The following is a 115,343-nucleotide window of genomic DNA, read 5'->3' on the forward strand; positions in this document are numbered from 1 at the left end:
GCCGAGGGTGTCGCGGTAGAAAGCCAGGGACGCGTCCGGGTCGTCATGCGGGAGGAAGCTCGTGTGAATGGTGATGTCCATGGCAGTCACGCTAGGTGCGGCTCCGGGACCCACGCTTCTCGATTCCTGATCGATCCGGCCACCTGTTCGCCGCACACGGTCGCATCCCCGCCGTCGCGCAGCGCCTGGGGCCCCGTCGCCCAGGATCTCCTCAACCGTCTCCCAGGTGATCACAAGCCGGGACAGCGCCTCCTCCAGCCACCAGTCGCCGGTTCAGCTCCGCGTTCTGCTCCCGGGTGCGCTCCACCCGCTCCCGGGCCGTAGCCTCCCGACCTCCAGCGGTTGGTCCGAGGTCGCACTCAAGGCGGTTGATCTGGATCACCAGGGTCGACTGGTTGATGCCGAGGACTTGGGCTGCCTCGCGCATCGGGGGAAGCCCGATGCGGCCGCGAAACGTACGAGTCGTTGCCATGCATGAGGGCGAGGGCCTCCCGCAAGATGAGGGGGTGCGGTCCGCCTGTGGAGGCTCCAATTCGGAATGCCCTATTCCGAATTGATGACCTGGGCGTTCTTGCACTGTCTCGGCCGGGGACAGGGGCGCGTCGTCTCGCGATCTTGTCCCATGCCGACCGCGAGGTATGGGTCGCGGCCCGCCTGCTTGGCCCCGGAATCCCAGCTCGGACACCACGGGACAACTGACCGGCCAGCAACTGGGGCTGGTCGGACATGACGCCACGGCTGCCGGACGCCGACCTGCGGAATCGACCCCAGGGGCCCGGGGATCCCCGGGCCGGATGGCCGAGAACGCCGACGGGGCGGCGTACGCCGACGCGGTGTCGGAGTACGCCGCCCTGGGGCGGGACGAGTTGCGGGATGCGGCCCGCGCTGTCATGGCGGCTACTTCGCGTCGCGGTTGAACTTCGAGGTCGACCAGAAGTAGCCGAGCACCGCGAGACCCAGGCACCAGACCATGGCGAGCCACCCGTTGTTGCCGATCTCGCTGCCGAGCAGCAGCCCCCGCAGCGTCTCGATGGCCGGGGTGAACGGCTGGTACTCGGCGATCGGCTGGAACCAGCCCGGCATCGTGTCGACCGGGATGAAGGCGCTGGAGAAGAGCGGCAGCAGGATCATCGGCATCGCGTTGTTGCTGGCGGCCTCGGCGTTCGGGCTGATCAGGCCCATGCCGACCGCGACCCAGGTGAGCGCCATGGCGAAGAGCACGAGCAGCCCGAACGCCGCCAGCCACTCCAGGACCGTGGCGTCCGTGGATCGGAAGCCGATGGCCACGGCGACGGCGCCCACGAGGACCACGCTCATGATCGACTGCAGCACGCTGCCGACGACGTGCCCGACGAGCACCGAACCGCGGTGGATCGCCATCGTGCGGAACCGGGCGATGATGCCCTCGGTCATGTCGTTGGAGACGGACACCGCGGTCCCGACCGTGGTGCCGCCGATGGTCATCAGCAGGATGCCCGGGACGATATAGGCGATGTACTCGGAGCGGTCCGCGCCGCCGCCGCCGATGCCCGCGCTCATCACGTCGCCGAAGATGTAGACGAAGAGCAGCAGCAGCATGATCGGGGTGAGCAGCAGGTTCAGGGTGAGGGACGGGTAGCGCCGTGCGTGCAGGAGGTTGCGGCGCAGCATCGTGGACGAGTCGCGCACGGCGAGGGAGAGGGTGCTCATCGGACGGTCTCCTTGGGCTGGTTGGGGACGGCGGCGCCGCCGGTCAGGGCGAAGAACACGTCGTCGAGGTCGGGGGTGTGCACGGTCAGCTCGTCCGCCTCGATGTCGGCCGAGTCCAGCCAGTCGAGGATGGAGCGCAGCTCGCGCTGGCTGCCGTCGCTGGGGATCTGCAGCGACAGCGCGTCGTCGTCCCGAGTCACCTCGCGCAGGGCGACGGCGGCGGATTGGTACGCGGCCGGGTCATCGAACCGCAGCCGCACGTGCCCGCCCGGGATGAGCCGCTTCAGCTCCTCGGCGGTGCCCTCGGCGGCGATCTTCCCGTCGTCGAGCACGGCGATACGGTCGGCGAGCTCGTCGGCCTCCTCCAGGTACTGGGTGGTGAGGAAGACGGTGGCACCGTCGGAGACGAGCTCGCGGATGATCTGCCACATGTTGTGCCGGGAGCGCGGGTCGAGGCCGGTGGTCGGCTCGTCGAGGAAGATGATCCGCGGGTTGCCGACCAGGGTCATGGCGAGGTCGAGGCGGCGCTTCATGCCGCCTGAGTAGGTGGAGGCGGGCTTCTTCGCGGCGTCGGTGAGGTCGAAGCGCTCCAGCAGCTCAGCGGCGGTGCGCCGCCCCTCGCGCTTGGACAGGTGGTGCAGGTCGCCCATGAGGAGCAAGTTCTCCTCGCCGGTGATCAGGCCGTCGACGGCGGAGAACTGGCCGGTGACGCCGATCGCGGCGCGCACCGCCTGGGGGTCGGCGGCGAGGTTGTGGCCGCCGATGTGGATGTCGCCGGTGCCCGGGTCGGCGGAGATGAGAGTGGAGAGGATCTTCACGGCGGTGGTCTTGCCGGCGCCGTTCGGGCCGAGCAGGGAGAAGATCGTTCCTTCGGGTACGGCCAGGTCGACGCCGTCGAGCACGACCTTGTCGCCGTAGGACTTGCGCAGCCCGTTCGCCGCGATGGCCAGGTTGGTCATGATGGGTGCTCCTTTAGAGGCTGCGGGCGGCGATGTCGCCGTAGGCGGTGGTCGCGTGGATGTTCAGGCCGGCGGCGGCGCCGTCGGTGTTCTTGAGCGCGTTGTGAATCCGGCCGTAGGCGGTGCCGGCGTCCAGGGAGGCGGAGACTCCGCGGGCGGCGCCGACCGACACCTCGCCGGACTCGGTGCGCAGCACGACCGTGCCGCGCACGGCCTCGGCGATCCGGATGTCGCCCTTTTGGGTGCTGATCTCCGCGGGGCCGCCCAGGCGGCCGACCGAGACGTCGCCGGCGAGGAGGGTGAGGCGGGCGCTCGCGGCCTCGTCGAGCTTGACCGAGCCCTCCGCGCCCTCGAAGGCGACGTCGCCGAGCCGTCCGACGCCCCGGAACTCGGCGCTGGCCGCCTTCGCCTCGATGCGGGAGCCGGCGGGCAGCTGGATGGTCACCTCGATGGATCCGGAGTTGCCGAGGATCCGGTTCTTCGCCGGTGAGGCGTCGATCCGCAGGACGCCGTCGCCGTATTCGACCGTGATCTGCTCCGCCGCCTTCACGTCGCGGCCCTTCGAGGCGTCCGCGGGCAGGACCTCGACCGTGGTGTCGGCCCGGTCGGCGGCGATGAACCGGATGCGTCCCGCGGGGATGTCGAGGACGGCAGAGACCGGGGTGGGGGTGTCGAACTTCTGCATCGTGCGCTCCTTCGGCCGTTGTTTCTGATGTTAGAAACGCTACGTTGCATTCAAGGATTCGGCAACAAAATCGTTGCACGCAATCGCCATCATTGCAGGTAAGAGCTAAGAAATCGTTGCAATGGCTTTGTCTCTAATGCAACAACAGCCCTCCTGTTCGTTGCAATGGATGACGAGTGAACGCTATACTGGAGACACCAAGGACCACGAAGGAGACCGCGATGCCGGGAGGCAGGCTCACCCAGCAGGAACGTCAGCAGATCGCGCTGGGGCTGGCCGACGGCCTCGCCTACGCGGAGATCGCCAGACGCCTCGACCGCCCCACCTCGACGATCACGCGCGAGGTGATGCGCAACGGCGGTCCCACCGCCTACCGCGCCGACCTGGCCCACCGCGCCACCGAACGCCGCACCCACCGGCGCAGGCAGGCCGCGCCCCGAGTGCCGCAGGCGCCCCCACAAGCCCACGGACGCGACGCCGAGGCCGTGCGCGAGTACGAGGAGGTGTTCACCACCCTCCTCATGCAATCGGGCCTGCCCAAGATGACGTCCCGGGTGCTGGTGTCCCTCTACACCACCGACGCGGGCAGCCTCACCGCGTCCGAACTCGTCCAGCACCTCCAGGTCAGCCCGGCGTCCATCTCCAAAGCGATCACGCTCCTCGAAAGCCAGGGCCTCATCCGCCGGGAACGCGACGAACGCCGCCGCGAGCGCTACGTCGTCGACAACGACGTCTGGTACCAGGGGATGATCGCCAGCGCCCAGTCCCACACCCAGCTCGCCGAGACCGCACGGCAGGGCGTCAGCATCCTCGGCCCCGACACCCCGGCCGCCGCCCGCCTCGAGAACATCGCCCGCTTCGTCGACTTCGTCGGCGAGAGCATCATCCGCGCCGCGGAGCAGGCCCGCGAGGTCCTCTACACGAAATCCGAAACGACCTCGGGCGGCACTGCCGAGCCAAGTTCAGATCGCGGATAGACAGCCGTCTTGATGGTCACAGCCAGTGGTGCCCGCGCCGGATCCTTCAACCTGAGCCGACCCCATCGCGCGCCCGCCAGGCGGCCTCGTTCATGCGGGGATCGGTGAGGTCGGCAAGTCCTTCAGCGCAGCTCCGTGGCTGATCGGGTGGCGGCATCCGCCGGGGTACGGGGGTGGGACACGGCCACGGCCGGCCCCAGGTCGAGCCGGGCGTCCACGTCCAGACGGAAGGTGCCCTGGGGGTCACGTTCGACCAGAAGAGCGCGGTCAGCCCACACCGGTCCTCGTCCGTCAGCCGCGATGCGCACGTCGGCCCGGACAGGCGGGGCCGACCAACAGCTCAGTGACATCGGCGAGTTCGACCACTCCACGACGGTCCTGAAGGCCCTGCCGCAGGTGGTGGGCGAGTTCGACGCCGCCCGCTGAGCCAGCCACGATCAGACGACGACCAAAGCGAGATCAAACCCATGGCCGAAGCGAACATCGACACGCAGCACGTGGCGCAAGTGAGAATCTGTCGCCACACATGAGATCGAGTGAGAATCCGTCAGCTGGAGTGCGACAGGACATCGCTGAACTGCGACTTCTCTGTTCGATGCCGCGTTCGATGCCAAGATCGTGAGACTGTGCCGCGGTTTGTGAGACCCACAACTGCTCGATCAGGTCTGCGCCATGTCCACAAAGCGCGAGTAGTGCCCCTGGAAGGCGACCGTGATCGTGGCCGTCGGACCGTTACGGTGCTTGGCCACGATCAGGTCCGCCTCGCCCGCGCGCGGAGACTCCTTCTCGTACGCATCTTCGCGGTGCAACAGGATGACCATGTCCGCGTCCTGCTCGATGGAGCCCGATTCACGCAGGTCGGAGACCATCGGTTTCTTGTCCGTACGCTGCTCGGGGCCACGGTTCAGCTGGGACAACGCGATCACCGGGAGCTCGAGCTCCTTGGCCAGCAGCTTGAGGTTTCGGGACATGTCCGAGACCTCCTGCTGACGGCTCTCGGCGCGCTTCGAGCCACCGGACTGCATCAGCTGCAGATAGTCGATGACGACCAGCTTCAGATCATTGCGCTGCTTCAGCCGTCGGCACTTCGCGCGGATCTCCATCATGGAGAGGTTCGGGGAGTCGTCGATATACAGCGGGGCCTGGGAGACATCCGGCATGCGGCGCGCCAGCCGGGTCCAGTCCTCGTCCGTCATCGTCCCGGAGCGCATGTGATGCAGCGCCACCCGCGCCTCTGCGGACAGCAGGCGCATCGCGATCTCATTGCGTCCCATTTCGAGAGAGAAGATCACGCTGGGCAGGTTGTTCTTGATCGAACAGGCCCGGGCGAAGTCCAGCGCCAGCGTCGACTTACCCATGGCGGGCCGGGCCGCGATGACGATCATCTGGCCGGGGTGCAGACCGTTGGTCAGTGAGTCGAAGTCGGTGAACCCGGTCGGTACACCCGTCATCTCGCCGCTGCGCGAGCCGATCGCCTCGATCTCGTCGAGCGCGCCTTCCATGATGTCGCCGAGCGGCAGATAGTCCTCGCTGGTGCGCTGCTCGGTGACGGCGTAGATCTCGGCCTGGGCGGAGTTGACGATCTCGTCGACGTCGCCGTCGGCCGCGTATCCCATCTGCGTGATCTTGGTGCCGGCCTCCACGAGTCTGCGCAGCACAGCGCGCTCATGGACGATTTCCGCGTAGTACGAGGCGTTGGCCGCGGTCGGCACCGACTGGACCAGCGTGTGGAGGTACGGCGCTCCGCCGACCCGGGTGATCTCGCCTCGCTTGACCAGCTCGGCGGCGACGGTGATGGGGTCGGCCGGCTCGCCCTTGGCATAGAGGTCGAGGATCGCCGTGTAGACCGTCTCGTGGGCGGGCCGGTAGAAGTCGTGGCCTTTGATGATCTCTACGACGTCGGCGATGGCGTCCTTGGAGAGCAGCATGCCGCCGAGGACGGACTGCTCGGCGTCCAGGTCCTGGGGAGGCACGCGCTCGAAGCCGGGGGAGCTTCCGTCCCAGCCACCGCTGTCCCTGCCGCGCTCGTGCTGGTCCTCTCGACCACCGCGGCCTTCGCCGCGACGCTGGCGGGAGACGGGCAGACGATCACTGGGACCGTCTGCGGCCCACGGGTCGTCCAAGGGCTCGGAAATGCTCACCCGGGCCACCTCCTCCCGTCCGCTCCGCGGACCTCGCCGTGCCACTCTTTCTACGGCACGACACTGACAAAACGAACGGCCAGACTCCGCTTCCGGCGCGTCGGGCGACGGTCCACGGTAGGCCCGTCGGCACCGTCAGCCAATCTGGTTATCCACAGGCCATGTGGACGACGGACCAGATGCTGTGGAGAACCCTGCGGAACCTGTGCACGGACCGGGGGACAGCACTGTGGACAAATTCATAGTCACCCCGCCATACACACTCTGACCTGGCTCTTTTCCGTCCACTGGCTGTGGGGGAGAAAAACTTTCCCGACTGGACCAAGATCAGAACAAACGGCACACAGCCGAAGGTGCACCGAGAGGATTGGTAAGGGCTGCAAGGCGATTGCATCTCTTACCTGTGGAAGATTAGATTGATGCCATGACAGAGGCTCCCGCAGCACCCAAGGCGCGTCGGCAACGGCACGACCGAGAGATCATCACGCTCGCCGTCCCCGCCTTCGGCGCCCTCGTCGCCGAGCCTCTCTTCGTGATGGTGGACAGCGCCATCGTCGGCCACCTCGGCACGCCGCAACTTGCCGGACTGGCGGTCGCCTCGGCTCTTCTGATGACCGCCGTCAGCATCTTCGTCTTCCTCGCCTACGCCACCACGGCTGCCGTCGCACGCCGCGTAGGCGCCGGCGATCTCGCGGCCGCCATCCGGCAGGGCATGGACGGCATCTGGCTCGCCCTGCTGCTCGGTGTCGCCGTCATCGCCGTCACCCTGCCCACCGCCCCCTGGCTCGTACAGCTCTTCGGCGCCTCCGACACCGCCGCCCCGTACGCCACCACATATCTGCGGATCTCCAGCCTCGGCATTCCCGCAATGCTGATCGTGCTGGCCGCCACCGGCGTGCTGCGCGGCCTGCAGGACACCAGGACCCCTCTGTACGTGGCCATCGGCGGCTTCGCCGCCAACGCGGCACTCAACGTCGCCCTCGTCTACGGCGCCGGTTTCGGCATCGCCGGCTCCGCCTGGGGCACCGTTATCGCCCAGTGCGCGATGGCCGCCGCCTATCTGGTCGTGGTCGTACGGGGAGCGCGTCGGCACGGCGCCTCCCTGCGCCCCGACGCCCCCGGGATACGTGCCAGTGCTCAGGCGGGTGTCCCCCTCCTGATCCGCACACTCTCGCTGCGTGCAGTCCTGATGATCGCCACTGCCGTCGCGGCCCGCCTCGGTGACACCGAGATCGCCGCCCATCAGATCGTCCTCTCCCTGTGGAGCCTGATGGCCTTCGCACTCGACGCGATCGCCATCGCCGGGCAGGCGATCATCGGCCGTTATCTGGGAGCCGACGACGCCGAGGGCGCCCGGCAGGCCTGCCGCCGCATGGTGCAGTGGGGCATCGCCTCCGGTGTGGTTCTCGGCATCGTGATCGTGGCCTCCCGACCACTCCTACTCCCTCTGTTCACCAGCGACCAGGCGGTGCACAGCACCCTGCTCCCGGCATTGATGGTGGTCGCCGTCTCTCAGCCGATCGCGGGCGTGGTCTTTGTCCTCGACGGCGTACTGATGGGAGCCGGTGACGGCTCTTACCTGGCCGGGGCGATGCTGGTGACGCTGGCGGTCTTCGCTCCGGTCGCCCTGCTCATCCCCGCCTTCGGTGGCGGACTGACCGCCTTGTGGTGGGCCATGACCTTGATGATGACCGTGCGCATGCTGACGCTCTGGCTGAGAATGCGCTCCGGCCGCTGGCTCGTCACCGGTGCGACGCGCTGAAAGACCGCCTGTCCGGGGTTCCACGGTCGATGTTTCACGTGAAACGGACGACTGCGGACGAACAGCAAGAGGGCCGCACCCCCAGGGGGTGCGGCCCTCACGTGCTATGCAGCGCGTGCACTGCAGAGCGCAGCGTTACGCGGCGACGACCTCGACGCCGAGCTTCGCGGCAACCTCGGGGTGCAGACGCACAGACACCTGGTGCGAGCCCAGGGTCTTGATCGGCGAACCGAGCTCAACGCGACGCTTGTCGACGTCCGGACCACCGGCAGCCTTGATCGCCGAGGCGATGTCGGCCGGGGTGACGGAGCCGAAGAGGCGGCCGGCGTCGCCGGAGCGAACAGCCAGACGCACCTTTACGGCCTCGAGCCGGCCCTTGATCTCATTGGCCTGCTCGATGGTCGCGATCTCGTGGATCTTGCGGGCGCGGCGGATCTGCGCCACGTCCTTCTCGCCACCCTTGGTCCAGCGGATCGCGAAACCACGCGGGACCAGGTAGTTGCGAGCGTAACCGTCCTTGACGTCAACGACATCGCCGGCGGCACCGAGGCCAGAGACCTCGTGGGTGAGGATGATCTTCATTGGTCGGTCACCCTTCCCTTATCGCGCGGTGGACGTGTAGGGCAGCAGCGCCATCTCACGGCTGTTCTTCACTGCCGTGGCGACGTCACGCTGGTGCTGCGTGCAGTTGCCGGTAACGCGGCGGGCACGGATCTTGCCGCGGTCGGAAATGAACTTCCGCAGCATGTTCGTGTCCTTGTAGTCCACGTACACGGTCTTGTCCTTGCAGAATGCGCAGACCTTCTTCTTCGGCTTGCGCACAGGCGGCTTCGCCATGGTGTATCTCCTGTGTGATCAAGAAGTGGGGTACGAGCTGCCCTTAGAAGGGAGGCTCGTCCGAGTAGCCGCCGCCGGAACCGCCGGAGCTTCCGCCCCAGCTGCCCCCACCGCCCTGCTGCTGGCCGCCGCCGGCCGGCGCACTGGTGGCCCAGGGGTCGTCGGCGGGTGCACCGCCGCCGCCCTGCTGCTGACCACCACCGGGACCGCCGCCCCAGTTGCCGCCGCCCTGCTGCTGACCGCCGCCATAGCCACCCTGGCCACCGCGACCGGTGGTCTTGGTGACCTTGGCCGTGGCGTTCTTCAGGCTGGGGCCGACTTCCTCGACGTCCAGCTCGTAGACCGTGCGCTTGACGCCCTCGCGGTCTTCGTAGGACCGCTGCTTCAGCCGGCCCTGCACGACGACGCGCATGCCTCGCGTAAGCGACTCCGCGACGTTCTCCGCCGCCTGACGCCAGACCGAGCAGGTGAGGAACAGGCCTTCGCCGTCCTTCCACTCATTGGTCTGCTTGTCGAAAATGCGGGGAGTGGACGCGACACGGAACTTCGCGACCGCCGCACCGGAGGGGGTGAAGCGCAGCTCGGGGTCGTCGACGAGATTGCCGACGACCGTGATGACGGTCTCGCCTGCCATGGGTGAACCTCTCGGCGGGGATTGCTTCTGGCTGCTTGCTGCTACTCGAACCCGATGACCTCTGAGCTAGGTGCTCAGTGGGTCTCGGGACGGAGGACCTTGGTCCGGAGGACCGACTCGTTCAGGTTCATCTGGCGGTCGAGCTCCTTGACGACCGCAGGCTCGGCCTGCAGGTCGATGACCGAGTAGATGCCCTCGGGCTTCTTCTTGATCTCGTAAGCGAGACGACGACGGCCCCAGGTGTCGACCTTCTCAACCTTTCCGTTGCCCTCACGGACAACGGAGAGGAAGTTCTCGATCAGCGGGGAGACAGCGCGCTCCTCGAGATCGGGGTCGAGGATGACCATCACCTCGTAGTGACGCATGTGGAACCCACCTCCTTTGGACTCAGCGGCCACGGTCGTTCCGTGGCAGGAGGGTCGTGATGCGTAAGCAACGGTATCGGCCGCCACTGACAATCCGGGAGGATCGCGTTCTGGCCTGGGCAGACACCGGTGCAGACCGTACAGAGTACCTGCAGACAGGCTTCCGGTTGAAATCCGGTGGCCAGGAGACGCAATCTGTACACATCGGGTGTGCGCGGCGCTACGATGCGCCGCCTTCCGGCAACGCCAGGAGGTGCCTCATGGCACAGGCAATGCGACGTCAGTCCTCAGTCTCCCTCTTCGCCACCGACGGCAAGCCCCATCCCCTTCAGGACACCCTGATGGCGGTGACGCTGGTGCTCGGCGCCGTCGCCTTCGTCTCGGCGATGTTCTACAACCTCCATCTGCTCAGCTCGTGGGCCGGGCTGGTGGGAATCATCACCGGCGCGTACGGGCAGTTCATCTCGGCGACGACCCGCGAACGCTTCGTGCTGATCATCGGTCTCGGCGCTTCCGCGGTCGGCTTCTACCTCGGCATGGCACACGGCGGACTCTTCGGCGGAATCGTCAGCTAGGGCAGAGCAGAACAGGAGGGGACGGGGGTCACAAGGACGCTCCTTCCCTACAGCCATCCGGGGCGCTCCCCCAGCGCAGTAGGCTTCGGCGCGAGAGCCGGAGCCCCTGTACCCATGGGGACACACCTGCCGAGGAGCGCCCCGCATGACCCTGACCCTGAGGACCATCAGCCGAGAGCAGCATCTGGCTTACATCCAGAGCCTGCCCGCGGCAAGTCACTGCCAGGTCCCGGCGTGGGCTGATGTGAAGACCGAATGGCGCTCGGAGAACCTTGGCTGGTTCGACAAGAGCGGTGAACTGGTCGGTGCCGGGCTGGTGTTGTACCGCCAGCTGCCCAAGATCAAGCGCTATCTCGCGTACCTGCCCGAGGGCCCGGTGATCAACTGGTACGCGCCGAACCTGGACGACTGGCTGCAGCCGATGCTCGCCCATCTCAAGCAGCAGGGCGCCTTCTCCGTGAAGATGGGCCCGCCGGTGGTCATTCGCCGCTGGGACGCGGCCGCCATCAAGTCCGGTATCCAGGACCCGGACGTCAAGCGGCTGCGTGACGTCGAGGCCACCCATATCGAGCCGCGCGCCTTCGAGGTCTCCGACCGGCTGCGCAAGATGGGCTGGCAGCAGGGCGAGGACGGCGGCGCCGGCTTCGGTGACGTGCAGCCCCGCTATGTCTTCCAGGTACCACTCGCCAATCGCTCGCTGGACGATGTCCTCAAGGGCTTCAACCAGCTGTGGCGGCGCAACATCAAGAAGGCCGAGAAGGCCGGCGTCGAGGTCGTCCAGGGCGGCTACGACGACCTCGCCGAGTGGCAGCGGCTCTACGAAGTCACCGCAGAGCGCGACCATTTCAGGCCCCGCCCGCTGTCGTACTTCCAGCAGATGTGGTCCGTCCTGAACGGCGAGGACCCCAACCGGATGCGGCTGTACTTCGCCCGCCACGAGGGCGAGAACGTCGCGGCCGCGACCATGCTGATCGTCGGCGGCCACGTCTGGTACTCCTACGGCGCCTCCGCCAACCACAAGCGCGAGGTCCGGCCCTCGAACGCGATGCAGTGGCGGATGCTGCGGGACGCATACGCGATGGGCGCGACCGTCTACGACCTGCGCGGCATCAGCGACTCCCTCGACGAGACCGACCACCTGTTCGGCCTGATCCAGTTCAAGGTCGGCACCGGCGGCGAGGCCGTCGAGTACGTCGGCGAGTGGGACTTCCCGCTCAACAAGCTGCTCCACAAGGCGCTCGACATCTACATGTCGCGCCGCTGAAGTCGCTACTGGCGACGCCGCGACCGACACCGCTGACGTTGCCGTGCACCACGCCGTAGTCTCGTAGATCTCGTACATATCTCTGATACACCGCAGCCACCAGAAAGGTTCCGGGCCGGCCATGGCGCTCTCCCTCTACGTCGACACCGCGCGCTGGCGGGCGCACCAGAAGTCTGTTATCGACCAGTTCCCCGGCCTTGTGCCGGTCTGCAAGGGCAACGGTTACGGCTTCGGTCATGAGCGACTCGCGGACGAGGCCTCCCGCTTCGGCTCGGACATGCTGGCCGTCGGCACCACCTACGAGGCGGCCCGGATCAAGGACTGGTTCAGCGGTGATCTCCTCGTCCTCACACCCTTCCGGCGGGGCGAGGAGCCGGTCCCGCTGCCTGACCGCGTCATCCGCTCCGTCTCGTCCGTCGACGGTGTGCACGCCCTGGTGGGAGCGCGGGTCGTCATCGAGTGCATGAGCTCCATGAAGCGCCACGGCGTGAGTGAGCAGGAGCTCGGCCTGCTGCACGCCGCGATCGAGGATGTACGCCTCGAAGGCTTCGCGCTCCACCTCCCCCTCGACCGCACGGACGGCTCCGACGCGGTCGAGGAGGTCATCGGCTGGATGGACCGGCTGCGTGCGGCCCGGCTGCCGCTGCACACCATGTTCGTCAGCCATCTGCGCGCCGAGGAACTGGGCCGTCTTCAGCAGCAGTTCCCGCAGACCCGATTCCGCGCCCGCATCGGCACGCGGCTGTGGCTCGGCGACCACGACGCCACGGAGTACCGCGGCGCCGTCCTCGACGTCACCCGCGTCACCAAGGGCGACCGCTTCGGCTACCGCCAGCAGAAGACCGCATCCGACGGCTGGCTGGTCGTCGTCGCCGGCGGTACGTCCCACGGCGTCGGCCTGGAGGCACCGAAGGCTCTGCACGGTGTGATGCCGCGCGCCAAGGGTGTCGCGCGCGCGGGCCTGGCGACGGTCAACCGCAACCTCTCGCCGTTCGTCTGGGCGGGCAAGCAGCGCTGGTTCGCCGAGCCGCCGCACATGCAGGTCTCGATCCTGTTCGTACCGTCGGACGCGCAGGAGCCGAAGGTCGGCGACGAACTGGTGGCTCATCTGCGCCACACGACGACGCAGTTCGACCGCCTCGTCGACCGCTGAGCCCCTCTGGCCAGGTCCCCTGCCCCAAGCCCTAAGCCGACGGCTGGGGTTCCGTACCTGACTCCTGGGACGGCTTCCCCCACTGCACCCGCGGTCCCTCCACTGCCTGCGCCGCATGCCGTGGGGGATGGGCCGCATGCCCCAGTACGAAGACGTCGTCGGCCCCGTCGAGAACACCGCCCGACGGGTCGTCCGATCCGTCCATCCGTACGCCGTCCCGCTCCGGCTTCAGGATGTCCCGCACGACCACGGCGCACAGGTACAGCGTCCCCAGCAGGTGCAGGGCGATCGCGACCTGGTAGCCCTCGGGCGGCAGGCCCTTGTGCTTGGGGCTGGTCGTGTACGCGAGGTACATCCAGATCCCCAGGAAGTACATGACCTCACAGGACTGCCAGATCAGAAAGTCCCGCCAGCGCGGCCTGGCCAGCGCGGCGAGCGGAATCAGCCACAGTACGTACTGCGGTGAATAGACCTTGTTGGTGATGATGAACGCAGCGACGACCAGGAAGACGAGCTGTGCGAAACGGGGCCGCCGCGGCGCGCTGAGCGTCAGCGCGCCGATGCCCGCGCAGGCCAGGATCATCAGAAGCGTCGCGTAGGTGTTCACCGACTCGACTTCGAGCGGCTCGCCCGTACGCTGCGTGATGATCAGCCAGAACGAGCCGAAGTCGACCTGCCGCTCCTGGCTGAAGGTGTAGAACTTCTTCCACCCCTCCGGCGCCAGCAGCATCACGGGCAGGTTCACCGCCAGCCAGGCGGCTGCCGCGCCGAGCGCCGCAGTGGCGAACTCTCGCCATTTGCCCGCCCTCCAGCACAACAGGAGCAGCGGACCGAGCAGCAGCACGGGATAGAGCTTGGCGGCGGTCGCGAGCCCGATGAGGATGCCGAAGGCCAGCGCCCGGCCGCGTGACCACATCAGCATCGCTGCGGCCGTGAGCGCCACGGCCAGCAGATCCCAGTTGATGGTCGCGGTGAGCGCGAAGGCGGGCGCCAGGGCGACCAGCAGCGCATCCCAGGGTCGGTGGCGATGTGTGCGGGTGACACAGACGGCGATGACCGCGGTGCAGATCATCAGCAGGCCCGCATTGACCATCCAGTACATCTGCTCCTGGTTCTGCATGGAGCCGCCGGCCACGTCGAGCCACGACGCGACCTGCATGAACAGCCCCGTCAGGACGGGGTATTCCAGGTACTCCATGTCGCCGGGCAACCGGTCGAAGTACGGAATGAGACCTTCGGAGAAGCCGCGGCCCAGGTACAGGTGTGGGATGTCCGAATAGCAGGCATGTGTGTACTGGGAGCTGGCGCCCCTGAACCATGCCCAGTTGTAACACGGCATCTTCTGCACCATGCCGAGCGCAAACATCCCGATCGCCACGAGTGCGATGACACGTACGGGAGTGAGCCAGCCGTTGCCTCCGCGCCAGGCCCAGCGGCCGGCCGGACCGCCGATCAGCTCGCTGCCGGACGCGGCGACGGAGTCCCGCCGCGTGGGCCGTACATCCGGCTGCTCCGGCCGGTCTTGCCGGTCCTGGTACACGCTCGTCTCTTCTGCGCTGGGCATGCTGCACATCCTGCCGTACGGGGTCGGGGAGACGGCGAGGGCCGCCGCACCGGAGCGCACAGTTGCTGTGCGTGCCGGGCGGCGGCCCTCGCGGCGTTGCCGTGGGGAATCGGCGGACGCTAGCCGGCCGGCTTTCCGAAGATGCCTCCATTGCCGTTGCCGCCGTTGCCATTGGTTCCTGGCGGTGTCCCCGTCGGACTGGTCGACGGGGTGCCGGTAGGTGCACCGGTGGCTCCGCCATTGCCATTGCCACCCGGGGTGCCGCAGGTCCAGTCCTGCCACGGATTACACGACTGGCTTGGGCTGGGGCTGGTGGACGGCGTACCCGATGGCGTAGCCGACGGGGTGGAGGACGGGGTGCTGGACGGCGTGCTGGACGGCGTCGGTGCGGGGCTGGACGCGCCGCCACCCCAGACGGCCTCACCGATGGGCTCAGGCTCGGGGAAGGTCTCGGGGTTCGTGTTCTTGAGCGCTTCCTTCATGTACGTCTGCCAGATCTCGGAGGGGAACGACGCTCCGTGGATCTTGTCCTGGGCGCCGGTGCCGTACATCTCCAGGAACTCGCGCTTCTTGCTCTTCTCGTTGTCGTCGAGCCGGTACATGTCGATAGCGGTCGACAGCTGCGGCGTGTAGCCGACGAACCAGGCCGACTTGTTGCCGTCGGTCGTACCGGTCTTTCCGGCGACCTGCCGACCGGGGAGCCGGGCGTTCTTGCCGGTGCCCTCGGGCTCGTCGACGACAGACCTGAGCACGTCGGTCACATTGCTCGCGACGGCCGTGGTGAAGGCCTGCTTGGTCCTGTCCTCGTGCTCGTAGACCGTCCTGCCCTCATGCTCGACCTTTTTGACGGAGAACGGGTCGCGCTGCTTGCCGTTGGCCGCGAACGTCGCGTAGGCGCCGGCCATGCGGATGGCGCTGGGGGAGGAAATACCGATCGAGAAGGACGGAACGTTCGACTTGGACAAGGAGGACTCGAGCAGGCCGGCCTTCACCGCCGACTTTCTGACCTCCGGGATGCCGATGTCCATGCCCAGCTGCACGAAGGGCGAGTTGGCGGAGTGGACCATGGCTTCACGCAAGGTGATGTTCTTGTACGACTCGCCGCCGTCGTTGGTCTGCAGCCACTCCTCTCCCTTCTCGTTCGTCCAGACGGAACCGTCGTACTTCTTGATCTTGAGCTTGTTCTTGCCGTTGTAGACGCTCTTGTCGGGATCGACGAGCTTGCGATCATCCAGCCCCTGGTCCTCGGCCTTGAGGGGGTCACGCACACCGGTTTCCATCGCGGCCGCCAGGACGAACGGCTTGAAGGTCGATCCGACCTGGGCACCGGTCTCGTTGGCGTTGTTGGTGAAGTGCTTGGTGGCATCGTCGCCGCCGTAGACCGCGGCGATCTCGCCGGTCTTCGGGTTGACCGAGGCGCCGCCGAACTGCACGAAGGTGTCCGTGTCCGGGCGCTTCTTGGGCTTGATGTTGGCGTCCTGGACCTTCTTGACCGCGGCCTTCAACTTGTCGACCTTGTCCTTCTGGAAGGTCGTGTGAATCTCATAGCCGCCGTTCGCGAGTTTGTCGGCGTCGATGCCCTGGTCGTTGTTGTTGAGGAAGTTGGACTTGGCAAGGTCCACCAGGTAGCCGACCTGCCCGCTCAGCTGGGCGTTCTTCTTGATCGCAACGGGCATCGGGAGCTTTTTGAACGTGGCCCGCTCGGCGGCAGGAAGGTGGCCGTCCTTGACCATCTCGTCAAGGATCCAGTTCCAGCGCTTGGTGGCGCGGACCGTGTTGGCCTGGGGCGTCGCCGCAGCGTCGATGTCCACGGCGCCGGCCGGGTCGTAGTAGGTGGCGCCCTTGAGGAGCGAGGCGAGGAACGCGCACTCGCCCGCGTTCAGGTTCGATGCGTCCTTCCCGTAGTACGTGCGGGCGGCGGCCTGAATGCCGTAGGCACCGCGTCCGTAGTACGAGGTGTTCAGATAGCCCTCCATGATCTCCGGCTTGCCCAATTGGGTGCCGACCTTTATGGAGATGAAGAGCTCCTTGAACTTACGGCTCAGGGTCTGGGACTGGTCGCCGAGCCGTGCGTTCTTCACATACTGCTGGGTGATGGTGGAGCCACCCTGGGTCTGCCCGCCCTTGGCCATGTTCACCAGGGCTCGGGCGATACCCATCGGGTCGATGCCGGAGTCGTCCTTGAACGTCTTGTTCTCCGCCGAGATCACCGCGTTCTGCATGTTCTCGGGGATCTGCGAGATCGGGATGATCTGTCGGTTGATCTCACCGCCGGTGGAGGCCATCGGGGTGTCGTCCGCCCAGTAGTAGACGTTGTTCTGCGCCTTGGCAGCCTTGTCCTGGTCCGGAACCTGCACCATCGCGTACGCGATGGTCGCCGCGGCCATCAGACTGCCGACGAAGCCCAGGCACAGCCCGGTGACGAGCTTCCACGACGGCACCCACCGCCGCCATCCGTACTTGTTGTGGCGCGGGTAGTCGATGATCCGTTTCTTGGACGGACGCCCCCCGCGACCGCGGCCGGGACCGTCATGGCCCCCGCCACCGCCGCCGCCACGTCGGCCGCCACCGCGACCTCCGTGACCGGCGCCCGCGCCCTCCTCCGCTCGTCTGCGACCACCGCCGCTGCGCTGGGCGGCACGGCGGGCTTCGGCGCGGCCGCTGTACGGACGCTCCTCGCCGTACGAGGCGGAAGGGGAGCCTGACGTGGTGCCCCGGCTCGGGGCTGCGCGGCGGCCGGCTGGCGGCTGGGCGGCGCGCCTGGCCCCGGCTCGTCCGCCACCCGGCTGCTGCGGCGGTTTGCGACGGTGCTCGCTCATCGAACGACTACTCCTCGGGCAGGCGAGACGCCTGGAAGCGGCAGTTGAGTTCCGGTCCCCCCGAAATGGATACGGACCAGCCCCGCAAAGAGCTCATCCGCTGTACATCCACGTCAAGGACGCTCTCAGGCGTCACATGGTTCCCGGCGGTCTGCATGCCGCACAGACTACGCACGGCCAAAACCCACCTAGCACCAAAGTTCACCCCAAATCAGGCAATTCGCCTCCTACGAATTGACGATGTGACGCCGTTCACCATGGCCCCTCTTGTCGCAGCAGAAACCTCGTTCTATCGTGCTGATGTATCGAGTCGATACATCAGCACGACATAAGAGATCGACGCGGCGAGGGAGGCGACGATGAGCAGGCGCTCCGGCATCCTCGAGTTCGCCGTGCTCGGTCTTCTCCGTGAGGCCCCGATGCACGGCTATGAGCTGCGGAAACGGCTCAATACCTCGCTGGGTATCTTCCGGGCCTTCAGCTACGGGACCCTCTACCCCTGCCTCAAGACGCTGGTCGCCAACGGCTGGTTGATCGAAGAGCCGGGTAGCGCTCCTGAGGACGCCCTCGCCGCATCACTCGCAGGGCGCCGCGCCAAGATCGTCTATCGGTTGACGGCGGAAGGTAAGGAGCACTTCGAGGAACTGCTTTCGCACACCGGCCCGGACACCTGGGAGGACGAGCACTTCGCGGCTCGCTTCGCCTTCTTCGGGCAGACGGAGCGCGAGGTGCGGATGCGGGTACTCGAGGGCCGTCGCAGCCGGCTGGAGGAGCGTCTGGAGAAGATGAGCGCCTCCCTGGCTCGTACCCGCGAGCGCCTCGACGACTACACGCTTGAGCTGCAGCGCCACGGAATGGAGTCCGTGGAGCGCGAAGTGCGCTGGCTGAACGAGCTCATCGAGAGCGAGCGAGCGGGGCGGGATCAGCGACAGCCCTCACCCGAGAGCTCAGCTCAGCAGGACAACACACCTGGAGCGACGGGCGGCCTGCCCCGGCACAGGAGTGCCGAGTCGTCCGGGGGCATGTCCCCAGGACCCTCCACCCCGCCGGATCCGTCCGACGACACCGCCAAGTGAGGCTCTGCGATCCGCAGGGTTTCATCCGGAATACCGAGATCACACAGGGAGCAACCGGAATGGGTTCGGTTCGCGTAGCCATCGTCGGCGTGGGAAACTGCGCCGCCTCGCTGGTGCAGGGCGTCGAGTTCTACAAGGACGCCGACCCGGCCGGCAAGGTGCCGGGTCTGATGCATGTCCAGTTCGGCGACTACCACGTCTCTGACGTCGAGTTCGTGGCCGCCTTCGACGTGGATGCCAAGAAGGTCGGCCTCGACCTGGCGGACGCCATCGGCGCCAGCGAGAACAACACCATCAAGATCTGCGACGTGCCGAACTCGGGCGTCACCGTGCAGCGTGGCCACACGTACGACGGCCTGGGCAAGTACTACCGCCAGACCATCGAGGAGTCGGCCGAGGCTCCGGTCGACATCGTCCAGACCCTCAAGGACAAGCAGGTCGACGTCCTGGTCTGCTACCTGCCCGTCGGTTCCGAGGACGCTGCGAAGTACTACGCGCAGTGCGCCATCGACGCCAAGGTCGCGTTCGTCAACGCTCTCCCGGTCTTCATCGCCGGCACCAAGGAGTGGGCGGACAAGTTCACCGAGGCCGGCGTGCCGATCGTCGGTGACGACATCAAGTCGCAGGTCGGTGCCACCATCACGCACCGCGTCATGGCGAAGCTCTTCGAGGACCGGGGCGTCGTCCTGGACCGCACGATGCAGCTGAACGTCGGCGGCAACATGGACTTCAAGAACATGCTCGAGCGTGATCGCCTGGAGTCCAAGAAGATCTCCAAGACGCAGGCCGTCACCTCCCAGATCCGCGACCGCGAGCTGGGCGAGGACAACGTCCACATCGGTCCGTCGGACTACGTGGCCTGGCTGGACGACCGCAAGTGGGCCTACGTCCGCCTCGAGGGCCGTGCCTTCGGCGAGGTGCCGCTGAACCTCGAGTACAAGCTCGAGGTCTGGGACTCCCCGAACTCCGCGGGCATCATCATCGACGCCGTTCGCGCTGCGAAGATCGCCATGGACCGCGGCATCGGCGGCCCGATCCTCTCCGCCTCCTCGTACTTCATGAAGTCCCCGCCGGTCCAGTACTTCGACGACGAGGCTCGCGAGAACGTCGAGAAGTTCATCAAGGGTGAGGTCGAGCGCTAAGCGTTCGACCTGCTGAGTCGCGGAGGGTCCCCGGGTAATCCGCCCGGGGACCCTCCGCGTATGTGACGCTTGCTGGCATGCCTGTCGTACGTGATCTGCGCGTACTCCTGCGCCTGACCGACTTCCGCCGGCTGCTGGCGGTCCGGCTGCTCTCCCAGTCGGCCGACGGCGTCTATCAGGTAGCGCTCGCCACGTACGTGGTCTTCTCCCCGGAGAGACAGACCTCCCCGGCCGCAATCGCCTCCGCCATGGCCGTGCTACTCCTGCCGTACTCCCTGATCGGCCCCTTCGCGGGCGTCCTGCTGGACCGCTGGCAGCGCCGTCAGGTCCTTCTGTACGGGAATCTGCTGAGGGCCCTTCTCGCCGGCGTCACCGCACTGCTGATCCTGGCGTCCGTACCCGACTGGCTCTTCTACGCCTCGGCCCTGTCCGTCACAGCGGTCAACCGCTTTGTGCTGGCCGGCCTCTCGGCCGCCCTGCCCCGTGTGGTCGACACCGACCGGCTCGTCATGGCGAATTCCCTCTCGCCGACGGCCGGGACCCTCGCCGCGACCGCGGGTGGGGGACTCGCCTTCGCGGTACGGCTGGTGTCCGCAGACTCCGATGCCGCGGTGGTGCTGCTCGGCGCCGTCCTCTACCTCTGCTCGGCACTGGCCTCGCTCCGGATGGCACCTGAACTGCTCGGCCCCGAGGAGGAGTTGGTGCAGCCGCGGCTGACTGCCGCGCTGGCGTCCACGGCGCATGGGCTCGCGGCCGGACTGCGACATCTCTCCGTGCGTCGCAGGGCAGCCCGTGTGCTGGCCGCGATGACGCTCATGCGCTTCTGCTACGGCGCGCTGACGGTGATGGTGCTGATGCTCTGCCGGTACGCCTGGTCCGACACGGAGTCGGACGGACTGGCCCTGCTCGGTCTCGCCATCGGCATCTCGGGCGCGGGGTTCTTCGCGGCGGCCGCGCTGACTCCATGGGCGGTAGGCCGGGTCGGGCAGTGCGGATGGATGGTGTGGTGCGCGGGGGCGGCTGCCATCCTCGAACCAGCGCTGGGCCTGCCATTCGCGCCTGTACCAATGCTGGTCGCCGCGTTCGTCCTGGGGCTCATCACCCAAGGCGCAAAGATCTCGACGGACACCGTGGTGCAGACATCGGTGGACGACGCCTATCGCGGCAGGGTCTTCTCCCTCTACGACGTGCTCTTCAACGTCGCCTTCGTGGGCGCTGCGGGAGTCACCGTGCTGATGCTGCCTCCTGACGGCCGGTCGGTACCCCTGGTCGTCATGGTCGCGCTCATCTACGCGGTTGTCGCCGTAACTATGGCCCGTTGGAGCCGTGTTGGCACAGTGCTATAGCGTGCCCGCGTCAAACGAAGGATCGCAAACGTTTACGGGGGACTTCCCGCATGACTTATCCGCCGCAGCAGGGCCCGGGCGCGTACGGACACCCTGACCCGTACGCACAGCAGCCTCAACAGCCATACCCGCCGCAGCCCGGCTACGGATATCCGCAGCAGCAACAGCAGCCCTACCCACAGCAGCCTCAGCCGGGGTACGGCCACCCGCAGCAGCAGGGGCAGCCGTACCCGCCGCAGCAACAGCAGTGGGGCACCCCGCCGCCGGCGCCCTCGTCCCGTGGCGGCGGCCTCGGCGCCAAGACCATCCTGAAGATCATCGTGGCCGTCATAGCCCTGATCGTCTTCGCGATCGCCTACTTCATGAGCCAGGACGATGCCGACAAGGCGGAGGTCGGCGACTGCATGAAGAACAGCGGATCCACGGCCAACGCCGATCTTGAGGTCGTGGACTGCGGTGACTCCAAGGCTGCCTACAAGGTCACTGAGGTGCTCCCCAACACGACGGACACGAGCCGCTGCAAGTCCGATCTCACCTATGTCGAGCAGACGCGTGGGGGAAGGCGCAGCTCGGGTAAGCAATTCGTGCTCTGCCTGAACGAGATCAAGAAGTAGCCGCATACGTGGAGGGCGGTGTTTCACGTGAAACACCGCCCTCCACGTATCGAAGCGGCGCCATGTTTCACGTGAAACATGGCGCCGCTTCACGCTCAGCGCCCGCACTCAGCTCTGCGTCGCCCACCATTCCTTCAGCGCCGCGACCGCTGCGTCATGCTCCATCGGCCCGTTCTCCAGGCGCAGCTCCAGCAGGAACGCGTACGCCTTGCCGATCACCGGACCGGGGCCCACGCCCAGGATCTCCTGGATCTGGTTGCCGTCCAGATCGGGCCTGATGGCGTCCAGCTCCTCCTGCTCCTGAAGCTGCGCGATGCGATCCTCAAGCCCGTCATAGGCCCGGGAGAGGGCGCTCGCCTTGCGCTTATTGCGCGTGGTGCAGTCCGAGCGGGTCAGCTTGTGGAGCCGGGTCAGCAGCGGCCCCGCATCACGTACGTACCGCCGCACTGCCGAGTCGGTCCACTCCCCGGTCCCGTAGCCATGGAAACGCAGATGCAGCTCCACCAACCGCGAGACGTCCTTGACCATGTCGTTGGAGTACTTGAGCGCGGTCATCCGCTTCTTGGTCATCTTCGCCCCCACGACCTCGTGGTGGTGGAAGGAGACGCGGCCGTCGCTCTCGAAGCGCCGGGTCCGCGGCTTCCCGATGTCATGGAGCAGTGCGGCCAGCCGCAGCACGAGGTCCGGGCCGTCCTCCTCAAGGTCGATGGCCTGCTCGAGGACGATCAGTGAGTGCTCGTACACATCCTTGTGCCGGTGGTGCTCGTCACTCTCCAAACGCAGGGCAGGCAGTTCGGGCAGCACATGGTCGGCCAGGCCGGAGTCGACGAGCAGTCCCAGTCCCTTGCGGGGCTGGGTGGAGAGGATCAGCTTGTTCAGCTCATCGCGCACCCGTTCGGCGGAGACAATGTCGATGCGGTCCGCCATCTCCTTCATCGCGGTGACGACCTCGGGCGCCACCTCAAAGTCCAGCTGCGCGGCGAAACGGGCGGCCCGCATCATCCGCAGCGGGTCGTCCGAGAAAGACTCCTCGGGCGTACCGGGGGTCCGCAGGACGCGCGCGGCGAGGTCCTCCAGACCGCCGTGCGGATCGATGAACTCCTTCTGCGGCAGCGCCACGGCCATCGCGTTCACGGTGAAATCGCGGCGTACGAGGTCTTCCTCGATCGAGTCGCCGTAAGAAACCTCGGGCTTACGAGACGTCCTGTCGTACGCCTCTGAGCGGTACGTCGTCACCTCGATCTGGTAGCCGCCCTTCTGACAGCCGACTGTCCCGAAGGCGATCCCGACCTCCCACACGGAGTCCGCCCAGGGGCGGATGATCTTCAGCACGTCCTCGGGACGGGCGTCCGTCGTGAAGTCCAGGTCATTGCCGAGCCGGCCGAGCAGTGCATCCCGTACCGAGCCCCCGACCAGGGCAAGGCTGAGCCCGGCCTCCTGGAAGCGGCGGGCGAGGTCGTCGGCGACAGGGGACACCCGCAGCAGTTCACTGACCGCGCGGCGTTGCACCTGGCTCAGTGCAGTGGGGTTCTCTTCATTGGCGTTCGGCACAACAGAAAAGGGTACGTGCCGGGGCCGACCTGAGCGCCCCTGTTTATGGCCGCCCCGGAAGCTCCTTCCGATCACGTGAGGCACTCCGCGGCACTTCGGCGCCGCGCATCTCGTTACCATGCGTGGACGCAAGAGCCGAGAAGCACCAGAGGCACCAGACGACAAGGGACGGGCGAGCGCGTGGCCGAGGCGGCAGACTTCCAGGGGATGGGTCCTTCTCCTGCCCGCCGGTGGCTGCGACGCACAGCCTCCCTGATCGCCGGCGCCCCGCTCGTGGCCGGACTGCTGTGTGGTCCTGCCGCTCCTTCCGCGCACGCCGCCGAGACCACCGAAGCCGCCACAAGCTCCCGCTCAGTCGATGTGTCTCTCGACACTCTTACGCCGGTCGCCCCGGGCAAGAGCGACACACTCACAATTTCTGGCTCGGTGTACAACAAGGGCAAGCAGACCGTCACCGACGCTCAGGTCGATCTACGGGTGGGGCCGACGCTGTCCAGCAGGACTGCCATCGACCGTGCCGCCGAGCGGACCGGCTACGCCGCGGGCATCGACCCTGCGCCGGTCGACGGCAAGTACACGGTAAAGATCCCGAAGCTCCCCTCCCACATCAGCCGGGACTTCAAGCTCTCGGTCCCGGTGAGTGACCTCGAACTCAACGAAGACGGCGTCTACCAGCTCGGTGTGTCCCTGTCCGGGCAGACCCCGGCCGAGCCCTTCGACCATGTGCTGGGCATCGAGCGCACCTTCCTGCCCTGGCAACCCGAGGCCACGGAGAAGAAAACCCAGTTCACCTATCTCTGGCCGCTGATCTCTTCGACGCACCTCACCGCGGAAACCGGGTCCGACGAGCAGCAGACCCCGGTCTTCGAGGACGAGAGCCTGGCCAGGGAACTTGCCTCCGGCGGGCGGCTCGAGCAGCTCGTCTCGCTGGGCAGTGATCTACCCGTGACCTGGGTCATCGACCCGGATCTGCTGGCCACAGTCGATGCGATGACAAGGAACTACCAGGTCAAGAACGGGACCACCACCGTCGCGGGGAAGAACCAGGCCCTGGCCAAGCGATGGCTGCGCTCCGTCGAAGCCGCGGTGCAGGGGCGCAAGGTCGTCGCTCTGCCGTTCGCCGACCCGGATCTGGCGTCCGTGGCCCACCGCGGCAAGGACATCTCCGGCTCTCTCAGCCATCTGCAGCCGGCCACCGAAGTCGCCGAGACGACGGTGGAAACGATCGTCCATGTGAAGCCGACCGTCGACTTCGCCTGGCCGGTGGACGGAGCGATCGACTCCTCGATCGTCGACGTCGCCACCTCTGCCGGCGCCCACAAGGTGATCGCCCGCAGTGACAGCCTGCGGGACAACCTGTCGTACACGCCCAGTTCGGCGCGGCCGATCGGCGGCGGGACGACAGCGGTAGTCGCCGACGCCCGGCTCTCCACCGCCTTCCAGGGCGACATGCTGAAGACCGGGACTTCCACTCTCGCTGTGCAGGAGTTCCTCGCTCAGACGCTCGCGCTGACCCTTCAGGTCCCGGGCAAGGAGCGGAGCATCGTTGTCGCCCCGCAGCGGATGCCGACCGCGTCCCAGGCGCAGTCCATGGCCCGCGCGCTGCAAGCCCTCAATGCTCAGCGCTGGACCCAGCCGCTCGATCTGGTCGCAGCCGCGGGCGCCAAGCCCGACGCCGATGCGACGACCAAGGTGCCCGCCTCCTCCCGCTACCCCGGTCAGCTGCGGAAGCAGGAGTTGCCGGTCCAGGCGTTCCAGGACATCAGGACCACACAGAACACCCTGGACAACTTCAAGGTCATCCTCACCGCACAGGACCGGGTAGTGACGCCGTTCGGCCGGGCGATCGACCGGGAGATGTCGACGTCCTGGCGCGGCAGCCCTGCGGCGGCCCAGCTGTATCGCGACAGTGTGCGGACCTATCTGCAGAGCCTCACCGAAGAGGTACAGCTGATCGAGAAGTCGCAGGTGACCCTGTCGGGGCGTAGTGCGACGATCCCGGTCACCGTGCAGAACAAGCTGGTCCAGGGCATCGACCATCTGGTGCTGCGGCTGAGGTCGGACAACCCCACGCGCCTCAGCCTCGACCACGACAAGGGCATCGCCGAACAGCCGATCAAGGTCGAGGGCGGCCACAGCCAGTCGGTGAAATTCGCCGCTTCGGCCAACGCCAACGGCCCGGTGCAGATGACAGCCCAGCTCTACACCGAGGACGGCAAGCCATACGGCCTGCCCATGGAGTTCACGGTGAAGGTCTCCGAGATCACACCGACCGTGATGCTCGTCATCGCGGGCGGCGTCCTGCTGCTCGTCCTCGCAGGCGTCAGGATGTACAGCCAGCGCAAGCGCGCGGCTGCCCGCGAGGCGGCCGCGGAGGATGCGGAGGGCACAGAGGAGGCTGCTGAGGGCACTGAGGGCTCGGAAGGTGACATCAACAGCCCCGATCCCGGGCAGGCGAGTGACCCGACACCGGACACCGGACCGGAAAGCGGCGACCCGTCGGGCACGGGTGAGAAAGTGGACCGTTGAGCGATGTCGTGGCCGGCCGGCCCGGGACGATGAGGTGGGGTAGCAATGAACGCGCCGTACGACGGTGACCGCGGTCAGGGCGGGGGCGGAGACCCGGCAGACCAGGTTCCTCCGCCGCCGCAGCCTGCCCCCGAACCGTACACACAGGACCCGTACGTCCAGGACGCCTACGCCCGTGATCCTTACCGGGCGCAGGATCTGTCCGCCCAGGACCCCGTGACCGAGGCGCTCTACGACCGTGCCTCGCACCCGCCGCCGAGTCCGGGCACGTATCAGGAACCGCCGGCGCTGTACCAGCAGCCGCCGACTCCGCAGCATGCCCCGGACCCCCACGTCTGGGCGCAGACCCCGCCGCCCGAGCCCGCCGGACCGTCGCGTCATCTGCCGTACGGGGAGAACGCCAGGACCACCCAGTTCACCGGCGTGGACGACTTGGTCACCCGGGCCGGTGAGGAGGAACCGGAGCCTGACGCGTTCGCGCACCTTTTCCGGGACCAGCAGACCTCGGGGCAGCCCTCGCCCACTCCCGAGCCGATCCCGGCGCCGCCCGCCCCGAAAAGGCCGAGCGGCCGGGTCTCCGGCCTGATGAGATCCAGCGCGGTGATGGCGGCGGGCACCCTGGTCTCCCGCCTCACCGGCTTCGTCCGCAGCCTGGTTATCACCGCTGCGCTCGGCGCCTCACTGCTCGGTGACACCTACACCGTGGCGTACACCCTGCCGACGATGATCTACATCCTCACCGTCGGAGGCGGCCTCAACTCCGTCTTCGTGCCGCAGCTGGTGCGCTCGATGAAGAACGACGACGACGGCGGCGAGGCCTACGCCAACCGTCTGCTCACCCTCGTCATGGTGGCGCTCGGGATCATCGTCGCCATCGCGGTATTCGCGGCACCGCTGCTGATCCATCTGATGTCGGACACCATCGCCAGCAGACCGGCGGCCAACAGCGTCGCCGTCACCTTCGCCCGGTACTGCCTGCCCACAATATTCTTCATGGGTGTGCACGTGGTGATGGGCCAGATCCTCAACGCACGTGGGAAGTTCGGCGCGATGATGTGGACTCCGGTCCTCAACAACATCGTCATGATCGCCACGTTTGGCCTGTTCATCTGGGTCTACGGCACCTCTGCCGAATCCCAGATGGGGGTCCAGACGATCCCGCCTGAGGGTGTCCGGCTGCTGGGCATCGGCACCCTGCTCGGCCTCGCCGTCCAGGCTCTGTCGATGATCCCGTATCTGCGCGAGACGGGCTTCCGCTTCCGTCCCCGCTTCGACTGGAAGGGTCACGGCCTCGGCAAGACCGTCAAGCTGGCCAAGTGGACCGTGCTGTTCGTCCTCGCCAACCAGGCGGGTGTGCTGGTCGTCACCCAGCTCGCCACCGCTGCCGGTGAGGCCTCCGGGAGGTCCGGCGCGGGCATCCTCGCCTACTCCAATGCCCAGCTGATCTGGGGCATGCCGCAGGCCATCATCACCGTCTCGGTGATGGCCGCCCTGCTGCCCCGCATCTCCCGCGCAGCCCACGACAACGACCCGGGGGCCGTACGCGACGACATCTCCCAGGGCCTGCGCAACTCCGCGGTCGCCATCGTCCCGGTCGCCTTCGCGTTCCTCGCCCTCGGCGTCCCGATGTCCACACTCCTGTTCGCCTCCAGCGGCCTGGAGTCCGCCCGGGGCATGGGCTTCATCCTCATGGCGTTCGGCCTCGGCCTCATCCCGTTCTCCGTGCAGTACGTCGTACTGCGCGGCTTCTACGCGTACGAGGACACCCGCACGCCCTTCTACAACACCGTCATCGTCGCCGGGGTCAATGCCGCTGCCTCCGCGCTCTGTTACGTGGTCCTGCCGGCCCAGTGGGCGGTTGTCGGTATGGGCGCCTCGTACGGCCTCGCCTACGCCGTTGGCGTGGGCGTCGCCTGGCGGCGGCTGAAGAACCGGCTGGACGGTGACCTGGACGGCTCCCGCGTCATGCGTACGTACACCCGGCTCGGCATGGCCTCCGTCCCGGCCGCGGCCGCCGGCGGCGCGGTCGCCTTCTTCGTCATGAGGGGACTCGGCAGCGGCGCTGCAGGCTCGCTCGCCGCGCTGGTCGCCGGCGGAATCGTGCTGCTGGGCGTCTTCTTCGTCGCCGCGAAGCGGATGCGCATCGATGAGCTCAACGCCCTGGTCGGAATGGTCCGCGGACGCCTCGGACGGTAGGACCCGAGTACAGCACAACCATCGTCAGCCGCCGTGTGTCGTGCATAGCGGCCGACTGTGGGCACAATTGGCATGGCTTTTGGATAGGGCGCAACGGATGGGGAGGCAGGAACGACGGTGGCGGAACGTAGCACGGCTGCCGTCGACGTGGCCGACAACAGCGGAGACGACCCGCTGACCGCGCAGGCGGGCAAGGCCACGACCGACGGGGCGGCGGAATCCCAGAACTCGGCGGAGAAGACCGCACCGGACACGGGCAGCGAACGGCAGGGCACCGAACCCGCCATCGCTGCGCCCGAACTGCACAGTGGCCACAAGCTCGCCAGACGCTACCGCCTCGAGGAGTGCGTCACCCGTCTGGACGGTTTCAGCAGCTGGCGTGCTGTCGACGAGAAGTTGCGCCGTGCAGTGGGAGTGCATCTGCTTCCCGCCGATCACTCGAGGGCGCGCTCAGTGCTCGCCGCGGCCCGCTCCTCAGCACTCCTCGGCGACCCTCGATTCGTACAGGTCCTGGACGCCGTCGAAGAGAACGATCTCGTCTACGTCGTCCATGAGTGGATTCCTGACGCGACGGAGCTCACGGCTCTGCTCGCCATGGGCCCCATGGAGCCTCACGACGCGTTCCAGCTCGTCGACCAGCTCTCTCAGGCCATGGCCGCAGCGCACCGTGAAGGCCTTGCCCACCTCAGGCTCACCCCTGGCGCGGTGCTGCGGAGCTCGACCGGGCAGTACCGGATCCGCGGCCTCGCGGTGAACGCCGCTCTGCGCGGAATCACCGCCGATGGACCACAGCGTGCCGACACCGAGGCGATCGGTGCGCTTCTCTACGCGGCGCTGACGCATCGCTGGCCGTACGAGAACGACGCGTACGGCCTCTCCGGGCTGCCCAAGGGCGTCGGACTGCTCGCCCCCGACCAGGTGCGGGCCGGCGTTCACCGCGGCCTCTCGGAACTCGCCATGCGGGCCCTGATCAACGACGGTGCCACTGCCTCCCGCCAGGAGCCGCCGTGCACCACGCCCAACGAGCTGGCCAAGGCCGTGGCGGCGATGCCGCGCATCCGCCCGCCGGAGCCTGCGTTCACCTCACCACCGGAATACCAGCGCACGACCTACCAGCAGGGCACCTACGCACGTCCCGCGCCCCGCCCGGGCACGAGCACCATCCAGCCGGTTCCCTCGCCTCCGGCACCGCTCCAGAGCCGCACCGGCAAGGTCCTCAAGTGGACCGTGGCCGCGCTACTCATCGCCGCGCTGGGGCTGGGCAGCTGGCAGGTGGCGGACAAGCTGATCGACCGCGACAAGGACTCGGTCGATCCGGGCAGCTCGCAGACGGACAGCGGCGAAAAGAACGCCGCACCTGAATCCGGCAAGCCGGTCGCCATCAAGAGTGCCCGTGACTTCGACCCGCTCGGGGACCACTCCGAGAAACCGGCCGGGATAAAGAACAGCTACGACGGCGACCCTGCGACGTTCTGGACCACCGACGGCTACCTCCAGAGCGGTGACTTCGGACGGCTGAAGCCGGGCGTCGGCATCATTCTCGACCTCGGCAAGGTCCAGCAGGTCGGCACCGTGGATGTTTCCTTCCTCGGCGGTGACACCTCCGTGGAGCTGCGGACGGCGTCCGAAGATGCCTCGTCCGAGCCGACAACCCTCGACGGCTTCAACAAGGTCGCCAACGGATCCGGTTCGAATGTGTCCCTCAAGCCCGGCAAGCCGGTACGGGCACGGTACGTTCTGGTCTGGCTGACCAAGCTGCCACAGAGCGACGAGGGCAACTTCCGGGGCAAGGTCTCGGAGATCAAGATCACCAGCTGACGGCACCAGGGGAGGGGGCTCACCGTTGGACGACGCGACACTCGGCGACACAAGCGACCAGGACCTTCTGGCACGCCATGTCGCAGGGGACCCGGATGCCTTCGGTGAGCTTGTACGGCGCCACCGCGACAGGCTCTGGGCCGTCGCCCTGCGAACCCTGGGCGACCGTGAGGAAGCTGCGGACGCGGTCCAGGACGCCCTGGTCTCCGCCTTCCGGGCCGCCCATACCTTCCGCGGCCAGTCCGCCGTCACTACCTGGCTCCATCGCATCACCGTGAACGCGTGTCTCGACAGGGCCCGCAAGGCTTCCTCGCGGAAGACCTCCCCCGTCGACGACACCGAGCGGCTGGAGCAGCTACTTGAGCCTCATGAGTCCGCCGAGGCTCCGGTTGAGCGCAAGGATCTCCACCGCGAACTACTGGCCGCGCTGGCGAAGCTTCCCGTCGATCAGCGGGCCGCGCTGGTGCTTGTCGATATGCAGGGCTACCCCGTCGCGGAAGCGGCCCGCGTCCTCGATGTGCCCACCGGGACCGTCAAGAGCCGCTGCGCGCGTGGGCGGGCACGGCTGTTGCCCATGCTCACCCATCTGCGGAGCGATACCGGGGATAACACCGAGGTCAGCATGGGAAGGAACCGGACGCCGGGGACATCCGTCCCACCGGCGTCGGGACAAAGGGACGCAGGGCCGAATGACCCTGCAGCTGTGAAGGGCGGAGGTGGGCGCGCGTGACATCCACGGCCGACACGACTCAGCACCCGGACGTCTCGGAGATCTCCGACCTCACGGAAGGTCTTCTCTCGCTGGAGCGCACGGCCGATGTGCGGCAGCACCTCGACGGGTGTCCCCTGTGCGCGGATGTACGCACGTCCCTCGAGGAGATTCGCGGGCTGCTCGGCACACTGCCCGGAGCCCACCGGATGCCCGCCGACATCGCAGGCCGTATCGACGCCGCTCTGGCCGCCGAGGCTCTTCTGGACGCCACCGCACCCGCAGAGGCCGCCGATGTTTCACGTGAAACAGCGCCCGTCGCTCAGCAGGCGGACGTCACGCCGACCGACCGGCCAGCGGGACGCCCGCGCGCTGCCACCGGTCCCGGCCGCAGCCGCCGGACACGGCGCCGCCGCACAGCCGTCCTCGGTGCGATCCTCAGCGCGGCCGCAGTAGGCGTCAGCGTCCTGCTCCTTCAGTCCCTGCAGTCCACCGGCGACAACAGCGCAGACTCCGCCAAGAAGGAAGCAAGCGTCAGCTCCGCTGCGGGTGGCACCCAAGACTTCTCCGAGTCCGGCCTGCAAGGCCGCGTGCAGGCTCTGGTCGCCACCAGCCTCGGTCAAGGGGAGCCGAGGATAGAGAAGGGGCCGTCCATCGACAGCCAGTCCAACTCCGTCTCGCCCAAGAGCAAGCCGGATGTGACTGTGCCTCCCTGTATCCAGAAGGGCACCGGCCGGGCCGATACTCCGATCGCCTTCGAGCGGGGTCAGTACGAGGGCAGTAACGCCTACCTCGTCGTGCTGCCGCACTCCACGGACAGCGGTCAGGTCCAGGCGTATGTGGTCGATGCGGCCTGCGTCGACACCGCCCCCGCACCGATGGGCAAGCTCCTGCTGACGACCGCGTACCCTCGCCGCTGACACACCCCTCCGCGCCACTCGGACGTACCGGGAATGCACGCCCCGTAGGATCCGTTGGGTGGGGTGAGAGTCATCGAACCGGCCCCGTAGGCAGCAGGCAGTCCGCAGAAACGAGGAAGACACCCGTGAGCGACGTCCGTAACGTGATCATCATCGGCTCCGGGCCCGCCGGCTACACGGCTGCGCTCTACACCGCGCGCGCATCGTTGCAGCCGCTGGTGTTCGAGGGGGCCGTCACCGCCGGCGGTGCACTGATGAACACGACGGAGGTGGAGAACTTCCCCGGCTTCCGCGAGGGCATCATGGGCCCGGACCTGATGGACAACATGCGTGCACAGGCAGAGCGTTTCGGCGCCGAGCTGGTCCCGGACGATGTCATCTCGGTCGACCTCACGGGCGAGATCAAGACCGTCACTGACACGGCAGGCACCGTTCACCGCGCCAAGTCCGTGATCGTGACCACCGGTTCACAGCACCGCAAGCTCGGTCTGCCGAACGAGGACGCGCTCTCCGGACGCGGTGTCTCGTGGTGCGCGACCTGTGATGGCTTCTTCTTCAAGGACCAGGACATCGCCGTGATCGGCGGCGGTGACACCGCGATGGAAGAGGCCACCTTCCTCTCCCGCTTCGCCAAGTCCGTCACCATCGTCCACCGCCGCGACAGCCTGCGCGCCTCCAAGGCCATGCAGGACCGCGCCTTCGCCGACCCGAAGATCTCCTTCGCCTGGGACAGCGAGGTCGCCGCGATCCACGGCGAGCAGAAGCTCTCCGGTCTGACCCTGCGCAACACCAAGACCGGCCAGCCCTCCGAGCTCGCTGTGACAGGACTGTTCATCGCCGTGGGCCACGACCCGCGCACCGAGCTCTTCAAGAGCCAGCTCGAGCTGGACGACGAGGGCTACCTGAAGGTCGAGGCGCCGTCGACGCGCACCAACCTGACCGGTGTCTTCGGAGCGGGTGATGTCGTCGACCACACCTACCGTCAGGCCATCACCGCCGCCGGCACGGGCTGTTCCGCTGCCCTCGACGCTGAGCGCTTCCTCTCCGCGCTTGCCGACGGCGAGAACGCCGCCGAGCCGGAGAAGACCTCTGCGGTCTGACGCCCGCACCATCCCCCTCACACCCCGCAAAGAAGTAAGGAGGCCGCCGTGGCCGGCGCCCTGAAGAACGTGACCGATGACACCTTCGAAGAGGATGTCCTCAAGAGCGACAAGCCCGTACTGGTGGACTTCTGGGCCGCCTGGTGCGGTCCCTGCCGCCAGATCGCGCCATCCCTCGAGGCCATCGCGGCCGAGCACGGCGACAAGATCGAGATCGTGAAGCTCAACATCGACGAGAACCCGGCCACCGCCGCCAAGTACGGGGTCATGTCCATCCCGACGCTGAACGTCTACCAGAACGGCGAGGTTGCCAAGACGATCGTCGGCGCGAAGCCGAAGGCCGCGATCGTCCGCGACCTCGAGGGCTTCATCGGCGAGTAGCACCGCGCCGTTGTTTCACGTGAAACACGAATGGGTTCATCCCTCACCGGGGATGAGCCCATTCTGGCGTTCGTACTCACAACGGCCGCAGCACCGGCTCCTTCTGAACAGCCCCGAGCAGTCGGTCCAGCGCCAGCTCCACGTCTTCCTTCCAGGAGAGCGTTGTCCGCAGCTCCAGCCTCAGCCGGGGATACGTCGGATGGGGACGCACGGTCTTGAAGCCCACGGCCAGCAGATGGTCGGCGGGCAGCACACAGGCAGGCTCCTTCCAGCGGGCATCCCCGAACGCCTCGATCGCCCGGAAGCCCCGCCGCAGTAGATCCTTGGCGACGGTCTGCACCATCACCCGCCCGAGCCCCTGACCCTGATACCCCGGCATGATCCAAGCGGTCATCAGCTGTACGGCATCCGGTGAAACAGGGCTCGTCGGGAAAGCCGTGGAACGCGGCACATACGCCGGAGGCGCATAGAGAACGAAGCCGACCGGTACCTCGTCGACGTAGACAACCCTGCCGCAGGAGCCCCACTCGAGCAGCACGGCCGAGATCCAGGCCTCTTTCTCCAGTGAGGGTGTTCCCGCCTTTACCGCGGCTTCTCCACTGACTGGATCAAGTTCCCAGAAGACACACGCACGACAGCGCTTGGGAAGGTCCGAAAGGTTGTCCAGCGTGAGTGGTGCAAGCCGACGCCCCATGAAGGCCATTCCTCACTTCCCTCGCCTGCCGCGCTACGAGCAGCTGCCAGCGCGCTCCTCTCCCGGAGCAGGCTGCTGACGAACCCGCCCACTGCCCCCAGGCCCAAGCCGGCTGTCACCAGTTGGCTGCGGCTCACCGATTGCATGGCCCTCGCCCTCCCTCTGAGGTGGATCAAGGTGGATGCGCCATACCAGAACGCATCGTATCCACCCAGCCCTGGCACGGATACCGGGCGACGGCAAAGGGCAGACCGTGTTCCTCCAACGATCGGACACGGCCCGCCCCTGACGGTATTACGGAAGGGCTCAGCCCTCGTCGCCCTCAACGGGCTCCTCGCCGAGTCCCTGCTCCAGGACCCGTCCCTCGCCGGGGGCGAGGGTGCCGAGGATCCGCTCCAGATCGTCTATCGACGCGAACTCGACAACGATCTTCCCCTTCTTCTGACCAAGGTCCACCTTCACTCGCGTCTCGAACCGGTCCGAGAGCCGTGAAGCCAGGTCGGTGAGCGCCGGCGACAGACGGGCACCGGCTCGCGGACTCTTCGGCTTGGACGTGCTCTTGGGGCTCGAGTTGATCAGGGTCACGATCTCTTCGACCGCTCGCACCGAGAGCCCCTCGGCCACGATCCTGTGCGCAAGCCGGTCCTGCTCCTCGGAGTCCTCCACCGAGAGCAACGCCCGCGCATGACCGGCCGACAGCACCCCGGCAGCCACCCTGCGCTGGACGGGAGGCGAGAGACGCAACAGGCGCAGCGTGTTGGACACCTGCGGACGCGAGCGTCCGATCCGGTCGGCCAGCTGGTCGTGTGTGCAGTTGAAGTCCTTGAGCAGCTGGTCGTAGGCGGCAGCCTCTTCCAGCGGGTTCAGTTGGGCACGGTGCAGGTTCTCGAGCAGCGCATCCAGAAGGAGCTTCTCGTCGTCCGTATCCCGGACGATCGCAGGAATCCGCTCCAGACCCGCCTCACGGCAGGCCCGCCAGCGGCGCTCGCCCATGATGAGCTCATAGCGCTCGGTCCCCACCTGCCGAACGACGACGGGCTGAAGCAGCCCCACTTCCTTGATGGAGGTGACCAGCTCCGCAAGAGCGTCCTCGTCGAACACCTCACGCGGCTGGCGCGGGTTGGGCGTGATGGTGTCGATCGGCAACTCCGCGAAGTGCGCGCCGGCCGGCTCGACCGGCTGCGGCACAGCCTCCGGTTCCGGCGCGGGCGTGATCGCCTCCGACGGAGGGGAAGCGCTGGGCAGCGTCGTCACCTTCGCCGCCGCCACACCACGTTCCGCGGTCAGCACCGGACCCGCTCCCGAAGAGCTCGTAGCCCCGGAAGGAGGCACCGCCTTCTCCTGGGGAGCGGCAGGGATCAGCGCACCCAGCCCACGCCCCAATCCTCTACGTCGCTCACTCACTGGATCCCCTCCGACATGTTCTGCTGGCTGTTCTGGCTGCCCACATGGGCATGCTGCGGGTCGTAGTGGATCCCGACCCCCCGCAGCGCGATCTCACGCGCCGCCTCAAGATACGACAGGGATCCACTGGAACCCGGATCGTAGGTCAGCACCGTCTGTCCGTAGCTCGGCGCCTCCGAGATACGCACGGAACGCGGAATGCTCGTCCGCAGCACCTCATTGCCGAAGTGGCTACGCACCTCGTCGGCCACCTGGGAGGCCAGCCGCGTCCTGCCGTCGTACATGGTGAGCAGGATCGTCGACACATGCAGGTCCGGGTTGAGATGACCGCGAACCAGGTCCACGTTCCGCAGCAGCTGCCCCAGACCCTCCAGTGCGTAGTACTCGCATTGGATGGGGATGAGCACCTCGGCACCGGCGACCAGCGCATTGACGGTCAGCAGACCGAGCGACGGCGGGCAGTCGATGAGGATGTAGTCCAACGGCTGCTCGTAGGCCTGAATCGCCCGCTGCAGTCGGCTCTCCCGCGCCACCAGCGACACCAGCTCGATCTCCGCACCGGCGAGATCGATGGTGGCGGGGGCGCAGAAGAGACCTTCGACGTCCGGGACGGGCTGGACCACCTCGGAGAGCGGCCTGCTCTCCACCAGGACGTCATAGATCGAGGGGACTTCGGCGTGGTGATCGATCCCCAGCGCCGTGGAGGCGTTGCCCTGTGGATCCAGGTCTACCACCAGAACGCGCGCGCCATGGAGGGCGAGCGAGGCAGCCAGGTTGACCGTAGTGGTGGTCTTGCCCACGCCGCCCTTCTGATTGGCGACCACCATGACGCGTGTCTGCTCAGGTCGGGGCAGACCCTCACCGGCACGCCCCAGCGCCTCCACGGCCAGCTGGGCAGCACGGCCGATGGGGGTGTCGTCCATCGGGGGCGGTGTTTCACGTGAAACATCCTCCCCCGACGGCTCCGTACGGGGACCGGGGACCGGATCGGTCATCGGTCCCGCGATGTTGGCGTCGGACCGCAAGGATTCACTCTCCTCGACTTCAGGCTCGCAATGAGCAGAGCCTGCCATGCTTTCGGGGTCGTGAACCAGCGAGGCCCGTGGTTCTGTGGAGTAATCCACCTCCGTGGACAATTCCGTAACCCTCAAGAGGGACTTCCGGTCCCGCATCGGGGCGGCAGCACGGCCGCGACTGATGATTCCCTGCAGCAGTGAGCGACGTTTCACGTGAAACACGATGCACGCGCCGCGGGACTACAGTCGCACGACACTCCGAAATGCGTACGTATGGCAGCTTGTATGGAGCATCGCTGATAGACAGTACGGACTGTACGGATCAGCGACGCCGTCGGGTACGACTGGTTCGGGCGGCCTTGGCCCGCTTCGCCGCGAAACGCACTCCGCCGGGGCTCTCTCCGACTTCCACGCGCACCACAGTGGAGAGCGGCTCAACGATCCCCTCACCGACGTGCAGCACTGAGGTCTCCACCACACCGAGCTTACTCAGCGCAGCACGGGCCCCCTGCAGTTCCTCCTCGGCAGTGTCGCCCTTGAGCGCCAGCATCTCTCCGTACGGACGCAGCAGAGGCACTCCCCAGCCCGCCAGCCGGTCCAGCGGTGCCACGGCTCGCGCCGTCACCACATGCACGGGAGGCAGCTTTCCAAGCACTTCCTCGGCTCGGCCCCGGACCACGGTCACATGGTCCAGGCCCAGCAGTTCGACCACTTCCTGAAGGAAGTTAGTCCGCCGCAGCAGCGGCTCGAGGAGTGTGATCTTCAGGTCCGGGCGTACCAGCGCCAGCGGGATGCCCGGCAGACCGGCCCCCGAGCCGACATCGCAGACCGTGACACCTTCGGGCACGACCTCCGAGAGCACCGCGCAGTTCAGCAGATGCCGCTCCCACAGCCGCGGCACCTCACGGGGACCGATCAGGCCCCGCTTGACTCCTACGTCAGCGAGCAGCTCCGCGTACCGCACAGCCTCCGGAAAGAACTCTCCGAATACCGTCCGCGCCTCTTCGGGCGCCTGGGGAAGCTCTGCTGCCTCCGTCACGGGAACCGTCCTTCCGTACCGCACTGTCGCAATGTGACTGTGGTGGCTGACTATCAGGCTGACAAAGATCGGCCCCGCCTGCGAACAGACGGGGCCGAGGAAACAATCGAGGTCAGGCCGGGAGAACGACGACGAAGCGCTGCGGCTCCTCGCCTTCGGACTCACTCCGCAGACCCGCGGCCGCGACCGCGTCGTGCACAACCTTGCGCTCGAAGGGCGTCATCGGGTTCAGCTTCACCGGCTCACCGGTGCTCTTCACCTCGTCGGCCGCCTTCGCACCCAGCTCGCTGAGCTCCGTGCGCTTCTTGGCCCGGAAGCCCGCGATGTCCAGCATCAGCCGGCTCCGGTCCCCGGTCTCCCGGTGCACAGCGAGCCGCGTCAGCTCCTGGAGAGCCTCCAGGACCTCGCCGTCGCGGCCCACGAGTTTCTGCAGATCCCGGCTGTCCCGGTCGCCGATGATCGAGACCGCTGCCCGGTCCGCCTCGACGTCCATGTCGATGTCGCCGTCGAGATCAGCGATGTCGAGCAGACCCTCGAGGTAGTCGGCCGCGATCTCCCCTTCCTGCTCGAGGCGGGTCAGGGTGTCGCCACCCTCGGCGGGGGCGGAGATGGTGCCTTCCGTCACGGATGGACTCCTTCTTACTTCTTGGACGACGGGTGCTTGGGCCGCTGCTGACCCTTGCGCTGTCCGGACTTGGGCTGGCGTGCGGAACCTGAGGCAGGCTTGCCCGCCGACTTCGGCGTGGCGTCCTGCGGCTCGTCCTTCTGCAGCGAGAGCTTCGACTCGGAGTCGGCGCCCTCAGAGCTCTTGGCGGCGCCCTGCTGGGCACTGGCGGACTGCCGCTTCGCCTTGGTCTGACGCTTGGGCTGCTGCCGCCGCTGCGCCGCGCCGCCATCGGCCTCGGCGACAGCGGTGTCACTCTTGGCCACCGTGCCGTCCGCCTGAGCGGCAAAGCCCGCCTTGGCCAGGGCGGTGATGAACCTGCGCTCGTTGTCGTTGCGGTCCGCGCCCTTGGCGACGATCGCCTGGATGACATTGCGCTTGCGTCGCGAACGCACCTCGGTGTGGGCGGCGACGCCCTTCAGCAGCCGCTGCAGGTACTGGTCCTGGGCCTTGCTGCCCGGGGTCGGGTTCTGGTTGATCACGAACATCTGCTGGCCCATGGTCCACACGTTGGTGGTCAGCCAGTAGACGAGGACACCGACGGGGAAGTTGATACCCATCACGGCGAAGATCACCGGGAAGATGTACATCAGCATCTTCTGCTGCTGCATGTACGGCGTCTTCACCGTGAGGTCGACGTTCTTCTGCATCAGCTGGCGCTGCGTATAGAACTGCGACGCCGACATCATGATGATCATGATCGCGGTGACAATGCGCACATCGGTCAGCGAGGCGCCGAGGGCAGCGACCTTCTCCGCGCTGTCCGTGAACTTCGACGCCAGCGGGGCACCGAAGATGTGTGCCTGCCGAGCACTGTCCAGCAGCGATTCATTGATAACGCCGATGGTCTTGCCCGAGGCGATGCTGGAGAGCACGTGGTACAGAGCGAAGAAGAACGGCGACTGCGCGAGGATCGGAAGGCACGAGGAGAGCGGGTTGGTGCCCGTCTCCTTGTACAGCTTCATCATCTCTTCGGACTGACGCTGCTTGTCGCTCTTGTAGCGCTCCTGGATCGCCTTCATCTTCGGCTGGAGCGCCTGCATATTCCGGGTCGACTTGATCTGCTTCACAAAGAGCGGGATCAGACAGATCCGGATGAGGATCACCAGCGACACGATGGACAGTCCCCAGGCCCAGCCCGTGTTGGGGCCGAAGATCGCCCCATAGAGCGTGTGGAACTGGACGATGACCCACGAAACAGGTGTGGTGATAAAGCTGAAGAGACTGGCAATCGTGTCCACTAATCAGGCTCCTTGAGCATTGGGCGAAGACTCTGCGGCCGGGCTCGGGGGTTCGGGGGCCGACCCCCGGGAAGGCACATCAGCTGCGGAGTGCCCGCCCTTGCTGCCGCGCAAGGCGTCGCGCAGCATCTCGTGCCACCGCGGGCGCTTGCGCGGCGGCACATAATCCACACCGCCCGGCGACCACGGATTGCACCGCAGGATCCGCCAAGCGGTGAGAGCTGTGCCCTTCACCGCGCCGTGCCGGTCGATGGCCGTAAATCCGTAGTGGGAACACGACGGGTAGTACCTGCAGACAGGCCCCAACAGCGGGCTGATCGTCCACTGGTACAGCTTGATCAGAGCCAGCAGCGGGTACTTCATCGCGCGCCCCCTCCCAGCAGCCGCTGAAGAGCGGCATCCAGGTCTCGGGCCAGCTGTTCATAAGCGGCGTCGCCCGCACCGGGCAGCGCCCGTACGACCACCAGGCTACCGGGGGGCAGCTCGGCGAGACGGTCGCGTATCAGGTGGCGCAGTCTCCGCTTGACCTTGGTGCGTACGACCGCGCCGCCCACTGCCTTGCTCACGACGAAACCCGCACACGTCGGGGGAGCGCTCTCCCCAGGCGCGTGCGGGTCCGTTGCACCGCTGCTTAGATGGACGACGAGAAGCGGGCGTCCGGCCCGACGTCCCCGGCGTACTGCGGTCGCGAAGTCCTCGCGCCGCCTCAGCCGATTCTCGGTAGGCAGCACGTCATGACCTGTAAGTGATCAGGCGGACAGGCTGGCGCGACCCTTGCCACGGCGGTTCGCGAGAATCGCGCGGCCGGCACGGGTACGCATCCGCAGGCGGAAGCCGTGGGTCTTCGCGCGACGACGGTTGTTCGGCTGGAAGGTGCGCTTGCTCACTCGGGGGCTCCAGAAATGATTCGTAGATGGCGGGACATCGCCTGGCTGTCACCGTGCGCCCACGAGTAGCTCGCGTATACGCCCGAGTGCACCGCTTCACGATCACAGACCGTGATCTTTGCCCATCGGAGGCAGGCGGCAGCAGCCATCGACAACTCGACCTGGTTACGGTACGCGCGGCTACGCCATCCGGTCAAACCAGACCCATGACGTGGTCCACTGTGCACAGGCTGTGGACAACAACTTGAACCGCGCGGGTCGGCCTGACTACCGTGGCTGAACTCCAATTCCTTTCCTGCCTGTCTTCCCATCCCGTCCCGGGAACCACACATTCGTGGGACGGGACCTGTGAGAGAGCGTGCCTTGTGGCTGACGTACCTGCCGATCTTGCCGCAGTGTGGCCACGAGTGCTGGAGCAGCTCCTCGCGGAGGGCCAGCAGGGGATCGAGCCCAAGGACAAGCAGTGGATCGAGCGCTGCCAGCCCCTCGCACTGGTGGCCGACACCGCTCTCCTCGCCGTTCCCAATGAATGGGGCAAGCGCGTCCTCGAAGGCCGGCTCGCCCCATTGATCAGCGAGACCCTCAGCCGTGAGTGCGGCCGTCCGATCCGTATCGCGATCACCGTCGACGACTCGGTTGGCGAGCCCCTGGCCCCGCAGGCGCCCTCACAACAGCAGCAGGCGCCCCGCTATCAGGGCCCGCAGCACGACGAGCCCCGCCAGAACGACCACTACGAGGGGTACGGGCACCGGCCCGGCGACGACGGACTTCCCACCGTCCGCCCCGCCTATCCCGAGTACCAGCAGCACCAGCAGCAGCGACCGGAACCCGGCGCCTGGCCGCGCACCCAGGAGGACCTGTCCTGGCAGCAGCCTCGTCTCGGCGGCTTCCAGGACCGCGACGCGTCTGCGGAGCAATGGCGCGAGCCGTACGCAACCGGCCGGCCGCGCCAGCCCCAGCACGACTACCGGCAGCCGCAGCCGCCCGAGCGCCAGCAGTACGAGCAGCACCAGCAGCAGCGACCGAACCGGCACGAGCTGCCGGAGCGCCAGCCCCCGCACCGCGGCGCTCCCGGGGGTGCACCCGGACCGCTGGGCGCGCAGCCGTCGCCGGCCCCCGGTCCAGGCGAGCCACATGCCCGCCTCAACCCGAAATACCTCTTCGACACCTTCGTCATCGGTGCGTCCAACCGGTTCGCGCACGCTGCGGCCGTCGCGGTCGCCGAGGCACCGGCCAAGGCGTACAACCCCCTTTTCATCTACGGGGAGTCGGGACTCGGCAAGACCCACCTGCTGCATGCCATCGGGCACTACGCGCGCAGCCTCTACCCCGGCACGCGGGTGCGGTATGTGAGCTCCGAGGAGTTCACCAACGAGTTCATCAACTCGATCCGCGACGGCAAGGGCGACACCTTCCGCAAGCGCTACCGCGACGTGGACATCCTGCTGGTCGACGACATCCAGTTCCTGGCGAGCAAGGAGTCGACGCAGGAGGAGTTCTTCCACACCTTCAATACGCTCCACAACGCCAACAAGCAGATCGTGCTCTCCTCGGACCGGCCGCCCAAGCAGCTGATGACGCTGGAGGACCGACTGCGGAACCGTTTCGAGTGGGGTCTGACCACCGACGTACAGCCGCCGGAGCTGGAGACACGGATCGCCATCCTCCGTAAGAAGGCGGTACAGGAGCAGCTCAACGCTCCGCCGGAGGTACTGGAGTTCATCGCCTCGCGGATCTCTCGCAATATCCGCGAACTGGAGGGTGCGCTGATCCGGGTGACGGCGTTCGCGTCGCTCAACCGGCAGCCGGTGGATCTCGGGCTCACCGAGATCGTGCTGAAGGACTTGATCCCTGGTGGGGAGGACTCGGCCCCCGAGATCACCGCGAGTGCGATCATGGCGGCGACCGCCGACTACTTCGGACTGACGGTGGAGGATCTCTGCGGATCCTCGCGCAGCCGGGTGCTGGTGACAGCCCGCCAGATCGCCATGTATCTCTGCCGTGAGCTCACCGACCTGTCGCTGCCGAAGATCGGCGCGCAGTTCGGCGGCCGCGACCACACGACCGTGATGCACGCGGACCGCAAGATCCGTGCGCTGATGGCCGAGCGGCGCTCGATCTACAACCAGGTCACCGAGCTCACCAACCGCATCAAGAACGGCTGACAGGCCGACACAGCAGCCGACGAAGAGGCCTTCGAGGGCGCTCCGGGACTTCGTCCCGGGGTGCCCTTCGGCGTTCCGCAGATGTCCCGCAGATGTCCGGTGTTCGAATACGCGGCGACGGGGCGGGTTCTCCACAGATCTGAGGACGATCTTCCGTCCACAGCCTGGGGACTGGGAAGTTGTCCAGATTGCGTCCACAGGGGCGGTTGCTGAGACTTCATCACGCGAGGTCAGACGGTTGTGGATTTGTGGCCAACCCTGCTCCACAGACTGTGGACACGGAAGCCGTCCACAGGACGTGATCGCTGTTGTCCACTGGCGGCCCACAGGCTGTGCCGCGTTGCCCACAGCTTCTCCACAGCCCTGTCCACTGTTCGGCAACGAAACACCAGGTCTCACCGTGTCGAGTGAAAGGCGTCACACCAACGAGGTCGGTTGGGCTGTGGGGAACGTGGGTAAAGCTGGGGACAGCCCTGGGGAGAAGTCCCCCAGGGCTGTGCATCGGATGTGCAGAACTTTCAGGCGTCCACAGATGGGCCGGGTTGTCCACCGGCTCCACCCACAGGCTCGGTGGACAAAAAAACGGGTCTGACCTGCACAGATGACGTTATCCACGGTTTCCACAGGCCCTACTACTACTCCCACCTAGAGTTACCGGGAAATTCGCTTCGAAGAAGGCCCTGTGCACAACTGACGCCCGGAGCGTCCGACACCTCTTGCGACGACTTGACCCCGACCCGCACCGACTGTCGGTGCCGTACGTCAGACTGGTCCCCGGCGATACAGCCGACGACGAAGGCCAGCAGGGCGAGCCAGCAACAGCAGGAGGCGGTTCCGGTGAAGATCCGGGTGGAGCGCGATGTACTCGCGGAGGCGGTGGCCTGGGTGGCCCGGAGCCTCCCGGCCCGTCCGCCGGCACCCGTACTCGCGGGCCTTCTTCTGAAGGCGGAGGACGGTGCCCTCAGCTTCTCGAGCTTCGACTACGAGGTCTCGGCCCGTGTCTCGGTGGAGGCGGAGGTGGACGAGGACGGCACCGTTCTGGTCTCCGGCAGGCTGCTCGCCGACATCTGCCGCGCTCTCCCCAACCGCCCGGTGGAGATTTCCACAGACGGTGTACGCGCGACCGTGGTCTGCGGCCCCTCGCGATTCACACTCCACACCCTGCCTGTGGAGGAGTACCCGGCGCTGCCGCAGATGCCGACCGCGACGGGCACCGTGCCCGGTGAGATCTTCGCCTCTGCCGCCGCACAGGTCGCCATCGCCGCCGGTCGCGACGACACGCTCCCCGTCCTCACCGGCGTACGCATCGAGATCGAGGGCGACACGGTCACACTGGCCTCCACCGACCGCTACCGCTTCGCCGTCCGCGAGTTCCTGTGGAAGCCGGAGAACCCTGATGCGTCCGCCGTGGCGCTGGTGCCCGCCAAGACGCTGCTGGACACTGCCAAGGCACTGACCAGCGGTGACACGGTCACGCTTGCGCTCTCTGGCTCGGGTGCGGGCGAGGGGTTGATCGGTTTCGAGGGTGCCGGGCGACGGACCACGACCCGACTGCTCGAAGGCGATCTGCCGAAGTACCGCACGCTCTTCCCCACCGAGTTCAACTCGATCGCTGTCATCGAGACGGCGCCCTTCGTAGAGGCCGTCAAGCGTGTGGCGCTGGTCGCCGAGCGGAACACCCCGGTGCGGCTGAGCTTCGAGCAGGGCGTGCTGATCCTCGAGGCCGGTTCCAGCGACGATGCACAGGCTGTGGAGCGCGTCGACGCGAACCTCGACGGCGACGACATCTCGATCGCCTTCAACCCGACCTTCCTGCTCGACGGCCTGAGCGCCATCGACTCCCCGGTCGCCCAGCTGTCCTTCACCACCTCGACCAAGCCCGCGCTGCTGAGCGGCAAGCCGGCTGTGGATGCCGAGGCGGACGAGGCGTACAAGTACCTGATCATGCCCGTCCGGCTGTCCGGCTGAGCCTGCCGAGTGAGCTGAAGGTGTGATCCCGACAGGCCTGCTCCCGCCCGAGCAGGCCCGTCGGGGCCGTACGTACCGGCCGGGCGTAGGCTCAGAGCCGGGTACGAATCGGCATACAACGCTTAAGGAATCTGTGATGGAGCTCGGTCTCGTCGGCCTTGGCAAGATGGGCGGCAATATGCGCGAGCGCATCCGCCGCGCAGGCCACACCGTCATTGGCTACGACCGCAATCCGGACCTCGCCGATGTCCACAGCCTCGAGGAGCTTGTGGGCAAGCTGAAGGGCCCGCGGGTCGTGTGGGTGATGGTCCCGGCCGGCGCCGCGACCCAGTCCACCGTCGACGAGCTTGCCGAGCTGCTCGAGCCGGGCGACGTGGTGGTGGACGGCGGCAACTCCCGCTGGACGGATGACGAGAAGCACGCGGTCGAGCTCGGTATCAAGCGCATCGGCTTCGTCGACTGCGGTGTCTCCGGCGGTGTCTGGGGCCTGGAGAACGGCTATGCGCTCATGTACGGCGGCGAGGACGAGCACGTCGCCAAGGTCCAGCCGATCTTCGACGCGCTCAAGCCCGAGGGCGAGTTCGGCGCGGTCCACGCGGGCAAGGTCGGCGCCGGTCACTTCGCCAAGATGGTCCACAACGGCATCGAGTACGCCATGATGCAGGCCTACGCCGAGGGCTGGGAGCTCCTGGAGAAGGTCCACTCGGTCACCGACGTACGCGAGGTCTTCCGTTCCTGGCAGGCGGGCACGGTCATCCGTTCCTGGCTGCTCGACCTGGCGGTCAACGCGCTGGACGAGGACGAGCACCTGGAGAAGCTGCGCGGTTATGCACAGGATTCCGGCGAGGGCCGGTGGACTGTGGAAGCCGCGATCGACAACGCCGTGCCGCTGCCCGCGATCACCGCGTCGCTGTTCGCGCGGTTCGCGTCCCGTCAGGACGACTCCCCGCAGATGAAGATGGTCGCGGCGCTGCGCAATCAGTTCGGCGGCCACGCGGTGGAGAACAAGAAGTAACCCTGAGCCGGGGGAGGTCGGCCTACATCCATGCACGTCACGCATTTGTCGCTGGCCGACTTCCGCTCGTACGCCCGGGTCGAGGTCCCGCTCGACCCGGGCGTCACCGCGTTCGTGGGACCGAACGGGCAGGGCAAGACGAACCTCGTCGAGGCGGTCGGCTATCTCGCGACGCTGGCCAGCCACCGGGTCTCGTCGGATGCTCCGTTGGTACGGATGGGGGCCGACCGGGCCGTCATCCGGGCTGCCGTCACGCAGGGCGAGCGCTCCCAGCTGATCGAGCTTGAGCTCAATCCGGGGAAGGCGAACCGGGCCCGTATCAATAGGTCTTCACAGGTCAGACCGCGTGATGTGCTGGGGATAGTCCGGACGGTGCTGTTCGCGCCGGAGGATCTGGCGCTGGTGAAGGGCGATCCGGGCGAGCGGCGGCGGTTCCTCGACGAGCTGATAACGGCGCGGTCGCCGCGGATGGCCGGGGTGCGGTCCGATTACGAGCGGGTGCTCAAGCAGCGCAACACCCTGCTGAAGTCGGCGGCGATGGCGCGACGGCACGGCGGACGCGGGATGGATCTGTCCACGCTGGATGTGTGGGACCAGCATCTGGCGCGGGCGGGAGCGGAGCTGCTGGCACAGCGGATCGATTTGATCGCGGCGATGCAGCCGCTGGCGGACAAGGCGTACGAGGCGCTGGCGCCAGGGGGCGGACCGGTTGCGTTGGAGTACCGTTCCTCCTCCTCTGCCGGGGGCGGGGTCGCTAGCGACGGCGGGGCCGGTGTGCACGGTCGCGACGAGCTGTACGCACAGCTGATCGGCGCGCTTGCGGAGGTGCGCAAGCAGGAGATCGAGCGGGGCGTGACGCTGGTCGGGCCGCACCGGGACGAGCTGGTGCTCAAGCTGGGGCAGCTGCCGGCGAAGGGGTACGCCAGCCATGGCGAGTCCTGGTCGTACGCGCTGGCGCTGCGGCTGGCCTCGTACGAGCTGCTGCGGGCCGAAGGCAACGAGCCGGTGCTGGTACTGGACGACGTCTTCGCGGAGCTGGACGCGCGGCGCCGGGAGCGGCTGGCGGAACTGGTGGCTCCCGGTGAGCAGGTGCTGGTGACGGCGGCGGTCGACGACGATGTGCCGGGGGTGCTGGCGGGGGCGCGGTACACGGTGGCCAACGGGGAGGTGGAGCGCGTATGAGCGACGAGCCGATGGGGTCCGGGGAGCCGGCGGAGTCGGCGAAGGTGCCCGAGTCGTCGGGCGTCGACCTGGCGCGGGTCGCGCTGCGCGCGGCGAAGGAGCAGGCGAAGGCGCGCGGTGCGGCGGCTCAGCAGAAGAAGCAGGCCAGGCGGGGCGGCGGGCTGAGGTCGGGGGCGCGGGCGGACGGGCGCGATCCGCTGCCGCTGGGTGCGGCGATCAACCGGCTGATCACCGAGCGGGGCTGGGAGACGCCGGCAGCGGTGGGCGGGGTGATGGGGCGCTGGCCGCAGATCGTGGGCGCGGACCTGGCGAATCACTGCGTGCCGCAGAAGTACGACGAGGACGAGCGCGTGCTGACGGTGCAGTGCGACTCGACGGCGTGGGCGACGCAGCTGCGGCTGCTGGCGCCGCGGCTGGTGGCGCGGCTGAACGAGGACCTGGGGCAGGGGACCGTGAGGCTGATCAAGGTGCTGGGGCCGGGTGGGCCGCAGCGGAGGTATGGGCCGCTGAGGGCGCCGGGGAGTGTGGGGCCGGGCGACACGTACGGCTGAGGGCGCGTCTGTCTCCCCGTGCCCGCCCTTCCCCGAAACCGGGGGGCTGCGCCCCCGGGCCCCCTGAAGCGGGGCTGTGCCCCGGCCCGCTTTTCGGCACCTTCGCGCCGAGATGCGGTGAGTGGGGGGTGGGGCGACTGCGCCCTGCTGCGGCAGCTTCGCACCGCGGTAGGGCCCGGTGTCGCGGGCAGGCCCCCGACCCCGTCGCGGCAGCTTCGCACCGCAGCAGCCCTGCCGTCCCCCTCTGTGCCGAGGTCCGGCGCCGCCCGCTTGGCTCGGCTCCGTGTCCCGTCCGGTGTCGGGCCCCGCGCCCGTCGCGCCGACGTCGTGCGGCGTCTCCGCGCGGCAGCGACCCCCTGCGATGGGCCCTGCTCCGCTCACGCCCGGTGTCGGGGGTTGCTCTGCGCCCGTTTCGGCTGCTTCGCGCGGCTGCTTCGCGCGGCGGCTTCGCCCCGCAGCTTCCCGCGGCAGCGGACTCTCCTGCCCTGCGATGGGCTCGCGGCCCGCTCCCGTCCGGTGTCGCGAGCCCGCCCCGGGCCCGGGCCGCCGCGCCGGCAGGCTGCGGCAGCCGTGCTCCCCTTGCGTCGGGCTCGCTCGCCCGGTGTGGAGGGTCTGCCCCAGGCCCCTTGTGCAGCTTCGCGCCGTGGCAGTCCGCCGTACCGCCCTGCGCCGGACTCGTGCCTCACCCCGCGCCCGGTGTCGGGATCCTCCCCGCGCCCCCCGGGGCAGCAGCGCGCCGTTGCCTCCATGCGCCAGGCTCCCCCGCCCCGCGGATCGGGCCCCGCACCCGTCGCGGCAGTTTTACGCGACAGCGGCCCGCGGTGCCCCTGCGCGTCGGGCTTGCCCTCGCCCCGCCCTCCCAGGCACCCACCCCGCCAAACGCCGCCGCGTCCCCTGGGCAGGACGAGCCGGAGGAAACCGGGCGAGGCATGTGAGGTGTCCCTCACCGTAGCGGGAGGTTGACAGGCCGAAGCGCTCAATGCCCGTGTGAGCCTCCTGAAGCCCCTTCCCGGATATGGGGAGTCGGACCGATACGGTTCAGGGCGGCACATGCGGACTCAGCTACCGGCAAACCCCCATTCGGGTCGGCGGTACCGGTAGACTGGTGGACAATCCCGCCCACTCGCGGAACATGTCGAACGACGCAGCCGCTCCCGCTCGCCCGGAGAACGGCTTGTGCTGTGCCAGAAAGGGCGCTTCGTGGCCGATTCCGGCAACCCCAACGAGAACATCCCGTCCACTCCTGCCGGCGGCAACGGCGAGGTCAAAGCCTCGTACGACGCCAGCGCGATCACCGTCCTCGAGGGTCTGGACGCGGTCCGCAAGCGCCCCGGCATGTACATCGGCTCGACCGGTGAGCGTGGCCTCCACCACCTTGTGTACGAGGTCGTCGACAACTCCGTCGACGAGGCCCTCGCCGGGCACGCGGACACCATCGACGTCACGATCCTCGCCGACGGTGGCGTACGCGTGATCGACAACGGCCGCGGTATCCCGGTGGACATCGTCCCGTCCGAGGGCAAGCCGGCCGTCGAGGTCGTGCTGACCGTTCTGCACGCCGGCGGCAAGTTCGGCGGCGGCGGCTACGCCGTCTCCGGCGGTCTGCACGGCGTCGGTGTATCGGTCGTCAACGCACTGTCGTCCAAGGTCTCCGTCGAGGTCAAGCGCGACGGCCACCGCTGGACGCAGGAGTACAAGCTCGGCGTCCCCACCGCGCCCCTCCAGCGGAACGAGCCCACCGACGAGACCGGCACCACGGTCACGTTCTGGGCCGACCCGGACATCTTCGAGACGACCGAGTACTCCTTCGAGACGCTCTCCCGCCGTTTCCAGGAGATGGCCTTCCTCAACAAGGGCCTGACCCTGACGCTGACGGATGAGCGCGAGTCGGCGAAGGCCACGGCTGGTGCCGACGCCCCCGAGGAGCCGGACGAGGAGCCGCCCGCACGCAAGGTGACGTACTACTACGAAGGCGGCATCGTCGACTTCGTCAAGTACCTCAACTCCCGCAAGGGCGAGCTGATCCACCCGACCGTCATCGACATCGAGGCCGAGGACAAGGAGCGTCTGCTCTCGGCCGAGATCGCCATGCAGTGGAACTCGCAGTACACCGAGGGTGTGTACTCCTTCGCGAACACGATCCACACGCATGAGGGCGGTACGCACGAGGAGGGCTTCCGTGCGGCCATGACGGGTCTGGTCAACCGGTACGCGCGCGAGAAGAAGTTCCTGCGCGAGAAGGACGACAACCTGGCGGGCGAGGACATCCGCGAGGGTCTGACCGCGATCATCTCGGTCAAGCTGGGCGAGCCGCAGTTCGAGGGTCAGACCAAGACCAAGCTGGGCAACACCGAGGCAAAGACCTTCGTCCAGAAGGTCGTGCACGAGCACCTCAACGACTGGTTCGACCGCAACCCCAACGAGGCCGCGGACATCATCCGCAAGGCCATCCAGGCGCAGACGGCACGTGTCGCGGCCCGCAAGGCGCGTGACCTGACCCGTCGCAAGGGCCTGCTGGAGTCGGCGTCTCTGCCGGGCAAGCTCAGCGACTGCCAGTCGAACGACCCGACGAAGTGCGAGATCTTCATCGTCGAGGGTGACTCCGCCGGTGGTTCGGCGAAGTCCGGCCGTAACCCGATGTACCAGGCGATCCTGCCCATCCGAGGCAAGATCCTGAACGTCGAGAAGGCCCGGATCGACAAGATCCTGCAGAACACCGAGGTCCAGGCGCTGATCTCGGCCTTCGGTACCGGGGTCCACGAGGACTTCGACATCGAGAAGCTCCGCTATCACAAGATCATTCTCATGGCGGACGCCGACGTCGACGGCCAGCACATCAACACCCTGCTGCTGACCTTCCTGTTCCGCTTCATGCGGCCGCTGGTCGAGGCCGGACACGTGTATCTCTCGCGCCCGCCGCTCTACAAGATCAAGTGGGGCCGGGACGACTTCGAGTACGCGTACTCGGACCGTGAGCGCGACGCGCTCGTCGAGCTCGGCAAGCAGAACGGCAAGCGGATCAGGGAAGACTCGATCCAGCGCTTCAAGGGTCTCGGCGAGATGAACGCCGAGGAGCTGCGCATCACCACGATGGACGTGGACCACCGCGTGCTCGGCCAGGTCACCCTGGACGACGCGGCGCAGGCCGACGACCTGTTCTCCGTGCTGATGGGCGAGGACGTCGAGGCGCGGCGCTCGTTCATCCAGCGCAATGCCAAGGACGTCCGCTTCCTCGACATCTGAGTCGGTCTCAGCTGACCGCTTCGAAAGGATCTTGACCAGCAATGGCCGACGAGAACACTCCCGCCACCACTGAAGAAGAAGAGCAGGTGCTGCGGATCGAGCCCGTCGGGCTCGAGACGGAGATGCAGCGCTCGTATCTCGACTACGCGATGTCCGTCATCGTCTCGCGTGCGCTGCCCGACGTACGGGACGGTCTCAAGCCCGTCCACCGTCGTGTGCTGTACGCGATGTACGACGGCGGATACCGGCCCGAGAAGGGCTTTTACAAGTGCGCCCGCGTCGTCGGTGACGTCATGGGTACGTACCACCCGCACGGTGACGCCTCGATCTACGACGCCCTGGTCCGCCTGGCCCAGCCGTGGTCGATGCGGATGCCGCTGGTGGACTCCAACGGCAACTTCGGTTCTCCGGGCAACGACCCGGCCGCCGCCATGCGGTACACCGAGTGCAAGCTGATGCCGCTGTCGATGGAGATGCTCCGGGACATCGACGAGGAGACCGTCGACTTCCAGGACAACTACGACGGCCGCAATCAGGAGCCGACGGTTCTGCCGGCCCGGTTCCCGAATCTGCTGGTCAACGGGTCGGCCGGTATCGCGGTCGGTATGGCGACCAACATTCCGCCGCACAATCTGCGTGAGGTCGCGGCGGGCGCCCAGTGGGCGCTGGAGCACCCGGACGCCACCCACGAGGAGCTGCTCGACGCACTCATCGAGCGGATCAAGGGCCCGGACTTCCCGTCCGGTGCGCTGGTCGTGGGCCGCAAGGGCATCGAGGAGGCGTACCGCACCGGTCGTGGCTCCATCACGATGCGCGCGGTCGTCGAGGTCGAGGAGATCCAGAACCGCCAGTGCCTGGTGGTCACGGAGCTTCCGTTCCAGACCAACCCGGACAATCTAGCGCAGAAGATCGCCGACCTGGTGAAGGACGGCAAGGTCGGCGGCATCGCGGACGTCCGCGACGAGACCTCTTCCCGTACGGGCCAGCGCCTGGTCATCGTGCTGAAGCGGGACGCGGTCGCCAAGGTCGTGCTGAACAACCTCTACAAGCACACCGATTTGCAGACGAACTTCGGCGCGAACATGCTGGCGCTGGTCGACGGCGTGCCGCGCACGCTGTCGCTGGACGCCTTCATCCGCCACTGGGTGCACCATCAGATCGAGGTCATCGTCCGGCGCACGAAGTTCCGCCTGCGCAAGGCGGAGGAGCGGGCGCACATCCTGCGCGGTCTGCTCAAGGCGCTGGACGCGATCGACGAGGTCATCGCGCTGATCCGGCGCAGTGACACGGTCGAGATCGCGCGCGAGGGCCTGATGGGTCTGCTGCAGATCGACGAGATCCAGGCCAACGCCATCCTCGAGATGCAGCTGCGCCGACTGGCAGCCCTGGAGCGGCTGAAGATCGTCGCCGAGCACGACGAGCTGCAGGCCAAGATCAATGAGTACAACGCGATCCTGGCCTCGCCCGAGAAGCAGCGTCAGATCGTCAGCGAGGAACTGAACGTCCTCGTCGAGAAGTTCGGCGACAACCGGCGCTCCAAGCTGGTGCCCTTCGACGGTGACATGTCCATCGAGGACCTGATCGCCGAGGAGGACATCGTCGTCACCATCACGCGTGGCGGCTATGTGAAGCGTACGAAGACGGACGACTACCGCTCGCAGAAGCGCGGCGGCAAGGGTGTACGCGGTACGAAGCTGAAGGAAGACGACATCGTCGACCACTTCTTCGTCTCGACGACGCACCACTGGCTGCTGTTCTTCACCAACAAGGGCCGGGTCTACCGTGCCAAGGCGTACGAGCTGCCGGATGCCGGCCGGGACGCGCGAGGCCAGCACGTCGCCAACCTGCTGGCCTTCCAGCCGGACGAGCAGATCGCCGAGATCCTGGCGATCCGCGACTACGACGCCGCGCCCTATCTGGTGCTCGCCACCAAGGGCGGCCTGGTGAAGAAGACGTCGCTGAAGGATTACGACTCGCCCCGTTCGGGTGGTGTCATCGCGATCAACCTCCGGGAGACGGAGGACGGCAGCGACGACGAGCTGATCGGCGCGGAGCTGGTGTCGGCGTCGGATGATCTGCTGCTCATCAGCAAGAAGGCGCAGTCGATCCGGTTCACCGCAACGGACGATGCGCTGCGTCCTATGGGGCGTGCGACATCGGGTGTGAAGGGGATGAGTTTCCGTGAGGGAGACGAGCTCCTCTCGATGAATGTTGTCCGGCCGGGTACGTTCGTGTTCACTGCCACCGACGGCGGGTACGCGAAGCGGACCGCTGTCGACGAATACCGCGTCCAGGGTCGTGGCGGCCTCGGTATCAAGGCCGCCAAGATCGTGGAGGACCGCGGGTCGCTCGTGGGTGCGCTGGTGGTCGAGGAGACGGATGAGATCCTCGCCATCACGCTCGGCGGCGGTGTGATTCGTACGCGAGTCAATGAAGTCAGGGAGACGGGCCGTGACACCATGGGCGTCCAACTGATCAACCTGGGCAAGCGCGATGCCGTGGTCGGTATCGCTCGTAACGCCGAGGCCGGTCGCGAGGCCGAAGAGGTCGAAGCGGCCGCAGAGGTTGAAGGGACCGAAGAGGTCGAAGGGGCCGACATCGAGACGGCCGAGGCGGCAGTCGAGGGCGCTCAGCCCTCGGCCGGGGAGCACGAGGAGTAAAGCGTGAGTGGAGCCACGGGCGCCGGATCGGCCGCTTCCGGAGCGAACGGTGCCCGTGGCCCTGCCGCGGACTCCCAGGGAGTTACGGTGACGGACACCCGGGGGCCCCAGCCCCCGTACGAGACGCACGGCGGCGAGCAGCAGGCAGCGCAGCCGTACCACCCGCCTCAGGCGTATCCCTCGCCCCAGGGTGTGGGACAGATGCAGGGCGGGCAGCAGGCGGGCACCGCTGTGCGGCGGCCGCGGACCGGGGCGCGTACGACGCCGCGTACCCGCAAGGCGCGGCTGCGGGTGGCCAAGGCTGACCCGTGGTCGGTGATGAAGGTCAGTTTCCTGCTCTCCATCGCGCTGGGCATCTGCACGGTGATCGCGGCCGCGGTGCTGTGGATGGTCATGGACGCCATGGGCGTCTTCTCCACGGTCGGCGGGACGATCAGCGAGGCCACCGGCTCGAACGAGAGCAATGGCTTCGATCTTCAGTCGTTCTTGTCGCTGCCGCGGGTGCTGGTCTTCACCTCGGTCATCGCGGTGATCGATGTGGTGCTGGCCACAGCGCTGGCGACGCTCGGGGCGTTCATCTACAACCTGTCCGCCGGTTTCGTGGGCGGTGTCGAGCTCACGCTGGCGGAGGACGAGTAACCGATTTTGGCGCTGCCAGGCACGTGCGCTAATCTTCAGAGGTCAGCGCAGAGCGCGGCGGGGCTATAGCTCAGTTGGTTAGAGCGCATCCCTGATAAGGATGAGGCCACAGGTTCAAATCCTGTTAGCCCCACAGTTGTGATTCGGCCCGGACGGAGATTCTCCGTCCGGGCTGATCGCTTTGTCCGAGACCGGAGTTGGCGCGTACGCAGGTCACCGATCGGTATCGGTCGGTGTGTATAGTCGGGCGCCAGAAGTCCTCATACGTCAAGGAAAGACGAGGTCGCGCGGTGAAGAAGCTTCTCCTGGTCGCACTGGCCGCCATCGGCGGGCTCCTCGTGTACCGCCAGATCCAGGCGGATCGCGCCGAGCAGGATCTGTGGACGGAGGCGACCGACTCCGTGCCCGCAGGTTCGGGTGTGTGAGACGCAGCAGTCTTGAATCATGGAGCCCCGGTCGCTGAAGCGGCCGGGGCTTCGTGTTGCCCGGGCCCGGGGGCCGGTGCCGTTGCGGGAACGTGACAATGCCCCTCTTGAGTTCACCTTCGCGAATCATTAGATTGCAAGAGCAAACTTTGGGTTTCGGGGAGGGGACACGGGTGAAGGCACGACTGGGTTGCCCGGCGACGGTGGCAACGATCGGCGCAGTGCTGCTCGCACTGGCGGCCGGGCCGCTGTCTGCCGCAAGCGCGGCCGGGCAGGCGGAGCAGGCAGAGCGGGTCGAAACGCCGGACGGGAAGAGCGGCCTGGTGATGGTGCTCGACTCCTCCGGCTCCATGGCCGACGACGACGGCACGGGCCGGACCCGGATGGAATCCGCCCGCACGGCGGTCGGAACCGTCGTGGACGCCCTTCCGGACGGCTTTCCCACCGGCCTGCGGGTCTACGGCGCCGATCGGCCCAAGGGCTGCACCGACACCCGGCTGGCCCGGCCCGTACAGCCACTGGACCGGGCGGCCATGAAGCAGGCCGTGGGCGCCGTACGGCCCAAGGGCGACACGCCCATCGGACTGTCATTGCAGAAGGCCGCCCAGGACCTGCCCAGGCCCGCGGACGGTGCGATAGGGACGCGCACGATCCTGCTGGTCTCCGACGGCGAGGACAACTGCGGCTCCCCGCAGCCCTGCGAGGTCGCCGAGCAGCTGTCCAAGGACGGTGTCGGACTGCGTATCGACACCGTCGGCTTCCAGGTGCGGGGCGCGGCACGGCAGCAGCTGGAGTGCATCGCGAAGGCGGGCAACGGCCGCTACTACGACGCGCCCGACGCCAAGGCCCTCGCCCGCCAGCTGCAGCGCTCCGCACAGTTGTCCGCGGACGGTTACCGCTTCCGCGGCAAGCCGGTCGAGGGCGCGCTGAAGCGGGACGCGGCGCCCGCTCTCGTACCGGGGCAGTATCTGGACACCATCGGACCGGGCGAGCAGCGCTATTACGCGGTCGACCTCGATGCCGAATCGACTGTGGACTTCTCGGCGACGGCGGTGCCGCAGCCCGGGGCGGCGGTCGACACCTTCGACGTCCTGCGCACCAGCATCGCGTACGGCACTGACAGTTCCTGCGGGACCAGCACCGAGCGCTTCTTCCAGAAGGAGGGCGCGACCCCGCTCACCTCGGCGGTCGCCCGGATCCGGAGCGAGAAGGGCACGGATGGCTGTGACAGGGCGGGTCGGTACTGGCTGGTCGTCGAACGTGAGAGCAAGAAGGGCTCGGACGCCGCGCGGTGGCCGCTGGAGCTGACGTACGGGGTGGAGAAGCCGCTGGCCAAGGATGTGACGCCCGCTCAGTCGCAGCCGGAGTACGGGGAGGGCGACAAGGACGCCCTGCTGCCGACCGGGGACCCGCGGGACGTGACGGGCGGCACCGGCTTCAACGACGCCAAGGAGCTCGGACAAGGCGTGTGGCGGGACAAGGTCCTGCCGTCGCAGACGCTCTGGTACAAGGTCCCGGTCGGCTGGGGGCAGCAACTGCGGTACGACGTGGAGTTCGCCAACGAGCCGACCGTGGAGGGCTCTTCCTCGGTCTGGTCCTACGGAGCCACTCAGGTCTTCACGCCGGACCGGGCGCCGGTCGGCGGCGGCACCGCGGAGTTCAGCCCGCAGAGCATCTACAACGGCCGGCCCATGGCGCTGGAGATGGGCACCGTGCCGGTTGCCTGGACCAACCGCCACGAGTCCAGCCCCAACGTCGTCCCGGTACACACCAGGGGCGGCTTCTACATCGCCGTCACGCTGGGTGCGAAGGCGGCCGAAATCGCCGAGAACCCTCACATCGGCGTGGTGGTACGAGTGGCGGTACTGGGCGACGAACTGGCAGGGCCGCAGCACGACGCTCCCGCCCTGGTGAAGGAGACGGACAAGCAGGGTGATTCGGCCGCCCGCGCAGACAGCGAAGGGGCCGCCGGGGCAGGATGGACCGGCACTGCGGCCGCGGCGGCGGCAGGCAGCGCGGTCATCCTGATCGCGATCCTGGTACTCGTACTGGTACGGCGCAGGTCGGCCACGGACACAACAAGGAGAAGCGCGTGAAGAGGCAGCGCGGCAGAGGCCGGGCGACGCTGGCCTGCATGGCGGCGATGTGCGCGGTGGCGGCGCTGCCCGGGCAGTCGTGGGCGGCCGGCGAGCCGAATCCGTACACCTTCGACAGCGCGGCGAAGCCCGTCCAGGGCACGGCGTCCAACACCGCCGGGCCGCCCCTGAACGCCGGATCGACCTACAAGGACACGATCAAGCCCCGCGAGAAGCGTTATTACCGCATCGATCTGGACGGCACGACCAACGCGTACATCTCTGCGGTGGTCGTCCCGAAACTGGCCACGAAGGTCGCGTACTCGGACAAGCTCACGGTGAGTATCGAGGACCGCTCGGGCGCCAAGTGCAGTGACAACTACGCTCAGTTCGGCTCAGCCGAGTACGCCCGGCCGGTCGCCGCGTACGCGGACCGGACGATCGAAAAGGAGAGCAGCAACTGCCAGGAGGCCGGCACGTACTACGTCCTCCTGGAGCGGACCAGCGACGCGACCTCCACGCCCGAGGCATGGGACGTCGAGATGCGTTTCGCCTCCGAACCCGGGCTGAAGGCGGCCGCTCCTACCGCACCGCCCGAGACCTGGCCCTCCGCATCGCCGGCGGCACCCGCAGGCGGCCCGGAGAAGCGCCCAGGCGGAACGAGCTACACGGACGCCACCAGCCTGAAGCAGGGCGAGTGGCAGGACGAGATCACCCCGGGCCAGACGCTTTTCTACCGGGTGCCGGTGAACTGGGGACAGCAGATCTTCGCCAGCGCCGACCTCGGTACGAGCACGGCGGCCGACAGCGCCCAGAGCGTCAGCCAGGCCTTTGTGCTGTCCTTGCACAACCCGGCCCGCGGGTACGTGAACAACAACGTCAGCGTGTACTACGACGGCAAGCAGAAGTCGGTCGCGCTGGACCCGCTTCCTCCGGTGGCGTACGAGAACCGGTACGCCACCGACAGCGCCGCCAGTGCCATGCGCTTCGCCGGCTGGTACTACCTGTCGGTCACGCTCAATCCGAAGATCGCCGAGGAGTACGGCAATAAGGCGATTCCGCTGACTCTGCGGGTGAACATCGAGGGAGAGGCAAGTCACGCCCCGGCGTACGCGGGGCCGGCCGGGGACTTCGAAGTCACCCAGGGCGACCAGGAGGCGGCGGACAGCGGGAAGAGCGCTCCCGAGGCGGCGAAGAGCGACACGATGAAGCTGGTCGCTGCTGCGGGGATCGGCGCGGGGACCGTGCTGGTGCTGGGGCTCGGGGCGTGGACGCTGCTCGCGCGGCGGCGGACGGCTGCGGTGCCGGCGGCATCCGCTCAGTCGTCGGCTCAGTCGTCGGCGCAGGGGCCGGCGCAGGGGCAGATGCCTGGGCAGCCACCCGGGCAGGTGTCGATGTACGGGCAGACGCCGGGGCAGGGTCAGGACCAGGCACCCGGTCAGGCACCGGGGCAGTACGGACCGCCCCCCGCCTGGTAGTTCAGGCCCGGTGGTTCAGGCCTGGGTCAGCGCCCAGATGCCGACCGCGAAACAGACCAGCGCAATGAACAGCACCGGGACCGCAACCTTCGGGGGCGGTCCCGGTCGCTTGTGGGCCGCCTGCGGGATTGGTGCGTGCGAGAGCGGAACCTGCGGGCTCTGAGCGGTGTAAGCACGAGTAAGAGCTTGTTCGTACTGCACCGGAGCAGTCGGGGCAGTCTGCGCGGTCGGGGACTGCGCGGGATGTTCGAGCGCCGGAGTGTGAAGGGGGGAGGCGCTGTGCATCGGTACGGGTGTGGGCGTGGGGGTCGGCGTTGGTTCCGCAGCCGCAGGCATGGGGGGAGGCGTGGACGGCTGTGTCGTGTACGGGAGTTGTGCGGGCGACTGCTGGGGTGGCGGAGCCAGATGGAAGCTTCCCGTCTCCGACGGCGGGAGCGGCTGCTGCACGGGAGCCTGGGCGGACTGTTGTACGGGCGCCTGAGCGGCCTGCCGGCCTGTCCGGCCTGACAGGTGGTCCGTTGCGGGGCCGGTGGGGCCGAATCCGGCGGGAAGCGGCCCGATCTGGTCGAAGACCTCGACCGGCTCTTCGTCGGCGCCGGCGTCCGGAAGCATCTCGACGGCGGCCGTGAGCGCCTTGCGCGCTCCCGTGGCGGTACGGAACCTGACCTGCGGATCGGGCTGCAGCAGACCGGCCAGCACCTGCCACAGCGGCTCCGGGATGCCTTGGGGAGCGCCCGGGGTGCCGTTGTTGGCGAAGTGCTCGACCAGAGCCCTGGAGTCGGGCTTCTGACCCTGGAGGAGATAGAGCGCGACCAGACCGACCGCGAAGAGATCGGCCGTGAAGTCCGGCTCGGCACCGAGCATCTGCTCGGGCGCGAAATAGCCGGGCGTGCCCACCACATAGTTGGTCTCGGTGAGGCGCGGCTCGCCCTTGCGCATGGATATCCCGAAATCGGACAGCCGTAGATGCGGCCGCCCGGTTCCGGTCGCCTCGAGCAGGATGTTTGCCGGCTTGATGTCGCGGTGCACGACCCCCTCCGCATGCACCGCGGCCAGTCCGGACAGCAGCTGATCAAGCAGGGTGCAGACAAAGCGGGGCGGCAGCGGTCCGTAGTCGCCGATGACGTGCGCCAACGATCCGCCGCTCACCAGATCCATGGTGAACAGCACCTTGTCGTCGTCCGCGGCCCAGCTGGCCGGGGCGAGGACATGCGGGTGATCGATCCGCAGGGCCTGCTCGCGGACGAAGCGCAGCAGCGCGTGCGCATCGCTCTGCTGCAGCACCTTGGCTGCCACATAGCGTCGGCGCCGGTGGTCCCAGGCACGCCAGACCGCGCCGACACCACCGCGTCCGATCGGGTCGATCAGTTCATACCGACCAGCGAAGACCTCACCCATTGCGCTGCGCCCGCTCCCCGTTCCCTAGTGAGGCCTTCCGCCTCGGTCAGCTCTGGTGCGACTCGTAGTGGGCGACCGCGTCGGCGGTGCGCCCTGCGCCGTACACCCGGAGGAACTCTGCCAGTTCCGGGTGGCTCGGTGCGAGGGAGTCCGCCGCATCGATGATGTCGCCCGCGGCCGCCACCGACCGCAGCAGCGACTGGATCTCGCGTACGACACGGCGCACCGTCGGCGCACCCGAGCTGCTGGTGCTCTGGCTGGTGCCGGTCAGAACGGAGCCGCCCTGCGACTTCTTGACCTCTTCCATCCGGTCGGTGGCCTCGACCGCGCTGACACTGCCGTCGGCGACCTGACTCGCCAAGTCCTGCAGCGCCTGGACCCGTTGGACCACAGCGGGGTTGCCGATCTTGGCGCGCTGGCCGCTCATCAGCTGGGAGAGCATCGGAGCCGAAAGACCGAGCACCGCCGCGAGCCGGGCCTGGTTCAGACCCAGATCGTCGATGAGCCGGCGGAAGAGCGCCCCCAGAGGCTCTCCGTACCAGCTGCGCTGCAGCTCTCTGGCTCTTGCGGTCGTTTCCTGCTGAGCTGCGTCCATCGCGTCTCCCCATCGCTTCCCCAAGCGGGCTTCGCTGCTGCGAACCACGTCGAGCATCCTACGGAGAGTGGTCGCCGACCGGGAGTCCCAATCCTTTTGCAGAATCCCGGGGGTGACCCGGTACTCTGGTCTGCGGCGGTGGCCGAGGACGTTGTGCTCGGTCGTGCCCACCCATCCGGGGCCTTAGCTCAGTTGGTAGAGCGCTGTCTTTGCATGGCAGATGTCAGGGGTTCGACTCCCCTAGGCTCCACACCTTGAAAACCCCCTCTGACCTGCGGAAACGTAGATCGGTGGGGAGTTTTTGCCCGATAGTGCAGATGAAACGGTCCGCATCATGATCATGATGCGGACCGTTTCGCTGTGTCCGGTGGTCTTTGGGCCATGTCCGGTGATGCTGTTGCCCAAGCCGACTTCCGTGCGGTGGGCTCCGGCCTCGGGCGGGGGCGGCACGGTGATCACCGGGCCTGCGTGACTGCGGACCGTGCGGCGTTGGCCCGCCCGTTCTGTCCAAGTCCACTTCTGGCCTGTCTCTTTGTGGACATCACATTCCCGCGCCCCGCCCTGCCCATTGGTGACAGTATTTGGGCCAATTGCAATTCGCCGCTGTCGACAGGCGGCCAATTGATGGGGGAAACGCATGTCAGGTCGTATTCACCTGGCCGCGATCGCGGCATTCACGAGTGTGCTGATCACGGGCGGTGGCGCTGCAGCCTCGGCCGCAGGTGGCGGCACCGTATGGGGCAGTGTGCGTCCGACTTCCGGGGGTGTTGTCGCTGATACGGGATGGGACGTTCCTGTTCCGCATTCCGGCGGATTCACCGATGACACAGGGTGGGACTGAAACACCTGAGGTTTCGGCGTGAGTGATCCATCGGCCCGGGCGGGGGGAATTCCGGCCCGGGCCGTGTGACGGAAACTCCGAGAGGAGCAGGATGGCGGCCGATTCACCACGGTCGGAGCGAGCCGACGAGAACTGCGGAGGAATGGACCCCCGGGAAACGATGCGGGTCCTGCCCGGATTTCTGCAGCACCGGCTGACATTGTTCACTGGAAAACCAATTATCGGCCAGAAATCGCCCGGGTGGACTCCCAGCTACCACCTGATCGCCGCCGCGGGGGCGATGGCGGCCGGTGCCGCCCTCTCCGCCGCGGCCTGGACACTGGCGGGCTGGTGGCTGCTCCTGCTGGCGGCCGGCTGGGCCGTCACGCTGCACGGTATGCGCAATCTGCGCATGATGATCTTCCACCAGTGTTCGCACCGCAATATGTACCGCCGCCGCACCGCCGACCTTGTCATCGGCCGGGCCGTCTCCTCCGTGCTGGTGATCCAGAACTTCGAGCGCTACAGCCGCGAGCATGTGGCCGACCACCACGCCGCGCACCACATGACGCTCCGCGACCCCACCGTGCAGGCCTTCCTGATCAGCCTGGGCCTCACGCCGGGGATGACGCGGGAGGCGATGTGGCGACGGGTGCTGGGCAGGATGTTCTCGCCGCTCTTCCACCTCCAGTTCGCGGTGGCGCGGGCGCGGTCCTTCTGGAGCGCCTCGGCGTCGGCCGAGAGGGCCACGGCGGGAGTGCTGTACGGAGGCCTGACCGTCGCCACCGCCGTCACGGGCACCTGGCCCGCCTTCCTGGTCGTGTGGTGGGTGCCGCTGATTCCGCTGTTCCAGATGAGCAACATCCTGAGGCTCTGCGTGAAGCACACCTTCCCCCCGGTCGGCACCGAAGTGCGGCGTGGCCGCGAGTACTTCGCGAGCCTGACCAACGCCATATTCATCGGCGAGGCCGCACCCGCGCGGCAGGGGGCCGGCGCGTGGTGCCGGTGGACGGTGCGGATGCTCTTCGTGCACGCCCCTGCCCGCTTCCTGGTGCTCACCGGTGACACCGTCGTGCACGACTACCACCACCGGTATCCGGCGAGCAGGGAATGGCACGACTACCTCTTCGCCCGGCAGCGCGACCTGGAGACGGGGCACCACGGATGGCCCGCGTACGAGCACGTCTGGGGGCTCGTCCCGGCCATCAACAGGGTCTTCGACTCGATCGCCGTGGCGGACCCGGAGGAGTACGACGCCGGGCGCATCGCCTCGGTGAGCAAGCGGGAACTCTTCGCCGCGTTCGACGACTGACGGGCCGGCATCAGCCATCAGGAACGGATCACCATGACGGAGCAGCCGGTGCACCAGCACGATCAGAACCAGGAGCGACGGTCGGTCATCCTCGGCGTCGCCGCCAGTGACGCGCACGCCGTGGCCAACCATCTCATCGCCCACTCCCTGCGCAGCATCGGCTTCCAGGTGATCAACCTGGGTACCTGCACCCCCGTGAGTGAGTTCGCGGCCGCCTGCGCCGAGCACCCGGAGGCCGAGGCGGTGATCATCGGCAGTCTCAACGGTCATGCCCAGGAGGATCTGCGGGACCTGCCGGCGGCCAAGAAGTCCGGCGCCATCGCCTGCCCGGTCGTGCTCGGCGGGAACCTCTCGGTGGGCAGCCACAAGGAGACCGCCGCGCTGGACAGGCTGTACGCGCTCGGGGTGGACCACATCCTCGATGACCCCTCCGAACTCCCCGACGTACTCGACCGGTTGCGCGACGAGCGAAGGTCTGCCGCCGACGCAGCCGCCCGGTCGCGCGCCGCGTCATGACCGACGGAGCGCGGCTGCCGCCCCTCGCGGAGTCGGTCGGCTACATCCGGTCGCTGGGCAAGGAGTCCGCAGCCGACGTACTGTCCCGGGCCCGGGAGTCCGGCCGCCTGGCGGTGCAGCCCCGCTGCGGGGTCGGCGGCCACGACGCCATGCGCGAGCTGCTGACGGAGCTGGCCGCGGAGGGTGCCCCCGATCTGCTCACCATCACCATCGACTCCCACACCCGGCTGGGCAACTTCGAGCGGGCCCGCCGGCTCGCCCATCTCAGCCCGCGCGAACTCAACGGTTATCCGCTGGTGGCACACGGCTGGCAGCGCGGCCGGGAGCTCAACGAGTCGGTGGCCCCGCCGCTGCAGATCCGGCACGGTTCCCCCGACGCACGGCTGATGTTCGAGGTGGCGGTGGCCGCCGGCATCACCTCGTTCGAGGGCGGTGGCATCTCGTACAACCTGCCCTACTCCAAGGACGTGCCGCTCGCCGATTCGCTCGCCGCCTGGGATGTGGTGGACCGGCGCTGCGGCGATCTCGCGGAGCTCGGGGTCGTCGTCGACCGGGAGCTGTTCGGCACCCTCACCGCGGTGCTGGTGCCGCCCTCCGTCAGTCTCGCCATCAGCGTGCTCGAGGCGGTCTTCGCCGCGCGGGCCGGGGTGCGGTGCATCTCGATGGCGTACCCCCAGGGCGGACAGCTGGCCCAGGACGTCGCCGCGTTGCGGGCGATCCCGCTGCTGGCCGAGCGCTATCTGCCCGACGGCGTGGACGTCCACGCCGTACTCCATGAGTTCATGGGAGTTTTCCCCAAGGAGCGGGGCAACGCCGAGGACCTGATCCTCTACGGGGCGCTGGTCGCCAGGCTCGGGGGCGCGTCCAAACTGCTCACCAAGACCTACCAGGAGGCGTACGGCATCCCGGACGCCGCGGCGAACGCGGCAGGCATCCGGCTGGCCCAGCGCGCCAATTCTCCGCTGCTCGGCTTTGTCGCGCCGAACGAGGAGGAGACTGCCGAGGAACTGGGCTGGATCCTGGCGGAGGTGGCGGAGATTGTGGAGCCCGTCCTCGAACGGCCCGACACGAAGGCCGCGGTGATCGAGGCCTTCGCCGACGGCCGGCTGGACCTCCCCTTCAGCGCCAGCAAGCACGCCCGGTCCGAGGTGATTCCCCGACGGGACGCCTCAGGAGCGATCCGCTACCTCTCGGCCGGCCGGCTGCCGCTCTCCGGGCGCAGCCTGCGCCGCCATCGCGAGCAACTGCGCGCCGGTCCGGGCACGGCGCCCGCGATCGGCTCGCTGCTGGCCGAACTCACCGGTGACATCAACTACTTTCCGCTGTTGTTCGGTGAGACTTCCGGGAATACCGGAGCGAAGCCGCGTGACAAGCCCTTGGGAGGACCCCATGAAAGCCGTCCGAGTACACCGGCCGGGAGGACCCGAGCAGCTCGTGCCCGAGGAGCCGGCGCCGCCCGTCCCTGAGCCCGGCCAGGTCCTGGTGCGCAACGACGCGGTGGGCGTCAACTTCATCGACGTGTACTACCGCGACGGCAGTTACCCCAGCGAACTCCCCTTCATCCCCGGGCAGGAGGCCGCCGGCACGGTGATGGAGACCGGCGAGGGTGTCACCGGCTTCGCGCCGGGCGACACCGTGGCGTACGCGACCCACCGCGGCGCCTACGCCCGGACCGCGGCGGTGCCCGCGGGCAAACTGGTCCCGGTGCCCGACGGGGTTGCGGTGCGCGATGCCGCCGCCGTGCTGTTGCAGGGCCTGGCCGCCCACTATCTGACCCATGACACCCACCCGGTCGGCGCGGGCGAGACGGTCGTGGTGCTGGCCGCCGCGGGCGGACTCGGCCGACTGCTGGTGCAGCTGGCGGCGCACCGCGGTGCGACGGTGATCGCGGTGGTGTCCGGTGCGGAGAAGGAGAAAGCGGCCCTGGAGTCGGGAGCCCGGCACGCCCTGCGCTACGAGGGCTTCGGCGAGCGGGTGCGCGAGCTCACCGGTGGCGCGGGCGCGCAGGTCGTCTACGACTCCGTGGGCGCGGCCACGTTCGAGGACAGTCTGCGTGCGCTGGGGCGGCGCGGGATGCTCGTGCTGTGCGGGGCGTCCAGCGGGCCGGTACCCCCGCTCGACACGGGGCTGCTGCGCTCCGGCGGATCCCTGTATGTGACGCGGCCGACGCTCGGCGACCATGTGCCGGACAGCGACGCGCTGCGGGCCCGGGCGGCGCAGGTCTTCGCCCTGCTCGCGACGGGCGCGATCCGGCCGCTGGTCTCGCGGGAGCTGCCGCTGGAGCGGGCGGCGGAGGCACACCGTCTGCTGGAGGACCGCGCCACCATCGGGAAGCTGCTGTTGCTGCCATGAGCGCTGAGTGCTGAGTGCTGAGTGCTGAGCGCTGAGCGCGGAGGTCTGAGCGCAGAGGTCTCAAGTCCGGGCGCCGAGATCTGACCGCCGAGGTCTGAAGACACGTGTGGCCGCCGGTTTCGCCGGCGGCCACCCGCGCGTTTCGGGAGGAACGCGGGTCCGGATCAGCTGGAGTCGGCAGCCCCGCCGTCCATCTGCGGGCCGGGTTCCGGTTTGACCAGGCCCTGCGCTGCGGCCCGCACCCCGGCCTGGAAACGGCTGGTGGCGCCGAGTTCATCCATGATGCCCGCCATGTAGCGGCGGCAGGTGCGGGTCGCCATGCCCAGCTTGCGGGCGATGACGTCGTCCTTCAGCCCGGTCGCCATCAGCCGCAGTATGGACGTCTTGATCTCTTCCGAGGTGCTGGTGTATTCGACGTCGCGCGGGTCGTAGGGACTGGCGGAGAGCCACATCTTGTCGTGCATACGCCATAAATGGCCGACGGTGGTCTCATCCGTCACTATCGCGGCTCCCGGCGGGCGACCACCCACCCGCTCCTGGGGAACGAAGGCCGTCGACCGGTCGAAGATGATCAACCGCTCGTAGATCTCCTCGGCCGTGCGCACCTCGGCCCCCAGGGCGGTGACCTTGCGGGTGTAGGTACGGGTGGCCAGGTTGGCGCGTGCGGTGTGCTGGTAGAGGATCCGCATGGTCACGCCCCGTTCCAGCATCGCCGTGTCACGGGCGACGGCCTCGTTGAGCGCCTCGGGGCTGCGTCCACCACCGGGCTGAATGGTGAACGCCTCACTGGTGCAGCTGCGGGTGGCGGCGGCCAGTTCTCGTCGCACTTCCGCCGGGTCCTCGACCAGCCGCACGGTGGGTGCGGTCTGATGCAGCTGCCGGTACTTGACGTAGATCGGGGCGATCGACCGCATCTGCCGGTGGATCTGGGCGAGTTGCTCGCGGCGCTCGCTGATGCCGGCCTCCAGATGGGCGGAGAGTTCGGCTTCGGCCACCTCCGGGTTGGCGGGGACCGGCGGCTGGTCCGTGCCGGGGAAGATCAGCAGTCTCATCTGGGTCAGTACGGTACGAATGCGCACGGCCTCGGCTGCATCGCACGAGAGTTGCTCGGCGATGTCGCTGTCGGTGAAGACGCCCCGCCGTACTGCGTGGTCGTACGCGGCTACACAGGAAGCGTCCAGTTTGGGAGCATTTTGCCGGTTTGATGTCGCCATATGCCCGTTCCGTCCGAGTCCACTAGTGGACTGGCCATCTTAGGACAGCGCTATACCGCCTGCATTCCTTTTGTCGTGGCCTCGCCGATGGCAGAGTTGCGCTCGGGCCCGCGGAATGTCGTCGAGTAATCCGGAATTGGAAGGAAGACGGCACAGGTATGCGCGAACTTGAGATATCAGACCGCCGAATAGCCGATGACACCGAGGCGTACGTCATCGCCGAGATCGGGCACAACCACGAAGGCAGCCTGGAGAAAGCGGAAGAGCTCTTCCGGCTGGCTGCAGCGGCCGGAGCGTCGGCAGCGAAGCTTCAGAAGCGCGACAACAAGGTGTTGTTCACGCGCGAGATGTACAACCAGCCGTACACCGGCCGGAACAGCTACGGCGCCACTTATGGCGCACACCGTGAATTTCTGGAGTTCGGGCGCGACGAGTATCTGCACCTCGCCAAGCTGGCCCAGGAGCTGGGCATCGATTTCTTCTCGACCGCATTCGACATGCCGTCGGTGGATTTCCTGATGGAAATCGATCTCCCGGCGATCAAGATCGCCTCCGCGGACCTCACCAACACCCCCCTTCTCGCCTATGCCGCCAAGACCGGCAAGGCACTGGTCGTCTCCACCGGCGGTGGGACGATGGACGAGGTCAGGCGGGCCGTGGACACGATCCTGCCGATCAACGACCGGCTGGCGCTGCTCCAGTGCACCGCCGTCTACCCGGCCGGCGCCGAGGACCTGCATCTGTCGGTGATCGAGACCTACCGGCGGGAGTTCCCCGACGTGGTGGTCGGCTTCTCTGGCCACGATCTGGGCAACGAGGGGAGCTGCCTGGCGTACGCCGTCGGCGCCAGGGTGATCGAGAAGCACTTCACCCTCGACCAGACCCGTCCCGGCAGCGACCACCACTTCTCCCTCGACCCGCCACTGCTGGCCGATCTGACCGCGTCCCTGGAGCGCACGCGCCGGACGCTCGGTTCGCCGGAGAAGATGTGCAGCGAGCGCGAGGCCCCGGCCGTGCGCAAAATGGGCAAGAAGCTCGTGGCGGTCCGCGATCTGCCGGCCGGCCACACGGTCACCGCCGAGGACGTCATCGCCAGGTCACCGGGCGACGGCATGAAGCCGTACCGGCTCGACGAGGTGCTGGGCCGCACGCTGCGCGAACCGCTGCCGGCCGACGGTGCCTTCGCGCCCGAACTGCTCGACAGAGCCGACACGGCCGCCGGCGTAGGACGGGCGGGCTGACCCCGTGCTGTCCGACCTGACCGGCAGAACCGCTGTGGTCGCCGGGGTGGGCGGCAAGCTCGGCAGGGTGTGGACCAAGGCGTTTCTGCAGGCGGGTTCCGATGTCTTCGGGTTCGACCGGGTCGAACCCGAAGAAGAGGTGCTCAAGGAGTTCACCGAGCACAGCCAGGAGGAGGGAGCCGGCCGGTTCGCCTTCCATTACGGGGACGTCACCGACCGGAGCAGCGTCCAGCGTGCCCTCGACGAGTGCCTCGCCCGGCACGGCCCGCCCAGCATCCTCGTCAACAACGCGGGCATCGACCAGCCGCCGTCCGCCGCATCGGGCAGCTGGCTCTTCGAGGACATCCCGGAGGAGCTCTCCAGCGCTGTTCTGGACGTCAACGCGGCGGGGGTGCTGCGCACCTGCCAGGTGTTCGGCACGGAAATGGCCCGGCGCGGGCGCGGCTCGGTGATCAACATCGGTTCGCTGTACGGAAGCGTGGCGCCGGACCCGCGCTTCTACGACCACATCGAGCTGGATCCGCCGTTCCTCAAGCCGCCCGCCTACGGCATGTCCAAGGCCGGAGTCGCCGCTCTGACCCGCTATCTGGCCACCTTCTGGGGGCCGTCCGGGGTCCGGGTCAACACCTTGTCGCCCGGCGGCGTACTGGGCGGGCAGGACCCGCAGTTCCGCGAGAAGTTCACCGCCCGCGTCCCGCTGCGGCGGATGGCCACCGAGGACGACCTCGTAGGGCCACTGCTGTTCCTCGCCTCCGACATGAGCCGGTACGTCACCGGGACCGAACTCGTCGTCGACGGCGGGTTCGTGTGCTGGTGACCACCCACGACCAACGGAGTCAGCCATGACCACCACCCTGCACTGGGTGCCGGCGGCCGAGTTCGCCCGCGTACGGGAGGGGATCTCCGATCCGTACGACGGCTCGCGTGCTGTGAGCGCACTCAGCCGGATCAACACCCTCTACATGATCATGCGGGCCGGGTCCGGGCACCTGGGCTCCAGTTTCAGTGCCGCCGACATCGTCACGCACCTCCATCTCCACGAGATGCGGCGGCCGTTCGAGGACGACGGTGACGTCTACTTCTCCTCCAAGGGCCATGACGCACCCGGTCTGTACGCGGCGCTCATCGGCCTCGGCGCACTCGACGAGCATCTGGTGCACGGGCTGCGCCGGATCGACGGGCTGCCCGGACACCCCGATGTGCACACCCCGCACATGCCCTTCAACACCGGCTCCCTCGGTATGGGCATCTCCAAGGCCAAGGGCCTGATCCTCGCCGACCGGCTGCACGGCCGGGACCGCCGCATCTACGTGCTGACCGGCGACGGCGAGCTCCAGGAGGGCCAGAACTGGGAGGCGCTCGCCGGAGCCGTACGGCACGGGATGCGCGAACTCACCGTCGTCGTCGACCACAACAAGATCCAGTCCGACACCTGGGTGGCCGACGTCAGTGATCTCGGCGACCTGGAGGCGAAGTTCCGCTCCTTCGGCTGGGGGACGCTGCGCTGCGACGGCAATGACCCGCTCGAGCTGGAGTCCGTCTTCCGCAAGCGTGCGGAGAGCTTCCCCGACGGACCGGCGGTGATCATCGCCGATACGGTCAAGGGCGCCGGCTGCGAGACGTTCGCCGCCACCACGTCCCTGCGGGACGGCGAGTGGATGTACCGCTTCCACAGCGGTGCGCCCTCCGCCGAGGACCACCGTTCCGCGTACGCCCAACTGAGCGCCACGGCGTCCGAGCTGCTGGACCGCCACGGCCTCGGGCCGCTGCGGGTCGAGGACGTGGTCCCCGGTCCCGTACCGGCCGTCGAGGTGGCCGCGAAGCGGCTGCCGCAGGTGTACGGCGAGGCGTTGGTGGAGCTGGCACGCCGGGACGCGCGGGTCGTCGCGCTCGACGCCGACCTGGTCCTGGACACCGGACTCATCCCCTTCTCCGAGGAATTCCCGGACCGCTTCTTCGAATTCGGGATCGCCGAGCAGGACATGGTGTCGGCGGCGGGCGGCCTCGCCGCGGGCGGGCAGTTGCCCTTCGTCCACTCCTTCTCCTGCTTCCTTCACTCGCGGCCCAACGAACAGATCTACAACAACGCGACCGAGGGCCGCAGGGTCGTCTACACCGGCTCCCTCGCCGGTCTGCTCCCGGCCGCACCCGGCCACTCCCACCAGGCGGTACGGGACATCAGCGCCCTCGGCGCCGTACCGGACCTGCTGGTCCTGGAGCCGGCCAACGCGGCCGGGGTCGGGGCCGCCGTCGAGTTCTGCGCCACCGCCGAGGAGAGCGTCTACCTCCGGCTGGTCAGTGCGCCCGTACGGAGCGAGGTGGACGCACTGCCCGCGGCGCCGCTTCGGGCCGGCCACGGCCGGGTGGTACGGGAGGGCGGGCGCACCGTCGCCGTCGGCTCGGGGCCTGTCGTCCTCGCGCAGCTGCTGTACGCGGCCGAACTGCTGACCGCCGACGGCATCGAGCTGACGGTGGTCGAGCTCCCCTGGCTCAACCGGGTCGACCCCGAGTGGCTCGCCGAACTGGCCTCCGGGGCCGACACATTGACCGTCGTCGAGAACCACTACACGCAGGGCGGGCAGGCAGACACTCTCGCCCGCGCCCTGCTGGAGCTGGGCCTGGCCGCGACTCCCCGCTTCCACGGGATCGGCCTCACCCAGGTTCCCCGCTGCGGCACCGAGTCGGAGGCACTCGCCGCGCACGGCCTGGACGCCGCGGCGCTCGCCGCCGCACTCCGTAACGACACCCGCTGACACCGGCTGACACCCGCTGAGACGCGCCGATCCGCGCCGAAATCCGCGCTGAACAGGAGTACGTACTGATGGAAACCGTCTACAACGACCTCGTACGGCCGCCCCAGGAGATCGTGGACGCCTTCCGCGCGGTCCTGGACGAGTACAGCCCCAGCTGCCTCGTGACCGACGCCCGCCGCCGCGTCGGCGCGATCGGCGGCTTCCAAACCGTGCGCCACGAGCACAAGGTCGTCGGCCCCGCCCTCACTGTGAACCTCTCCATCGACGACCTCGTCGACTGCATGCCGGTGCTTGCCCGCGCCCAGCCCGGCGACATCGTCGTCGTCGCCTGCCACGGCACCCCGCTCACCGCCATGTGGGGCGGGCTGATGTCCACCCTCTCGCTGAAGGCCGGGATCGGCGCGGGCATCGTCGACGGCGCCGTGCGTGACGTCGACGAGATCCGCGACCTGGACTTCCCGCTCTGGTACCGCTCCACCGTTCCGCGGCCCTCGCCGACCGCCGTGCACGACCGCACCGAGCCGGTCCAGGTCAACGTCCCCGTCGTGGTCGGCGGCCAGGTCATCAACCCCGGCGACATCCTCGTCGCGGACGAGAACGGCATCGCAGTCGTCCCGCCCGCGCTCGCCGAGGACGTACTGGAGGGCACCCGCCTCAACATCGGCAAGGAGCGCACCATCCGGGAGAAGATCACCTCCGGTGCGACCGTGCTGGAGCTGCTCGAAGAGTTCGGTCACCTGTGATGGGTGCCCCCGCGCGGCTTTATCTGACCGGGGCGGACGGCATGCTGGGCACCGCCCTGGCCGCCGCCCTGGCCGCCGACCCGGTGACCGGCGGCTGGGACGTGCACGGCGTCTCGGTCAAGGACTTCGACATCGCGGACGCGGCCGCGGTCGGCCGCTCCATCGGGGAGTTCCGTCCCGATGTCGTCGTCCACACCGCCGCGCACGCCGTGGTCGACGACTGCGAGCGCGACCCCGCGCTGGCGCTGCGCGTCAACATCGCGGGCGTGCGCAACGTGGCCGACGCGTGCCGGCGCACCGGCAGCCGGCTGGTCCACATCTCCAGCGACTACGTCTTCGACGGGGCCGCCCCGCCGGACGGCGGCTACCTGGAGACCGACCTGCCCAGCCCGCTGAGTGTGTACGGGCTGACCAAGCTGGCCGGCGAGCGCATCTGCGGCCTGCTGGGTGACCGGGCGCTGTCCGTACGCACCTCCTGGCTGTTCGGCGGGGCGGACGAGCGGGTGGACGTGGTGCTGGCCGCACTGCGGCTGGCCGCCTCCGGTGAGCCGGCCGCCCTGGTCGCGGACCAGTACAGCCTGCCGACGTACACCGGGGACCTGGCCCGGGCGCTGGTGTTCCTGCTCACCCGCCCCGAGCCGGTGGCCGGCACCGTCCATGTCGCCAACGCGGGTACGGCCAGCTGGTACGACGTCGGGCTGGCAATGCGCGAACTGCGCCCCGACATGCCGGAGCCGAAGCCGCTGACCATGGCGGAATGCGGTTTCGTCGGCGGCCGGCCGCGCGACTCGTCGCTGTCCACCGAACGGCTGGCCGCCCTGGGGCTGACCCTGCCGCACTGGCGGGACGCCCTGGAACGGTTCTGCGCCCGGCACTGACCCAGAGTCCGAGCCGATCAGAGTCCGAGGGGATCAGAGTCCGAGCGGATCAGAGTCCGAGCGGATCAGAGTCCGAGCAGATCAGAGTCCGAGCAGATCAGAGTCCGAGGAGAGGAATACGGTGCAGCGATCCACCTGGCGCACCTGGTCCGGCACGGTCGGCTGCGCTCCCGCGCAGCTCGTCCGCCCCACCGGCGAGGACGAGATCGTCCAGGCGGTACGGGCCGCCGCAGGCAGCGGACTGACCGTGCGGGCGGCCGGTACCGGCCATTCGTTCAACCGCCTGGCGACCACGCCCGGCGTGCTGCTCGACCTCACCTCGTACTCCGGGGTCGTCGCCGTGGACCGCGCGGCCGGGGAGGTCACGGTCCGCGCCGGCACCCCGATCGGCGTCCTCTGCAGGGAACTCGACCGCCAGGGACTGGCGCTGGAGAACATCGGCACTCTCGCCGAGCAGACCGTCGCGGGCGCACTGTCCACCGGCAACCACGGCACCGGACTGGCCCATCCGCCGCTGTCCGGCCAGGTCACCCGGGTCCGGCTGGTCACCGCCGACGGCGTCGCCCGGGACGTCGGCCCGGGTGACGACCCCGACCTGTGGGGGAGCGTACGGACCGCGCTGGGCACCCTCGGCGTACTCACCACCGTCACACTGCGCTGCGTGCCCGCGTTCAACCTCCGGCTGCGGCTGCACTCCGAGCCGCTGGACGCGCTGCTCGAGCGCTTCACACGCTGGGCGGGGCAGAGCGAGCACCCCAGCCTCAACTGGCTGCCCTGGACCGACCGGGTGAGCGTGCGCTCCATCGACCGCACCGACGAACCGGCCACCCCGCGGGCCCCGTTGCGGCGTTATGCGTCCACCCTCGACGAGGTGCGTTGCGGGATCACCGGGCAGGCCGGCCGGGTCGGCGGCGCGGGCACGGTGCCCTGGCTCACCAGCCGCGTCGGCGGCCTGTGGCCCGACTCCCCGTACATCGACACGAGCCACCGGGTCTTCACCTTCCCGCAGCCGGTGCGGTTCCTCGCCATGGAGCACGCACTGCCGCTGGAGCGCACCGCCGACGCGCTGCGCGCCCTGCGGCCCGTGCTGCGCAGGCTGGGCGCGTACTCCCCGTACTCGGTACTGGTACGGGTCAGTGCGGGCGACGACCTGCCGCTCAGCCTCGCCCACGGACGCGACACCGGCTATATCAACGTCACCGTGCCGCGGACCGCGGGCCAGATCGAGATTCTGCGCGCCGCCGAGCATGTGCTGCGCGAGTACGAGGCCCGCCCGCACTGGGGCAAGGCGCACACGGCGACAGCCGAGGTGCTCGCGCCGCGCTATCCGCGCTGGAAGGACTTCCAGCGGATACGGACGCTGCTCGACCCGGCCGGGGTTTTCTCCAACGAGTACGCGGACAAGGTCCTCGGCCCGGTGCCGGCCGCCGCACGCGACCTGGCACCCGCCGGGGCCGCCCAGTGACGGCGGCCGCGGCACCCGGCGCCGTACTCCTCGACTTCGACGGCCTGATCTGCGACACCGAGAGCGCGGGACACCGCGCCTGGCGGGAGATCTACGCCGAGTGCGGCCTGGAGTTCCCGGACGGGCTGTGGCGTTCCATGGTGGGCCGCGCCGACGGCGAACGGCTCGCCGCCGGCCATCTCGCGGACCTGATCGGCGGCGGGGACACGCCTGCCCTGGTGGCCCGCAGGAAGCAGCGCAAGCTGGACCTGTGCCGGAGCGAGCCGCTGCGGCCGGGGGTACGCGAGCTGCTCGACGCCGCCCGGGACGGCGGGGTGCCGGCCGTCGTGGTCTCCAGCGCGCCGCACGCCTGGGTGGCTCCGCATCTGGACCGGCTCGGGGTGCGGGACCGCTTCGCGTTCCTGGTGACGGGCGATCTGACGGACCGCCACAAGCCGCACCCGGACCTGTACGAACTGGCGTTGAGCCGCCTCGGCTGCCCGCCCGCCCGGGCCGCGGCATTCGAGGACTCGGCGATCGGGGTACGAGCCGCCCGCGCCGCCGGAGTGCGCTGTGTCGCCGTGCCCAACGCGGTCGGCGATCCGGCGGAACTCGTCCATGCCGACGCCGTACTGCCCTCGCTGAGCGACTACGACCTGAACGACTACGACCTGAACGACTACGACCCGAGCCACTACGACGTGACCGGCCTCGACCCGACCCGTTACGACCCGCAGGCGGACGGCGTCCGCACCGAAGGGACACCCGCCGTATGACCACCGCAGCCGCACTGGAGGCCCTGGCCAGCCCGGACGCCTCGAACCCCGAGTGGATCTGGCGCTCCGGCGAGCTCGTGCCCTGGGAGCAGGCCGCAGTCCATGTCAACGCGGTCGGCCATGCCTCGGTCGCCGCCGTCTTCGAAGGCATCAAGGCCTACCTCGCCGCCGACGGGCAGCGGCTGCTGGTCTTCCGGCTCGACGACCATCTGCGCCGGCTCGCCGACTCCGCCCGGCTCTGCCGCCTCTCCCTGCCGTACTCCGCGGCGGAACTGCACCGGGCCGTCGTGGAACTGCTCACCGTCAACGGCTACCGGCAGGACGCCTACCTGCGGCCCTGGGCCTTCCCCGGCGGCATCATCAGGGAACAGATGGTCCCGGCCGACGCGGTATGCGAAGTGATCGTCGACTCCTGGCCGTTCCGCAGCGCCCTGGACACCGAGCGCGGCTGCCGCGCCGCCGTCAGCTCCTGGCTGCGGGTCGGCGAGTCCTCGATGCCACCGCGCGCCAAGGCGTTCTCGAACTACCACAACGGCCGGCTCGCGATGATGGAGGCCAGGGAGAACGGCCACGACTGGCCGGTCATGCTCAACGAGCGGCACAAGGTCAGCGAAGGCGCGGGCGCCTGCCTCGCCCTCGTACGCGACGGAGTCGTCGCCACCCCCTCACTCAGCAGCGGCGTCCTGCCGGGCATCACCCGGGACACCGCGCTCGTCCTGCTGCGCGGTCTCGGCCTGCCGGTCGAGGAGCGCGAGGTGGACCGCAGCGAGCTGTATCTCGCCGACGAGATCTTCTTCATGGGGACGGCGTGGGAGATCCTGCCCGTCACCACCATCGACGGGCTGACGGTCTCCGACGGCACGCCCGGCCCGGTGACCCGCAGGCTCTCCCAGGCGTACGGCCGGCTGATGCGCGGCGAGGACGACCGATTCGCCGAGTGGATCACGGAGGTTCCGCTGTCGTGAAGGCCGTGCTGGTACGGGAGTTCGGCGCGCCCGAGGTGTTGCGCGCCGAGGAGGTGGCAGACCCGCGTCCGGCCTGCGGGGAGCTGCTGGTCGCGGTCGAGGCGGCCGGCGTCAACTTCATCGACGTCTACCGGCGGTCGGGCGCCTACCCCGGTCCACTGCCGTTCGTCCCGGGCGCCGAAGCGGCGGGCGTCGTCATCGCACTCGGACCGGAGACGGACGAAGCTGCCTGCCGCCACCGGGTCGGGGACCGGGTCGCGTGGGCCAACCAGCCCGGCGGCTACGCCGAACTCGCGGTGATCCCCGCCCACCGGGCCGTGCCCGTCCCGGACGGCCTCAGCTGCCGCTCCGCGGCCGCGGTACTGCTGCAGGGCATGACCGCCCACTACCTGACCCACGACACCTACCCCGTGCGCCCCGGCGACACCGTGCTCGTGCACGCGGCCGCGGGCGGGATGGGGCTGCTGCTCACCCAGCTGGCGCGGCTGCGCGGCGGCCGGGTGATCGGCACCGTCTCCACCGCAGAGAAGGAGAAGGCCGCCCGCGCGGCCGGCGCCTGGCAGGTCCTGCGGCACGGCCAGGACGACATCGCCGCGGCCGTACGGGAGCTGACGGACGGAGAGGGGGTCGCCGCGGTGTACGACGGGGTGGGCGCCCCCACCTTCGACGCGAGTCTGGACTCACTGCGGCCCCGCGGCACCCTGGCGGTCTTCGGCCAGGCCGGCGGCCGGGTGCCGCCGGTGGACCTGCAGCGGCTCAACGCCGCTGGCTCGGTGTTCGTCACACGGCCGAATCTCGACCACCACATTGCCACTGCTGGTGAACTGGCTCACCGGGCCGCCGACGTCTTCGGACTCGTCGCCGGCGGCCGGATCGACCTGCACATCGGCGGCAGTTTCCCGCTGGAGCGGGCCAGGGAGGCCCACAGGGCCCTGGAGAGCCGCGCCTCCACCGGGAAGCTGCTCCTCACCACCAGCACCACGAACGGAGACACACCATGAGTGACCAGTCGGCCACCTTCGCCCTCGGCGGCGACCTCCCTGTCCACCGCCTCGGCTTCGGAGCCATGCGGCTCACCGGCGACGGCAACTGGGGCCTGCCCGACGATCCCGAGGGCGCGCTCAAGGTCGCCCGCCGGGCGGTCGAGCTGGGTGTCGAGTTCATCGACACCGCCGACGCCTACGGCCCGGCAACCAACGAGATGCAGCTCGCCGAGGCTCTCCACCCCTACCAGGACGGCCTGGTCATCGCCACCAAGGCGGGCCAGAGCCGGCCGTCCCGGCACGAGTGGAAGCCGCTCGGCCGTCCCGAATACCTGCGCCAGCAGTGCGAGTTGAGCCTGCGGTGGCTGCGCGTGGAGCGCATCGACCTCTTCCAGCTGCACCGGATCGACCCGCAGGTGCCGGCCGCCGACCAGTTCGCCGCCCTCGCCCAGCTCCAGAAGGAGGGCAAGGTCCGCCACCTCGGCCTCTCCGAGGTCACCGTCGAGCAGATCGAGGAGGCCAAGACCTACTTCGACGTGGTCAGCGTGCAGAACATGTTCAACCTGACCGACCGTTCGCACGAGGCCGTACTCGACTACTGCACCCGGGAGAACATCGCCTTCATCCCGTGGCTGCCCATCGCACGCGGCGAGCACGCCGGCCCCGGCAGCCCGGTCGCCGCCATCGCCCGGGAGCTCGGCGCCACCCCCGCCCAGGTGGCGCTCGCCTGGCTGCTGCGCCGCTCGCCCGTGGTGATCCCGATCCCGGGCACCTCCTCCATCGCCCACCTGGAGGAGAACATGCGCGCCGCCGAGATCGAGCTCACCGACGACCAGTTCGCGCGCCTGTCCCAGCTGACCTGACCGGAAGGCAGAAGACCACCGCCATGAGCATCCTCGTACTCCACAAGAAGAACCTCAGCCGCCGCCGTCATCTGGCCAGGGCCCAGCAGTATGCCCACGAGCACGGTGAGCGTCTGCTGCTGGTGATGAAGGACCCCGAGTGGGAGGCGGAGTACGTCGACCGGGTCGTCATCGCCGACACCAGCAGCATCGACGAGACGCTGGCGGCGGTGAAGGCCCTCGCGGCCGAGGAGAGCGAGGCGTTCTCCGCGGTGGTCACCTTCGCCGAGGCGCCCGTGCCCTCGGCCGCCCGGGTGGCGGCCGAGTTCGGGCTGGTCTCGGTGAGCGAGCGGACCGCGCGGCTGGCCCGCGACAAATGGGTCATGCGCGAGGCGTTCGCGGCCGGCGGCGTACCGCAGCCCCGCTACGGCATCGCGCACTCCCTCGACGAGGCCCGCGAGATCGCCCGCCACACCGGCTTCCCGCTGGTGATGAAGCCGGTGCTGGGCACCGGCAGCATGTTCGTACGCAGCGTCGACAACCAGGACGAGCTCGACGAGCACTTCGAGTTCTTCCTCAAGGGCGCCTGGGACGGCTTCACCTACGACCCGCTGCACAGCGCGGCGCACCAGGAGTACGAAGGCGGGCTGCTGCTGGAGGAGTTCGTGCCCGGCGCCGAGATATGCGTCGAGTCGCTCGTCCACGACGGCGCCACCCGCATCCTCGCCATCCACGACAAGCCGCTGCCCACCGGGCCCACCTTCGAAGAGGTGTACGCCTGCACCCCGACCCGGCTCCCGGAAGCGACAGTGCGGGCGGTCGAGGAGGCCACCGTGGCCGTACACCGCGCGCTGGGCATCACCACCGGCGCCACCCATGTGGAGTTCCGGCTGCGCGGTGACGCCGAACCGGTGGTGCTGGAGGCCGCGGCCCGGATGGGCGGCGGCCCCATCTACCGGTCCGTCCTGCTCTCCACCGGCGTCGACATGGTCGAGGCGGTGCTGGACCTCGCGAGCGGGCGGGCGCCGCGCATCGAGCCCAAGGAGCGGGCCACCCCGGTCGGCTTCTGGAACATCTTCCCCGACAGGGCGGGCACGTTCACCGGTGCCGTCGGCCTCGACGAGGTGAGCGCCGACCCACGCGTCGACGAGGTGCAGATCTACAAGACGCCGGGCGACCAGCTGCTCGTACCGCCGCAGACCTTCCAGGGCCACGGCCACCTCATCTTCACCGTGGACACCGAGGACGAACTCGACCCGGCCTTCCGGGAGATGACCACCACCCTTCGACTGGAGACCGAATGACCAGCCCCACCAGCACCAGGCGCCGTATCGCCGTCGTCGGCGGGCACTCCCACTCGGTGATGTCGGCGAAGGATCTCGACCTCGACGTGGTGCTGGTCCATATGCCCGGCATGTACGAGGAGATGCTGCAGGACCACTGCGAGCGCATTGTCCACGCCGACCTGTCCGACGCCGGCGCGCTGCTGGACGTACTGCGCCCGCTGCACGAGGAGCGCCCCTTCGAGCGGGTGCTCACCACCAGCGAGGCCGGGGCCGTCCCCACCGCAGTCGTCGTCGAGCAACTCGGTCTGCCGGGCAACAGCGTGGCCGCGGTACGCGCCCTGTACGACAAGGTGCTCACCCGCGAGGCACTCGCCCGGGCCGGCGTCAGCCCGGTCCGGTACCAGGTCGTCGAGAGCGCGGAGTCCCTCACCGCGTTCCTGGACACCATCGGCGGCCGGATCGTCGTCAAGCCCGTCGACGGCACCGCCAGCGCCGATGTGCACATCCTGGACGACAAGGAGGCGGCGACGGCCGCCTGGGACGCGCTCAGCGCCGCCGGCTACCCCAGGGCGCTCGCCGAGGAGTTCCTTGACGGCCCGGTCATCAGCGTCGAGGCGTTCTCCTTCGGCGGCCGGCATCTGCCGGTCGCTCTGATGACCTCGGTGCTGGACGAGTACCTGGTGGAAATGGAGCACTCCATACCCGGGGCGTACGGCTCCGAGTGGACCGGCGAGCTGCACGCGCAGACCGTCGCCCTGCTCAACGAGGTCGGCCTCCAGGAAGGCCCCACCCACACCGAGTTCATCCTCACCCCGGACGGCCCGCGCATGCTGGAGTCCCACAGCCGCATGGGCGGCGGCGGCACCCCCTCCATCCTGCGGCGCGCCTACGGACTGGACTTCTCCCGGATGTTCCTGTCCGTCCCGCTCTCCATCGAGGAACTGCCCGAGCACGCGCCCCAAGCGGTGGGCGCCGGCCACATCCGCTTCTTCGCGCCCGAGCCCGGCGTGATCACCGGCTTCGACGGGATCGAGCGGCTGACGGAGTCCGGCATCGAGGTGCGGCAGGCGCCGGTCGGTACGAAGCTGCCCGGAGTGCCGGGGCTGGTGGAGCTCTCCGGCGCCGACACAGGGGTGCTGCTGCAGATGAACGTGGGCGACGCCGTGCCCGCGATCCGGGCCGGCTGGGACCGGGCCATGGGATACGTCATCGCCACCGGCAAGGACACGCCGGACGCCGCGCGCCGCTGCGCCGAGGTCGACGAGATCCTCCGCTTCCACACCGCCCCGGCCGCGGACGGAGCGCGGGACGCCTGATGACCACACCGAGGAAGACCGGCAGCAACGACGCGGACACCGCCGACAGCAAGGACGCGGCGGCCGCCGGCAGCGCGGACGCGGAAGCCCCCGACAGCACGGAGACCGTCCCGCTCCTGCGTGACCACGACTTCCGGATGCTGTTCGCGGCGGCCGTGGTCAGCAAGGTCGGCACGCACATCGGCTACATCGCCCTGCCCCTGGTGGCCATCGAGGCACTCGACGCGTCACCGGGCCAGGTCGGCCTGCTGGGCATGCTGTCCACCGTCGCCTTCCTCCTCATCGGGCTGCCGGCCGGGGCCTGGGTGGACCGGATGCGCTACCGCCGGGTCATGATCTTCACTGACCTGGTGCGTACCGCGCTGCTCGCCTCCGTGCCCGCCGCCGCCTGGCTGGACCTGCTCACCATCGAGCAGCTCTACGCGGTGGTGCTGCTGTCCGGCTGCGCCACCGTCTTCTTCGACGTCGGTGCCCAGAGCTATCTCCCCCACCTCGTCGGCAGGGACCGGCTGGTCCAGGCGAACGCGCAGCTGGGCGCCTGGGACGCGGCACTCCAGGTGGGCGGCAGGGGCGGCGGCGGCTTCCTGGTGGGGGCCCTCACCGCGCCGGTCGCGGTGCTCGCCAACGCGTTCGGCTTCCTGTGGTCCGCGCTCTGCCTGACCCGGATCCGCAAGCGGCAGGACAAGCCTTCCCACATACGGAAGAACCTCGCCTCGGAGATCGGGGAAGGTGTCCGGTTCGTCTTCGGCCATGTCGTACTGCGGCCGGTCGCACTGGCCGGGGCCTGCACCAATCTCTCCGTCTTCGCCATCACCACGATGATCCCGGTGCTGTTCCGCGACGAACTGGACCTCTCGGTGTGGACCGTCGGCCTCTTTCTCTCCGTCGGCGGCGTCGGCGTCTTCCTGGGCGCGCTCGCGGCCCGCCGGGTGGGAGAGCGCCTCGGCGCCGGCCGGGCGCCCTGGATCCTCGGTCTGTCCACCGCCCCCTTCGCGCTGGCCGTACCGCTGGTGGTGGACCGTGGCGCGTGGCTCTGGCTCACGGCCGGCTGCTGGCTGCTGGTCACGATCCGCATGGGCGTCGACAACGTGCTGATGGTCAGCTTCCGCCAGCGCGTCACCCCGGACGCGCTGCTGGGCCGGATGAACGCCACCATGCGCTTCCTGTTCACCGGGGCGCTGGCGATCGGTGCGGCGCTCGCCGCGCTCATCGGCGAGTACGTCTCCGTACGTGCCGCCCTGGGGACCGGGGCCGTGGGCCTGGCCGTCGCCTGGCTGCCGGTGTTCCTCTCCCCGCTGCGCACGATGCGCGAACTGCCCTCCGAATAGACCGCACGGCATCAGCACCGCATCAGCACCGCACTGCACCGCACAAGCCGCACTCCACCCAGACCGCCAAGCCCGAAGGGGGGACGTGTCATGTCCGAGCGCGTCACCGAGACCTACAACCAGCAGTGCCTGAACGGGAAGACCGGGCTGCTCCACGCGATGGCCCGCGCCGAGTTCCCGCCGCTGTTCCACGAGTCCTGCGGCCACCGGCTGCTGCCCCGGCCGTTCTTCATCGACGAGCCGCAGATGCGCGGCTTCGCCGCCGACATACGGTCGATCTTCGACCTCCTCACCCAGCTCCCGGACCGCCTCTTCGGCGGCGACCTCGACGCGTACTGCAAGGCCCTGGGAATACCGGAGCGGCAGGCCGCCCTGATGTGTCGCTTCTCGGACGGCGAGCCCGTCCCGTACGGCCGCGCCGACATCTACCACGACGGCACCTCCTTCAAGCTGCTGGAGTTCAACGTCGGCAGCGAACTCGGCGGAGCCGACCGGGCAGAGATCCAGCGGGCACTCCTCGACGTCCCGGACTTCCGGGACTTCGCCGAGGAACAGCGGCTGACCTACGTACACACCGGCGAGCGGATCGCCGCCGCCCTGCGCACCGCCGCAGCCCCGCTGACCGACGGGGCGGACCCAGTGGTCGCGCTCGTCGAAGGGGACGGCGGCCTCGCCCCGTACCTGCATCTGGTCCGCTCCTTCCAGGAGATGATGCAGCGCCTGGGGATCGACCTGCGGGTCGGCGAGGTCAGCCAGATCCGTGAGCAGAACGGCCGACTACTGCTCGACGGCACTCCCGTCGATGTGGTGCTGCGCTACTTCTCCGCGGCCCAGACCGTCCGGACCCCCGGCGGCGAGGAGTCGATCGAGCCGATCCTGCGCGCCCACGAGGAGGGCCGGGTGGTGCTGTTCACCACCTTCCAGAGCTCTCTGTACGCCAACAAGGGCTGCCTCGCGCTGCTGTCCGACGAACGCGGCCGGGAGGCGTTCACCGCCGCGGAGCAGGACCTGGTCGACCGGGTGCTGCCCTGGACCCGGGAGCTGACCCCCGCGCTGGTCGAGCACTGCCGCGAGCACCGGGAGCAGCTGATCGTCAAACCCCGTGCGGACTTCGCCGGCTCCGGCATTCACGTCGGCTGGGAGCTCACCGACCTCGAATGGCGCCAGGTGCTCGACGAGACCGCGGGCCGCGGCTTCATCGCCCAGGAGCGGGTGGTGCCGCGGCGCGAGCCCGTGGTCTCCCCCGAGACCGGCCGCACCGAGGACTGGATGGCCGCCTGGGACGTGTTTCTGACTCCCGACGGATACGCGGGCTCACACATCCGCGCCCTGCCGTACGGAGAGGGAGCCGTGGTGGGGATGGGAGCCAACCCCGCCTGCCGGACCAGTGGCCCGTTCCTCGTGCCGGCGTGATCCCGTTCGTCCTCGGCCGCCTGCGCGTCCCGCGTGCCCTTGTGTACCGCCGGGTGCATACATCACCCATGCCGCCACGCAACTCCGGACGTGGCCGGCTCCGGTCACTGCCGGGCTCTGCTCAACCGCGCCTTGCCATTTCATAGGGCCGTCATTGGACCGTCCGGGTGGTGTTCATCCGAAGAACTGCACAGCGGTGGCGTCGCTCCCCCACTTCTCGAGATGCGTACACATCATGAGAAAGGTATGTAGATCGCTCAACCCGAAAGCGAGGGGTCATGGCCGCCTTCAAGGTCAAGAATCTGTGGACCGCATTCATTGCCGCGCTCTTTGCGCTGCTCGCCTCGATGGGGCTGACCACCGCGGCCACCGCCGCGCAGGGGGCCGCCCTGCAGACGCCGGACCAGCCGGCCCTGCCGAGCCTGCCGAAGCAGGTGCCCGCACGAGCCCTCCGGGCGACATTGCCGGCGCCGAATACGCGATGGAGCCCCACGGCACGCGACAGGTCGCTGCCGCCCACGATCAAGCAGCGTATTCACGCCGAAGCCCATGGCTCCTCGCCCGTCACACGGCATCTGCAAGGGATCGACGCCGACAGTGCCTACGGCTCACTGAGCTTCGCCCCCGCACCACGGTCCGCATCAGGGTCTGCACCCGCCTCCGGGTCCGCCCCCGCCCCCGTCGCGGAACCGGCGCTCGCCGCGGCATGAGGCGCCGGGAGCACTCACGTCTCCCGGCGCCACAGGCCACAAGGGCGGTACCCGGTCAGCGGCGATCGTCGCGATCCGAACCCTCCGCATCATCCTGCTTAGCCTGCACCTCAGGGTCGAGATCATCCTGTCCACTGCCGTCGACGGACGCCAGCGGGGCGCGGTCGGAGACCTCCGTGGCAGCGGGCGGTTCCACCAGCCAATCGGGATTGGCCTGCTTGTCCCACCACTTCCAAGCGGCGAAAGCTCCGCCGACCACCGCGCCGATGATTGCGGCACCCTTGGCGAGGCGTCCGGCCTTGGACCGCCGTTCGTGCTTCCTCACCAGCTTCTGAATCTCCTTGGCCGTCACCTGTCCGCGCAGTGCGGCCAGCGCGGCAGCCGAGCGGGCCGCAGCCTCTTCTCGTACGGGCTGAGCGACCGCCACCGCGTGCTCGACACGCGGAACGGTGTAGTCCGCCGCCTGACGAGCGGCCTTCCGGGCCTTGGTCGCGGCTCGGTGCGCGGCCTTGTCCACTTTCGGTGGCACATGCGGCGCGACACGTACGTAGTACTGAACACGGGCCTGATCAGCGGCCTTCGAGACTTTGGGCGCGAGCCGTGCGCCGGCCTCGTGCGCATAATGCGCGGCGTGCTCCTTGGCCGTCCCGGCGTAGGGCGCCACCACTTCCGCGGCGTGCTGCACGCTCTCCTTCGCCGTACCGGTCGCGGCGCGCACGCTGTCCATGCGGGTCACGGGATCCTCCTCGTCGGTGGCGTTCTGGGGTCTGGGGTTTATCCCCAGTTCGGCACAGTTTCGCCTTTCCACCCGTTTGAAAATCATGCCTGTTGAGTGCCGCCCCGGCATGTGGGGCGGGCATCCGGGTCATGTCGGGAGCTTTGTGGACGACAATGCCACGGTTCGCCTCACAACGCGCCGCTCCGGCGGCGACTCGGCGGCTTTTATCCGTAGGCGTCTCTCGCGTGCGAGGATCGTTGGACGTCAGAGAAGACTTACGGAAGGCAGATCGTGGCCGAGCAGCTGTACGCCACCTTGAAGACCAACCAAGGCGACATCGAGATCCGGCTTCTGCCGAACCACGCGCCCAAGACGGTCAAGAACTTTGTCGAGCTCGCCCAGGGCGAGCGTGAGTGGACCCACCCGGCGACGGGCAAGAAGTCCACGGACAAGCTGTACGACGGTACGGTCTTCCACCGTGTGATCAGCGGCTTCATGATCCAGGGCGGTGACCCGCTGGGCAACGGCACCGGCGGCCCGGGCTACGAGTTCCAGGACGAGTTCCACCCCGACCTCGCCTTCGACAAGCCGTACCTGCTCGCCATGGCCAACGCCGGCCCGGCCACCAACGGCTCGCAGTTCTTCATCACCGTGTCGCCCACCGCCTGGCTGACCCGCAAGCACACCATCTTCGGTGAGGTCAGCAACGACGCGGGCAAGAAGGTCGTGGACGCCATCGTCGGCGCCCAGACCAACCCGCGCACCGACCGCCCGCTCAACGACGTCGTGATCGAGTCGGTCGTCGTCGAGATCCGCCAGGGCTGATCACCGGGGCTTGGTCCCCGGGTGCGGTCCCAGGCGGGGTCCCGGGCTCGGTTCTGCGCTGATCCTGTGTGTGAACCCGTGCCTGCCCCCGGGGAACCAATTCGCCCCGTCCGTCCGTAAGGATGGACGGGGCGGTGTGTTGAGCTAGGAGATTGAGGGGACCTCATGGACCAGGCGCCAGGTAGTCCACAGGAGCCACAGGAACCGCAGGCCGAACACGGCCTGCCGAGCTGCTACCGGCATCCGGGCCGCGAGACCGGCATCCGCTGCACCCGCTGCGAGCGGCCGATCTGCACGGACTGCATGGTCAGCGCCTCGGTCGGATTCCAGTGTCCCGAATGCATCCGTACCGGATCCGGTACGGGACACGGCCCGACGGCGAACCAGCCGCGCACGCTCGCCGGCGGTGCGGTGGCGGCCCACCCCCACCTCGTCACCAAGATCCTGCTGGTCATCAATATCGCGGTGTTCATCGCCGCGGCGGCCAGCGACCGCGTGGTCAACGATCTGGCTCTGATCGCACAGTGGCCGCCGACGCCGTTCGTCCCGGTGGACGGTGTCGCCGAGGGCCAGTGGTACCGGCTCTTCACCTCGATGTTCCTGCACCAGGAGGTGTGGCACATCGCCTTCAACATGCTGGGCCTGTGGTGGCTCGGCGGCCCTCTGGAGCAGGCGCTGGGCCGGGTCCGCTACCTCGCGCTCTACCTGCTCTCCGGACTGGCCGGCAGCGCCCTCACATATCTGATCGCGTCCCCGAACCAGGCCTCTCTGGGTGCCTCCGGCGCCATCTTCGGGCTGCTGGGCGCCACCGCCGTACTGATGCGCCGCCTCAACTACGACATGCGGCCGGTCATCGCGCTGCTCGCGCTGAACCTGCTCTTCACCTTCACCTGGTCGGGCATCGCCAAGGAGGCGCACATCGGCGGCCTGATCGCGGGCATCGTCATCGCCTTCGGCCTGGTGCACGCCCCCCGCGAGCACCGGAACCTGGTGCAGTTCGGGACCTGTGCCGTGGTCTTCCTGGCGATCGTCGTGACCGTGCTGGTGAGGACCGCTTCGCTCACCTGAGCGAGACCTTTCCCCAAGGTTGTCCACAGCGTGTGTCGGATCTTGTGCACGCTGTGGGGAACAAGCGTGCCCCTTGTCGCTGAGCTGGGCTTTTCCCAGCAGGGACAAGGGGCGGGTCGCTTCACCAACATGGCCGATGCAGTCACACCGGCGTCAATGCTGTGAGAGTTATCCACAGATCGTCAGACCTTTTCCCCCGCTTGTGGATAACGCTGGGGATAACCTCAGGGCAGGGCTTGACGGGCGGGCTGCGAAACAGCTACTTCCACTGTGTCGAGACGCCGAAGCCGGCGGCGATGAAACCGAAGCCGGCGACGATGTTCCAGTTGCCGAAGCTCTTGATCGGCAGATCGCCCTCGGTCACATAGAAGAGAACGATCCATGCGAGCCCGATGAGGAACATCGCGAGCATCACTGGTGCGACCCAGCTGCGACTCGTCAGCTTGATGGTTGTCGCCTGCTTCGATGCCGGCGGCGGCGTGAAGTCGGCCTTCTTGCGGATACGTGACTTCGGCACGAGGGACTCTCCTGTCGATGCGCTGCGTGACCGCGCAGGGAACTGTGGCGGGCGCCGGGGCTGGAGCGAGGGGGACCACTGCCGCCCCCGGGCGTCCGTTAGCGTAGTGCTTCCGCGGGGCCTGAGGAGATAAGGGTACGTTGAGCATTTCTGCCGACTCCCCCCAAGGGCCGGTTCACCGCTTCGACGGAGAGGAAGAGGGGCGAAGTCCGATGAGGGGTGGTGGCTGGGTGACGGGCGGGACGGTCCGGCTGTTGACGGCTGCCGTATTCGCTCTTGCCGGACTGATCTTCGTCACCAGCTTCAACACCGCCAAGGGCACCAATATCCGTACGGACGCCTCGCTGCTGAAGCTCTCCGACCTGATCCAGCAGCGCAGCACCAAGAACGGTGCCCTCGACGAGTCCACGGCGGCGGTACGCGCCGACGTCGACGCCCTGGCCCGGCGCGACGACGGCTCCACCAAGGCCGAGGATGTGAAGCTGAACGCCCTGGAGCAGGCCGCAGGCACCAAGAAGCTCAGCGGGCCGGCCGTCACCGTCACCCTCAACGACGCCCCGCCGAACGCGCAGGCCGCCCCCGGCTACCCCGAGCCGCAGGCCAATGACCTGGTCATCCACCAGCAGGACCTGCAGGCCGTCGTCAACGCCCTGTGGAAGGGCGGCGCCGAGGGCATCCAGGTCATGGACCAGCGGCTGATCTCCACCAGCGCCGTGCGGTGCGTGGGAAACACGCTGATCCTCCAGGGCCGCGTCTACTCCCCGCCGTACAAGATCACCGCTGTCGGTGACCAGAGCGCCCTCAAGAAGGCGCTCACCGCCTCCCCGGCGATCCAGAACTACCAGCTGTATGTGAAGGCGTACGGCCTCGGCTGGAAAGTCGGCGAGCATGAGGCGGTGACTCTCCCCGGCTACTCGGGCACAGTGGATCTCCACTACGCGAAGCCCGTTGGGTAGTACTGGGTAGAGCGGGGCTGGGCTGGGCAGCGCTTGGGGGAGCCGGTGTCGGTGCGTCTGATCGTCAGGACCGTCAGCGAACTCTGCATCACCGTCGGCACCTTGATCGTGCTCTTTGTGGTGTACGTGCTGTTCTGGACCGGTATCAAGGCCGGTAGCGCCACGGACGGCCAGATCGATCAGCTCCAGGACGCGTGGTCGCAGGGCCCGGTCGAGGCGCCCGCGCCCGGTCGCACCGCGACTCCCGCCCCGAAGGCGTACGAGGACGGAAAACCCTTCGCGGTCATGTACATCCCCCGCTTCGGCAGGAGCTGGGACTGGCCGGTTCTGGAGGGCACCGAGGCGCGTACCCTCCACAAGGGCCTCGGCCACTACATCTCCACCGCCGCGCTCGGCGGCAGCGGCAACTTCTCGGTCGCCGGCCACCGCCGCACGTACGGCGATCCGTTCAAGGACTTCCCCAAGCTGGGTCCCGGGGACGCGGTCGTGCTGACGGACGGTACGACCTGGTTCACGTACCGCATCGACAGGAAGCCGTACCGGACCGTGCCGAGCGATGTCGGCGTCATCGCCCCCGTCCCGAGCAAGTCCGGATTCGACGGCCCGGGCCGCTATCTGACGCTGACCACCTGCGATCCGGAATGGGGCAGCAGCCACCGGCTGATCGCCTGGGCGCATCTGGACGCCACCCAGCCTGTGACCGACGGCAAACCGGAAGCTTTGCACAGCTGACCCATGTGCCCCTGCCGCCCTTTAGTCTGGTGCGGTACCGAACGGAAAGGGACAGCATGTACGGCTGGATCTGGCGGCATCTGCCGGGCAACGCATGGGTGCGGGCTTTCATCTCGCTCGTGCTCGCTCTGGCGGTCGTCTACGTGCTGTTCCAGTACGTCTTCCCGTGGGCGGAGCCGCTGCTTCCGTTCAATGATGTGACGGTCGACGGAGCGGGGGCGCCCCGATGAGCGCACGCATCCTCGTCGTCGACAACTACGACAGCTTCGTCTTCAACCTCGTCCAGTACCTGTACCAGCTCGGCGCCGAGTGCGAGGTCCGCCGCAACGACGAGGTCGAACTCGCGCACGCGCAGGACGGTTTCGACGGCGTACTGCTGTCCCCCGGTCCCGGAGCGCCCGAGCAGGCCGGTGTGTGCATCGACATGGTGCGGCACTGCGCGGACACCGGTGTTCCGGTCTTCGGCGTCTGTCTGGGGATGCAGTCGATGGCGGTGGCGTACGGCGGTGTGGTGGACCGCGCGCCCGAGCTGCTGCACGGCAAGACCTCGCTGGTCGCGCACGAGGGCAAGGGCGTATTCGCCGGGCTGCCTTCGCCCTTCACCGCGACCCGCTACCACTCGCTGGCGGCCGAGCCGGCGGATCTGCCGGACGAGCTGGAGGTCACGGCGCGGACGGCGGACGGCATCATCATGGGGCTGCGCCACCGTGAACTGGCCGTCGAGGGCGTGCAGTTCCACCCCGAGTCGGTCCTCACCGAGCACGGCCATCTGATGCTCGCCAACTGGCTGGAGCAGTGCGGCGATACCGGGGCGGTCGGCCGTTCGGCGGGGCTCGCACCGGTGGTGGGCAAGGCCTTGGCGTGAGTGCCGTAGGCCCTGAGGACGAGTACGACCCTCTGACGGGCCCGCTGCCGCCGAGGGGGCACGGCTCGCCGTGGTTCCAGGCCCCGAGCGTTCCGGAGGCGGAGGAGCCGCAGCCGCAGCCTCAGGAGTGGTCCGGGTACGGCCAGTACACCGTGGACGATCCTGAGGGCTATCAGCGGGACTGGTACGTACAGCAGGAGCCGGTTCCCGAGCCGCAACCCATGTCCGCGCCCGCGCCGATACCGGTGTCCGAGCCGATACCCGTACCGGACGACGAGACCGTCGCGCTGCGCACGGCGGACACGCGTCGCGCCGCGGAGACTCCTGCAGGTCCGGGGCGGGCCGAGCGCCGCAAGGCGGCCAAGGGCGGCCGGGGCCGTAGGCGTGCTCAGCCCGCTGCCGCCGTCCCGGCCGGGGCCGACGCCGCGCCCGCCAAGCCTCTTTCGCGCGTCGAGGCCCGCCGTGCCGCGCGTGCGCTCAAGGACAGCCCCGCCGTCATCGCCAGCCGCGCCATCGGCGAGCTCTTCATCTCCTTCGGCGTGCTGATGCTGCTGTTCGTCACGTACCAGCTCTGGTGGACGAACATACGCGCAGGTCAGGAGGCCGGCAAGGAGACGAACAAGATCCAGGACGACTGGGCGAAGGGCCGCAAGCCCGGTGCGTTCGAGCCCGGGCAGGGCTTCGCCATCATGTATATCCCCAAGCTGGACGTGGTCGTCCCGATCGCCGAAGGCATCAGCAAGCACAACGTCCTCGACCGCGGCATGGTCGGCCACTACGGCGAGGGCAAGCTCAAGACCGCGATGCCCGCGGACAAGTCGGGCAACTTCGCGGTCGCGGGCCACCGCAACACCCATGGCGAACCGTTCCGTTACATCAATCGTCTCAACCCGGGGGACCTGGTCGTCGTTGAGACCCAGGACGCGTACTACACGTACAAGACGGTGCGTACCCTCCCTCAGACCTCGCCGTCGAACGTGGGAGTGATCGGTCCGGTGCCGCCCGGCTCCGGATTCACCGAGCCGGGCCGGTACATCACGCTGACGACGTGTACGCCGGAGTTTACGAGTACGTATCGAATGATCGTGTGGGGCAAGATGGTCGAGGAACGGCCGCGCAGCAAGGGCAAACCCGACGCGCTCGTCGGCTGAACGCTGTGGGACTTCAAGACGGGAACAGGTGCAGTGGCACGTGCGCGTAGCCGGATCGCCGGCGTCATCAGTGTCTTCGGCGAACTGCTGATCACCGCGGGCGTGGTGCTGGCGCTCTTCGTCGTCTACTCGCTGTGGTGGACGAACGTTCTCGCCGACCGTGCGGCCTCCAAGCAGGGCGACCAGATGCGCGAAGGCTGGAACGGCGCTCCTGGCGCGCTCGACACCAAGGACGGCATCGGCTTCCTCCACGTACCTGTCATGAGCAACGGCGAGGTACTGGTGAAGAAGGGAACCGACACCAAGAGCCTCAACGACGGCATCGCGGGCTACTACGCGGACCCGATCAAGTCGGCGCTCCCCTGGGACAGCAAGGGCAACTTCACGCTGGCCGCGCACAGGGACGGGCACGGAGCGAAGTTCCACAACATCCACAAGCTGAAGAACGGCGATCCGATCGTCTTCGAGACCCGGGACACCTGGTACGTCTACAAGGTCTACAACGAGCTCAAAGAGACCTCGAAGTACAACGTGGACGTGCTGCAGCCGGTCCCGAAGGAGTCGGGGAAGTCGAAGCCGGGCCGCTACATCACACTGACGACGTGCACGCCCGTCTACACCTCGGACTACCGCTACGTCGTGTGGGGCGAGCTGGAGCGTATGGAGAAGGTCGACAAGGACCGTACGCCGCCGGCGGAGCTGCGCTGACGGAGCCTGCCTCGACGCGCTGGGTGTCCTGGCGTAGGCCGATCAGTTCCCCTCGGTGTTCGCTCGACGGGGTTGTGGACGGAGTACGTACCTGACCAGCGGCTTCGCTGTCGGTGAGCAGCGTCGCGATGTTGAGTGATGGTGTACGCGACTGCATCTGACGGAGGTCCTTGGGGGACCTCAGTCCAGTCAGAAGGCGGTAGCCACTGGCTCGAAGCTCGTCGCGGTGCAAAAGAGGAGCCCCGGCACCCATCAAGGGTGCCGGGGCTCCTCGTTGTGCCCGCCGTACGGCGGGCGGAGGGCTGCTAGCCGCCGCCGAAGATTCCGCCGTTGCCGGCGCCGCCGTTGTTCCCGTTGCCCCCGCCGTCACCGGCGATGGTCTTCACATTGACCGGCTGATTCGGCGTCGCCGGCTGACCGGCCTGCGGGTCCTGGGCGACGACCCGGGCGTTGTCGTCGTTCGGACCGTCGACGGTGCCGAGCTGCAGTCCCGCCTGGGCGAGGAGTTGCTTGGCCTGGCCGAGTGTCTGGGTGAACAGCTGGGGCACCTGGGCGGTCTGCTGCGGGCCCTTGGAGACCTTCAGCGTGACCGTGGCTCCCTTGGCCGCCTTCGAGTTGCCCGACGGGTCCTGCTCGATGACCTCGCCCAACGCCTTATCGGAATCGACGTCGCTCCGGACAACCTGGAACCCGAGGGTTTCGAGCTGGTTCTTCGCGGCGTCGAACTGCTGGCCCACGACGGGAGGTACGTTGATCTTGGTCTGCTTGGCCACGGTGAGGGTGACCGTCGAGTTCTTTTCGGCCTGGCCCCCGCCCCTGGGGCTCTGGTCGATCACCGTGCCCGGCTCCCGGTCGGACTCGATCTCCTTGGTCTCGACCTTGAAGACCTTGCTCACCAGGATGTCCGTCGCCTTGTCGACCGGCTTGTCGGTGACGTCGGGGACCTCGATCTTGGGGGCGCCCTCGGAGACGACGACCTCGACGGTCTCCCCCTGCTTCATCTTGCCGTCCTTGGGAGTCTGGCTGCAGACGCTGCCCTTCGGCTGGTCGCACCGCTGCGTGCCGGACTTGTGGATCTTGACGCCGGCGTTGATCACCAGTTGCTCGGCTTCCTGGTAAGGCTTACCCACGAGCAGCGGCACCGGCACAGTGCTGTTGTTGCCGTCGTCGCCGCCGAAGACCGACTTGCCGATGAGTACCGCTCCGACCAGCACCAGGATGCCCGCGAGTACCAGCAGGATCGTCGAGGTGTTCGACTTCTTCTGGCGGCGGCGGTCCGGGCGGTCGTCGAAACCGCCGTAGCCGCCGTCGTCCGGGTTCACCGGCGGGAGCATCGAGGTCTGGCCGGCCGAGTCGGCCTGGCGCAGTGCCGTGGTCGGCTGGTCGTCCGGGGCGTAGCCGCCGTAGCCGACCGCGCCCATCGCCGCCGTTGCCGCGACGGGCTGGCCGTCGAGGCAGGCCTCGATGTCGGCGCGCATCTCGTCGGCCGACTGGTAGCGGTAGTCGGGGTCCTTGACCAGCGCCTTCAGCACGATCGCGTCCATCTCGGGCGTGATCTCGGGGTCGAAGTTGCTGGGCGGCTGCGGCTCTTCCCGTACGTGCTGATAGGCGACCGCGACCGGGGAGTCCCCGACGAACGGCGGCCGGACCGTCAGCAGCTCGTAGAGCAGACAGCCGGTGGAGTAGAGGTCGGAGCGCGCGTCGACCTGCTCGCCCTTGGCCTGCTCCGGGGACAGGTACTGGGCGGTGCCGATGACTGCCGCGGTCTGCGTCATGGTCATTCCGGAGTCGCCCATCGCGCGGGCGATGCCGAAGTCCATGACCTTGACCTGGCCGGTGCGCGTCAGCATGACGTTCGCCGGCTTGATGTCGCGGTGGACGATGCCGGCGCGGTGCGAGTACTCCAGCGCCTGGAGGATGCCGATGGTCATCTCGAGCGTGCGCTCGGGCAGAAGTCTGCGCCCGGAGTGCAGCAGCTCTCTGAGCGTGGACCCGTCGACGTACTCCATGACGATGTACGGGATCGAGACCCCGTCGACGTAGTCCTCGCCCGTGTCGTAGACCGCGACGATTGCCGGGTGGTTGAGCGAGGCGGCCGACTGGGCCTCACGGCGGAACCGGGCCTGGAAGGACGGGTCGCGGGCAAGATCGGCCCGCAGCGTCTTCACGGCGACGGTGCGGCCGAGCCGGGTGTCGTGGGCGAGGTAGACCTCCGCCATGCCACCACGGCCGAGCACCGAGCCCAGTTCGTACCGGCCGCCGAGGCGACGCGGCTCTTCCATAGCTGTTCCAGCCCTCTCCGTCAGTCCTGACCGCACCCGTGTGTGGTCCGGCGGTGTGCTGTTCGCGCATACGCTACCGGGCACGCCGTGCCTGATCCGCCCGCGACGGTCACCTGATACCCGACCGGTATCGCAATGTGCAGGTATGGACAGTGGACGTGATTCGCGTCACTTCTTGCTCTCCAGTACCGCCTGCATCACATCGCGGGCGATGGGACCGGCGAGACCGCCGCCGGTGATGTCGTCGCGAGAGATACCGCTGGAGTCCTCGACGACGACCGCTACGGCGACCGGCGATCCGCTGTCGGTCTTCGCGTACGAGATGAACCAGGCGTACGGCCGCTTGCTGTTGTTCTCGCCGTGCTGGGCGGTACCGGTCTTGCCGCCGACCGTGGCTCCGTCGATCTTGGCCTTGCCGCCGGTGCCGCTGGGGCTCTCGACGACGTTCTCCATCATCTGCTGGAGGAGCTGCGCGTTCTTCTGGGAGAGCGGGCGGCTCATCTCCTGCGGCTCGTTCTTCTTGATGACGTCGAGGTTGGGCGCTTCCAGCTGGTCGATCATGTACGGCTTCATCAGCTTGCCGTCGTTGGCGATCGCCGCGGCGACCATGGCCATCTGGAGGGGGGTGGTGGCGGTGTCGAACTGGCCGATGGAGGACAGCGCGTTGCTGGAGCGGTCCATTGTCTTGTTGTAGACGGAGGCGGCCGCACGGACGGGGGTGTCGATCTCCGGGTTGTTGAAGCCGAACTTCTGCGCCGTCTCCAGCATCTTGTCCCGGCCGACCTGGTCACCGAGCTTGGCGAAGACGGAGTTGCAGGAGACCTCGAGCGCCTTCATCAGGCTGGCGTTCTTGCAGCCGTTGGCGTGGTTGACCATCGGCGTGCGGGTGTTGGGCAGGATGTACGGCTCCGGGGTGTCCGTCGCCGCGTTGATGTCGTCGACCTCGCCATGCTCCAGCGCGGCGGCGGCGGTGACCACCTTGAAGGTGGAGCCGGGCGGGTAGACCTCGCGCAGTGCGCGGTTGAGCTTCGGCTTTTCCTTGTCCTTCTCGAGAGCGTTCCACGCCTTCTCGTCCTTGCCCGCGTATCCGGCGAAGGAGCTCGGATCGTACGAGGGGGTGGACGCCAGCGCGAGGATCTTGCCGGTCTTGGGGTCGATCGCGGCGACGGCACCCTTCTTGGAGCCGAGGCCCTTGTAGGCGGCCTTCTGGGCGGCGCCGCTGAGGGTGGTGACGACGTTGCCGCCGCGCTTCTGGTCGCCGGTGAACATCGCCATGGTGCGGTCGAAGAAGAGCTGATCGGAGTTGCCGGTGAGGACGCCGTCCTCGAGCTTCTCGATCTGGTTGGCGTCGAAGGCCTGTGAGGCATACCCGGTCACCGGCGCCCACATGGGGCCGTCGACGTAGGTGCGCTTGTATTTGAAGTCCGTGTCGTTCGTTTCGGCGGAGCCGGTGATGGGCTTGCCGTCGACGATGATGTTGCCGCGCTCGTAGGCGTACCGCTCGATCTGGACGCGACGGTTGTACTTGTGCGAGTTCAGCTCGTCGGCACGGACGTACTGGAGCCAGTTGTCCCGGATCAGGAGGGCGAGGACGAGAAGCCCGCAGAAGATCGCGATTCGGCGCAGGGGCTTGTTCACGGTCGGACCACCTGGGTCATCTCGGCGTCGGGGGACGGGGCGGGTGCCGGCGCGGGACGGCGCGCGGTGTCGCTGATACGGATCAGGATGCCGACGAGGGCCCAGTTGGCGATCACGGACGAACCGCCCTGCGCGATGAACGGCATGGTCATACCGGTCAGCGGGATGAGCCCCATGACACCGCCGGCGACGACGAAGACCTGGATGGCGAAGGCGCCGGAGAGGCCGATCGCCAGGAGCTTGCCGAAGGGGTCGCGGGCGGCGAGGGCGGTGCGCACCCCGCGCTCCACGATCAGGCCGTAGACGAGCAGGACGGCCATCATGCCGGCGAGACCGAGTTCTTCGCCGACCGTTGCGAGGATGAAGTCGGAGTTGGCGGCGAAGCCGATGAGGTCGGAGTGGCCCTGACCGAGGCCGGTGCCGAGGGTGCCGCCGGAGCCGAAGGCCATGAGGGACTTGGCGATCTGCTCGCTGGCAGCCTCCTTGCCCCAGCCGGCGAAGGGGTCGAGCCAGGCAGTCACGCGCTGCTGGACGTGCGGTTCGAAGGTGGCGACGCCGACCGCGCCGACCGCCGACATCAGCAGACCGAAGACGATCCAGCTGGTCCGCTCGGTGGCGACGTACAGCATCACGACGAACATGCCGAAGAACAGCAGCGAGGTACCGAGGTCGGTCTCGAAGACCAGGATGAGGATGGAAATCGCCCAGACGACCAGGATGGGTCCGAGGTCGCGGCCGCGGGGCAGGTAGAGGCCCATGAAGCGGCGGCTGGCGAGGGCCAGGGCGTCGCGCTTCACCATCAGATAGCCGGAGAAGAAGATCGCAATGATGATCTTGGCGAACTCACCGGGCTGGAGCGTGCCGACGCCGGGAATGTTGATCCAGATCTTGGCGCCGTTCACTGCTGGGAAGAAGACCGGCAGAACCAACAGGAACAGCGAGACCACCATGGAGATGTAGGTGTAGCGCTGCAGGATGCGATGGTCCTTGAGCAGGATCAGTACTCCGACGAAGAGGGCGACGCCCACTGCGGAGAACATCAGCTGCTTGGATGCGGCGGGGGCGAAGGTCTTGAGTGCCTGGAAGCGCTCGGACTGGTCGAGACGCCAGATGATCGCCAGCCCGAAGCCGTTGAGGAGCGTCGCCAGCGGGAGCAGCAGGGGGTCCGCGTACGGGGCGAATTTACGGACCACCAGGTGGCTGACGGCCGCCAGCAGACTGAGCCCGATTCCGTATCCGAGCATGCCGGCCGGGAGCGCGCCGTTGATGGCGAGGCCCACGTTGGCGTACGCGAACACGGAGATCGCTACGGCGAAGACGAGCAGCATCAGCTCGGTGTTGCGGCGGCTCGGTGCTTCGATCGCGCCGATCGTGGTGGTGTTGGTGACAACGCTCATGGTGGAGAAGGCCCCCTACGGCCGATTACTGCTTTCCGCAGTTCGAGGCCAGCTTCTGCTCCTCCTCCGAGAGGGTGGGACCCGGAGACGGAGTAGCTGCGGTCGGCTTGGTCTTGGCGTTCTGGGTGGTGGGCTTGCCGGTGGTGCCACCGGCCTCGCCCTCACCGGGCGGTGGAGTGCTCGCGCGGTCGGCGGCGTCGCGGCGCTGCTCGTCCTTCTTGCAGGCAGCGGCCTGGTCGGCGAGCTCCTGGACCTTGGTTCGCGCCTTGTCGAGGCTGTCCTCGGTGATCGTTGCCTCGACCTGCTTGCGCTGGTAGGGCGGGAGGTACTTGAGTTCGATCTCGGGGTGGTCCTTCTGGACCTTCGAGAGCGAGACCCAGGCGAGGTCCTGACTGATGCCCTGGTAGAGGGCGACGTGCTCGTCCTTGGAGCCGACGAAGTACTGGGTCTGCGTCCAGCTGTAACCGCCGTACAGACCGCCGCCGACGACCGCCAGCGCGAGCACGCTGTAGAGAGATCTCTTCAGCCACTTGCGGCCGCCGCGGGGCTTGATGAAGTCCTCGTCGGTGTACGCGCCGAAGCTGCCCTCGGGCGGCATTCCGCCGTACCCCATGCCGTCGCCGCTGCCGGGTGGGCCGAAGCCGCCGGAAGTCTGAGGCGGGACGGGGCGGCCGAGGCCGGCCGCGCGGCCCGCCGGGGTCTGCATGGCGCCGCCGTCGTTCAGCTGGAGCTGGTTCTCGGCGACCGCGCCGACGACGACCGGGGTGTCGCTGAGCTGCCCGGCCAGGGTGTCGTTGGAGTCGGTGTCGAGGACGTCCGCGACGATGCAGGTGATGTTGTCGGGGCCGCCGCCGCGCAGTGCGAGCTGGATCAGCGCCTGCACGGTCTCCTGCGGGCCCTGGTAGTCGGCGAGGGTGTCCTCCATCGTCTGGTGGGAGACGACGCCGGACAGTCCGTCGGAGCAGATCAGGTACCGGTCGCCGGCACGGACCTCGCGGATGGAGAGATCGGGCTCGACATGGTCGCCGCTGCCCAGCGCGCGCATCAGCAGGGAGCGCTGCGGGTGGGTGGTGGCTTCCTCTTCGGTGATCCGGCCCTCGTCGACCAGCCGCTGCACCCAGGTGTGGTCCTGGGTGATCTGGGTCAGTACGCCGTCGCGGAGCAGATAGGCGCGGGAGTCGCCGACGTGCACGAGGCCGAGCCGCTGGCCGGTCCAGAGCAGGGCGGTGAGCGTGGTGCCCATGCCCTCGAGCTGGGGATCCTCCTCGACCATCAGCCGCAGCTGGTCGTTGGCGCCCTGTACCGCCGTACCGAGCGAGGTGAGGATGTCCGAGCCGGGCACGTCGTCGTCGAGCGTGACGAGTGTGGAGATGACCTCCGAGGAGGCGACCTCGCCGGCGGCCTGGCCGCCCATGCCGTCGGCGATGGCCAGGAGGCGGGGTCCGGCGTAGCCGGAGTCCTCGTTGCCCTCCCGAATCATGCCCTTGTGTGACCCGGCGGCGAAGCGCAGAGACAGACTCATGCGCACCTCGCCCGTCGGCTCCGGGTACAGCCGGTCTCGAGCCACACTGCCCACCCTCCGGTCGGGAGCCCGTGCCGGTCCGCTGTCGGGACCGCTGCGGCTCGCTCGCTCCGCTCGCTCATTGTCGTACTACTTCCGCAGCTCGATGACGGTCTTGCCGATGCGGATCGGCGCGCCCAGCGGAATCGGTGTCGGGGTGGTGAGTCGGGTCCGGTCGAGATATGTGCCGTTGGTGGACCCGAGATCCTCGACGATCCACTGGCCGTCACGGTCCGGGTAGATCCTGGCATGCCGACTGGACGCATAGTCGTCGTCCAGCACGATCGTGGAGTCGTGTGCCCGGCCCAGGGTGATGGTCTGGCCCTGCAGCGCCACCGTGGTGCCCGTGAGGGTGCCCTCGGAGACGACGAGTTTGCTGGGCGCACCGCGGCGCTGGCGGCCGCCGGTGGCCTGCTGGCGCTGCTGCGGTGGCGCAGCGGCCTGGCGCGTCTGCTGCGGACGCGCGTCGGCATTGCGGCGTGAGCCGCGCTGCGTGACGCGCGTACCGAACAGGTCGCTTCGGATGACCTGAACGGCCACGATCACGAACAGCCACAGAACAGCCAGGAAACCTAGCCGCATGACCGTCAGGGTCAGCTCTGACATTGCCCCCGCTTCACCCTTCGGCTTGCCGGTAAACGATGGTGGTGCTGCCCACGACGATCCGCGAGCCGTCGCGGAGCGTAGCGCGGGTGGTGTGCTGCCCGTCTACCACGATGCCGTTGGTAGACCCGAGATCCTGGATCGTCGAGGGCGTTCCGGTCCGGATCTCACAGTGCCGGCGCGAGACGCCGGGGTCGTCGATCCGCACATCGGCGTCGGTGCTGCGACCCAGCACCAGCGTCGGGCGGGAGATCTGATGGCGGGTGCCGTTGATCTCGATCCAACGTCGTACTTGGGTGCTCGGCAGCGGTCCGGGACCGGGTGCCGGGCGTCGGTCCGCGACGGGCGCGGGGCCGGGGCGGCCGACGCCCGGAGGGGGCGCGGCCGGCATGGGAGGTGCGGCGGTGGGCGGGTAGCCGTAGCCGCCGCGGGCGCCGCCCTGGGGAGCGGCGGGGCCGGGGCCTGCCGGAGCCCGTTCCGGGGACTGTGACGTACTCGACGCGAGAGTGCGGCTGCGCACCCGGTACAGACCGGTGTCGAGGTCGTCCGCCTTCTCCAGGTGGACCTTGATGGGTCCCATGAAGGTGTAGCGCTGCTGCTTGGCGTAGTCGCGGACCAGTCCGGAGAGTTCGTCGCCGAGCTGGCCGGAGTACGGGCTCAGGCGCTCGAAGTCGGGCGCGCTGAGCTCGACGATGAAATCGTTGGGTACGACGGTTCGCTCGCGGTTCCAGATCGTCGCGTTGTTGTCGCACTCGCGCTGGAGGGCGCCGGCGATCTCGACGGGCTGGACCTCGGACTTGAACACCTTGGCGAAGGTGCCGTTGACCAGACCTTCGAGTCGCTGCTCGAACTTCTTCAGGACTCCCATGGGGCACCTCCTCCGTCGTTGCCGTCCTGGTACTGCTTACTGATCGTATCCACGCGTCGGGAAATCGGCTGGTTCCCCTTGTCTGCCCCGTCGATGAGTGTCACCTCTCACACGGATCGTAGAGGCGGCCTCATGACAGTGTCCCGCACCCAGGGTGCACCCAGAAGGAGTGGGGGGCTGCCGCCCTCCGTTCCCCCTGTTCGCCGACCGGGTCCGCCAAACAATCGGATGTGAATCCACCCTGTGCCGCGTGCTAATCTTCTGGAAGTCGCCAGGCGCTCGCATCGAACAGGTGGGGGACGGGCGGCAACACCCAATGCGCGGGTGGCGGAATAGGCAGACGCGCTGGATTCAGGTTCCAGTGCCCGAAAGGGCGTGGGGGTTCAACTCCCCCCTCGCGCACAAAGAGAAACCGGTGAAACGGGTCTCTACCAGTGACGAAAGTCATGGTGGGGGCCCGTTTCTCGTTGTTCGGAGCGCGTAGCTGTCCGAGCGCGGAGTAATTCGGGGCGTTTTTACGTGAAAGAGACCACACCGTGGCATACCTCACGATGCGGGCCCTGATCTTCAGATGATTCTCATCCGGTGTGACTGGAGCTGAGCGCCAGCCGGTCCGTGCGAGGTAGCCGGTGGGGGTCCAGCTGCCCAGTGGCTTGGTTCTCCGCCTGTGGTGGCTGCGCCTGCGGGGGCGCTCCCCGTTGAGCGTGAGGGTCCCGACCCAATTCTTGATCTTCCTGCGGTTGGCGTGGCCGAGCTGGTCGACCCGTTAGTCATGGACAGGCTTGTAGCCAGGGGCGCGGACCGGCAGCTGCCATTGATTGGGGTCGGAGTTGTTGTAAGCGAGGTCTGCAGCGAGGTACCCCGGCTTGTAGCCCCGGTTGCGGAGCCTGCTGAGGATCTTGAGCCCGTTGTAGGCGGGGCGCTGGCCGGGCTTGTCGAGGGAGACGCCGAGGACGAGTGCAGGCAGGACGTCGGGTTTGGGGGTGTTGTCATCGAGGAGCACCTCGTCGAAGCGGGCGTCGCGGGTGACGGCGAAGGCTGCGTCGTAGCCGACGAGGCTGCTCAACTCTCTGTCGGTGCGTTCCGCGTAACGCCCGCGGCCAAGGACTCGGCTGCCGCGGCGAGGTATGCCCAGGGCCGTTGCCGTCCGCCGCTCACGGCGGCGATCCCGGCCACGTCGTAGCGGGACGTCGCGAGCGACCAGGCGAGGTTGCCCGCCATCAGGTGACCCATGCCCTCCACATAGTGGTCGATGTGACCGCGCACCTCCGCAGGCACACCCCGTTCGCTCAGCGTCCTGGGAAGGGTGGCGGCGAGCTGGGCGAATCGGGCCGTCCGCGCATTGGCGAGGGCGGCGATGTGCTCGACGGACCGCTCCAGGGAGCAACCCTCCTGTTCGCGGAGGACGATGACGCTGTTGTTCACATCCCCGGCGGCCAGTTCCTTGGCGAGCGAGACGATGTCGTTGACGAAGATCACTACATCAGCGGTGATCTCACGCATCTCCCGGAGTGGGGAAGAGCCGTGCAGCTCGTCCGGCAGGGTGTACCCGCCGCACCTCTCGGTGAAGTCGAGGCAGGGCTGTACGCCTATGGAGTCCCGCCGGACCTTGAGGAGCTGCTCAACAGAAGGCAGGCGGTCGGCGTTCCGGTGGTGTGCTTCCCCTTGATAGGCGGCCATGTAGGCCTGCCAATGTGTACGGAACCGACGCTGCCAGCCGTACGGAGTACCGGCGGTCGCCCGGCGCCAGATGTCTCGGAACCCCTGGACGAGCGGTGGGCCCGCCCTGCCGGGCACCGAGGGCGTGCCCACCGCTGTCATGGTCCCTACGAGGGTGGTCACCAAATGCTCGATCGCCGCGGGCCGCATCCCCAGCCGACCGTCGAACTGGTCGTCGAAGATGAAGAACCATGCGTTGAAGTCGGCCGCGAGCTCAAGGTCGATGCCTGTGGCGTCGGGATAGAAGTACGCCATCAGCCGCTCGAGCCGCAGCGCGTCGTACTCTGCCGTCTCGGCTTCCGCCGTCAGCAAGCCCGTCTCCTGCAGCCACTGCAGTGTGTGCCGCCGTGCGCGCTCCGCGTGCGGGCTGAAGCGGGCAGGGAACGGAATCCTGATGGCCGCGGTGCGCCGGGTCGGGTCCGAGGGGACCGGGTGAAGGCCGGAAGCCGTCGATTTCGCCATACGCACCCCCTGAGTGTCGCGGCGCATCCCACCGGCTCGGCGGTACAGGCCTGACGCGTTCTCGCCGCCCTACGAGGCTAGGCGCCGCATTACCCGAGCGACCGTCAGCGACGGGTGTCATGTGGCGTGATACCGGCGTACGCGACCGCGTACGCGCCCCCTGGGGAGGCGCATCGGGAGGTGGGGACAGAGGAACCGCCGTGCGGTTGCCGGTATTACCAGAATCCATTCGTCTCCGCGGGCAAGACCTCCCCTGAGGACTACGGAACGTCCCGGCGGGCGTACGCTTCGCATACTCGGGGACCGACACGCGGCCGAAGGAACGGATGTGGCCTACACGGGAGACCGGCCGGGGCGACCGCGCCGACTGCTACTGGAACGTGACGCGGAACTCGCGGCACTGGATGCCCTGTTGACCGACCTGGGCGCGTCGTTCACGGGGCCGGTCGCACCCTGCACGGGCGGCTTAGTGGCCTTCGCCGGGCCGGCCGGACTCGGCAAGACCACACTCCTCACCGAGGTGCGCAGGAGGGCCGCGGCCCGCGGCTGCACGGTGCTCTTCGCCTGCGGGGGAGAGCAGGAGCAAGGCGTCGCATTCCATGTCGTACGCCAGCTCGTGCAGCCCGTACTTGCGGCAGGTTCCGAGAAGGAACACCGCAAGATGCTGGGCAGTTGGTATGACATCGTCGCCCCTGCTGTGGGTTTGGTGGCGGGGAACGGCAACGTCTCCCCCGATCCGCAGGGGGTGCGGGACGGCCTGGACTGGATAGCCACCCGCTTCGCCGTGCAGCACGCGCCGCTGGTGGTCATGCTGGACGACGCCCACTGGGCCGACGCCGAGTCGCTGGCCTGGCTCACCGGCTTCGCACCGCGGGTCACCGAACTCCCGATGCTGCTCGTCGTGGCCTACCGCTCCGATGAACTCCCCGTGAATGCTGTGGCGTTCGGCAAGCTGGCCGAACGCCTTGGATCGCGCCCCTTCGACCTCATTCCGCTCACCCCCAGCGGGGTCAGCCGCATCGTCAGGGAAACTCTGGGTGAGGAAGCCGATGAGGCGTTCTGCCGCGAGACCTGGGCGGTCACCGGAGGGAACCCTTTCGAGACCGTCGAACTGGTCGCCAAGGTCGCCGATCGCGGGCTGAAGCCGCAGGTCGTACACGTTCCCGAACTGCGGGAGCTCGCCTCCGCGGTGAAGGGCGGCGGACTCGTCGAGCGGCTGGAGCGGCTCGGCACCTCCGCCGTCCGGTTCGCCTGGAGTGCCGCCGTGCTGGGCTCCGAGGCATCCCGGAGCCTGGCCGCGAGCGTCGGGGGACTGGGCGAGGCCGAGTCCGCCGACGCCGTCGCCCGGCTGCGCGAGGCCCGCATCCTCGCCGACGCAGCTCCGGACGCCGCCGAAGACGACCGTCTGGAGTTCTTCCACCCGCTGGTCGCCACCGCCGTCTACCGGGCGATTCCCGCGGCGTTCCGTGTCGCCATGCACGGCCAGGCCGCCGCGATCGTGTCGAGTGCGGGCCTGGGCGCCACCACGGCTGCCCGGCACCTGCTGGAGATGCATCCCGAGAGCGACCCTTGGGCCGTGCGGCAGCTCCGCGAAGCCGCCCGCGAGTACCTCAGGGCAGGTGCTCCCGATGCCGCCCGGCGCTGCCTCGCCCGGGCGCTCCGCGAGCCACCCGCCCTGGAGGAGCGGGCCGACCTCCTGTTCGAACTCGGCTGCTCCGCCCTGCTGACCGAACCCGCGACCACGGTCAACCATCTGCGGGCCGCACTGGACGAGCCCGTCCTGGACCCGGCACTGCGCGAGGCGATCGTCTACCGGCTGGCACAGGCCCTCGGCCACTCGGACCGGATGGCCGAGGCCGCCGTGACGGTTGCCGAAGCTGCCCGGGGAGCCACCGACACAAGAACGCGGCTGCACATGCAGGCGGAGCAGTTCATGTGGAACGCCTTCCGGGCCGACGAACAGGACTCGCCCGCCCGCTCGCGCAGGCTGGCCCGGCTCGCCGAGCACCTCACCGGCCGGGACATCGCGGAGCGGTACATCCTGGGGCTGCGCGCCTGGGACGCCATGGTGCGCGGCGAGCCTGCGGCCACCGCGCTCCACTACGCGGAAGAAGCCCTCGGCGAGGGCCTCAAGTGGACCGACGAGCAGTGGGGTTTCGAGGTCCCGGTCCTGGTCGCTCTCACCTTCATGTACTGCGACCAGCCCGGACGAGCGGAGGAACTCTTCAACAGGGGCATCGCAGAATGCGAGAGCAAGGGCTGGCGCGGCGCCCATCTCTCGTTCGGGTACACGCTTCTGGGCTATATCCGCCATCGTCGCGGACGCCTTGACGAGGCCGAGACCCTGGTCCGCGCCGGACTGCGGATCGCGGACAGGGTCGGGCGCCAGGTGCCCGCACAGTACTTCGCCATCGGCATCCTCATCGAGATCCTGCTCGCCCGCGGCCGCACCCGGGACGCCCAAGAACTCGCCACCACGTACAGCTACGGCGAGGTCGTGCCCAGCGCCGTGGTGTACCCGGACTCCCAGACCGTCTACAGCGAGCTGCTGCTCGCCTTGGGCATGCGGCGGGAAGCTGAGCAGCAGCTCGTCCGGGTCGGCGAGCGGCTCGAACCGCGCGGCATGCGCAACCCCGCCTGGTGCCCCTGGCAGCTCCACCTGGCCCAGGCACTGGAAGCTTCCGAACCGGAACGGGCTCTCGAGCTCGCCTCCGAAGGTGTTCGCAGGGCCCGCCGATTCGGTACCCAGTCCGCGATCGGGCAGGCGTTGCGTGCCATGGCCTCGGTGACCCACGGTGCGCAGCGGGTCACCCTGCTGGCCGAGGCTGTCGTACACCTCGAGCGCTCCCCTTCCGGCTACGACCTGGCGTGTGCGCTGGTGGACCACGGCGTCGCACTGCGCCGTGCCGGGCTGCCGCAGGGCGCCGCCGAGCAGCTTCACCGTGGACTGGAAGGCGCCGTGCAGGGTGGGGCCGACGCCCTCGCGGCGCGGGCCCGCGAGGAGCTGGACGCAGCCGGTCTGTGGCCGCTCCAGCTGCGCACCGCAGCCACGGAGTCGCTCACCGCGCAGGAGCGGACAGTGGCCGAATGGGCCGCTCGCGGGTGGTCGAACGCCCGCATCGCCGAGGCGCTGGGTGCCCAGGATCAGATGGTGACCCGGCTGCTGTCGGACATCTATCGCAAGGTCGGCTCCGATCAGGCGGGACTTCCGAGGCTGATCGGGATGCAGGGGGGTGCGTCGCCGACACCGCATGGCTGAGCCGTTCGAGTGCGGAGCCAGGCGTCCCCTTTCGCCGGCCCGTACGGTGAAGGTGAAGGGGGACTTCGCGAGCCCGGCGAGCATGGGCGGCCGCGACCGGGAAACCCTCGGGCGCAATGCCGAGCACGCCTTCTCGCTCCTCACCCGTTCCGCACCGGTGTGAGCCCAGGAGCATCGCGGAAAAGGTTGGTGACGATGACCTCCGGCAGCCGAACCCCGCAACGGGCCACGCTCGGCACGTGGCCGACCCCGCTCGAACCCATGCCGCGGCTGGCCGGTGCACTCGGCCTCAACCCGGACGACCTGTCGATCAAACGCGACGACCTCACCGGCCTGGGCGGCGGCGGCAACAAGATCCGCAAACTTGAGTGGCTCTGCGGCGCGGCACTGGCCGACGGCGCGACGACCCTTGTGACCACCGGCGCGCCGCAGAGCAACCACGCGCGGCTGACCGCGGCAGCCGGCGCCCGGCTGGGGCTCGACGTTGTACTCGTGCTCGCCGGCTCACCCGGCTCGTCGGCCTCCGGCAACCTCGCCCTCGACGGGCTCTTCGGCGCCACGGTCGTGTGGGCCGGTGCCGTCGACGCCGAGGCCCTCCGCTCCGCCGCCGAGCAGATGGCGGAGCAGCTGCGACGGCGCGGCGCTGTCCCCGTGCTCATTCCCTTCGGTGGTTCGAGCGTGCTCGGTGCGCGCGGGTACGTCGAATGCGGACGCGAACTCCTCACCCAAGCTCCCGACGTGGCGAATGTGGTCGTCGCGGTCGGCTCCGGTGGCACCATGGCCGGCCTGGTCGACGTGCTGGGTCCCGCCCGCGTCCTCGGCGTCCACTGCGGTGCCGTCACCGACCCTGCCCGGACCGTGTCCGAACTGGCCTCCGGCCTGTCCGGCACGCACCGCGCGCCGGAGGAAGTCAGGCTCCGGCTCGACCAGGTCGGCGACGGTTACGGTGTTTTGACCGAGCGGGTCATGGCCGCGATGACGCTGGCCGCACGCACCGAAGGCATCGTGCTCGACCCGATCTACACCGGACGCGCGATGGCCGGCCTGATCGCAGCGACCGAAGACGGCGACATCGTTCCTGGACAACGCACGATCTTTCTGCACTCGGGCGGCCTGCCCGGACTCTTCGGCCACCCGGCGACGCTCGCGCAGGCGGAAGCCGCACTCACCGTCGGAGGCTAGTTCTCCCGGGCTTCTCGAAAAGCAGGGACGGCTGGTCGCCCGCGACTCCCTGCTCCTGGCGGCCGCTGTGGGATCAATTGCGCCATATGTACGCAGTGGTAGGGAATCATAACGAGTTCTTGATGCCTGTCCCCCTACCGGAGTCCCGCTGTTGAGCAGGTGGCGCGGCTTACGCTCGCGCCGTGTTCAACGTGACAGGGATTCTCAAGCGGCTGGTCATCGGCCGGGCCATGCGCAGTGAGGAGCTGGGCGAGACGCTGCTGCCCAAGCGCCTCGCCCTGCCGATCTTCGCTTCCGACCCGCTGTCCTCGGTGGCTTATGCCACCCAGGAGATCCTGCTGGTGCTCACCCTCGGCGGGCTGGCCTATCTGCATTTCACGCCGTGGATCGCAGCCGCGGTCGTCGCGCTGATGACGGTGGTGGTGCTCTCCTACCGCCAGGTCGTGCACGCCTATCCGAGCGGCGGCGGATCGTACGAAGTCGCCTCGACGAACCTTGGCCCCTCCGCCGGACTGGTGGTCGCCGCCTCGCTGCTGGTCGACTACGTGATGACCGTGGCCGTCTCGGTCGCCTCCGGGGTCGACAACGTCATCTCGGCCGTGCCCGCCCTGGTCGACCATCGGGTGTTGATGGCGCTCATCTTCGTCGCCCTCCTGACCGCGATGAACCTGCGCGGTGTGCGTGAATCCGGCCAGACGTTCGCCGCTCCGACATATCTGTTCATCGGCGGCGTGCTGATCATGGTCGGCACCGGCCTGCTCCGCTACCTGCTCGGCGACGCACCGGTGGCCGAGAGCGCCGCGTACGGCATCAAGCCGGAGCCCGGGGACGCGAACCTGGCGGGACTGGCCCTGGTGATGCTCGTCCTGCGCGCGTTCTCCAGCGGCTGTACGGCACTGACCGGTGTGGAGGCGATCTCCAACGGTGTGCCGGCGTTCCGCAAGCCCAAGTCACACAACGCGGCGGCCACCCTGGCCGCAATGGGCATCATCGCCATCACCATGTTCGTCGGCGTCACCACCCTCGCCATCGTCGCCAAGGTGCACATCACCGACGATGCCTGCCGGCTCACCGGTCTGACCGGCGACTGCTCCTCGTACACCCAACGCACCGTCATCGCCCAGCTCGCGGCCTCCGTTTTCGGCGGCGAGAACAGCGTCGGCTTCTTCTTCATCCAGGCCGCCACCGCCCTGGTCCTGATCCTCGCCGCGAACACCGCCTTCAACGGCTTCCCGCTGCTCGCCTCGATCCTCGCCCAGCACCGCTATCTGCCGCGCCAGTTGCACAACCGCGGCGACCGGCTCGCCTTCTCCAACGGAATCCTGGCCCTGGCGATTGTGGCCGGTCTGCTGCTGTGGGCGTACAAGGCGGATGTCACCAGCCTCATCCACCTCTACATCCTGGGCGTGTTCACCTCCTTCACGCTCTCCCAGACCGGCATGGTCCGGCACTGGAACCGTGAACTGCGCACCGAGCCCGACCCCGCCACGCGCCGTCGGCACCAGGTGGCCAGGATCATCAACGCCACCGGTGCGGTCATCACCTGCCTGGTCCTGGTCATCGTGCTGGCCACCAAGTTCACCCAGGGCGCCTGGCTGGCGGTGCTCGCCGCCATCGTCCTGTTCGTGATGATGCGGGGCATCCGACGTCACTACGACGCCATCGCGGCCGAACTGGCGGTCACCGACCCGCGCAGCGAGATGAAGCCGCCCTCCCGCGTGGTGGCCATCGTGCTGGTCTCCACGATCCACAAGCCCACCCTGCGGGCACTGGCCTACGCCCGCGCCTTCAGGCCGGACCACCTGGAAGCGCTCACCGTCGCGGTCGACCGCGAGCAGGCCAACGCGCTCCAACGTCAGTGGGAGGACTACGAAATCCCGGTGCCGCTCAAGGTCCTCGACTCCCCGTACCGAGAGATCACCCGGTCGGTCCTGGAGTACGTCCGTTCCATCCGGCGCGCCAGCCCGCGGGACGTCGTCGCGGTCTTCATCCCCGAGTATGTCGTCGGCCACTGGTGGGAGGCCCTGTTGCACAACCAGTCCGCACTGTGGCTCAAGAGCCGGCTGCTCTTCACCCCCGGCGTCATGGTCACCAGCGTTCCCTGGCAGCTCACCTCCTCCGCGCACGCCGACCACCCGGCCGCCCGTGCTCCTGGCTCGGTCCGCCGCGGAGAACCCATCAAGCCCGACAAGAGCGACGACGTCGGCGCGCATCAGTAACCGGGCGGGCTTCAGTAACCGGGCCGCACCTGCAACGGGGCAGGCATCGGCTGAGCGACGTTCGTCGCTGCCGCGTGCGACGAAAGTGGGCCGTGGACGGCGGGGTTCGCTGCTTAGGGTTCGGGCGTGGACGCGTCATCGAAGTTCCGGGCCGGTTGGCAGTGGCTGGCGGCGCCCGAGTTGTGGTCGCGGCGGCGGACCGCCGGCGAGGCGGTGCTCGCGCTGGTGCTCGGCCTCATGGCGGCAGGGACCGAGGAACTGCTGGGCAGCGAGGGGCCGCGGCTGCTCGCCGTGGGAGCGGCGGCCGCGGTGCTGTCGCTGCTGCGGCGGCGGATGCCCGCCCCGGTGCTGGTGGTGACGAGTGCGCTCGCATCGCTTCTGAGCGGTTTCGCCCCCCTGCTGATGGTCGTGGGGTGGTCGGCGGGTCGCAGGATCGTGGGTGCCGGACGGACGCTGGCGGCGTTCACCATCGCGTACGTCCTCTTTGACGCCATCGTGCTCCTGGACTCCTGGTCGCAGCAGGCACCGATGAGCCTCGTGCTGTTCACCACGCTGTACTTCCTGGCGACGACGGTCGTACCGGGTCTGGCCAGCCGGTACTGGACGCAGCGCAGGACCCTGCTGCATGCGCTGCAGGAGCGCAATGCCCAGCTGCTGCGTGAGCACGCGATGGTGGCGGGGCAGGCGCGGCTGCGTGAGCGGCAGCGGATCGCGCAGGACATGCACGACAGCCTCGGCCACCAGCTGGCGCTGATATCCGTGCACACCGGGGCGCTGGAGGTGGACCCCGAGCTGACGCTGCGGCAGCGGGAGGTGGTCGGGGTGCTGCGGGGCGCATCGGTGACCGCGATGCATGAGCTGCGTGAGGTCGTCGGAATTCTGCGGGACGGGGTCGAAGGGCCCGCGCCGGTGGACGAGTCGGGGCGGTCCGCGCGCGGGACGGCCGGGATCGAGGGGCTCGTCGAGGCGGCGCGAGTGGCGGGGAACACGGTGGAGCTGCGGCGTACGGGCGAGGTGCGGTCGCTCGCCGCGGCGGCCGACCACGCGGCGTACCGCATTGCGCAGGAGGCGCTGACCAATGCGTACAAGCACGCTCCCGGCGCGCCGATCGGTGTGGAGCTGCGGTACGAGCCGGACTCGTTCGTCGTCGAGATCATCAATGGGGCGGCTGGGGGTGTGGCGCCGGGCGAGGTGGTCAGCGGCGGGCAGGGGCTGACCGGGCTGCGTGAGCGGGCGCGGCTGGTCGGCGGCATGGTGCATGCGGGGCCGGCGGACGGCGGGGGTTTCCGGGTGGCGGGGGTGCTGCCGTACGGGGTGGTGGAGGCGGCGCCGTTCGTCGCCGCGGAGGACGACTTCCGCCAGCAGTCGCCGAAGGCCGCTCTCGGGAACGGTGCTCCGGTCATGGACTGGAGTGTCTCCGAGCGGGAGCTGGCGATGGCCGGCCGCGACCGGAGCAGGGGCGGCGGGTGGGCGCTGGGGTGCGGAATCGCGCTGGCGGCCCTGCTGGTGCTGGTGGTTGCCGGTATCTTCGGGCTGTTCTTCCTGGTGGGGGCGGCAAACAAGGGGATGATCGACCCGGAAGAGTACGGGCGAGTGCAGATCGGGGCGGGCGAGGACGAGGTTCGCGACCAGCTGCCGAGCGGGGACACCATCGCGACGACCGGGCTGGCCGGGACGGGTCCGAAGGAGCCGGCGGGCTCTGAGTGCCTGGTGCTGATGTCCTCGGAGGTGGGGGACAACTTCGACACCGAGCCGGTGTTCCGGTTCTGCTTCAAGGGCGGCAAGCTGATCGAGAAGAAGACCTACGAGGTCAGCCGGTAGGCGGGCGAGGCGCAGCGAGGTGCGGGGGTGGAAGTGGGGGTGGATGTGACCGGGTCGCCGATACGGGTCGTCGTCGCCGATGACGAGCCGCTGATCAGGGCCGGGATCCGGATGATCCTCACCTCGGACCGCGGGATCGAGGTCGTGGCGGAGGCGGCGAACGGCCGTGAGGCGATCGATCTGGCCCGTTCGCACAGCGCCGATGTGGTGCTGCTCGACATCCAGATGCCGGTGATGGACGGGCTCACCGCGCTGGGGGAGCTGCGCAGGGCTCTCCCCGCGGCGCGGGTGATCGTACTGACGACCTTCGGTGAGCGGGAGAACGTACTGCGGGCGCTGGAGTGCGGGGGCGCGGGGTTTCTGCTGAAGGACACGGCGCCCGCGGAACTGATCCGAGCGGTACGGGCGGCGGCTGCGGGCGATGCCTATCTCTCCCCCGGCGCGACCCGGCATGTGGTGGACCAGCTGGCCTCGGGGCGGGCGGCGGCGCGCGGTGAGGAGGCACGGGCGCGGGTGGCAGGACTGAGCGGGCGTGAGCGGGAGGTGCTGGCGCTGCTCGGGGAGGGACTGTCCAACGCTGACGCCGGTCGGCGGCTGCATATGAGCGAGGCCACGGTGAAGACGTATGTGAGCCGGATCCTGGCGAAGCTGGAGTGCGAGAACCGGGTGCAGGCGGCGCTGCTGGCGCGCGACGCGGGGCTGTGAGCACTGGCTCGCGAAGCGGTACGGGGGCGGTGAGCCGGGGATGTTGATCAGGGGACGCCGATTGCCGGATGCTCATCGCCGGATGCCGATCGGGCGATCGTGAACGACGTTTCACGTGGAACATGAGTGTTCGCTGCTTCACGCGTAACGCCCGCGGAGGTGTATCCGTCCATCCCCCGCGGGCGCGCGTGTTCGGTCTGCGCGATCAGGCGGCGAGGCGCGCGGCCAGCTCCTTGCCCTTCTGGGCGGCCTCGTCCAGTGCCTTGGTGCGGGAGGCGTCGGCGAGCGGGATGAGCTCGGCCATTTCCGGCCTGGAGCGAGCCAACGTCAGCTCGGGGACGATGAAGTCGACCTCGGCACCGAGCATGCCGGTGAACACCTTCTCCAGGTAGTTCTGGACGAACTCGAAGTCCTCGCGCGGGGTACCGGGGGCGTATGAGCCGCCGCGGCTGGCGACGATGGTCACCGGGGTGCCGGCCACCGGGCCGTCGGGGATGCCCGCGTTGTGACCGACGACGATCACCTGGTCCAGCCATGCCTTGAGGGTCGACGGGATCGTGAAGTTGTACATCGGTGCGCCGATCAGAACGGCGTCTGCCGCGTTGAGCTCGGCGGCGAGCTCGGCGCGCAGTGCGTCGTCGACGCCCGCTGAGGCGGCGGCGAAGTCCAGGTGGGGCACGGGGGCGGCGGCGAGGTCGCGGTAGACGACCTTGCCGTCGGGGTGCTGCTCCTGCCAGGCCTGGACGAAGGCTGCGGTGGTGTCGCGGGAGGCCGAGCCCTGGGGGAAGACGGCAGAGTCGAGATGCAGCAGCGTGGCCATGAGGTGCTCCAGGGGGGTGCGTGTCACTGAAATTCCGTACGTACCTATGGATAACATAGTCGCTTATTTTTTGTAAGTCCCTTGTGTTGGCGCAGTACTCTGGGGGTATGGCTGAACGGGGCATGGCTGAACACAGCGAGGAAGCGTGCAAGAAGGTCGACGGGGGCATCACCCGCGTCTTCGAGCTGCTCGGCAAGCGCTGGACCGGGCCGATCGTCTCGGTGCTGATGCAGCACGCGGTGCACTTCGCGGAGCTGAGGCGGGCTATTCCGGGCATCAGTGAGCGCATGCTCTCGGACCGGCTGACCGAGCTGGGGGCGGCGGGGCTGGTTGTGCGGGAGGTCGACGAAGGGCCGCCGCTGAGGGTCGCGTACCGGCTGACCGAGGCCGGGGCTGCGATGGAGCCCGCGCTCAAGGAGCTGGCGCTGTGGGCGGAGACGCATCTGGGGCACACCGGCGAGAACGGCTGCTGAGCCCGATCGGAGCTGCTCCCCACGTTGTCCACAGGGGGAGACGGTTGTCGGCCGGCAGCGGTACGGTCTTTGGCAGTTGATGTTGAAGTTGATGTCGTACGACGACGGGGGAGGCAGCGCTTCATGAGCGAGGCTGAGGCGGTGACGCCGGTGCAGCAACCGGAGTCGGGCGGTGTTGGGGCCGATGGCGGCAATGTGCGCATTCCAACGGTGGCCGGCTTTGCGCGGCGTACGGCGGCGGGGACGGCCGGCGCTCCAGGTGCTGTGCAGTCGCCGAAGGAGAAGGGCAAGGCGCTGCGGGACCGGATCCCGCGGTCCTCGCACGACTCGCTGGTGCTCGCCGTGGAGCGGCCCGGCGCGATCCAGGCCGTCGAGGAGTCCAGCCGGGGCCGGGTGCCGGAGCTCACACCGATACGGGTGGGCCGGATGGCCGCCACGCCCTTCGCCTTTCTGCGCGGCTCGGCCGGGCTGATGGCCCATGACCTGGTGGGCACGCCGGTCACCGGGATGAGCGCGCAGATCTGCGGTGACGCCCACGCGGCGAACTTCGGGCTGTACGGCGACGCGCGCGGCCGCCTCGTCATGGATCTGAACGACTTCGACGAGACCGTCGTCGGCCCGTGGGAGTGGGACCTCAAGCGGCTCGCGGTCTCACTGGTGCTGGCAGGGCGTGTGGCGGGTGCGGACGAAGCCGTCTGCCGGGCGGCCGCGTTCGACGCTGTGGGCGCGTACCGGCGCACCATGCGGCTGCTGGCGAAGCTGCCGGCGCTCGACGCGTGGAACGCCATCGCCGACGAGGAGCTCGTATCCCACACGGACGCGCGGGATCTGCTCGGCACCCTGGAGCGGGTCTCGGCGAAGGCCCGCAACAACACGAGTGCGCGCTTCGCCGCCAAGGCGACGGAGGAGAGCGGCGACGGCGGACGGCGCTTCGTGGACGCGCCACCGGTGCTGAGGCGGGTGCCGGACGCGGAGGCGGCGGCTGTTGCCTCCGCACTAGCGGAGTACCTGGCCACCGTGTCGGAGGACCGGCAGCCGCTGCTCGCGCGCTACACGGTTCATGACGTGGCCTTCCGGGTGGTGGGGACCGGGAGCGTCGGCACCAGGTCGTATGTGGTGCTGCTGCTCGACCACCGGGGAGAGGCGCTGGTGCTTCAGGTGAAGGAGGCGCGGGCCTCAGCACTGCTGCCCTATCTGCCGGCCGCCGGGTTCGCGGTCGCGGATGTGGAGCACGAGGGGCGCCGGGTGGTGCTCGGCCAGAAGCGGATGCAGGTGGTCAGCGACATCCTGCTGGGCTGGACGACGGTGGACGGACGGCCGTTCCAGGTACGGCAGTTCAGGAACCGCAAGGGCAGTGTGGACCCGGCGGCGCTCGCGCCGGACCAGGTCGACGACTACGGGCGGATGACCGGCGCGTTGCTCGCCAGGGCGCATGCGCACAGCGCCGACCCGCGGCTGATCGCCGGGTACTGCGGCAAGAACGAGGAGCTCGACGAGGCGGTGGCCGGCTTCGCCATGACCTACGCGGACCGTACGGAAGCGGACCACGAGGAGCTTCTGGCGGCGGTCAAGAACGGTCGAATAGCCGCTGAGCTGGGGGTGTGACGGGGTGCTCCGCCGCGCCCGTAGGCTGGACGGGTGACCCAGGATGCACCCGGGGGGCCGACGACCCGGAACGACGAAGAGCAGGACGCGCAGACGCGGCCCGAGGCCCGGCTGGCGAAAGCGGTGCGCGCGGCCGAGCAGGCGCTGATCGAGTTCGAGATCGCACTGGAGACGTTCCGGGTGGAGGTGGAGAACTTCTCCCGACTGCATCACCAGAGGCTCGGTCCGATGTATGCGCGCCTGGACGAGCTGGACGCCCAGATCGCGGAGGCCCGGGCCGCCGCCACCGGCGACCCGGAGGATCTGCGCAAGGCGCAGGAGGCGCGGGCCATGGTGATGCCCATGCCCGGCGTCGACGAGCTCTTCCACGACTGGATGGACTCCGACGGCCTGTCCCCCGAGGCTGCCGCGATGCTGAACGATCAGCCCGTACGGGCGCCGAAGCGGGTGCGGCCGAGCGAGGAGGCACGCAAGCTCTACCGCGAGCTGGCGCGCAAGGCGCATCCGGATCTGGCCCAGGACGAGACGGAGCGGGCGCGGCGCGATGAGTTCATCACGCGGGTGAACGCCGCATACGCGCTCGGGGACGCGGCGATGCTGAAGGAGCTGGCCGAGGAGTGGGCGGCCGGGCCCGTGCCTCCGGAGCAGCAACTCAGCGAGAGTGAGGAGCTCTACGCCCGGCTCGAGTGGCTGTCGCAGCGCAAGGAGCTGCTGACCGCGGTCGCCCAGGAGCTGGAAGAGAGCGCGATCGGCGCCATGCTGCGGATGGCTCCGGACGACCCGGACCGGCTGCTGGAGGAGATCGCCGAGCAGCTGCTGGCACAGGTCGCCGAGCGTGAGGCGGAACTGTCCGGACTGGTGGAGTAGGTTGCCTGAGGCTTTTCAGAAAGCCTCAGGACCCTGCAGCGTACGTACGAGAGAAGGCATGACCCATGAATTTCGCCCCGCTGCCCTCGGTGGACGTCGCGGCGGTACCGTCCGGCGGTCTGGTGCTGGACGTCCGGGAGGACGACGAGTGGGCGGCCGGGCACGTCGAAGGCGCGCTGCACGTCCCGATGGGCGACTTCGTGGCCCGCTTCGGTGAAGTGACCGAGGCGGTTGCCGACGGCCGCCGGGCGCATGTGATGTGCCGCGTCGGCGGCCGGTCCGCGCAGGTCACGCAGTATCTGGTGCAGCAGGGCATTGACGCCGTGAACATCGACGGCGGCATGCTCGCCTGGGAGGGCGCCGGACGCCCGATGGTCACCGACAACGGCGGCCCGGCTTCCGTCCTCTGAGGTTCCCAGCTCGTACGCCGGTGAGCCGCTAGCCGAGGGGGTGGGCGGCCAGCAGGTCGCCGAGGGCCTCCTCATGGGCCGCGGCCGGACCGAGTGAGAGCTCGAGCTGCTTGGCCCATGCGTGGTAGCGGTGCAGTGGATAGTCGGTGTCCGCGCCGAAGCCGCCGTGCAGATGCTGTGCCGTCTGGACGACGCGGCGTACGCCCTCCGAGGCCCAGATCTTCGCCACCGCGACATCGCCGGCCACAGGCAGCGGGCCGCCGACCCCCGGGCCATGGGGCGACGGGGCCAATCTCCAGGCCGCCTGCCAGAGGGTCGCTTCCATCGAGCGGAGATCTATATAGCGGTCGGCTGCCTGGACGGCGACGGCCTGGAACGTCGCGACCGGGAAGCCGAACTGCTCGCGCTTGCCGGTGTATGCACTCGTCATGGAGAGCACGCCTTCGCCGAGTCCGAGCGCGAGTGCGCAGGTTCCGGTGGCGAGGAGCTGGCGCAGCCATTCCCAGGCGCCCTCGGCGTCGATCAGTTCGCTGCTGTCGATCCGCACGAAGTCCAGGCTGACCTCGGCGAAGCGCTCGCCGCTGGTGGAGATCTGCTCGGCGAGAGCGAGGCCTTCCCGGTCCCGGGGGACCAGGGCGAACACGGCATGGCCCTCATCGGTGTGTGCCGGCACGGCGATCCGGTCCGCGGACTGCGCCCAGGGCACGCCTGTCTGCACACCGTCGAGGACCCAGCCGTCCCTGTGCTCGCTGTCCCGGCGTGCGGTGACGGCGAGCTCGGCGGGGTCATGGCCGGTGCGGCCGTTGGCACCGACGGTGAGCACCAGCTCGCCGCGGCCGATCCGGGGGAGTATCTCGTCGCTCAACTCCGCCCTGCCGTAACGCTCTACGGCCATGGCGACCGCGCTCGTCTCCAGCAACGGCACCCGTGCCAGCACCTTCGCGGACTCCCGCAGCACCAAGCAGAGCGCTATGGGGTCCAGGCCGGCCCCGCCGTGTTCCGGCGACAGAACCAGACTCAGCAGATCGGTGTCCGCGAGCTTGGCCCACAGAGGCCTGTCGAACTCCTCGGCCACCGCGCCCGGAGTGAGCGCGGGGCTCGGTACTCCGTCCGGCGCGACGCCCGAGAAGACCGCCTTGGCTGCCTCGACGGCCGCCTGCTGCTCCTCGGTGAAGGTGAAGTCCACTGCCTGTCCTCCCATGCACCGGCGCTGCCCGAATCTCTACCTGACGGACCGTCAAGATAGAACACGTTCTTGAAAAAGAACACAGCCCGGAAAGGACAGGGCCTCGAAGTGAACGACAGCGAGGTCAGAGGCTCAGTGGTTGTCGGTAGTCGTCAGCGGTCGAAGTCCAACTCCACTTCCGGTGTCGCCGGATGGGACTGGCAGGCCAGTACATAGCCCGCGTCGGTCTCCTCCGGCTCCAGCGCGAAATTGCGGTCCATGCGCACCTCGCCCGAAACCAGGAAGGCTCGGCAAGTGCCGCAGACCCCGCCCTTGCACGCGTACGGCGCGTCCGAGCGGCTGCGCAGCACTGTCTCCAGCAGCGATTCGCCTTCCTGTACCGGCCACTTGCCGGACCGGCCGTCGAGGGTGGCAGTGAGTGAGGCGCGGGCCGGGGCGGTCACCGACGCCGGAGCGGGTGCCGAGCCGTCGTCGACATGGAAGATCTCCTCGTGGATACGGCTCCGGTCCACGCCGAGCCCGCGCAGCGCACGCTCGGCGCCCTGGACCAGGCCGAACGGGCCGCACAGGAACCAGCCGTCCACATCCGCCACCGGAAGCAGGGCCGGCAGCAGCCCGGTCAGCCGCTCCTGGTCCAGCCGTCCTGACGGCAGACCTGACTGCTGTTCCTCCCGGGAAAGCACAGTGAC

Annotated in this window: 102 protein-coding genes, 3 tRNA genes and 1 pseudogene (1 of these 106 running past the window's edge); 69 read left to right on the plus strand and 37 right to left on the minus strand. The window is 68.5% G+C overall.

The annotated features are described in order from the left end of the window. Window positions 1–81: pseudogene (locus tag AB0D12_RS05260) on the minus strand (VOC family protein); the annotation flags it as partial. 713 nt (window positions 82–794) lie between these two features. Between AB0D12_RS05260 and AB0D12_RS05265 the strand changes: the two are divergent. Next, the gene (locus AB0D12_RS05265) at window positions 795–917 is read left to right on the plus strand and encodes a hypothetical protein (RefSeq protein WP_362677295.1); all 123 of its coding nucleotides are present in this window, start codon (window positions 795–797) and stop codon (window positions 915–917) included. Here the strand turns inward: AB0D12_RS05265 and AB0D12_RS05270 are convergent. From AB0D12_RS05270 to AB0D12_RS05280, 3 genes are read right to left on the minus strand one after another with little or no spacing between them, the layout of a single operon-like run. Beyond that, window positions 898–1,689: an ABC transporter permease gene (locus AB0D12_RS05270; protein WP_362677297.1), complete on the minus strand. Its 792-nt coding sequence runs from the start codon at window positions 1,687–1,689 to the stop codon at window positions 898–900. The genes AB0D12_RS05265 and AB0D12_RS05270 overlap by 20 nt on opposite strands. After that, entirely contained in the window at window positions 1,686–2,648 is a 963-nt protein-coding gene (locus AB0D12_RS05275) for an ATP-binding cassette domain-containing protein (RefSeq protein WP_362677299.1), read from the minus strand. Before AB0D12_RS05275 ends, AB0D12_RS05270 begins: the two co-directional genes overlap by 4 nt. 13 nt (window positions 2,649–2,661) lie before the next feature. Continuing rightward, window positions 2,662–3,333 (minus strand): DUF4097 family beta strand repeat-containing protein, encoded by a 672-nt coding sequence (locus tag AB0D12_RS05280; protein ID WP_362677301.1) that lies wholly within the window; start codon window positions 3,331–3,333, stop codon window positions 2,662–2,664. 221 nt (window positions 3,334–3,554) lie between these two features. Here AB0D12_RS05280 and AB0D12_RS05285 point away from each other — a divergent pair, with 221 nt between their 5' ends. Further along, window positions 3,555–4,310 (plus strand): helix-turn-helix domain-containing protein, encoded by a 756-nt coding sequence (locus AB0D12_RS05285; RefSeq protein WP_362677303.1) that lies wholly within the window; start codon window positions 3,555–3,557, stop codon window positions 4,308–4,310. Between the two features lie 300 nt (window positions 4,311–4,610). Beyond that, window positions 4,611–4,736 carry a hypothetical protein gene (locus tag AB0D12_RS05290; protein WP_362677305.1) on the plus strand — a complete coding sequence of 42 codons (126 nt, stop codon included), beginning with the start codon at window positions 4,611–4,613 and terminating at the stop codon, window positions 4,734–4,736. Window positions 4,737–4,969: 233 nt separating this feature from the next. Here AB0D12_RS05290 and dnaB read toward each other — a convergent pair whose 3' ends face one another. Continuing rightward, window positions 4,970–6,433 carry a replicative DNA helicase gene (dnaB, locus tag AB0D12_RS05295; RefSeq protein ID WP_327328403.1) on the minus strand — a complete coding sequence of 488 codons (1,464 nt, stop codon included), beginning with the start codon at window positions 6,431–6,433 and terminating at the stop codon, window positions 4,970–4,972. Between the two features lie 442 nt (window positions 6,434–6,875). On the opposite strand from dnaB, the gene AB0D12_RS05300 reads away from it, so the two are divergent. Next, window positions 6,876–8,213, plus strand: a complete 1,338-nt coding sequence (locus AB0D12_RS05300) for an MATE family efflux transporter (protein ID WP_362677307.1) — start codon at window positions 6,876–6,878, stop codon at window positions 8,211–8,213. A 135-nt stretch (window positions 8,214–8,348) separates the two neighbouring features. Here the strand turns inward: AB0D12_RS05300 and rplI are convergent, their stop codons facing one another. The 4 genes from rplI to rpsF form a co-directional block, all read right to left on the minus strand. Next, complete coding sequence (rplI, locus tag AB0D12_RS05305) at window positions 8,349–8,795, minus strand: 50S ribosomal protein L9 (RefSeq protein ID WP_362677309.1); 447 nt, start codon at window positions 8,793–8,795, stop codon at window positions 8,349–8,351. 18 nt (window positions 8,796–8,813) lie between these two features. After that, window positions 8,814–9,050 (minus strand): 30S ribosomal protein S18, encoded by a 237-nt coding sequence (rpsR, locus tag AB0D12_RS05310; protein ID WP_003956534.1) that lies wholly within the window; start codon window positions 9,048–9,050, stop codon window positions 8,814–8,816. Between the two features lie 43 nt (window positions 9,051–9,093). Beyond that, on the minus strand, window positions 9,094–9,684 hold the full coding sequence (locus AB0D12_RS05315; protein WP_362677311.1) for a single-stranded DNA-binding protein: 591 nt from the start codon (window positions 9,682–9,684) through the stop codon (window positions 9,094–9,096). Between the two features lie 74 nt (window positions 9,685–9,758). Beyond that, window positions 9,759–10,049 (minus strand): 30S ribosomal protein S6, encoded by a 291-nt coding sequence (rpsF, locus tag AB0D12_RS05320; protein WP_004950685.1) that lies wholly within the window; start codon window positions 10,047–10,049, stop codon window positions 9,759–9,761. A gap of 260 nt (window positions 10,050–10,309) precedes the next feature. Here rpsF and AB0D12_RS05325 point away from each other — a divergent pair, with 260 nt between their 5' ends. The 3 genes from AB0D12_RS05325 to AB0D12_RS05335 all read left to right on the plus strand — a co-directional run bounded on the left by AB0D12_RS05325 (window position 10,310) and on the right by AB0D12_RS05335 (window position 13,041). Continuing rightward, a complete protein-coding gene (locus tag AB0D12_RS05325; protein WP_362677313.1) occupies window positions 10,310–10,624 on the plus strand; it encodes a hypothetical protein in 315 nt (104 codons plus the stop codon). A 145-nt stretch (window positions 10,625–10,769) separates the two neighbouring features. Further along, window positions 10,770–11,888: a peptidoglycan bridge formation glycyltransferase FemA/FemB family protein gene (locus AB0D12_RS05330; protein WP_327324753.1), complete on the plus strand. Its 1,119-nt coding sequence runs from the start codon at window positions 10,770–10,772 to the stop codon at window positions 11,886–11,888. Between the two features lie 121 nt (window positions 11,889–12,009). Further along, window positions 12,010–13,041, plus strand: coding sequence for an alanine racemase (locus tag AB0D12_RS05335; protein WP_362677315.1), 1,032 nt, complete (start codon window positions 12,010–12,012; stop codon window positions 13,039–13,041). Window positions 13,042–13,072: 31 nt separating this feature from the next. Here AB0D12_RS05335 and AB0D12_RS05340 read toward each other — a convergent pair whose 3' ends face one another. Together AB0D12_RS05340 and AB0D12_RS05345 are read right to left on the minus strand one after the other, a co-directional pair. Next, window positions 13,073–14,605, minus strand: coding sequence for a glycosyltransferase 87 family protein (locus tag AB0D12_RS05340; RefSeq protein ID WP_362677317.1), 1,533 nt, complete (start codon window positions 14,603–14,605; stop codon window positions 13,073–13,075). Between the two features lie 119 nt (window positions 14,606–14,724). After that, window positions 14,725–17,424: a transglycosylase domain-containing protein gene (locus AB0D12_RS05345; RefSeq protein WP_362677319.1), complete on the minus strand. Its 2,700-nt coding sequence runs from the start codon at window positions 17,422–17,424 to the stop codon at window positions 14,725–14,727. A gap of 359 nt (window positions 17,425–17,783) precedes the next feature. Here AB0D12_RS05345 and AB0D12_RS05350 point away from each other — a divergent pair, with 359 nt between their 5' ends. The 4 genes from AB0D12_RS05350 to AB0D12_RS05365 all read left to right on the plus strand — a co-directional run bounded on the left by AB0D12_RS05350 (window position 17,784) and on the right by AB0D12_RS05365 (window position 21,602). Next, a complete protein-coding gene (locus tag AB0D12_RS05350) occupies window positions 17,784–18,500 on the plus strand; it encodes a PadR family transcriptional regulator (RefSeq protein WP_362677321.1) in 717 nt (238 codons plus the stop codon). 59 nt (window positions 18,501–18,559) lie between these two features. Continuing rightward, window positions 18,560–19,642: an inositol-3-phosphate synthase gene (locus tag AB0D12_RS05355; RefSeq protein ID WP_362677322.1), complete on the plus strand. Its 1,083-nt coding sequence runs from the start codon at window positions 18,560–18,562 to the stop codon at window positions 19,640–19,642. Between the two features lie 77 nt (window positions 19,643–19,719). After that, on the plus strand, window positions 19,720–20,988 hold the full coding sequence (locus tag AB0D12_RS05360) for an MFS transporter (RefSeq protein WP_362677324.1): 1,269 nt from the start codon (window positions 19,720–19,722) through the stop codon (window positions 20,986–20,988). Between the two features lie 50 nt (window positions 20,989–21,038). Next, complete coding sequence (locus tag AB0D12_RS05365; protein WP_362677326.1) at window positions 21,039–21,602, plus strand: hypothetical protein; 564 nt, start codon at window positions 21,039–21,041, stop codon at window positions 21,600–21,602. 108 nt (window positions 21,603–21,710) lie between these two features. Here AB0D12_RS05365 and AB0D12_RS05370 read toward each other — a convergent pair whose 3' ends face one another. Beyond that, window positions 21,711–23,153 (minus strand): CCA tRNA nucleotidyltransferase, encoded by a 1,443-nt coding sequence (locus tag AB0D12_RS05370; protein WP_362677328.1) that lies wholly within the window; start codon window positions 23,151–23,153, stop codon window positions 21,711–21,713. A gap of 180 nt (window positions 23,154–23,333) precedes the next feature. Here AB0D12_RS05370 and AB0D12_RS05375 point away from each other — a divergent pair, with 180 nt between their 5' ends. The 7 genes from AB0D12_RS05375 to trxA all read left to right on the plus strand — a co-directional run bounded on the left by AB0D12_RS05375 (window position 23,334) and on the right by trxA (window position 32,806). Further along, window positions 23,334–25,682 (plus strand): DUF6049 family protein, encoded by a 2,349-nt coding sequence (locus AB0D12_RS05375; protein ID WP_362677330.1) that lies wholly within the window; start codon window positions 23,334–23,336, stop codon window positions 25,680–25,682. Between the two features lie 45 nt (window positions 25,683–25,727). Beyond that, window positions 25,728–27,878 carry a murein biosynthesis integral membrane protein MurJ gene (gene murJ, locus AB0D12_RS05380; protein ID WP_362677332.1) on the plus strand — a complete coding sequence of 717 codons (2,151 nt, stop codon included), beginning with the start codon at window positions 25,728–25,730 and terminating at the stop codon, window positions 27,876–27,878. A gap of 117 nt (window positions 27,879–27,995) precedes the next feature. Continuing rightward, on the plus strand, window positions 27,996–29,696 hold the full coding sequence (locus tag AB0D12_RS05385; RefSeq protein ID WP_362677334.1) for a serine/threonine protein kinase: 1,701 nt from the start codon (window positions 27,996–27,998) through the stop codon (window positions 29,694–29,696). Between the two features lie 25 nt (window positions 29,697–29,721). After that, window positions 29,722–30,426, plus strand: coding sequence for an RNA polymerase sigma factor SigM (gene sigM, locus AB0D12_RS05390; protein WP_362677336.1), 705 nt, complete (start codon window positions 29,722–29,724; stop codon window positions 30,424–30,426). Next, a complete protein-coding gene (locus AB0D12_RS05395) occupies window positions 30,423–31,325 on the plus strand; it encodes a zf-HC2 domain-containing protein (protein WP_362677338.1) in 903 nt (300 codons plus the stop codon). The genes sigM and AB0D12_RS05395 overlap by 4 nt, the downstream gene beginning before the upstream one ends. A 125-nt stretch (window positions 31,326–31,450) precedes the next feature. Further along, window positions 31,451–32,425 (plus strand): thioredoxin-disulfide reductase, encoded by a 975-nt coding sequence (trxB, locus tag AB0D12_RS05400; RefSeq protein ID WP_327324767.1) that lies wholly within the window; start codon window positions 31,451–31,453, stop codon window positions 32,423–32,425. 48 nt (window positions 32,426–32,473) lie between these two features. Beyond that, window positions 32,474–32,806, plus strand: coding sequence for a thioredoxin (gene trxA / locus AB0D12_RS05405; RefSeq protein ID WP_142214727.1), 333 nt, complete (start codon window positions 32,474–32,476; stop codon window positions 32,804–32,806). Window positions 32,807–32,882: 76 nt separating this feature from the next. Here trxA and AB0D12_RS05410 read toward each other — a convergent pair whose 3' ends face one another. The 9 genes from AB0D12_RS05410 to rpmH form a co-directional block, all read right to left on the minus strand. Next, window positions 32,883–33,500, minus strand: a complete 618-nt coding sequence (locus AB0D12_RS05410) for a GNAT family N-acetyltransferase (RefSeq protein WP_362677340.1) — start codon at window positions 33,498–33,500, stop codon at window positions 32,883–32,885. Between the two features lie 306 nt (window positions 33,501–33,806). Then, window positions 33,807–34,904, minus strand: coding sequence for a ParB/RepB/Spo0J family partition protein (locus AB0D12_RS05415; RefSeq protein WP_362677342.1), 1,098 nt, complete (start codon window positions 34,902–34,904; stop codon window positions 33,807–33,809). Next, window positions 34,901–35,977 carry a ParA family protein gene (locus AB0D12_RS05420; RefSeq protein ID WP_362677344.1) on the minus strand — a complete coding sequence of 359 codons (1,077 nt, stop codon included), beginning with the start codon at window positions 35,975–35,977 and terminating at the stop codon, window positions 34,901–34,903. The genes AB0D12_RS05415 and AB0D12_RS05420 overlap by 4 nt, the downstream gene beginning before the upstream one ends. 265 nt (window positions 35,978–36,242) lie before the next feature. Further along, on the minus strand, window positions 36,243–36,959 hold the full coding sequence (rsmG, locus tag AB0D12_RS05425) for a 16S rRNA (guanine(527)-N(7))-methyltransferase RsmG (protein ID WP_362677346.1): 717 nt from the start codon (window positions 36,957–36,959) through the stop codon (window positions 36,243–36,245). 112 nt (window positions 36,960–37,071) lie between these two features. Beyond that, complete coding sequence (locus AB0D12_RS05430) at window positions 37,072–37,584, minus strand: R3H domain-containing nucleic acid-binding protein (RefSeq protein WP_362677348.1); 513 nt, start codon at window positions 37,582–37,584, stop codon at window positions 37,072–37,074. A 14-nt stretch (window positions 37,585–37,598) separates the two neighbouring features. After that, window positions 37,599–38,864, minus strand: coding sequence for a membrane protein insertase YidC (yidC, locus tag AB0D12_RS05435; protein ID WP_362677350.1), 1,266 nt, complete (start codon window positions 38,862–38,864; stop codon window positions 37,599–37,601). 3 nt (window positions 38,865–38,867) lie between these two features. After that, window positions 38,868–39,227 (minus strand): membrane protein insertion efficiency factor YidD, encoded by a 360-nt coding sequence (gene yidD / locus AB0D12_RS05440; protein WP_362677352.1) that lies wholly within the window; start codon window positions 39,225–39,227, stop codon window positions 38,868–38,870. Then, window positions 39,224–39,595 carry a ribonuclease P protein component gene (gene rnpA, locus AB0D12_RS05445; protein WP_362677354.1) on the minus strand — a complete coding sequence of 124 codons (372 nt, stop codon included), beginning with the start codon at window positions 39,593–39,595 and terminating at the stop codon, window positions 39,224–39,226. Before rnpA ends, yidD begins: the two co-directional genes overlap by 4 nt. Before the next feature lie 18 nt (window positions 39,596–39,613). Continuing rightward, a complete protein-coding gene (rpmH, locus tag AB0D12_RS05450; protein WP_006381191.1) occupies window positions 39,614–39,751 on the minus strand; it encodes a 50S ribosomal protein L34 in 138 nt (45 codons plus the stop codon). 365 nt (window positions 39,752–40,116) lie between these two features. Here rpmH and dnaA point away from each other — a divergent pair, with 365 nt between their 5' ends. From dnaA to AB0D12_RS05510, 12 genes are all read left to right on the plus strand, one after another. Beyond that, complete coding sequence (gene dnaA / locus AB0D12_RS05455) at window positions 40,117–41,916, plus strand: chromosomal replication initiator protein DnaA (protein ID WP_362677356.1); 1,800 nt, start codon at window positions 40,117–40,119, stop codon at window positions 41,914–41,916. 837 nt (window positions 41,917–42,753) lie between these two features. Further along, window positions 42,754–43,884: a DNA polymerase III subunit beta gene (gene dnaN / locus AB0D12_RS05460; protein ID WP_362677358.1), complete on the plus strand. Its 1,131-nt coding sequence runs from the start codon at window positions 42,754–42,756 to the stop codon at window positions 43,882–43,884. A 136-nt stretch (window positions 43,885–44,020) separates the two neighbouring features. Further along, window positions 44,021–44,899, plus strand: coding sequence for a phosphogluconate dehydrogenase (NAD(+)-dependent, decarboxylating) (gene gnd, locus AB0D12_RS05465; RefSeq protein WP_327324778.1), 879 nt, complete (start codon window positions 44,021–44,023; stop codon window positions 44,897–44,899). 30 nt (window positions 44,900–44,929) lie between these two features. Continuing rightward, on the plus strand, window positions 44,930–46,081 hold the full coding sequence (recF, locus tag AB0D12_RS05470; protein WP_362677360.1) for a DNA replication/repair protein RecF: 1,152 nt from the start codon (window positions 44,930–44,932) through the stop codon (window positions 46,079–46,081). Further along, window positions 46,078–46,632, plus strand: a complete 555-nt coding sequence (locus AB0D12_RS05475; protein WP_362677362.1) for a DciA family protein — start codon at window positions 46,078–46,080, stop codon at window positions 46,630–46,632. The genes recF and AB0D12_RS05475 overlap by 4 nt, the downstream gene beginning before the upstream one ends. A gap of 1,176 nt (window positions 46,633–47,808) precedes the next feature. Further along, the gene (gene gyrB / locus AB0D12_RS05480; protein WP_362677364.1) at window positions 47,809–49,875 is read left to right on the plus strand and encodes a DNA topoisomerase (ATP-hydrolyzing) subunit B; all 2,067 of its coding nucleotides are present in this window, start codon (window positions 47,809–47,811) and stop codon (window positions 49,873–49,875) included. A gap of 41 nt (window positions 49,876–49,916) precedes the next feature. After that, entirely contained in the window at window positions 49,917–52,535 is a 2,619-nt protein-coding gene (gene gyrA, locus AB0D12_RS05485; RefSeq protein ID WP_362677366.1) for a DNA gyrase subunit A, read from the plus strand. A gap of 87 nt (window positions 52,536–52,622) precedes the next feature. Continuing rightward, entirely contained in the window at window positions 52,623–53,174 is a 552-nt protein-coding gene (locus AB0D12_RS05490) for a DUF3566 domain-containing protein (protein WP_362677368.1), read from the plus strand. Window positions 53,175–53,233: 59 nt separating this feature from the next. Beyond that, window positions 53,234–53,307, plus strand: a tRNA-Ile gene (locus tag AB0D12_RS05495). 157 nt (window positions 53,308–53,464) lie between these two features. Further along, window positions 53,465–53,599 carry a DLW-39 family protein gene (locus AB0D12_RS05500; RefSeq protein WP_003958712.1) on the plus strand — a complete coding sequence of 45 codons (135 nt, stop codon included), beginning with the start codon at window positions 53,465–53,467 and terminating at the stop codon, window positions 53,597–53,599. 173 nt (window positions 53,600–53,772) lie between these two features. Then, complete coding sequence (locus AB0D12_RS05505) at window positions 53,773–55,695, plus strand: VWA domain-containing protein (protein ID WP_362677370.1); 1,923 nt, start codon at window positions 53,773–53,775, stop codon at window positions 55,693–55,695. Next, a complete protein-coding gene (locus AB0D12_RS05510) occupies window positions 55,692–57,152 on the plus strand; it encodes a hypothetical protein (RefSeq protein WP_362677372.1) in 1,461 nt (486 codons plus the stop codon). Before AB0D12_RS05505 ends, AB0D12_RS05510 begins: the two co-directional genes overlap by 4 nt. A gap of 15 nt (window positions 57,153–57,167) precedes the next feature. Here the strand turns inward: AB0D12_RS05510 and AB0D12_RS05515 are convergent, their stop codons facing one another. Both AB0D12_RS05515 and AB0D12_RS05520 read right to left on the minus strand, forming a co-directional pair. Next, complete coding sequence (locus tag AB0D12_RS05515; RefSeq protein ID WP_362677374.1) at window positions 57,168–58,550, minus strand: protein kinase; 1,383 nt, start codon at window positions 58,548–58,550, stop codon at window positions 57,168–57,170. A gap of 46 nt (window positions 58,551–58,596) precedes the next feature. After that, window positions 58,597–59,145 carry a DNA-binding protein gene (locus AB0D12_RS05520; RefSeq protein ID WP_327324787.1) on the minus strand — a complete coding sequence of 183 codons (549 nt, stop codon included), beginning with the start codon at window positions 59,143–59,145 and terminating at the stop codon, window positions 58,597–58,599. A gap of 177 nt (window positions 59,146–59,322) precedes the next feature. Here AB0D12_RS05520 and AB0D12_RS05525 point away from each other — a divergent pair. From AB0D12_RS05525 to AB0D12_RS05545, 5 genes are all read left to right on the plus strand, one after another. Further along, window positions 59,323–59,395 (plus strand) — tRNA-Ala (locus AB0D12_RS05525). A gap of 733 nt (window positions 59,396–60,128) precedes the next feature. Next, the gene (locus AB0D12_RS05530; RefSeq protein ID WP_362677377.1) at window positions 60,129–61,277 is read left to right on the plus strand and encodes a stearoyl-CoA 9-desaturase; all 1,149 of its coding nucleotides are present in this window, start codon (window positions 60,129–60,131) and stop codon (window positions 61,275–61,277) included. A gap of 33 nt (window positions 61,278–61,310) precedes the next feature. Then, entirely contained in the window at window positions 61,311–61,793 is a 483-nt protein-coding gene (locus AB0D12_RS05535; protein WP_362677379.1) for a cobalamin-dependent protein, read from the plus strand. Beyond that, window positions 61,790–63,259 carry a methylaspartate mutase gene (locus AB0D12_RS05540; RefSeq protein WP_362677381.1) on the plus strand — a complete coding sequence of 490 codons (1,470 nt, stop codon included), beginning with the start codon at window positions 61,790–61,792 and terminating at the stop codon, window positions 63,257–63,259. The genes AB0D12_RS05535 and AB0D12_RS05540 overlap by 4 nt, the downstream gene beginning before the upstream one ends. Beyond that, window positions 63,228–64,145 (plus strand): quinone oxidoreductase, encoded by a 918-nt coding sequence (locus tag AB0D12_RS05545; RefSeq protein ID WP_362677383.1) that lies wholly within the window; start codon window positions 63,228–63,230, stop codon window positions 64,143–64,145. The genes AB0D12_RS05540 and AB0D12_RS05545 overlap by 32 nt, the downstream gene beginning before the upstream one ends. A 164-nt stretch (window positions 64,146–64,309) precedes the next feature. Here the strand turns inward: AB0D12_RS05545 and AB0D12_RS05550 are convergent, their stop codons facing one another. Further along, complete coding sequence (locus AB0D12_RS05550; protein ID WP_362677385.1) at window positions 64,310–65,359, minus strand: LuxR C-terminal-related transcriptional regulator; 1,050 nt, start codon at window positions 65,357–65,359, stop codon at window positions 64,310–64,312. A 158-nt stretch (window positions 65,360–65,517) separates the two neighbouring features. Between AB0D12_RS05550 and AB0D12_RS05555 the strand changes: the two genes are divergently transcribed. The 15 genes from AB0D12_RS05555 to AB0D12_RS05625 all read left to right on the plus strand — a co-directional run bounded on the left by AB0D12_RS05555 (window position 65,518) and on the right by AB0D12_RS05625 (window position 82,037). After that, window positions 65,518–66,600 (plus strand): N-acetylneuraminate synthase family protein, encoded by a 1,083-nt coding sequence (locus AB0D12_RS05555; RefSeq protein WP_362677387.1) that lies wholly within the window; start codon window positions 65,518–65,520, stop codon window positions 66,598–66,600. A gap of 4 nt (window positions 66,601–66,604) precedes the next feature. Continuing rightward, window positions 66,605–67,417, plus strand: coding sequence for an SDR family oxidoreductase (locus AB0D12_RS05560; RefSeq protein ID WP_362677389.1), 813 nt, complete (start codon window positions 66,605–66,607; stop codon window positions 67,415–67,417). A gap of 25 nt (window positions 67,418–67,442) precedes the next feature. Further along, on the plus strand, window positions 67,443–69,353 hold the full coding sequence (locus tag AB0D12_RS05565) for a transketolase C-terminal domain-containing protein (protein ID WP_362677391.1): 1,911 nt from the start codon (window positions 67,443–67,445) through the stop codon (window positions 69,351–69,353). A gap of 68 nt (window positions 69,354–69,421) precedes the next feature. Next, entirely contained in the window at window positions 69,422–70,096 is a 675-nt protein-coding gene (locus AB0D12_RS05570) for an RraA family protein (protein ID WP_362677393.1), read from the plus strand. Next, window positions 70,096–70,974 (plus strand): dTDP-4-dehydrorhamnose reductase, encoded by an 879-nt coding sequence (rfbD, locus tag AB0D12_RS05575; protein WP_362677395.1) that lies wholly within the window; start codon window positions 70,096–70,098, stop codon window positions 70,972–70,974. Before AB0D12_RS05570 ends, rfbD begins: the two co-directional genes overlap by 1 nt. 121 nt (window positions 70,975–71,095) lie before the next feature. After that, window positions 71,096–72,439: a D-arabinono-1,4-lactone oxidase gene (locus AB0D12_RS05580; protein WP_362677397.1), complete on the plus strand. Its 1,344-nt coding sequence runs from the start codon at window positions 71,096–71,098 to the stop codon at window positions 72,437–72,439. After that, window positions 72,436–73,194 (plus strand): HAD-IA family hydrolase, encoded by a 759-nt coding sequence (locus AB0D12_RS05585; protein WP_362677399.1) that lies wholly within the window; start codon window positions 72,436–72,438, stop codon window positions 73,192–73,194. Before AB0D12_RS05580 ends, AB0D12_RS05585 begins: the two co-directional genes overlap by 4 nt. Then, entirely contained in the window at window positions 73,191–74,159 is a 969-nt protein-coding gene (locus AB0D12_RS05590) for a branched-chain amino acid transaminase (protein ID WP_362677401.1), read from the plus strand. The genes AB0D12_RS05585 and AB0D12_RS05590 overlap by 4 nt, the downstream gene beginning before the upstream one ends. Beyond that, entirely contained in the window at window positions 74,156–75,160 is a 1,005-nt protein-coding gene (locus tag AB0D12_RS05595; protein ID WP_362677403.1) for a quinone oxidoreductase, read from the plus strand. The genes AB0D12_RS05590 and AB0D12_RS05595 overlap by 4 nt, the downstream gene beginning before the upstream one ends. Further along, entirely contained in the window at window positions 75,157–76,005 is an 849-nt protein-coding gene (locus AB0D12_RS05600) for an aldo/keto reductase (protein WP_362677405.1), read from the plus strand. Before AB0D12_RS05595 ends, AB0D12_RS05600 begins: the two co-directional genes overlap by 4 nt. A gap of 23 nt (window positions 76,006–76,028) precedes the next feature. Beyond that, window positions 76,029–77,288: an ATP-grasp domain-containing protein gene (locus AB0D12_RS05605; protein ID WP_362677407.1), complete on the plus strand. Its 1,260-nt coding sequence runs from the start codon at window positions 76,029–76,031 to the stop codon at window positions 77,286–77,288. Further along, window positions 77,285–78,586, plus strand: a complete 1,302-nt coding sequence (locus AB0D12_RS05610) for an ATP-grasp domain-containing protein (protein ID WP_362677409.1) — start codon at window positions 77,285–77,287, stop codon at window positions 78,584–78,586. Before AB0D12_RS05605 ends, AB0D12_RS05610 begins: the two co-directional genes overlap by 4 nt. Beyond that, window positions 78,586–79,914 (plus strand): MFS transporter, encoded by a 1,329-nt coding sequence (locus tag AB0D12_RS05615; protein ID WP_362677410.1) that lies wholly within the window; start codon window positions 78,586–78,588, stop codon window positions 79,912–79,914. Before AB0D12_RS05610 ends, AB0D12_RS05615 begins: the two co-directional genes overlap by 1 nt. A gap of 90 nt (window positions 79,915–80,004) precedes the next feature. After that, complete coding sequence (locus tag AB0D12_RS05620; RefSeq protein ID WP_362677412.1) at window positions 80,005–81,327, plus strand: hypothetical protein; 1,323 nt, start codon at window positions 80,005–80,007, stop codon at window positions 81,325–81,327. A 278-nt stretch (window positions 81,328–81,605) separates the two neighbouring features. After that, entirely contained in the window at window positions 81,606–82,037 is a 432-nt protein-coding gene (locus tag AB0D12_RS05625; protein ID WP_362677414.1) for a DUF6344 domain-containing protein, read from the plus strand. 55 nt (window positions 82,038–82,092) lie between these two features. Here the strand turns inward: AB0D12_RS05625 and AB0D12_RS05630 are convergent, their stop codons facing one another. Continuing rightward, window positions 82,093–82,773 carry a DUF5324 family protein gene (locus tag AB0D12_RS05630; RefSeq protein ID WP_362677416.1) on the minus strand — a complete coding sequence of 227 codons (681 nt, stop codon included), beginning with the start codon at window positions 82,771–82,773 and terminating at the stop codon, window positions 82,093–82,095. 273 nt (window positions 82,774–83,046) lie between these two features. On the opposite strand from AB0D12_RS05630, the gene AB0D12_RS05635 reads away from it, so the two are divergent. After that, window positions 83,047–83,580: a peptidylprolyl isomerase gene (locus AB0D12_RS05635; RefSeq protein ID WP_362677417.1), complete on the plus strand. Its 534-nt coding sequence runs from the start codon at window positions 83,047–83,049 to the stop codon at window positions 83,578–83,580. 165 nt (window positions 83,581–83,745) lie between these two features. Continuing rightward, a complete protein-coding gene (locus AB0D12_RS05640) occupies window positions 83,746–84,648 on the plus strand; it encodes a rhomboid family intramembrane serine protease (RefSeq protein WP_362677419.1) in 903 nt (300 codons plus the stop codon). Window positions 84,649–84,907: 259 nt separating this feature from the next. Here the strand turns inward: AB0D12_RS05640 and crgA are convergent, their stop codons facing one another. Continuing rightward, window positions 84,908–85,165: a cell division protein CrgA gene (gene crgA / locus AB0D12_RS05645; RefSeq protein WP_362677421.1), complete on the minus strand. Its 258-nt coding sequence runs from the start codon at window positions 85,163–85,165 to the stop codon at window positions 84,908–84,910. Between the two features lie 212 nt (window positions 85,166–85,377). Here crgA and AB0D12_RS05650 point away from each other — a divergent pair, with 212 nt between their 5' ends. Genes AB0D12_RS05650 through AB0D12_RS05675 form a run of 6 tightly spaced genes read left to right on the plus strand, consistent with a single transcriptional unit; the run spans window position 85,378 to window position 89,577 of the window. Continuing rightward, the gene (locus AB0D12_RS05650; protein WP_362677993.1) at window positions 85,378–86,121 is read left to right on the plus strand and encodes a DUF881 domain-containing protein; all 744 of its coding nucleotides are present in this window, start codon (window positions 85,378–85,380) and stop codon (window positions 86,119–86,121) included. A 45-nt stretch (window positions 86,122–86,166) separates the two neighbouring features. Further along, on the plus strand, window positions 86,167–86,853 hold the full coding sequence (locus tag AB0D12_RS05655; protein WP_362677423.1) for a class E sortase: 687 nt from the start codon (window positions 86,167–86,169) through the stop codon (window positions 86,851–86,853). A gap of 56 nt (window positions 86,854–86,909) precedes the next feature. Then, window positions 86,910–87,083 carry a hypothetical protein gene (locus AB0D12_RS05660; protein ID WP_327324814.1) on the plus strand — a complete coding sequence of 58 codons (174 nt, stop codon included), beginning with the start codon at window positions 86,910–86,912 and terminating at the stop codon, window positions 87,081–87,083. Next, on the plus strand, window positions 87,080–87,718 hold the full coding sequence (locus AB0D12_RS05665; protein WP_362677426.1) for an aminodeoxychorismate/anthranilate synthase component II: 639 nt from the start codon (window positions 87,080–87,082) through the stop codon (window positions 87,716–87,718). The genes AB0D12_RS05660 and AB0D12_RS05665 overlap by 4 nt, the downstream gene beginning before the upstream one ends. Beyond that, entirely contained in the window at window positions 87,715–88,869 is a 1,155-nt protein-coding gene (locus tag AB0D12_RS05670) for a class E sortase (protein ID WP_362677428.1), read from the plus strand. The genes AB0D12_RS05665 and AB0D12_RS05670 overlap by 4 nt, the downstream gene beginning before the upstream one ends. Before the next feature lie 33 nt (window positions 88,870–88,902). Next, window positions 88,903–89,577, plus strand: a complete 675-nt coding sequence (locus tag AB0D12_RS05675; protein ID WP_362677430.1) for a class E sortase — start codon at window positions 88,903–88,905, stop codon at window positions 89,575–89,577. 305 nt (window positions 89,578–89,882) lie between these two features. Here AB0D12_RS05675 and pknB read toward each other — a convergent pair whose 3' ends face one another. The 6 genes from pknB to AB0D12_RS05705 form a co-directional block, all read right to left on the minus strand. Next, window positions 89,883–91,859, minus strand: coding sequence for a Stk1 family PASTA domain-containing Ser/Thr kinase (gene pknB / locus AB0D12_RS05680; RefSeq protein ID WP_362677432.1), 1,977 nt, complete (start codon window positions 91,857–91,859; stop codon window positions 89,883–89,885). Window positions 91,860–92,027: 168 nt separating this feature from the next. Then, window positions 92,028–93,497 carry a penicillin-binding transpeptidase domain-containing protein gene (locus AB0D12_RS05685; RefSeq protein ID WP_362677434.1) on the minus strand — a complete coding sequence of 490 codons (1,470 nt, stop codon included), beginning with the start codon at window positions 93,495–93,497 and terminating at the stop codon, window positions 92,028–92,030. Next, complete coding sequence (locus AB0D12_RS05690) at window positions 93,494–94,894, minus strand: FtsW/RodA/SpoVE family cell cycle protein (RefSeq protein WP_362677436.1); 1,401 nt, start codon at window positions 94,892–94,894, stop codon at window positions 93,494–93,496. Before AB0D12_RS05690 ends, AB0D12_RS05685 begins: the two co-directional genes overlap by 4 nt. A gap of 25 nt (window positions 94,895–94,919) precedes the next feature. Next, window positions 94,920–96,416: a PP2C family serine/threonine-protein phosphatase gene (locus AB0D12_RS05695; RefSeq protein WP_362677438.1), complete on the minus strand. Its 1,497-nt coding sequence runs from the start codon at window positions 96,414–96,416 to the stop codon at window positions 94,920–94,922. Between the two features lie 129 nt (window positions 96,417–96,545). Continuing rightward, on the minus strand, window positions 96,546–97,061 hold the full coding sequence (locus AB0D12_RS05700; protein WP_327324822.1) for an FHA domain-containing protein: 516 nt from the start codon (window positions 97,059–97,061) through the stop codon (window positions 96,546–96,548). A gap of 10 nt (window positions 97,062–97,071) precedes the next feature. Beyond that, on the minus strand, window positions 97,072–97,926 hold the full coding sequence (locus AB0D12_RS05705; protein WP_327324823.1) for a DUF3662 and FHA domain-containing protein: 855 nt from the start codon (window positions 97,924–97,926) through the stop codon (window positions 97,072–97,074). 318 nt (window positions 97,927–98,244) lie between these two features. Here AB0D12_RS05705 and AB0D12_RS05710 point away from each other — a divergent pair. Then, a tRNA-Leu gene (locus AB0D12_RS05710) sits at window positions 98,245–98,328 on the plus strand. A gap of 364 nt (window positions 98,329–98,692) precedes the next feature. Here the strand turns inward: AB0D12_RS05710 and AB0D12_RS05715 are convergent. After that, window positions 98,693–98,992, minus strand: a complete 300-nt coding sequence (locus AB0D12_RS05715; RefSeq protein WP_362677440.1) for a hypothetical protein — start codon at window positions 98,990–98,992, stop codon at window positions 98,693–98,695. Next, on the minus strand, window positions 98,989–100,107 hold the full coding sequence (locus AB0D12_RS05720) for an isoafricanol synthase (RefSeq protein WP_362677442.1): 1,119 nt from the start codon (window positions 100,105–100,107) through the stop codon (window positions 98,989–98,991). The genes AB0D12_RS05715 and AB0D12_RS05720 overlap by 4 nt, the downstream gene beginning before the upstream one ends. A 328-nt stretch (window positions 100,108–100,435) precedes the next feature. On the opposite strand from AB0D12_RS05720, the gene AB0D12_RS05725 reads away from it, so the two are divergent. From AB0D12_RS05725 to AB0D12_RS05750, 6 genes are all read left to right on the plus strand, one after another. Then, on the plus strand, window positions 100,436–103,366 hold the full coding sequence (locus tag AB0D12_RS05725; protein ID WP_362677444.1) for an AAA family ATPase: 2,931 nt from the start codon (window positions 100,436–100,438) through the stop codon (window positions 103,364–103,366). Beyond that, complete coding sequence (locus AB0D12_RS05730; RefSeq protein WP_362677446.1) at window positions 103,359–103,529, plus strand: hypothetical protein; 171 nt, start codon at window positions 103,359–103,361, stop codon at window positions 103,527–103,529. The genes AB0D12_RS05725 and AB0D12_RS05730 overlap by 8 nt, the downstream gene beginning before the upstream one ends. A 32-nt stretch (window positions 103,530–103,561) precedes the next feature. Then, complete coding sequence (locus AB0D12_RS05735; RefSeq protein ID WP_362677448.1) at window positions 103,562–104,548, plus strand: D-cysteine desulfhydrase family protein; 987 nt, start codon at window positions 103,562–103,564, stop codon at window positions 104,546–104,548. Window positions 104,549–104,730: 182 nt separating this feature from the next. Beyond that, window positions 104,731–106,767, plus strand: a complete 2,037-nt coding sequence (locus AB0D12_RS05740; RefSeq protein ID WP_362677450.1) for an APC family permease — start codon at window positions 104,731–104,733, stop codon at window positions 106,765–106,767. A gap of 126 nt (window positions 106,768–106,893) precedes the next feature. After that, window positions 106,894–108,588 carry a histidine kinase gene (locus tag AB0D12_RS05745; RefSeq protein WP_362677452.1) on the plus strand — a complete coding sequence of 565 codons (1,695 nt, stop codon included), beginning with the start codon at window positions 106,894–106,896 and terminating at the stop codon, window positions 108,586–108,588. A 45-nt stretch (window positions 108,589–108,633) separates the two neighbouring features. Beyond that, entirely contained in the window at window positions 108,634–109,293 is a 660-nt protein-coding gene (locus AB0D12_RS05750) for a response regulator transcription factor (RefSeq protein ID WP_327328406.1), read from the plus strand. 205 nt (window positions 109,294–109,498) lie between these two features. On the opposite strand, the gene AB0D12_RS05755 is transcribed toward AB0D12_RS05750, so the two are convergent. After that, the gene (locus tag AB0D12_RS05755) at window positions 109,499–110,113 is read right to left on the minus strand and encodes an NAD(P)H-dependent oxidoreductase (protein ID WP_362677994.1); all 615 of its coding nucleotides are present in this window, start codon (window positions 110,111–110,113) and stop codon (window positions 109,499–109,501) included. Between the two features lie 122 nt (window positions 110,114–110,235). On the opposite strand from AB0D12_RS05755, the gene AB0D12_RS05760 reads away from it, so the two are divergent. The 4 genes from AB0D12_RS05760 to AB0D12_RS05775 all read left to right on the plus strand — a co-directional run bounded on the left by AB0D12_RS05760 (window position 110,236) and on the right by AB0D12_RS05775 (window position 113,468). Then, complete coding sequence (locus AB0D12_RS05760) at window positions 110,236–110,586, plus strand: helix-turn-helix domain-containing protein (RefSeq protein ID WP_362677995.1); 351 nt, start codon at window positions 110,236–110,238, stop codon at window positions 110,584–110,586. Between the two features lie 123 nt (window positions 110,587–110,709). Beyond that, complete coding sequence (locus tag AB0D12_RS05765; RefSeq protein ID WP_362677454.1) at window positions 110,710–112,191, plus strand: DUF2252 domain-containing protein; 1,482 nt, start codon at window positions 110,710–110,712, stop codon at window positions 112,189–112,191. 33 nt (window positions 112,192–112,224) lie between these two features. Further along, entirely contained in the window at window positions 112,225–113,058 is an 834-nt protein-coding gene (locus AB0D12_RS05770) for a hypothetical protein (protein ID WP_327324847.1), read from the plus strand. 65 nt (window positions 113,059–113,123) lie between these two features. Continuing rightward, on the plus strand, window positions 113,124–113,468 hold the full coding sequence (locus AB0D12_RS05775; protein ID WP_362677456.1) for a rhodanese-like domain-containing protein: 345 nt from the start codon (window positions 113,124–113,126) through the stop codon (window positions 113,466–113,468). Between the two features lie 28 nt (window positions 113,469–113,496). Here AB0D12_RS05775 and AB0D12_RS05780 read toward each other — a convergent pair whose 3' ends face one another. Both AB0D12_RS05780 and AB0D12_RS05785 read right to left on the minus strand, forming a co-directional pair. After that, window positions 113,497–114,654, minus strand: a complete 1,158-nt coding sequence (locus AB0D12_RS05780; RefSeq protein WP_362677996.1) for an acyl-CoA dehydrogenase family protein — start codon at window positions 114,652–114,654, stop codon at window positions 113,497–113,499. Window positions 114,655–114,806: 152 nt separating this feature from the next. Beyond that, on the minus strand, window positions 114,807–115,343 hold the 3' portion of the coding sequence (locus AB0D12_RS05785; protein WP_362677458.1) for a 2Fe-2S iron-sulfur cluster-binding protein. Its footprint extends 519 nt past the window's final position; 537 of the gene's 1,056 nt are visible here — the last part of the coding sequence; the start codon falls outside the window, past its right edge; its stop codon occupies window positions 114,807–114,809.

Source organism: Streptomyces sp. NPDC048479, assembly GCF_040651435.1.
Lineage (GTDB): Bacteria > Actinomycetota > Actinomycetes > Streptomycetales > Streptomycetaceae > Streptomyces.

Bases quoted from the DNA above. Each gene is read 5' to 3' on its own strand.
- AB0D12_RS05265 (WP_362677295.1), top strand. From the start codon at position 795: ATGGCCGAGAACGCCGACGGGGCGGCGTACGCCGACGCGGTGTCGGAG.
- AB0D12_RS05270 (WP_362677297.1), bottom strand. From the start codon at position 1,689: ATGAGCACCCTCTCCCTCGCCGTGCGCGACTCGTCCACGATGCTGCGC.
- AB0D12_RS05275 (WP_362677299.1), bottom strand. From the start codon at position 2,648: ATGACCAACCTGGCCATCGCGGCGAACGGGCTGCGCAAGTCCTACGGC.
- AB0D12_RS05280 (WP_362677301.1), bottom strand. From the start codon at position 3,333: ATGCAGAAGTTCGACACCCCCACCCCGGTCTCTGCCGTCCTCGACATC.
- AB0D12_RS05285 (WP_362677303.1), top strand. From the start codon at position 3,555: ATGCCGGGAGGCAGGCTCACCCAGCAGGAACGTCAGCAGATCGCGCTG.
- AB0D12_RS05290 (WP_362677305.1), top strand. From the start codon at position 4,611: ATGCGCACGTCGGCCCGGACAGGCGGGGCCGACCAACAGCTCAGTGAC.
- AB0D12_RS05300 (WP_362677307.1), top strand. From the start codon at position 6,876: ATGACAGAGGCTCCCGCAGCACCCAAGGCGCGTCGGCAACGGCACGAC.
- rplI (WP_362677309.1), bottom strand. From the start codon at position 8,795: ATGAAGATCATCCTCACCCACGAGGTCTCTGGCCTCGGTGCCGCCGGC.
- rpsR (WP_003956534.1), bottom strand. From the start codon at position 9,050: ATGGCGAAGCCGCCTGTGCGCAAGCCGAAGAAGAAGGTCTGCGCATTC.
- AB0D12_RS05315 (WP_362677311.1), bottom strand. From the start codon at position 9,684: ATGGCAGGCGAGACCGTCATCACGGTCGTCGGCAATCTCGTCGACGAC.
- rpsF (WP_004950685.1), bottom strand. From the start codon at position 10,049: ATGCGTCACTACGAGGTGATGGTCATCCTCGACCCCGATCTCGAGGAG.
- AB0D12_RS05325 (WP_362677313.1), top strand. From the start codon at position 10,310: ATGGCACAGGCAATGCGACGTCAGTCCTCAGTCTCCCTCTTCGCCACC.
- AB0D12_RS05330 (WP_327324753.1), top strand. From the start codon at position 10,770: ATGACCCTGACCCTGAGGACCATCAGCCGAGAGCAGCATCTGGCTTAC.
- AB0D12_RS05335 (WP_362677315.1), top strand. From the start codon at position 12,010: ATGGCGCTCTCCCTCTACGTCGACACCGCGCGCTGGCGGGCGCACCAG.
- AB0D12_RS05340 (WP_362677317.1), bottom strand. From the start codon at position 14,605: ATGCCCAGCGCAGAAGAGACGAGCGTGTACCAGGACCGGCAAGACCGG.
- AB0D12_RS05345 (WP_362677319.1), bottom strand. From the start codon at position 17,424: ATGAGCGAGCACCGTCGCAAACCGCCGCAGCAGCCGGGTGGCGGACGA.
- AB0D12_RS05350 (WP_362677321.1), top strand. From the start codon at position 17,784: ATGAGCAGGCGCTCCGGCATCCTCGAGTTCGCCGTGCTCGGTCTTCTC.
- AB0D12_RS05355 (WP_362677322.1), top strand. From the start codon at position 18,560: ATGGGTTCGGTTCGCGTAGCCATCGTCGGCGTGGGAAACTGCGCCGCC.
- AB0D12_RS05360 (WP_362677324.1), top strand. From the start codon at position 19,720: ATGCCTGTCGTACGTGATCTGCGCGTACTCCTGCGCCTGACCGACTTC.
- AB0D12_RS05365 (WP_362677326.1), top strand. From the start codon at position 21,039: ATGACTTATCCGCCGCAGCAGGGCCCGGGCGCGTACGGACACCCTGAC.
- murJ (WP_362677332.1), top strand. From the start codon at position 25,728: ATGAACGCGCCGTACGACGGTGACCGCGGTCAGGGCGGGGGCGGAGAC.
- AB0D12_RS05410 (WP_362677340.1), bottom strand. From the start codon at position 33,500: ATGGGGCGTCGGCTTGCACCACTCACGCTGGACAACCTTTCGGACCTT.
- AB0D12_RS05420 (WP_362677344.1), bottom strand. From the start codon at position 35,977: ATGGCAGGCTCTGCTCATTGCGAGCCTGAAGTCGAGGAGAGTGAATCC.
- yidD (WP_362677352.1), bottom strand. From the start codon at position 39,227: ATGAAGTACCCGCTGCTGGCTCTGATCAAGCTGTACCAGTGGACGATC.
- gnd (WP_327324778.1), top strand. From the start codon at position 44,021: ATGGAGCTCGGTCTCGTCGGCCTTGGCAAGATGGGCGGCAATATGCGC.
- recF (WP_362677360.1), top strand. From the start codon at position 44,930: ATGCACGTCACGCATTTGTCGCTGGCCGACTTCCGCTCGTACGCCCGG.
- AB0D12_RS05475 (WP_362677362.1), top strand. From the start codon at position 46,078: ATGAGCGACGAGCCGATGGGGTCCGGGGAGCCGGCGGAGTCGGCGAAG.
- gyrA (WP_362677366.1), top strand. From the start codon at position 49,917: ATGGCCGACGAGAACACTCCCGCCACCACTGAAGAAGAAGAGCAGGTG.
- AB0D12_RS05515 (WP_362677374.1), bottom strand. From the start codon at position 58,550: ATGGGTGAGGTCTTCGCTGGTCGGTATGAACTGATCGACCCGATCGGA.
- AB0D12_RS05520 (WP_327324787.1), bottom strand. From the start codon at position 59,145: ATGGACGCAGCTCAGCAGGAAACGACCGCAAGAGCCAGAGAGCTGCAG.
- AB0D12_RS05530 (WP_362677377.1), top strand. From the start codon at position 60,129: ATGGACCCCCGGGAAACGATGCGGGTCCTGCCCGGATTTCTGCAGCAC.
- AB0D12_RS05535 (WP_362677379.1), top strand. From the start codon at position 61,311: ATGACGGAGCAGCCGGTGCACCAGCACGATCAGAACCAGGAGCGACGG.
- AB0D12_RS05540 (WP_362677381.1), top strand. From the start codon at position 61,790: ATGACCGACGGAGCGCGGCTGCCGCCCCTCGCGGAGTCGGTCGGCTAC.
- AB0D12_RS05550 (WP_362677385.1), bottom strand. From the start codon at position 65,359: ATGGCGACATCAAACCGGCAAAATGCTCCCAAACTGGACGCTTCCTGT.
- AB0D12_RS05555 (WP_362677387.1), top strand. From the start codon at position 65,518: ATGCGCGAACTTGAGATATCAGACCGCCGAATAGCCGATGACACCGAG.
- AB0D12_RS05565 (WP_362677391.1), top strand. From the start codon at position 67,443: ATGACCACCACCCTGCACTGGGTGCCGGCGGCCGAGTTCGCCCGCGTA.
- AB0D12_RS05570 (WP_362677393.1), top strand. From the start codon at position 69,422: ATGGAAACCGTCTACAACGACCTCGTACGGCCGCCCCAGGAGATCGTG.
- rfbD (WP_362677395.1), top strand. From the start codon at position 70,096: ATGGGTGCCCCCGCGCGGCTTTATCTGACCGGGGCGGACGGCATGCTG.
- AB0D12_RS05590 (WP_362677401.1), top strand. From the start codon at position 73,191: ATGACCACCGCAGCCGCACTGGAGGCCCTGGCCAGCCCGGACGCCTCG.
- AB0D12_RS05600 (WP_362677405.1), top strand. From the start codon at position 75,157: ATGAGTGACCAGTCGGCCACCTTCGCCCTCGGCGGCGACCTCCCTGTC.
- AB0D12_RS05605 (WP_362677407.1), top strand. From the start codon at position 76,029: ATGAGCATCCTCGTACTCCACAAGAAGAACCTCAGCCGCCGCCGTCAT.
- AB0D12_RS05610 (WP_362677409.1), top strand. From the start codon at position 77,285: ATGACCAGCCCCACCAGCACCAGGCGCCGTATCGCCGTCGTCGGCGGG.
- AB0D12_RS05615 (WP_362677410.1), top strand. From the start codon at position 78,586: ATGACCACACCGAGGAAGACCGGCAGCAACGACGCGGACACCGCCGAC.
- AB0D12_RS05620 (WP_362677412.1), top strand. From the start codon at position 80,005: ATGTCCGAGCGCGTCACCGAGACCTACAACCAGCAGTGCCTGAACGGG.
- AB0D12_RS05625 (WP_362677414.1), top strand. From the start codon at position 81,606: ATGGCCGCCTTCAAGGTCAAGAATCTGTGGACCGCATTCATTGCCGCG.
- AB0D12_RS05640 (WP_362677419.1), top strand. From the start codon at position 83,746: ATGGACCAGGCGCCAGGTAGTCCACAGGAGCCACAGGAACCGCAGGCC.
- AB0D12_RS05650 (WP_362677993.1), top strand. From the start codon at position 85,378: ATGAGGGGTGGTGGCTGGGTGACGGGCGGGACGGTCCGGCTGTTGACG.
- AB0D12_RS05660 (WP_327324814.1), top strand. From the start codon at position 86,910: ATGTACGGCTGGATCTGGCGGCATCTGCCGGGCAACGCATGGGTGCGG.
- AB0D12_RS05665 (WP_362677426.1), top strand. From the start codon at position 87,080: ATGAGCGCACGCATCCTCGTCGTCGACAACTACGACAGCTTCGTCTTC.
- pknB (WP_362677432.1), bottom strand. From the start codon at position 91,859: ATGGAAGAGCCGCGTCGCCTCGGCGGCCGGTACGAACTGGGCTCGGTG.
- AB0D12_RS05690 (WP_362677436.1), bottom strand. From the start codon at position 94,894: ATGAGCGTTGTCACCAACACCACCACGATCGGCGCGATCGAAGCACCG.
- AB0D12_RS05695 (WP_362677438.1), bottom strand. From the start codon at position 96,416: ATGAGTCTGTCTCTGCGCTTCGCCGCCGGGTCACACAAGGGCATGATT.
- AB0D12_RS05700 (WP_327324822.1), bottom strand. From the start codon at position 97,061: ATGTCAGAGCTGACCCTGACGGTCATGCGGCTAGGTTTCCTGGCTGTT.
- AB0D12_RS05705 (WP_327324823.1), bottom strand. From the start codon at position 97,926: ATGGGAGTCCTGAAGAAGTTCGAGCAGCGACTCGAAGGTCTGGTCAAC.
- AB0D12_RS05720 (WP_362677442.1), bottom strand. From the start codon at position 100,107: ATGGCGAAATCGACGGCTTCCGGCCTTCACCCGGTCCCCTCGGACCCG.
- AB0D12_RS05730 (WP_362677446.1), top strand. From the start codon at position 103,359: ATGGCTGAGCCGTTCGAGTGCGGAGCCAGGCGTCCCCTTTCGCCGGCC.
- AB0D12_RS05735 (WP_362677448.1), top strand. From the start codon at position 103,562: ATGACCTCCGGCAGCCGAACCCCGCAACGGGCCACGCTCGGCACGTGG.
- AB0D12_RS05755 (WP_362677994.1), bottom strand. From the start codon at position 110,113: ATGGCCACGCTGCTGCATCTCGACTCTGCCGTCTTCCCCCAGGGCTCG.
- AB0D12_RS05760 (WP_362677995.1), top strand. From the start codon at position 110,236: ATGGCTGAACACAGCGAGGAAGCGTGCAAGAAGGTCGACGGGGGCATC.
- AB0D12_RS05765 (WP_362677454.1), top strand. From the start codon at position 110,710: ATGAGCGAGGCTGAGGCGGTGACGCCGGTGCAGCAACCGGAGTCGGGC.
- AB0D12_RS05775 (WP_362677456.1), top strand. From the start codon at position 113,124: ATGAATTTCGCCCCGCTGCCCTCGGTGGACGTCGCGGCGGTACCGTCC.